Below are 115,343 nucleotides of genomic sequence, written 5' to 3' on the forward strand. Positions count from 1 at the left end.
GAGGGACACGCTATTGTCAGGCATCAAAACACAGAGGGCTATATCAACACGGACGGAAAAGAGATTGTTCCCTGCAAGTACAAAACCGTCTACCCAATCGGAGAAGACGGCACCTTGCAAGTTCAACAAACAGACGGACACATTATCCGAATCAAAATAGAGGACTAAATATCAATCCTTAAACTTGATCTTCAAGAATTGAAGACCTTATTATTCGGCGAGTTGTACAATACATGAGAAAATCTAAAACAAAAATTGATAGCGACACCAGATCACGAGTACTCCCAAGTAAAATACCTGTTCGATAATCAAGACGGAAGCCCCGCAACAATCGCCGGTATAGCCTCCTATCTTTGCCTTAAAGAAGAAGCGTAGAGCAACAGCCGCCAATATAGCGGGAACCACTGCCCAACAGAATGACGCATCTTTTAGAAAAAAGAAGGGAATCATCGTGATAGCCCCCACGAGAACAAAAATAAGTATTCGTACCTTACTGTAAATCACCTTTGTTTTACTCTCTTCTTCCTTGCGGACATAAGATAACGTGTTTATCATTACCGCTGTACACAATTTGGAAAAACAATCGGCGGCTATCACGATAGGAAAAATCATCGCGGGGTCGAAACTCGATAATAAAACATAATACAACATGAAATAAAGCACCAAACCTATGGTCCCGTAACACCCGATATGGGAATCTTTCATAATTGCCAGAATCTTCTCTTTAGAAGTTCCTCCCCCAAAGCCGTCAAAGAAATCTGCTAACCCGTCCTCGTGCAAAGCCCCAGTCAATAATATTCTGGCTATAATCGCCAACACACAAGCCACCCCCAACGGCAACACCTGTGCCGCCAACCACAGCACACCGCCGGTTGTCGCCCCCGTCAAAAATCCCACCAACGGCCAGAACTTAATCACATCCGCAAAATAGCGTTTATCCACGTTGACCAATCTCCATAATGGTAAACGCGTAAACATCATCACTGCCGCCAAAAGAGAACGCATAGTAATTTATGATTTTAGATTTATGATTTATGATTTATGATTCCAGCCGCACGAACCAACGCTTATTCTGTGATTTCAGATTCCGTGATTCACTCTCATTTTCAATTTTCAACTTTCAATTTTCAATTATTTAAAGTACTTCGTCACCGCCGCGGACTTAAAAGAAGCCATTTCGTTTATCATGTTCACGGCTGAAACCAGTAAAGGATAAGCACAGATTGCCCCGGTTCCCTCCCCCAAGCGTAAACCGAGATTCAACAGAGGTTCCGCCTTCAGGTAATCCAGCACAAGTTTATGACCGCACTCGTCGCCCTGATGCCCGTAGATGCAATAATCCGTCAATGCCGGGTACAAAGCCCGTCCCGCCAACACGCAATTCGTCATGATAAAACCGTCCACGATAATAATCATCCCCAATTCGGCAGCCCGAAGCATTCCTCCCACGGCAGCCAGCATCTCGAATCCGCCGAAATAACGAAGAATATCTTTAGCAGAACCGTCACCCTTGTAATTCTCCATGCAGCGACGCAAGACATTGTACTTGTGTTCCACACCTTCACGTGACAACCCGCTACCCGCTCCCACGCAATCCGATAAAGGAATCCCCGTCAAATAAGTCATCCACAGGGAAGAAGTAGAAGTATTCGCGATTCCCATTTCCCCGAAACTCACCACATTCGTCCCCTCAGCATACACCATATCCACGATCTCCGCACCAATCTCTATTGCCCGGTCAAACTCCTCTTCCGTCATGGCTGCCTCGTGCAAATAATTCGAAGTAATCTTCCGAATCTTCCGGTCAATCAATCCTTCCATAGGTCCGAAATCACAGTTCACCCCACAATCCACCAACTTAATCCCGAAACCGTGTTGACGGGCAAACATATTCACCCCGGCGCCCCCTTTGATGAAATTGGAAATCATCTGTGCTGTCACCTCGGGAGCGGAAAAACTAACCCCTTCCGTCACGATACCGTGATCAGCGGCAAAAATGATATTCTGTGGTTTTCTAAACTCCGGGGAAAGAGTTTGCTGTATCAAACCGATTTGAGCCGCAACCTTCTCCAACAATCCCAACGACCCTTTCGGTTTCGTCAAATTATTTATCTTATCAATCAAATCAGGCAAAATCGCCTTATCCGTTTCTTTTATAACAAAACTTCTCATACAATTAAAAATTATATTTTATTTACTTCACTCTCATGGCAATACCGGACACCATCAACACCACCTCATCGGCTGCACGACCGATATACTGGTTCACCCATCCCTGCAAATCCGTGAAACGGCGCTGCACGGGCTCAACAGCTATTCCCCCCATCCCAATCTCGTTGGTCACGAATATAAACGTCGCCTCTTGCCGGGTAAACCGGTCGAACTCTTCTTTTATCTCTTCCAACGATTTATCCACGTCCGAATCATTATCAAAAAAGAAATTCGTGCTCCACAAAGTCACACAATCAATGACAACCACTCTCCCCCGCACGTCACATTTACTTATAAACTTCTCCTCTTCCAGATTCGTCCATTGCGCTCCCCGGTCTTGTTGATGACGCTTTACCCGCTCTTTAAATTCCTCGTCCCACACCCTTGAAGTAGCCAGATAAACCGGGTTTTCGGACAAATGCAACGCTAATTCTTGCGCGTACCTGCTTTTCCCGGAACGCTGTCCGCCCGTAACCAATATTAGTTTTCTTTTCATCATAGCGACAAATTTCTCTGTTTTTTCAAGAAATTCAAAACATTATTCCGGAAAATATAAAACATTTATTTTCGCCCCCATCCCGGCAAGGAATCCACCCAAAATCCAAGAGTCACTCCCACCGTATAGCACGCGATATCACTCCACAGGAAACCGAACCCCAAAACCAACCCTCCCAACGTCGTCGCCCGGATAGAGTCTATCCAAGGTGCATGATATAACTGACTAACCTCTATCAAGTAAGAAAAACTCAACGCCCCCCAAAAAGACACACTTTTCTTCAAACTCACGAACAACAACCGACAACCGAAATACACCATCATCGCCCAAAGTACATCCCCGACATACATTCTCACGAAGTCAATCGAGCAGATACTCGTCTTCCGGGAAAGCAATCCCAACACAACAATCCCCAATGTCAATAATAAATATCTTAACCGCACACTTTTTTCCATATTACATCTTTTCATTTCCTTCCGGGAAACACCGAAAGACTTAACAAGACAACAAATCTCTCTATTTTTTCAAGAAAAGCAAAGTATTACCCCGAAAAATATACAATATTTTCTATAACTTTGACCAAACCAATATCCTGAATCACAATGAACATCACATTTGAAAAACTAGGAAATACACACCAGAAAGAGGTTATGGACATCTTCAATTACTACGTTGAAAACAGTTTCGCGGCCTTTTCCGAAACCCGATTGCCGGACATCTTCTTTGAAAAAATAATGGAGAAAATACAAGACTATCCCGCCTACGCCATAAAAGATTCAGACACGGGAGCCATCGCGGGGTTCTGCTATTTAAGTGCTTATCACCCATTCCCCACGTTCAAACACACGGCACAAATCAGTTATTTTATCCTCCCCCATTACACGCATGCCGGGGCAGGCAAAATGAGTCTGGATATACTGGAAACCGACGCGAAAAAACGGGGTATCCGGATAATCCTCGCCGACATTTCATCCAAGAATCCTCAAAGCATATCGTTTCACGAGAAATACGGGTTTAAACGTTGCGCGCAACTTGAAAAAGTGGGACATAAATTCGGGGAAGACTTCGACGTCATTATCATGCAGAAAGAACTGTAATCCTTGGGTTATCCCACGGTAATCCTACCTCATGGTGCTTACACCCCACATTTCACCCGCTTACACCTCCACCGGAAAAGGGCAAAATAACGGTGCAACAAGAGAGTTGTAAGCGTGTAAAGGTAGTATTACGGTAGAATCACCCCGGGAATACCGTGAGAAATGAAATTGTTTACTATTTTTGTATCGTGGATAATAAAAAATAGTGATGATTGAACTTATACTCTCCCGACACGGGGAAACACTGGAAAATCAACAACATATCCTGCAAGGACAACTTCCCGGCACTCTCTCCCCTTTGGGCAAAGCGCAAGCGGAGAATCTGGCGGAAGACTTAAAGGATGAACAACTTGACGCTGTCGTGTGCAGTGATTTGGCACGAAGCTATGATACCGCCCTCGCCGTGGCAAAACGTCACGGACTAACACCCCTGCAAACTCCCTTACTACGGGAAATGGATTGGGGTGTATATACCGGGAAGCAATTGAACGATGTCGATTGGCTGCATCTTCCCCCCAGCGTGGAATCCGTCGAGGCACTCTTTCAACGTGCCATCAACTTTATCCATTACCTGCAAGAAAACTTCCCGAATCAACGCATCGTTGCCATCGGTCACGGGGCATTCAACCGGGCTATCATCGCGTACCTTGAAGGGAAACACCCTATCGACATGATAGACCTCCCTATCATGGAAAACACAACCCGTGTCTATTATAAAATATAAACAATAATCGAGAATTGGAAATCCCCATTTTCAATTTTCAACTTTCAATTTTCAATTATTATGAGGATATACACGAAAGGAGGAGATAAAGGAACCACCGGAATACACGGGGGTAGCCGGGTAGATAAAGATGACATCCGCATCGAGGCAAACGGAACGCTCGACGAACTGAACGCGTCGTTGGGGGTCATCCGGGCTCTTTTGAACAAAGAGGACGAACGCCAAGAAGTATTAGCGTACCTTCAACGCTCGTTGATGACCGTCATGTCACAAGTGGCAACCCCTTCCGCTATCCGGGCACAGAACCCGAACAAACTCCCGGAGGCTCTGGATACATTTTGCGAGCAACAAATTGACCGGATGAATAACGAGATGCAACACCCCTCTACACATTTCGTGTTACCGGGTGGAACAATGATTTCCGCCCAATGCCACGTGGCACGCACCATCGCACGGAGAGCCGAAAGACGTTTATGGACACTAAACCGCACGGATGAAGTTCCCCCTCTCATCCTTCGCTTCATGAATCGCCTGTCCGATTTGCTTTTCACCATGGCACGCTGGGATATGGATAAAGAAGGCTCGGAAGAGGAAAAATGGAAAGCCTTTCTTTACAAGAAAAAAAGCAATTGAAAATTGAAAGTTGAAAATTGAAAATGAAAAGAATCACGGAATAAGCGTCGGTTCGTGCGGCTGGAATCTAAAATCTAAAATTTAAAATCTAAAATTAACACATGTTTCTTCGCTCTATCATGTTTGTCGGTACCTGCTCGGACGCGGGAAAAAGCATCATCAACACGGCATTTTGCCGTATATTCAAGCAGGACGGTTATCATCCCGCCCCCTTCAAGGCACAAAACATGTCCTTGAACTCTTTCTCCACCCCCGACGGGTTGGAAATAGGACGAGCCCAAGCCGTACAGGCGGAAGCGTGCGGTATAGCCCCGGAAAGCGACATGAATCCCGTGCTACTGAAACCCACGAATGACCAAAACTCGCAAGTGGTAGTAAACGGGAAGCCCGTCGGCAACATGTCCGCGAAAGCATACTTCATGTCCGACAACAAAGCCGGATTATTCAACGAAGCCTATGCCGCTTACGAGCGTTTGCGTGCCCGGTACAACCCGATAGTACTGGAAGGAGCCGGCAGCATATCCGAATTGAATCTCCGGGAACGGGATATCACCAACATGCGCATGGCACTGCGCACCGATGCCGCCACCTATTTGGTCGCAGATATCGACCGGGGCGGCGTCTTCGGTTCCGTCTACGGTTCCATCGCCCTACTGTCGGAAGAAGAAAAACGCCAAATGAAAGGAATCATCATCAACAAGTTCCGGGGGGACAGCTCCCTTTTCGACGAAGGACGTCGCCTACTGCACGAATTGACAGGCATACCCGTCGTCGGGGTCATCCCTTACTTCCGGGATATCTATATCGAGGAGGAAGACTCCGTTTCCTTGGAAACCAAACACGTGAAAGCGGAAAGCGGGAAAATCAACGTCGCTATCGTGCTGTTGAAAAGGATGTCCAACTTCACTGATTTCAACGTACTGGAAAGAGATGAGCGATTCCACGCTTATTACACGAACAACACGGACGAAATCCGTAAAGCCGATATCATCATCCTGCCCGGCACCAAAAACACAATAGCGGATTTACAGAATATCCGGGCAAACGGCATCGCTGAGGCAATCATTCGTGCCCACAAAGACGGGAAAAAAGTAATCGGCATCTGCGGCGGCTACCAAATGCTGGGCGCCCGCATCGAGGACCCCGACCAGATTGAAGGCGACATACCCGCCATACCGGGCTTGGGTATCCTCCCACTCGTCACGGTCATGGAACCGGAGAAAGTCACACGACAACGCCAATTCAACTTCCGCGATTACCCGGAAACTTGCCAAGGGTACGAAATCCACATGGGACGCACCGTCCTGCTCGACGGGGCATCCGCATCGCCTCTCAACCGGCTACCCGACGGACAGGCGGACGGCTACCTGCTCAGCGACAAATGCTGGGGCACTTACCTTCACGGCATTTTGGACAACAACGTCGTACTGAATGACTTGGCAACAGGTCTAACCCAAGCCTCGCCTACAACATTCGACTACGCCGAGTTCAAGGAACAACAATATGACAAACTAGCCCGGCACGTGCGAGCGTGTGTTGACATGGACTATATATATTCCACACTTAAAACCAAATAACAATGCTAAACGGACATGGTGACGACCTGTTTCAGACAGGAATAAATATTAAAGCCAATTTCTCCACGAATGTATGGTACGACGCAGACGAGGATATCATCCGCTCCGTCCTCAAGACACAAATCGACACGATATTCCATTACCCGGAACCCGCTGCCGAATCCTTTGTAAACGAGGTGGCAAACAGCCACAACCTGACACCGCGCAACGTGATTGCCGGGAACGGTGCAACCGAACTGTTTTACCTCATCGCCCACGCTTTCGAGGGGGCGAAAACGATACTACCGGTACCTTCCTTCAGTGAATACGAAGACGCTTGTACATTATACAACCACCAACTCTCATTCATCCCTTTGGAAAACTTCCAACCCATCGCGGGAGATTTGATGTTTATCTGTAACCCGAACAACCCGAACGGGTACATCTGGACGCGAGAACAAATAGAATATATCCTGCAACAATTCCCGGACATGACGCTTGTCGTGGATGAATCATTCATCAACTTCGCCCCGACAGCAGAAACCAGCGAACCGCTATTGTCCCGCTACCCGAATCTATTGATAATACATTCCATGACCAAGAATTTCGCCATCCCCGGCTTACGCTTGGGCTACATGCTGGGAAATGAAGCCTTGATAGAACGCATCCGGGCTTTCAAATCCCCGTGGAGCGTCAATTCGCTGGCTATCGAGGTCGGTAAATTCTTACTTAAAAACGGGAAATACCTACTCCCCGACACGAGCCGACTGATGAAACGAAAACAACAATTCGTCAACCAACTCGACAACCTTCCCGGTTTCATCCCGTTGAATTCAGGTACTTCATTCTTCCTCGTGCACACGAAATTCGACACGAGGCAACTGAAACAACATCTCATCGAACAACACGGGATTCTAATCCGGGACGCCTCCAACTTCCGCGGATTGGATGAACACTACTTCCGGATAAACACCCTCTCCGAAGAGAAAAACCAAATGCTCGTGAACGCGCTAAAAAATTTAGAATTAAAATGAATTCATTTTCAATTTTCAATTTTCAATTTTCAATTATAATCGTTCCCCTCGTCATCGGGTACCTGCTCGATTTACTTTTCGGTGACCCGAGAAAGTTGCCCCATCCCATCGTGGCTTTCGGGAATATCATCGCTTGGTGCGAACGACATTTAAACAAAGGGAGCCGTCGGAAAACCAAAGGTTGCTTCATCGCTATCGGGTTGCCTCTCGCCACCCTCTGCACGGGGGGAGTACTCGCGTGGGGTTCTTGGCTCATTCATCCCGCCGTCTATTACATCGTTGCCTCCGTTTTCGTCTTCTACGGTCTGGCAAACCATAGCCTTATTCAAGAAGGCGGGGAAGTGATTCGCACGCTCGAAACGCGAGGATTGGAAGCCGGAAGAAAACGCCTTTCATGGATAGTGGGACGCGACACCCGTCAATTGCCCCCGAAAAAGATATACACTGCCGTACTAGAAACGATGGCGGAGAACCTCAGCGACGGAGTCGTCGCACCGCTATTCTTCTACGCCTTGGGCGGCTTTCCCGCCATGATGATGTACAAGATGGTAAACACCCTCGATTCCATGCTCGGGTATAAAGATGCCCGTTACAAGGACTTCGGCTGTTGTTCCGCGCATCTCGACGACATTTTGAATTACATCCCCGCCCGATTAACAGCTCTCCTAATGGCCTTATCCGGCTATCGAAAAGGCATTTTCAGCTTCATTCGAAAATACGCCCGGCAACACGCCAGTCCCAATTCCGGCTACCCCGAATCGGCGATGGCAGGCATCTTGAATTGCCGCTTCGGCGGACCCAACATCTACCACGGTATCCTCGTCGAAAAACCCTATATCGGCAGCAACGACCGGGAACTATCCGGCAGGGATTACAAACGAGCCGCCCGCGTCAATCAAACCGTGTGCCTCGTTACCGTCTTACTGATTTGCACTATTTATTCCATCATATAAAGATGGTGTGTCGCAACACACCATCGCAGACTTTAAGAGCCGAAGGCTCAACTTTACGAACTTTATAAACTTTATGAACCGGAGGTGTGTTCCGACACACCTCCATTAATTTATTTCCGTCCCCCCAACTTATCGTCCATATACACGAGATTGTGCCCGTCCAATTTCCGAAGACGCTCCACGATTGTTTGCGCGGTATCTTCCTCTTCCACTTGTTCGTTCACGAATCCATTGATAAAATTCTGGGCAGCTTTATCACCTTCCTTGATAGCGACATCCAGCAAATCATCAATCAATTTAGAAACATGGCACTCGTGTTCATAAACATGCTCGAACACCTCCAACGGCGTCCCCCATGCCGCGGGCACCACGTCGATTTGCCCAATCTCGATATTTCCACCGCGTTTAATCACGAAATCAATCATCTCGTAAGCGTGCTCCAACTCCTCTTTAGACTGTGCTTTCATCCATGATGCCATCCCGGGATACCCACTCTGGGCGAAATACACGGACATTGACAAATACAAGTTAGAAGACCACATCTCGGCATTCACCTGAGCGTTAAACGCTTTCACTAAATTCTCTTTCATCATATCTCTTTTATTTAAAGTTTATTCTATTCTCCGAATAAACCCGAACAAAACATATGCCACGCGACGCCCCCTGTCAAAAATACCCGCCGCGGGACAAATTGTCATTCCGAATCCCGTAACGCCATATTCAACAATCGTTCCATCCCGCACTCCCCCCAGTAAAAATGGACGTAACTCGCTATTACATTTTTGTAACGGTAAACAGGTGTATCCACCCTTCCCCCTTTAGCATTGTACACTTCTCCCACGCGAGCCACCTCTTCCGTCCCCGGTTTCACGCGGGAATAATGAAACTCATGCCCCCGAATCGCCTTACCGTTCAAGACCACTTCCCGGTACCCCAGCTTCAACTTCATGGGTTCCATGGTCGCTTCCCGACTCAAAACCCCGACCATGGGATAAGCGACACCATCCGTTCCGGCAATAGATTCACACAAATACATCATTCCCCCACACTCCGCCAGCACACGCCCTCCCGCCTCGCAATAAGCACGAAGAGCCTGTTTCATCTCTTCATTTCCGCTTAATTCGGCAAGAAACAACTCGGGATACCCGCCCGGCAAATAAATCAAATCGGCTTCCGGCAACACGGTATCATGCAACGGGCTAAAAAACACGACCTCCCCCTCACGCTCCAAAGCCCCGATATTCTCCCGGTACATGAAATTAAAAGCCTCATCCCGCGCAACCGCAATCTTCATCTCTCCCCGTTCCGCGTCCCCGTTCACGCCACATGCCGGGAAATCCGTCGTACAAATCTCCAGCAACCGCTCCACGTTCACGGTTTTAGCCATCACCTCCGCCACCCGATTGGCAAACTCGTCAAAACAGCAACTCCCGTCAATCGACAACCCCAAATGACGGGAAGGAATCACAATCCCTTCATCCTTGGGGATATACCCCAGAGCTTCAATCCCAACATCCTCGCAAGCCCCCCGCAGGTAAGCGTAATGCGACTCCGACGCCACGAAATTAAAGATAGCTCCGACAACACGAATCCCCGGGTAAAAATGCTTGAACCCATGTAACACGGGCGCCACGGAATAAGCCGTCGACTTGGCGTTCAACACCAGCACCACGGGAATCCCCAGCACCCCGGCAATCTCGGCACTACTTCCCCTCATCTTGTCATACCCGTCAAACAATCCCATAACTCCCTCCGTCACGCAGGCATCAGCCCCCGTCCCGTAACGGGAATAGATTTGCCGCACGTGTTCCGCCGAAGCCATAAAAGTATCCAGATTGACAGCCTCCTCCCCGGCAGCCATCGCGTGATGTTTCGTGTCAATATAATCCGGACCACATTTGAACGGCTGCACTTTCATTCCCTTGTTCCTCAACAATCGCAATAATCCCAACGTGAAAGTCGTCTTCCCACTACCGGAAGTCGCCGCACCAATCAATACTTGAGGTTTACGCATAATCATCCATCATTTGTTTATCGCAAAGATACAACACCCGAAGAATAAAAAATAAATACGAAACAAAATAATAGCGTAAACACAGTACTCAAATCCCATAAAAAGGATTCACCGTTCTCACTACATATTAAATCTGTTTAAATTATAGCTATATAGATACACTTTAGTGTTTTTATATATAACTTTGCATAAACATTAAAAGCCAAAAGAGGATGAAAATCAACAAGAGCGTGTATGTGCTTTACCTATTTATTGGTGCACTAGTATTTGGGGGATGTAAAAAAGACGTTTATGACCCCAATAAAGACGAGTCGAAAAGTAATAATTCTGACTATTTGACTCGTGCAGAAAAATCACTGGATATCGATTACGGAATAAAAGGCTACAAAGCCGTATTCGAAATCTATACAGAAAACCCTATCGTTACTGAAAATGGCGTAAGCAAGAAAAAAGAAGGGGTAAACGCACCATTCAAAGTTTACACGAACGACGATTGTCAATACACGGGTTCTATCAGTTTACCCACGGCAACAGATAAAGTTTATCTTTATTCCGAATACATCGGTTTACCTGAATGCGTGGAATTGGAAGTCGGCGAGAGCGGCATCCGGTTCAATATGAAAGAATATAGAGAACAACAACAGTCCTCTGGAGCCAAAGCAGCAACCACTCTTGCTAAAAACGTATCACTTTCCCGTGCGGGAGGAGATAATCCATATAATATTTCTGCCCCTCTCGGCACATGGAGTAATGGTGATTATTTTCAAAAAAATGGAATACCGAACTATTTGTTGAAAGAATATGATATTCCGGAAGGATTATTGAATCGAATCCAAAATACATTAGAAGGAATCGATAATTCTAAATACGTGAGATCTTCTGACGTTGTAAACATCAAAGTAATAGAAAATGCCAGCATAAAACTTATTTTCTTGGACGGGAAGGGAGAGTATCGTAATGCAATGGGGTATTACTATTATAACTCAAAAAAAGAACTAACTGCAGAAGAATTTAACGCTTTACCCAAATATTTAGCTTTTCCAAGTTGTACTGAATACAGCCGTCCCGGAGGAACTTTATGGGGAGGTGATAGAATCAAACTGATGTATTATGGTGAAGACGGGAAAAGTGAAGGAAGTGAAACATTCCCGCAAGGAACAACTATCGGCTGGTTCTTACTTGCAAACGGATTTGAGGACTATGGTTACAATTGTAAGGTTAATTACAACCCGAAGAAAGGCACTTGGTTCTCGAATGACGAATTTAATGAAGGAAAGATAAAAAGTTGCATAAGCATATATGACAAGGAAAGCAAAAAAACGATTCTTGGCATTGAAGACGGAGGTGATAAAGATTACAAAGATATTCTCTTCTACGTGGAGGCAACTCCGGACGAGGCTATCTATGATCCCAATAAACCGACCACCGACCCCGAAGTGCCTTTCGACCCCGAAACAAGTGGTGAAACCGTCGGTACATTAGCATTCGAGGACTTGTGGCCTAATAAAGGGGATTACGATATGAACGACGTGGTAATCACCTACAAGAGAAGTTACACCTTTGACAAAGACAATAACATCCTTGAAATCCAAAACTCTTTTACCCCTTACCATGAAGGGGGTAAAATCCAAAGTGCATTCGGGTACCAGATTGACCTACCCCAAACATACGTGGACGAGGTAAAAATGACAAACAACAATACCTCTTCAGCCCAGCTTGATGCCAAAGGAATGGAAAAAGAGCAAGATAAAGCAACATTTATCCTCTTCGATGATTTGGGACAAGCCAAGAATAACGGAGAAATCACGTTGACAATCAAACTCGCTGCGTCAGCAGGAGTAAAAGTGGATGATATTCAGAAGAATAAATTCTACAATCCATTTATTTGCGTCAGTAGAAGCAAAACAGGAAACCCCGTAACCTCACTTCCCCGACGGGAAATACATCTCACAAATTACCCGCCGACCAAACTAGCGGACATTACAAATGATTTCGGACGATATGATGACCGGAGTGGTATTGACAAAGAAGGAAATGCTATTGGTCCTAAATATTATGTGGGTGATGAAACAAATCCCTACCCGTTCGCCATCGACCTTCCCATCACGGACTATGTAGTTCCGGATGAATCCGTGAAAATAAACATATTCTATCCCGATTTCTTAAATTGGGTCAAAGAACCTACAAAATACGGGGATTGGTATAAAAATCCAAAGAAATAAAACAATTCTTTTCTTTCATAAATAACGAAACCGCCCCATCACGAGGCGGTTTCATTTATAATAAACTTACATTAAATTCCTAACTTCTTTCTGATGTCCTTCGGAATCGCACTCTTGTGTACCAGAATATCCATCGTCTTCAACGCCATATAAGGATAAGAAACGTAGAAATACCCGCCGAACCGATTGTACTTGTTCCACGAGTTCTTCACGATAAAATAAGGTGTACCGTTCTGGTCCATCGCCTTGCCGATAACGTGCATACCATGGTCGTCGGTCGTCAGGTAACGGTCGAATTCTTCCTGCCGCATCTCTTGGGTAATCTTTTTCTCGGGAGCCGGAGCCAGCTTGAAAGCATCCAACGTCTGTTGTTCTTTAGGCAATTTCTCCCATTTGGCAATTTCAGCCCCGGTCATCTCTCTCGTGTCGGTCGAGGGCACCACCGCCACCCCGGCATCCTTCGTTGCAAATCCTTTCTCACTCACGTCAGCACCCCAAACGAAAGTGTACCCGTTATCAATCGCACTCTCCATCACCCGCATCAACTCGTTGAGCGGGATATTGTAAGCCTTATCCCACGACCAATTGTCTTCCACCTCCAAGGCAAACTCCGTGTAAAAAGGATGGTGCGTGAACGAGGTCAGATTCACGTAATCGTCCATGTTCAACCCCACCACCTCGTCGGCAAAAGTCCGGGGTGTGTACTCTTTTCCCTTGTACTCGAACTTCTCGGGCTCTTCACCAAGATAAACGTCCAAAATTGCATCAAACCCTTTCTTCCAAGCCGTACTCAAACGTTTATTTCTATTCTCGACCACCGCTTCCACGTACGCTTTCAACACGGCGTCAATCTCCCCGAACACATGATTCGGCTCCCCGTAATTCAAACCCTTGAACACCTCAAGAGGCACAATCCCGTACTTCTTCGCCATGTTAATTACATCCGACGAAGCACCACCCACGGCAAAATTCAACACGCCATGCAAACGCACGTACTTCTCCGCCTTGTCACTGTAAGCATGTTTCACGAAATAAATAGCCGAAAGATTAACCGAATCTTTTCCCTGTCGCATCATCTCCGACTCCAGAAAAGAAGCCGTAGACCACGACCAACAAGTGCCGGCACGGAACTGATCTTTCACGGAAGTAGCGGGCAATCTCTTAATGTCCGTAAACTTATACCCTTCAGGTTTCACGGTATCCTGCTTCACCGTATCTTGCGCACAAACACCTGCACAGGCAGCAAAGACCAAAACAAATAAAAACAATACAAACTTTTTCATATTCTTATATTATAATGACTATTCTATTTTTTGACAAAAGTAGCCAATAAGTCTGCATTCTGACGTCTACCCCGCAAAATATTTCCACAGATTTCATAAACAACAAATTAGCAGGTTACAAATCAAATACTAACTTGTAACCTGCCAACCTGTAACTTTCGCCTTCGGCGAAACTAAAAAGTATATGACACGGATGCCTGATAATTCCGGGGTTTTCCCAGTACAGTTGTTTTCTCGAAATACTCCTTGTCAAACAAATTATTAATATTCAAAGCCAGATTCACATGCCCTTTAATCGTGTAATATATTCCCGCATCCATCAGCCACAACGCCGGAGTGTAAATTCGTTCCTTGATATCGGAGAACACCTTATCCTTGAAATTTCCGCTTAATTGGAACGACAAGTTCTTCAACACCCCCGAGGGAATCGTATAATCGGCATACGCGTAAAAAGTTGTACGAGGCACACCTGTTTCACGCACATTCTTATTCTCTTCCTTGTATTTCGAGAATCGTCCGCTCTCCGCTATCTGTCGCAAACGATATTCCGCCCAACTCAATCCCGTCGTAAACCGAAGCGTCGGAAGAGGACGAACCACAATCTCAAAATCAAATCCCTTTGACATTCCTCGACCTACTTGCCCTTGAATATTCTTCGTCACGGTACTGCCGTCAACCACTACAGTAGTATCTCCCAAACTCTTCACGATATTATAGCGACTCGTGTAGAAAATCGAAGCGTTGACATCCACCCATTCATTCAACGTGTAATGCCCCCCGACTTCTGCCGAAATTCCTTTCTCCGGCTTAAACACTTCCCCGCCGTCCGTGTCGGGATTGAACTCGTTCCCCTTTCTATCCAAATACATAATATCCGGATTATAGAACTTCACCACCGGGTTGAAGAAAGAAGAAGCGGAAGCATAAAATGACAATTCCGGCACAGGGAAATACACCACTCCCGCCCGATACGTGAAAGCGGAAGTCTTCACTTTATTCCATTCCGAACGGTTCTCCTTCTTGTAGTCCTGTTTCCCGTCCAAAACCTTTGCTGTTGCCGTTTTATAATTATAAAAATCCACGCGTCCGGACAACATCACCTTCCATTGGTCGCTAAATTCCATCACATCATGCAAATACACGGCATGCGTTCTATCGGTTTTCAGACTTGCAGCTGAAATTTTAGAATCCCACCAGCCTTGTACCAACTGCGGATTCTTCAATGCCAACACAGCACCCAATCCGGGTCCCCACAAATCATCACTCCCGTACCCGTTATACTGTACAAAGTCAAACGCGAAATACGACCATCCCAATGTATAATGGTGTTTCACGAATCCGGTCTCCACGTTACCTGTCAATTCCAGCACATTACTCAATTGTTTATGCTCCGGGTTAAAGTTCAACGGTTTATTTCGCACCACAGAATCCAGATTTATATAGGTCGTTTTACCTTTCGAGGTATAATACCATTTATAAATAAATTCCTCCGAAGTCCGGTACCCCAATCCTTCCACGCAGCAATAATCCAAATCGCTATGGAAATAAGTAAACCTCTCTCGCAATGTCATGTTCTCGGATATCACGTGAGTGTACCGTGCCGTCACGTCCCATACTTTACGCTTCATCCGATTATTCGCGTAATCATTATATATCTCGTGATAATCGGCATAAGGATGCCGTTCTCCGCTCTTCATAAAAGGCTCGGCATCCTTACCGACTTCGTACACATCATAACGCACGGTCGGTGCGGCCCCTATTTCAGTCGTGTACTTATCATCCGCGTAACTGCCACTCACTTCCAATCTCCCTACTTTGCCGACATTCGCGCCTAAAACCCCATAAAGGGAGAATCTATTCGCGTTCGTGTGCCGGTAACCGTCGCCCGTGGAATAATGGATATTCGCCCGGTAATCAAGCGGTCCCACCAACTTTCCCCCGAAACCCAATGTAGCCCGTTTTTCTTCCCAACTACCATAACTAATCCGGACATTAGCTGAAAAATCCGGTGTTACCTTCTTGCGCACGATGTTCAAAACCCCTCCCATGGCAGAATGTCCCGCCAACACCGAAGCGGGTCCCTTTATCAATTCGATGGACTCCACGGATGACAAGTCCCCGTAAGGAACATTCTGGCTAACCGTTCGCTCGTCCCGCATCCCGTCGATCATGATAAGCGCGCTCCCTTGTCCCCGGATAGAGAATCGTTGGAACGCCCCCAGTTGATTTGTCTTGTGAATAATCCCGGGCAAAAACTTCACGGCATCTTCCAGATTCATGATACCTTTACGCTCCAGCATCTGCCCGGAAAGTTTACTTACCGTTATCGGGACAAAGCGCAACGGTACATCCAACCCCAACAAATCGATACGTTTTCTTTTTTCAAGCACACTTACTTCATCGATACGAAAAATCGTATCCGTGATACTTTTCTTTTTGCGCTTGTCTTTATCCTCGGCGAAAAGCGAGCCGACACACGCGAACAGCAATAATGCCAATACAACAACTTTTTTCATACAAACTATATATTAATAATGAATAAAGCATTATTAACATAGTCTTTAGGGCAACATGAGTTTCAAGGTAAAATCCGTATTTTTCCTCTCGCTTTTTCTCCCGAAAGCTATGGTTATCATCGTTCGGCAGGTCTTCTGACTTGTTCCGGATTTTGTTGCCTTCCCAGTTGTTACACCAGTGACATTTGAAGTACAAAATCCCTTGTAAAGGAACTTACAGCTGCGGGTACAGTCCCGGATTCACACCGGATTCCCTATTAAGCGTCGCCTTCATGAGCGAAGGTTCCGCACCAAAACGGGGGCAAAAGTAATATATTTTTCTATATTATGCATTTCTTGCATGACTTTTTTATTTTCTTTACAACACTCAGATTTTCAACACAATCAAAGGAAATGTAATTTCTCTACATCCTATTTTACCACTAATTCCCCTACAAATTATTAATTAATTTTTTCTCCGTTTCATTGTATTTTTTAATGGAATCTGCATACATTCGCGGAGTCTTTGGTGATGTGTTAATATCCCATTAGCGCACAAGAGGGAAGTCGGTTAGAATCCGACACAGTGCCCGCTACTGTGATGCCCGTTTCCCCGGGAGGGGATTCAAAGAAAGGTTCTTGCACCACTGTCCTCGCGGACGGGAAGGTACTTTTCTTAGGCGTAGTCAGGAGACCTGCCAAAGCAAAACAGGTAATAGCGTATTCCCGGGGTCAGGAGTACCATTATGAACTTTTAAACTTAATCTTACATGAAGAAATTTGTAGCACTGACTACATTATTCGTAGTAGCATTAGCGAGCGTCGCTTTTGCAGAAATCACCTTAAAGGGGAAAGTTGTAGATGCCAAAACCGGTAAAGCCCTTGCCGGGGCAAATGTTCGGTTAGTCGGAACAAGCATCGGTATCGCCACGAATAACAAGGGCGAATTCATTCTGGAAAAAATACCCGACGGGACTTACACGCTTCGTGCCAGCTACTCCGGCTACGAGGTCGGTTCCATGAAAGTGAACGGAAACAAAAGTGACATATTATTCCAGTTACTCGCCACCCCGGTAAACTTGAATCAGGTCGTGGTGACGGGAACAGGAACCCACCGCCGATTGAAAGATTCGCCCGTCCCGGTAGAAGTGATTAGCGGGTCGGACTTAAGGCAGGCAGGAGTAAATTCCTTCGAGGACGCCCTTCTGTTGCTGAACCCCGCGTTCAATATTCGCCCCACGGTCATGGGCTCGTACTTCACGCTCAACGGCATGAGCAACAAATACATCTTGATTCTCGTCGACGGGAAGAAAGTGGCGGGAGATGTTTCCAACAATACCGACTTGTCGCGTATTGACATGGGACGGGTGAAACGCATCGAGATATTAAAAGGTGCGGCTTCCGCCCTCTACGGTTCGGACGCCATCGCCGGGGTAATCAACGTTATCACCGAACAACCGAAAGACCCTATCAGCGTGCAGTCGAAAACCCGTTTCGGGGGAGAATCCAGCTTCTCGCAAAACGCCAGTATCGATTTGAATTTCGGCAAATTCACTTCCTCCACCTCTTACCAAAGGCGGCAGATGGACGGATGGCAATTAAACCCCAATGAAATCAGCGGCGACACGGTTATCCCCACGAGAAGTGAATCATCCAGTAAATTCCATTCCAATATTATTACCCAACACTTCACTTACGCCCCCAACGAGCAATTGAAACTCTACGCGCAAGGAAGTTATTTCAACCGGGAAGTAAACCGTCCGGTACAAGAAAAGAAAAACGACGGGGCGTACCAATACGACCTTACCTACATGGACTACAATTTCGGCTTGGGCGGAAAATACTTCATGAACGATGGAGCGTATATCTCCCTCGACCTTTACATGGACAATTACGAGTACAACAAACTCTACACGGTTGCCCAACTTGACAAAAAAGACACGACATTCCGGGTTGGGGATGAAGAATTGACCAAGCGCCAAAAATATTACAACGGGAACCTGAAAGGCGTATTCCGGGTGGGCGAATACAACAAACTCACGCTCGGTACGGAATACGCTAACGACTACATGAAAAATCCCGGCAGCCTCGACGAACCGAAAGAAATCTACACGCTCGCCGTATACGCGCAGGATGAAATCCGTGTATGGAAGAATCTACAAATCCTCCCCGGTTTCCGTTACGTTTACAACGAGATGTTCAAGAACCGCTTCACCCCGAAGATTGCCCTCATGTACACGCTCGGCTCGTTCAACTTCAGAACTTCCTATGCCGCCGGATTCAAAACTCCCAGCATACAGGAACTATATTACGACTACGAGAACCGGGGAGCCATCACCATCGGGAATCCCGACCTGAAACCGGAAAAAGCGAACTATTATAACGTGAACGTGGAGTATACCGGGAAATACCTCAATATTTCCGCGAACGGGTATATCAATGACGTGAAAGACATTATCGAGAAATACGACATCGGTGCCACGGACGAAGATAAAGCCAATGGAATAAAAACCCGTAACGTGTACCACAACCTCGACAAAGCCAGCATCAAAGGTTTCGACATCTCCGTGAACAGTTACCTCGGAGCCGGATTCTCCGCCGCGGGGGCTTACAACTGCGTTTACGCTGCCGACGGGGAAGGACGCCGCCTAAGCGAATCGGTAAGACACGCCGCCACCTTCCGGGGAGGCTGGACACACGAGTGGAACAAATACCGCCTGCACGTGAATGTCAACGGGAGAATACAAGGTTCGAAATACATCTATAAAAAGACAACGGACAAAAAGACCGGGAAAGACATATACACCGACACCAGTGCTCCCAAGTACCAACTCTGGAACCTTGCCACCACGCATACTTTCGCGCCCGTGGGTAACTTCCTGTTTGAACTGAACGCCGGGATTGACAACCTCTTCGACTGGACGGACGACCGCCCCAACGGCGTGAACTACGCTACCCTGAACCCCGGCAGAACATTCTTCGCCAGTCTTGTAATCCGTTTCACGAAATAAAACCGATATCATGAAAAACATATTAATAGGCTTTCTTTTATTAGCAAGCATATCCGCCTTCGGGCATGGCGAAGGTTTCAAGGAATCCGATATATTCAAAACCCTCGGACCGAATGACAAAATAGCCCTTCTTATGGTTCACTTCGGGACGACACACGACGACACCCGCGTACTCACCATCGAGGCTATCAATAAAAAAGCGGCAAAGGCATTTCCCGGCATCGAAGTCCGGGAAGCCTACACCTCCCGCATGATTATGCGCCGTTTGAAAGAAAAAGGCATCGTGAAACCGAATCCCGTGGAAGCAATGAACCAACTCATAGCGGACGGCTACACCCACCTCATCATCCAACCCACGAACATCATCGAGGGCATCGAGATGGAAGCCTTGCGCAAAGAAGTGGCTCTCTACCGCGACAAATTCAAGGACATCCGGCTGGGCAACGCCCTGCTCTACACCCCGGAAGACTACAAGGCAACCGTGCAAGCCCTTGCCGCGTCGCTCCGGGGAAAGGCGAAAGGCGATTGTGTCTTCGTGTGCCACGGCACTTACCACCCGGCAAACTCCACGTACGGGATGCTCGACTACGTGATGAAAGCACAAGGCCACAAGAATTACCACGTGGGAACCATCGAAGGCTATCCCGCCATGGATGACGTTATCCGGGAACTGGAAGCCAACAAGGCACAGGAAGTCACCCTTGTCCCCTTCATGTTCGTGGCGGGCGACCATGCCAAAAACGATATTGCCGGGGACTGGAAAGAGGAACTGGAAAAGAAAGGTTATAAAGTCAACGTCATCCTCGAGGGGCTGGGACAAAACGAGGCGATACAAGACCTGTTCATCCGTCACGCAAAATTCGCCTCTACCCACAAGCGGGAAGACATCATCGTGAAGAAAAAGAAATACGAGAAGACCGACGATATCGACTAATCACATGATTACAAGATTACTCATCCATATCCACAGGATACTGGGAATCATTCTCTGTATCCTGTGCTTCTCGTGGTTTATCTCCGGAATCGTGATGATATACCATTCGTTTCCCCGTGTAAGCCAAGAAGAACGCTTCGCTCGCCAGCAAGCCCTTGACACCGCGTCATTACCCGCCATGCAAGACGTGCTCCGCCGCCTGCCTGCCGATGTCCGCCCGGGCGGAATCAGCCTCGACAACCCGGAAGGACAAAACGTGTTCCATTTCGGGAACCGGCGAAAGAGTCATGATTTATACGCCGACACCAATGCCGTGGCACCGACAGTGAATTACGCCCTCTGTGAATGGCGGGCAAAAAACTGGTGCCCGAACAACAACATTACCCGGGTAGACACCCTGCACGCCCTCGACCAATGGATACCGCTTGCCCACAACAAACGGGAACTGCCCGTGTACAAATTCTTTTATGACGGACCGGAAGGATATCAATTGTACATCTCCTCCCGAAGCGGCAATATCTTGCAATTCACGGATTCCGACAAACGATTCTGGGCATGGTTCGGGGCAATACCCCACTGGGTATATTTCACGGTCATCCGGGAAAACCAGAACTTGTGGACGCGATTCATGTACTGGTCTTGCTACCTCGGGATGTTCATGTGCTTCACGGGATTCATCCTCGGCATTCGTTCCTACTGGCTGAACCGCCAGAAAGGCTTCCTTCGCACCCCCTACAAGAAACCGTGGTTCAAGTGGCATCACGTCACGGGCTTCTTCTTCGGGATATTCGTCTTCACGTGGATATTAAGCGGATACATGTCCATGGCACCGCTTCCCTCGTGGCTGTTCGGCGAACAGAAACCCCGTGGCATGACGCGGCAAGGCGCACCGGACAGGGGGACTCCCTCTCCCGACACCTACACGCTGGACTATCGCGACGCTATTGCCGCCGTCAGCCGGACACACGGTCCCGTGAAACAAGTGGAATGGACGCATTACGAAGGCATGCCCCTGTATAAATTGAGGACAGAGCGGGAAACCGTTACCCTCGACGCCTCTGCCGACAGCATCCGTCCCTTCCGTATCACGGAAGAAATGGTTTACGCCGCCATCAAACGCCTCACCCGGGATACCGTCCCCTACACGGTGACAAAAATGGAGGAGTACGACAATTACTACATTTCCCGCCGACGCCCGCTGCCGTTACCTGCGTACAAGGTCGAACTCGACAACGAGGCGAAGGATTGTTATTACTATAACCTCGAATCCTTCCAACCCGCGCACTACGACACGAACGGACGCTGGAAACGCTGGCTCTACCGGGGATTGCACACGCTGGACATCAAGTTCCTCGTCGAACGCCCCGTGTTGTGGACCGTCGTTATCTGGACACTCCTTCTCGGGGGAGCTGCCGTGTCATTCACGGGAATCATGCTCTCGGTGAAATACATCATCCGGTTGTGCAAGAGGCGAAAGAGATAAATTCACCTCTATTAACACTTGCTTGTAAATCACCATAAGACGGCGAGGAAACAGGGGAGTTCTTTTGAAGTTCTTTTGAAGTTCTTTTGGAGTTCTTCTGACGGGTTAAAAGAACTCCAGAAGATATTTAATAAAACACCAGAATATCATACCTTTTTCCCCGCCGTTTACTCTGGAATTTAGACCGGATTTGATTTGCAATCCAGCCGGTAAAAGTGTAATTTTGCCCAATACTTCAAAATTATGACAATGAACCAAGGAAAAATATACGTCGTCGGCATCGGACCGGGCAGTGAAGAAGACATCACTCCCGCGGTCCGTGCCGCCATCACACGCTCGGATGTGGTTGTCGGGTACAAATATTACTTCAACTTCATCCAATCCGTCATCCACCCCGGTACCGAGTGTATCGACACGGGCATGAAAAAAGAGAAAGACCGAGCCGCACTCGCTTTCGAGTACGCCGAACAGGGAAAAACCGTTTGCGTTGTCAGCTCCGGCGATGCCGGTATATACGGCATGGCACCCCTCGTCCTCGAGATGAAACGCGAAAAAGCGAGTCCCGTCGAGGTGGAGATACTACCGGGGATAAGTGCCTTCCAGAAAGGAGCCGCGCTACTCGGCGCACCCATCGGGCACGACTTCTGTATCATCTCCCTCTCCGACCTCATGACTCCTTGGGAGAAAATCGAACGCCGGATAGAGGCTGCTGCCTCCGCCGACTTCGTGACTGCCATCTACAACCCGAAAAGCGAAGGACGCTACTGGCAACTCCATCGCCTGAAAGAAATCTTCTGCCAATACCGCTCACCGGAAAACCCTGTCGGTTTCGTGCGTCAAGCGGGACGGGATGAACAGGAAATCAAGATTACCACGATAGCCGACTTCGACCCCGAGGAAGTGGATATGTTCACCATCGTGATTATCGGCAACTCGCAATCCTACGCGTGGGACGACAAAATCATCACTCCCCGCGGCTATTACCGGGAACAGGGCACCGATGAAGTGGGCATCGGGCAGGAAATCATGATGCGCAGCTTCCGCACCATCGAATCGGAATTACAAAATAAAGATATACCCCTCGGGCGAAAATGGGCATTGCTGCACGCCATCCACACGACCGCGGACTTCGACATGGAGAATATCCTCTACACGGACGACAACGCCGTGGAAACCCTCCACGCCCTCTTGCATGACGGGAAAACACGCACCATCATTACCGACGTCACCATGGCGGCTTCCGGCATCCGCAAGGGAGCCTTGGAGCGGTTGGGCATCGAGGTGAAATGCTACCTCTCCGACGAACGTGTCGCCGAAATGGCATCCCGCCTAAAAATCACCCGCACGCAAGCAGGCATACGTCTTGCCGCGGAAGAACACCCGGACGCCCTTTACGTGTTCGGCAACGCCCCGACGGCTCTCATGGAACTATGCAAACTCATGCGCCTCGGCAAAGCACACCCCGCCGGAGTTATCGGCGCACCCGTGGGCTTCGTCAACGTGCGGGAATCCAAACATATGTTGAAATCGTTCACCAACATCCCGAAAATCATCATCGAGGGACGCAAGGGCGGAAGCAACCTCGCCGCAACACTCGTCAACGCCATTCTTTGCTTTGACGACGCGGAAGGATTGCGACCGGGAAGGGACGTGTAAACAATTGAAAATGCAGAATTGAAAATTGAAAATGACAATACTGCATTTCTAAATTATAACCGATAATTGAAAATTGCCATGAAGTCTTCCTTCATTTTCAATTTTCAATTTTCAATTTTCAATTATCTTATGAACTTTACAATTATAGGAATTGACGACAACGGCCAACAGGAGTTCTCCCGGGAAATACGCGGGCACATCGCTTCACGTACCGTATTCTCGGGGGGGAAACGTCACCACGGCATCGTGCGCCCGTTCTTGCCGGAAGGCTACCGCTGGATAGATATCACGGTGCCGCTCGACAACGTCTTCCGGCAATACGAGGGAGAGGACGAGATTGTCGTTTTCGCTTCCGGCGACCCGCTTTTCTTCGGCTTCGCCAATACCATACGCAAACGGCTCCCGGAAGCGGGCATCCGGTTATACCCCTACTTCAATTCCTTGCAGATACTGGCACACCGCCTCGTGCTTCCCTACCACGACATGCACGTCGTTTCCCTCACCGGGCGACCGTGGCATGAATTTGACCGGGCACTCATCGAGGGACACGAGAAAATCGGTCTGCTTACCGACGAGCAACACTCCCCGGATGCCATTGCCCGCCGGATGCTGGCTTACGGGTACGACAATTACCGGATGCACACGGGCGAAATCCTCGGCAACGAACACGAACGCGTACGCACCCTCTCGCCGGATGAGGCAATAGGACAACGTTTCGTCGCTCCCAATTGCGTCATCCTGCAACGTACCCACGCGCACCCCCGTCCTTTCGGCATCCCGGAAAACGAGTTTGAACTACTCGACGGACGCACCCGCATGATTACCAAAATGCCTGTCCGCCTGCTCACGCTCGGCATGCTCGACTTGCGGGAACGCCACACGCTCTGGGACATCGGTTTTTGCACGGGTTCCGTTTCCATCGAGGCGAAACTCCAATTCCCCCACCTTCAAGTGGTAGCCTTCGAGCAACGCCCGGAAGGAGAGCATCTCATGAAAACCAATGCCGCCCGTTTCGGCACGCCCGGCATAGAAGTACACATCGGTGACTTCACCGCAACCGACCTCTCCGGCATCACACCCCCGGATGCCGTATTTATCGGCGGACACGGGGGTAAAATGGAAGAAATCATCTGCCGCCTGAACGAGGTTATCGTCCCCGGCGGCGTTATCGTATTCAACTCGGTATCGCCCGAAAGCAAAGAACTTTTCATCCGCGGTGCCGCCCGACACGGTTTTTCCGTCACGGGAGAACACCGCCTCGCGGTAGATACCCACAACCCGATAGACATTATACAAGTACAAAAAACATCAGCACATGAATAAGATAGCTATTATCATATCTTCAGAACAAGGCTTACAAATCGCCCGCACCATACGGCAAGAACTACCCGATACAGAACTTTTCACCAAAGGAGAACAGGCGGATTGCACCGGTATCACGTCCATCACCGCTTTCGTGTCCGAACATTTTTCCCGGTACGATGCCCTCATCTTCATCGGGGCTCTCGGTATATGCGTCCGTGCCATAGCCTCGTCCGTGCAGTCGAAATACACCGACCCGGCTGTCATCAACATCGACACCACGGGGCGACACGTCATTTCCGTCCTGTCGGGACACGTCGGGGGAGCCAACCAACTCACCCGCCGGGTAGCCAACATCTTGGGTGCCGAAGCTGTCATCACGACACAAAGCGACAACACGGGCTTGTGGGCTCTCGATACCCTTGGCAAAGAACAGGGATGGAAAACCGAAACAACCGCACCGATGAACGACATCATCACGGCATTCGTCAACACCCGTCCCACGGCTCTGCTCCTCGACACGCGGGACGAAGGCACCCGTTATCTGGAACGTACCGCACCGGAACACGTGAAAATATTCTACCATTTCGAGGATATCGATTTCAGTAAATTCCAACTCCTCGTTGCCGTTACCCCGTTCCGGCACGAGAGCCCGATACCCGCGTTGTACTACCGCCCGGCAGTGCTCCACTTGGGCGTCGGCTGCCGCAAAGAGTGCAATCCCGAGGGAGTAGCGGAAAACATTTTCCACGCGCTCGAATCGGCACGACTTTCTCCTCTGGCTCTGGCGAGTGTATCCACGATTGACCTGAAAAAAGACGAGCCCCTCGTTCACGATATTACCCGAAAAGCCGGAGTTTCACTGCACGTCTACACGGCAGACGAACTCAAAGATATAGAAGTCCCCAATCCCTCGGAAAAAGTAACGGAAGTCACCTCCGTGCCGGGAGTGGCGGAAACCTGCGCATTGAAAAGCGCCTCGAACACCCGGTTATTACTGGAAAAACAGAAGCACAAGCTATCCGAGGGCAACGACTTCACCTTTGCCGTGGCTCTCGACCGGACGGCTGAACGCCGGGGATTTATCGAAATCGTGGGTGCAGGACCCGGTGACCCGGAACTTATCTCCGTGAAAGGCAAAAACTTCCTTGAAACGGCAGACCTCATCCTTTACGCCGGAAGCCTCGTGCCCGTGGAACTGACCTATTACGCCAAACCCGGTGCCACCGTGCGCAGTTCCGCCACGATGACACTCGAGGAACAATTCAGCCTCATGAAAGAATTTTACGACAAGGGACTCTTCGTCGTGCGCCTTCACACGGGCGACCCGTGCATATACGGGGCAATACAGGAACAAATGGCATTCTTCGACGAGTACGGCATGGACTACCACATCACCCCCGGAATCTCTTCCTTCCTCGCCGCCGCTGCCGCCCTGCAATCGCAATTCACCATACCCGAAAAGGTGCAGACCATCATCCTCACGCGAGGCGAAGGACGCACCCCCATGCCCGAGAAAGAAAAACTGCACATGCTGGCACGCTCGCAAAGCACCATGTGTATTTTCCTCAGTGCCTCCATTGTCGACCAAGTACAAAGCGAACTCCTGCAACACTACCCGCCCACCACTCCCGTGGCAGCATGCTACCACCTCACGTGGAAAGACGAACGCATCTTCCGGGGACAATTGCAAGACCTCGCCCGTATCGTGAAAGAAAACAACCTCACCCTCACCACCATGATTGTCGTCGGCGATGCCATCGACAACCGCGAGGGACTGTCAAAACTATATTCACACCAATTCAAACACCTGTTCAGAAATTAGATAATCATAAATCGTAAATCATAAATCGTAAATCATAAATCTAAAATATCATGGTCCTCATATTCGGCGGAACAACAGAAGGCAGAACGGCAGTCCGGGTACTCGACGAGGCAGGCTCCCCCTATTACTACTCGACCAAAAGCGACACGCAACAAATCGAGTGTAAGCACGGTACCCGTGTTGCCGGGGGCATGGATACAAGCGAGATGCAAGACTTTTGCACCTGCCATGACATCCGGCTTATCGTGGATGCCGCACACCCCTTCGCCTCCCAGCTGCACGCCAATATAGCCGCCGTATCCGAACGCTTGGACATCCCCGTCATCCGCCTCGAGCGCCTCTATCCCGAGCGGGACGAATCGCTCGTATGGTGCGACTCGTTCGACGATGCCATAGATTACCTTGAACACCACCACATCCGCAACTTACTCGCCCTTACCGGGGTACAAACCATCGGCAAGATGCGCCGCTATTGGGAAAAGACACCTTGCTGGTTCCGCGTACTCGACCGGGAACAATCACTCGACCTTGCACTTCGGGCAGGCTTCCCCCGGGAAAGATTACTCTTCTGGCAGGACAAACAGGACGAGGCGACTCTATTCCGGGAGATTCAACCGGACGCCATCATCACCAAAGAGAGCGGTGAATCGGGCTTCTACTCCGAGAAGATTACAGCGGCAAAAGCCCTCGGCATCCCCGTACTCGTCATTCGCCGTCCCGCGTTACCCGAAAGTTTTTACACCGTAAACGGGGAACACGGGCTACGCTACCGGGTGGAACGACTCGTGCCGGGATTCTCCCCCTTGCGAAGCGGATTCACGACAGGCTCCTGCGCCACAGCCGCCACGGTAGCCGCCCTGCAAGGACTCCTCACGGGCGAACCGCAACAGCAATCGACAATCACCCTCCCCAACGGTGAAACAATCACCTTTCCCGTTGCCTCCTGCACGTTTGCCCCGAACTCCTGCACTTGCGGCATTACCAAAGACGCGGGAGATGACCCGGACGTCACGAACGGCTACACGATATACGCGGAAGTTACCCCGTCCGCCACTCCCGGCGTCCATTTTCTACAAGGCGAAGGAGTCGGCACCGTCACACTTCCCGGTTTGGGCATACCCGTGGGGGAACCAGCCATCAACACCACACCCCGTGCCATGATGACCCGGGAAGCGGAACGTCTGCTCCGGGAGCACAAGGATATACCCGGCATCGACATCCGTATCTCCGTACCCGGCGGCAGGGAACTCGCCACCAAGACATTCAATCCCCGCCTCGGCATCACGGGCGGTATTTCCATCATCGGCACCTCCGGAGTAGTACGCCCTTTCTCCTCGGAAGCCTTCGTCAACAGCATCCGCAAAGAAATACAGGTAGCCAAAGCCCTTGGCTGTAACCACATCGTCATCAACTCCGGTGCCAAGAGCGAAAAGACACTCCGTTCCCGCTTCCCCGAACTACCCGACCAAGCCTTTATCCACTACGGCAACTTCATCGGCGAAACCCTCAAACTGGCAGAAACCGAGTCCATCCCCTCCGTCACCATGGGCATCATGATAGGCAAAGCCGTCAAACTTGCCGAGGGCAACCTCGACACGCATAGCAAACACGTCGTCATGAACAAAGCCTTCATCACCCGCCTCGCTGCCGAAAGCCAATGCCCCCCTTCATCCATTGCCCGCGTTGCCGACATCACCCTCGCCCGCGAACTATGGGACATCTTTGCCGACGCCCCCGCTTTCTTCGATACCCTCGTGCAACATTGTTACGCCCACTGCCTCCCCTTGCTCTCGCGGACACGTTTAGAGATTATTCTTATTCCGGAAGAATAAGTCCGTCAAAAGATTAAGCAATCAGCAACGAGGACAGGGCGAAAAGCGTTTTGACGCATTTGCCCTGTAACGAGAAAATCGAGTGATTAGATTATCAAAATAATTGCGTATCTTTGCCGAAAATAAATTAGAATGAAAGACACAAAAGAATCCATCATCAATCAACTTTCACCCTATCTATTCTGGGATATAGATAAGGCAACTCTTGATATGGATACTCACCGTGCCTACATTATCAAACGTGTTCTTGAATACGGTCAACTGGAAGATTGGCACGCCATTCTCGCTTATTACACGCAACCGGTCATCATCGAAGTAATCAAAAATGTCCGGGAGTTAGACCCACGGGCTCTTGCCTACATTGCCACGATAACAAATACTCCAATACACCAATTCAAATGTTACACCACACGACAATCGAACCCCACACACTGGAACTTTTAAGAAAGTTACAGGAATTACCCGTATTGAGTAATACCCGACTCGTGGGAGGTACCGCTTTAGCTCTCCAAATCGGGCATCGAAAGTCTGTTGACCTTGATATATTTGGAAATATTCAAACAGATAGTCTTGACCTAATACAGTATTTGCATACAATTGGTAAAATCATTCAGATAAAAGAATCTCCGAATATCCATATCTTCTCCATAGATGGAATAAAAGTTGACATCGTGAATTATCCATACCCATGGTTATCCCCGCTAAAAATAAAAGACGATATAAAATTGGCTGCTTTAGAAGACATTTGTGCGATGAAACTAGCCGCAATAACAGGAAGAGGTTCAAAAAAGGATTTTATCGACATCCATTTTCTCTTAGAACATTTCACTCTAAAAGAAATGCTTGTATTTTACAACCGTAAATACACGGATGGCTCTTCATTTTTAGTATTAAAAAGTCTTTCGTATTTTGAAGATGCTGAAAATGAACCTTCTCCCGTCATGTTGACTGATACAAGCTGGGATACGGTAAAAAACAATATAAAAACACATTTACAAAAACAGACATGAAAAACAAAACCAAAATTACCCGGGAAGACTACTTGAAAGCAACGAGGAAAGCCCGAAGGGAAGAAGAGATACGGGAGCATCTCCATCCCGTGAACATCAGCAGGGTTCACAAATCAAAGAAAGTTTACAACCGCAAAAGAAGCAAGGCGGCCCTGAATAAGGAGCTGCCTTATTTTTTACCCTTCCGGCAAGACAGCAGGCATAGCGCTTAACAACTCTTCAATCGTCTGCACCTCCATCACGGGCTTCCCCGGCACATTAATCTTGAAACCCGAAGTTGTCAAATCACCCGTTTCCACGTACACCCCCGATTCCACGTTCCGGTTAGCCAACACCCCGTTACGCTGCAACGCCTTCCGCACCATGGCATACTTTTGCCCGTGTCCCTGTAAGCGCACACGCGAAGTATATTGATTCTCTATCCGGAACAACCCCGTTTCCATATCAAAAACAATCCCCTTACGGGCAAAAAAACTACTCAAATGTCCCTCCAACGCCAAATCTTCCGGAGTGCCTATCGTGATGCCGTGTTGCTTATCCATCAGCCATATCTTGTCGGCAATCTGCAAGGCGAGTTCCAAATCGTGCGTCGAAAGAAATATAGTCTTCCCCGTTTCCCGTGTCAACTGGTGAAGCAACTGCATAATCTCCACCTTACTCGGGAAATCCAAAAATGCCGTCGGCTCATCCAAAAATATCACGGGTGTCTGTTGCGCCAACGCTTTTGCTATCATCACCTTCTGCCGCTCCCCGTCACTCAACGTGTGTACCATACGGGAAGCCAGATTCTCAATCCTCACCAGCGCAATCGACTCCTCCACTATCCGGCAGTCCTCCTTGTCAAGCGTTCCCCAGAAACCGGTATACGGACTTCTTCCCATCCCTATCAACTCCCGGGCACTCATGTTGCGCACGTCGCATTTCTCGGTCAGCACCACGCCTATCGTCTTCGACAACTCCTTGTCTGAATAAGTACCGAGCTCCCGCCCCATAATAAAAATCTCCCCTCCCAGCTTCGGTTGAAATGCCGACAAGGTACGCAAAAGCGTGGACTTCCCCACTCCATTCGCTCCCAAAAGACAAGTCAACTCCCCCCCGTGTATCTCCGTGCAAATCCCTTGAGCCACCACCTTCGTGTCGCTCTTACCCTTGTACCCGATAGAAAGATTTACCAAACGAACCATAACCCAAATTTAAAATCACAAATCGTAAATCATAAATCGTAAATCATTAAATTTCCACCTCATTCCTCTTCCGTTTCCCGAACAACACCGACGCCACCACCGGCGCCCCGACCAATGCCGTCACCGAATTCACGGGCAAAGCCCCCTCGAACCCCGGCAAACGGGCTATCAGATTACAAAGCAACGCCAGCGAAGCCCCCACCAGCATCGAGGTCGGCATCAATATCCGGTGGTCTGAAGTCTGAAATATCGCGCGACACAAGTGAGGCACCGCCAACCCCAAAAAGATAATCGGACCGCAATAAGCCGTGACAATCGCAGTCAACACCCCGGAGCAAGTAATCACCCACACCCGGGCACGATTAATATTCAGTCCCAGATTACGGGCGTACCCGTCCCCCAGCATCAACAGATTCAACGGCTTAATCAACAAAAAAGACAGCGGGATAATCACCGCCATAATCGTCACAAACAACATCATCTGGTTCCCCGAAACCCGGGCGAAACTACCTAATCCCCAAATCACGTACGCCTTGATATCCTCCTCCACGCTGAAAAACTTCAGTACCCCGATAACGGCATTCGCGATATACCCTATCATCACCCCGATAATCAAGAGAGTAACACTCCCCCGTATCTTCCGGGAAGCGAAAACGATTAATCCCATCACGGACAACGCACCCGCGATAGCCGCAACAGACAGCGCCACCTCCCCGATAAATCCCAGACGACTCAAGGCCACTCCCCCCAGTTTACCGGACAACAACACCACGAAAGCCACCCCCAGACTCGCCCCCGAACTGATACCCAGCACGGAAGGTCCCGCCAGCGGATTACGGAAAATAGTCTGCATCTGCAACCCGCTGATAGAAAGTCCCGCACCCGCCACCAACGCCGTCAACGCCTGCGGCAACCGGGACTTCAAAATTATATTCTGCCAAGCCACCGGTTCATCCCCGCTACCCGTCAGCACGTTCCAAACCGATGAAAACGGGATAGCCACCGAACCCAACAACATATTCAATAACAAAAACACCACGATAGACACCGTGATAAAAAACATCCATATCGTATTTCTCCCTCGTCCCATGCACTCTTATTTATTAAGCAAATCGTAATACACCGGTTCATGGTCGGGCAACACACCCGGGTGAAACACCCGAATCATATCGGCAAGCACCACCTCCGGTTCGGCGGGCATACTCTCGTAAAACGGCTTCTCCCGCATGTTACAATAAATGACACGTTTATCCTTAAAAGCCTTGAAATCAGCGTAACGCTCGTCTTGCGCCTTCAACGCGGCATAACAATACTCCCCGGCAAAACTATTCGCGATTCTCCAGTAGTCGGCACTCTCCGCCTGATTGTACACCGTCTCGAAATCCAACGTCACCCCACCCGAACGGGGGTCATCTTTCAAGAAATAATCCGCACCCGCGTCATGGAAAAGCTGTGCCAGAAAACTCTTTCCCCCCACGGCATACCACACCCCGCCTCTCAACTCCCCGCTAAACACCACGGGACGGCGTTCCACGTCACCGACCATCGCTTTCAACGAATTATACCGGTTCTCTATCCGGTCAAATTCCAATCCCGCCTTATCCTCCATTCCCAGCAACAACCCCACGAACTTAATCCATTCCGCCTGCCCGAGAGGAGTCATCTCCTTGTACCCGAGATGCGGCACCAGAGGAATCCCGATATCTTTCACGGCATCATACCCCCCGCGTTTAAAAGGCGAAATCAACATCAGGTCGGGATTCAGGCTCATGATAATCTCGTTATCAAAATTCCCCTCTATCCCGATACGGCACGTTTTCCCCTCGTCCACCCGCTTCTGCATCTCCCCGTTAAAAAGGAAACGGGTACTCGTGATACCCACCACCCGGTCCGTCGCGTCCAGTTTGATAAAATTAGACAACTGCAAAGAAGTCATGCACACCACGCTCCGTACCGGAACCTCCACCACGGGCAACTCTGCCGGGGTTTGCACCTTCTTTCCCCGGGGAATCAAAGCGTACTGGTAACACGTGTGGCTACTCTCCTGCGGGTCTTTGACATTCAACACGGCATACCCGTCCCGGTACTCCAACCAAAACCCTTTAGCGTACTTAATCCGAACCCGGGGAATCGAATCGCTCCCCGCCTGAACGGTCTGTTTCTCGACCGACTTCTTACTCGTTTTCGACTTGCAGCAACAAAACACTCCGCAAGCACACAAAATACACAATAAACGTACTAATCCATTCATCTCTTTTCCTCCGAAAGTATTAATCATTCGTGTCATCTGGCAGGTTTTCTGGCTTGTCATCTTTTCTCCTTCCCGGATTCCAATCCAGTGGTTTTATAGAAAAAATCTGCCCACCCTCGAGGCAGGAAACGACTTTACAGCTGCGGGGACAGCCCCGGAATTTCACCGGATTCCCTTTTCTTCCAACACGGAAGCACCAAGACGCCTGCAAATATATAAATATTATTTTGAGCGTATCCGTTTTTTAACGACTTTTGCACCCGGAATCAGTTTATAAAGTTCATAAGGTTCATAAAGTTTATAAAGTATTTCCGCTTTAAACCTTAAAAACTTTATGAACTTTAAAAATTTTATAAACTCATCGCATGAAAGGCAAAGTAATCAGCATCTCCCTCGGTCCGGGCGATCCGGAGTTAATAACGGTCAAGGCATTAAAAGCCTTGCAGGAAGTTGACGTAATCTATTGCCCCGGCACGAAAAGCAAAGAAGGGACTTTCAAATCGTACTCTCAGGACATCATCCTGTCCCTACCCGTCGAGGCTAGTAAAATCCGAGTCTTCCACGTCCCGATGTCCAAAGACCGCACGTTTGCCAACCGGGCTTACGATGAACTCTGCCTCGAAATCGCGGCACGGGTTGCCGAGGGGAAAACGGTTGCCGTCACTGCCGAAGGCGATTCCGGCTTCTACTCTTCCGGCAACTACATGTTCGAGAAACTCGCCTCCATGCACATCCCCACCTCCGTCATTGCCGGAGTACCCGCGTTCATCGCCGCAGGAGCGGTATCGGGACTTCATATCGTGAAACAGGAAGAAAAACTCGTCGTCCTGCCGGGCAAAACAACGCCGGAAGAACTTCACGAGCTCACCACCACGAACCACGTTATCGTCATCATGAAATTATCGCAATGCACCGATACCGTCCACGAATTCATCCGTCAACACCCGGATGCCGAATACCACTATTACCAAAACGTGGGTACCGCGAACGAACAACATGAAACCGACCGGAACGCCCTCGTGGAAATCGAATTCCCTTACTTTTCCCTAATGATTATACGACCTGCCAAAAGAATCTCTGTCGGCTAACCCAACAATTGGCACAAATATTGCGTACAAGGAAATCACGAGATGAATGATTGTTTAATCTATGCTAATTTAACTTTATCAATCTGAAATGATTCGACATACACTATATATCGCATTATTATGCGTCCTGTCGCTTTCCGCCAACGGGCAAGACACGGTCACCGTTGACACCACACCCGTGAAGACCGGATTCTTCCATCGGTTCTACCGTTATTTCGCGGACGCCAACAAAGAGAAAGAAGAAAAGCGATTCGACTTCTCCATTATCGGGGGACCGCATTTTTCAAGCGACACCAAACTGGGACTCGGGCTCGTGGCATCCGGGCTATACCGTATCGACCGGCACGACAAAACCATATCCCCCTCCAACGTCGCCATCTACGGGGACATCACCACCACGGGATTCTACCTGCTGGGAATCCGGAACAATAGCATCTTCCCGCGTGACCGTTTCCGGCTCAACGCCAACATGTACTTTTTCTCCTTCCCCAGCGAATTCTGGGGCATCGGTTATGAAGCCGGCAGACATGAAGACCGCAACACCGAATATAAACGACTGGAACAACAAGTCAAACTAGAACTCCTGTGGCGTCTGGCTCCCAACCTCTACGTGGGTCCCAACCTCATGTTCCGCAACGTGAACGCGAAAGATTTCGACGACATCAGCTTCCTCAACGGGGCACCCAAGAACGTCACCACCTTCGGGCCCGGAATCATAATCTCGTATGACTCGAGAGATTTTATCCCGAACCCTTACAAGGGAATCTACGTACAACTGGAGCAACAGTTCTTTCCCAGCTTCCTCGGTAACGATCAGGATTTCAAGCGTACCAGCTTCGACTTCCGGTATTATCACAAAGCGTGGAAAGGAGCTATCGTTGCCACGCAATTACAAGGAATATTCAACTACGGGGACACCCCGTGGAGTATGGTTGCCCTGATGGGCGGTTCGTACAGCATGAGAGGTTACTACGAGGGACGCTACCGTGACAATGACCTGATACAGGCGCAAGTAGAACTCCGTCAAAAAATATACAACCGCCACGGCATAACTGCGTGGGCAGGTGCCGGAAACGTGTTTCCGGACATGGACAAGTTTAAATGGAGCCACACCCTGCCCACTTATGGCATCGGCTACCGTTGGGAATTTAAAAACAGAATTAACGTAAGATTGGATTATGGTATCGGCAAAGGCGTCAAAGCATTCTACTTCAATATTAACGAGGCTTTCTAAAGGACTTGTCAACTTCGTGAAAAAGAGCAAAACCCTGTTCTGGCTCTTCATCGTGTTGAACCTTGTCCCCAACTTCTGCCTGATATTCACGGAACCTCTCTCCGCGATCGGGAAGATCATCCTGATCCTTGTTCCCTTGAGCATCTACATGATCGTCTTCTCGCTCTTCAAACGGGCGGGACTCATGCAACTCATACTCATCCCCGTGCTTATCCTGCATGCGTTCCAACTCGTGCTATTCTACCTCTTCGGGGAATCCGTCATTGCCGTGGACATGTTCCTGAACCTGCCCACCACGAACGCATCCGAGGCGGGCGAACTGCTGGGCAACATCTGGCCCTCCATCATCATCGTGTGCGTTCTGTACATCCCGGTCATCGTGCTGGCCTCCATCGCGGTTCATCACAAGGTAGTCCGCCCTGCCGCTTTCCGCCGGAAAATGCTCACGTGGGGACTCGTGCTACTCATCATCGGTTCCGGTCTTACCGCTTACGAGAAAAGACGGGACAACACCTACGAAGTAAAAACAGACCTCTACCCGGCGAACGTGATGTACAACTTCTACTTTGCCTGCAAGAAATGGAACCGCAGCATGGATTACCCCGTCACCTCCAAGGACTTCTCGTTCCACGCCACACGGGATACCGCCCATGAACGCCGGGAAATATACGTCCTCGTCATCGGGGAAGCCGGACGTGCCGAGAATTGGAGCTTATGGGGCTATGAACGGGAAACCAACCCGAAGTTGAAAAACGAGGCTAACCTCGTCTTGTACAAAGACGCCATCACGCAATCGAACACCACGCACAAAAGCGTGCCTCTCATCCTGTCTGCCGCCGACGCCTGTCATTACGAGCGCCTATACACCCAAAAAAGTGTAGTGACCGCATTCAAGGAAGCCGGATTCAAGACCGTGTTCCTTTCCAACCAAGTACCGAACCGCTCGTTTACCGACTATTTCGGCGAGGAAGCTGATTATTACAAAAACATCCGCCCCACCGAGGACGGCGGTTTAATCACGATCAACAATTACGACGAAGCCATGTTACCTTTCATGCAGCATTATATCGACTCGCTGGCAAACGACAACCTCCTCATCGTGTTCCACACTTACGGTTCACACTTCAATTACAAGGAACGCTACCCGGAAGAGTTCGCTCACTTTACCCCGGCTGACGCCACCGAAATCGAATACAAAAACAAGGCACAACTCGTCAACGCCTACGATAACAGTATCATTTACACGGATCATTTCCTGCACAACGTGATCGAGATATTACGCGCTTCCGGTAGCGACGCCACCATGATTTACTCCCCCGACCACGGGGAAGACCTGCTCGACGACAGCCGGAAACGCTTCCTGCACGCCTCGCCGATCCCAACCTATTATCAGCTACATATCCCGTTCATGATCTGGTTCTCGGACAATTACATCGAGGCACGTCCCAATTTCTATCAAGTGGCACGCTACAACAGCAACGCACCCGTTGCCACGAACCATATTTTCCATACCCTGCTGAACCTTGCCGAGATCAACACCTCGCACTTCGAGCCGGAATTTTCGCTAATCAACCCGGTTTTCAAACGACAACCGCGTATGTACCTCGGTGATCACGATAACCCTATCAATTACTACGAAGTCGGTTTGAAAAAACAAGACAAAGAGATGGTGCAACAGCGAGGCATGGATCACACGGTAAACACTTCCTGCAAAAACTAGGGATATACTCCTGTAAACCAACTGTTACATAACCCCGGCAGGTGACTTTCGGGTGAGTATTGGGCGGGTATTAGGCGACATCGCCTACTCATCGCCCACAGTTTGCCCACTCTTCGCCCACGATTTAGTAAACAATAGGCTTTTTTAACACCAACAACATGCCTGTTCTCGCGATGATTCACCGGACAATAAATTTGCACGTGCCACAGATTGGGATTAAAGAAGGGGCATTCAAGGGTATGTCAACCGTTCTGTTACAATTTTAACACGGGGACACAATATTGAAAAAATACCTCGTTCCTATTGCCGAAGCAATGCTTATTCACTATTTTTGACCCGGTAATAAAACAACTAACTTATATACAAGAAATGCCGTAACAGGCTTTCAAACAATTAAAAATCCATTCGAAATGAAAGTAGCAGTAGTAGGCGCAACAGGTCTTGTAGGAAGAAAAATGTTGCAGGTTTTGGAAGAAAGGAATTTTCCGGTAACAGAATTGATACCGGTCGCCAGCGAGCGTTCCGTGGGTAAAGAAATCACCTTCAAGGGAAAAAACTATAAAGTCATGGGAATGCAGGACGCTATCGACATGAAACCCCAAATCGCTATTTTCTCCGCCGGGGGGGACACCTCCCTCGAATGGGCTCCCAAGTTTGCCGCTGCGGGAATAACCGTGGTCGACAATTCCTCCGCGTGGAGAATGGACCCCACGAAAAAACTCGTGATACCGGAGATTAACGCCGACACGCTGACCCGGGAAGATAAAATCATAGCCAATCCCAATTGCTCGACGATACAGATGCTGGTCGCCTTGGCTCCCCTGCACAAGAAATACGGAATCAAACGCGTGGTGGTATCCACTTACCAATCCGTCACCGGAAGCGGTCTGAAAGGCATCAACCAACTGGAAGGTGAACGGGAAGGCAAAGAAGTAAAGAAAGCCTACGCTCACCCCATCGACCGCAACTGTCTCCCGCACTGTGACTCGTTCACCGAGAACGGGTACACGAAGGAAGAGATGAAACTCGTGAACGAAACGTGCAAAATATTGAACGACGACACGATTAAAGTAACCGCCACAGCCGTGCGGGTTCCCGTCGTGGGCGGACACTCCGAGAGCATCAACCTCGAATTCGAGAAAGACTACGACTTGGACGAGGTTCGCACCCTGTTGGCTCAATCCCCCGGCATCGTCGTGCAAGACGAGCCCATGCAAAATCTCTACCCCATGGCAATCACCGCCAACGAGCGGGACGAGGTCTTCGTGGGACGCCTCCGCCGGGATTTCTCCCAGCCGAACAGCCTCAACCTGTGGGTCGTTTCCGACAACCTCCGCAAGGGAGCCGCCACGAACGCTGTGCAGATAGCGGAATACTTGAACAAGCACCGGCTGTACAGTTAAAAACGAGAGAGATGGTAATTTTAGATTGAAAAATTGCCGATTCCGTGATGAATGAAGCCGGGGTGACATTCCAGCTCTCCCTCTGTTTATAGAGGGAGTACGGCGAAGCCGGGAGGGAGTTCGTTGAAGTACACGTGATGTCTGTATCTTTTCTTGGGAAAAGTGAGGATTTCAACAAACTCCTCCGTCGGCTGCGCCGCCACCTCCCCTATAAACAGAGGAGGAATTGAGTTACTCACCCCAGCTTCATTCATCACTAAATCCTTCAATCTAAAATCTAAAATCATTAAATCTAAAATTAATCCCCCTCTCCTGTCACCCGTCCCCTCTTGTTCCGGATTTATTATTGTATTCAATATTGAAACAATTAGAAATATAAACTAAAATCCAGAACATGAAATGTAAATTAATCCTTCTACTACTCGTACTTGCATCCTGTATGCAGAACGTCGCACAAACCGGAAACAACATCACGGTCACCGCGGATGTACAACAGATTCCCGACCAAGGCTTTTCCATCTCTTACATGAGAAGTATCGTGCGAGGATTTGAATTTGACAAAAACAAGCACGCCGAATGTACCATTGAGGATTTCGATTACTTGTACGTGACCATTCATAACGGCTTCAAAGAAGTCAAACTCATGTATCTCGAAAAAGGGGACAATGTAAACCTGACATTTGACGGGGAGAGCATGGCTAAAAGCCTCGTGATCACTGGGGGATGCAAACCGATTCAAGATTACCTCAACAACATAGACATCCAATGGTCACCGGACTCCGTCTTCGCCCAAGAGGTCCCGGAATTTATCAACAGCCTGAAAAATCTCGTTGCCGAGAACCAAAAAGATCTGGACAAATATTCCGATGAAATCAACAAGGTGAACAAAAAATTTGTCAAGAGAGAGAAAGCCCGTATCAAATACATGATGGGACTATCCATTCTCGACTACGCACGAGCCCACCCAAGTATGGCAAAACTCCGGGATTACAAACCGGGGCAGGATTACTACGACGCGATACTCGCGTGGATGGATGAAGACCCCGACTTCCTCAACATCCATGAATACCGTACGGTTGTGACAGAAGGCATTGCCTTCGTGCTCGGCAATCAAGGAGCGATTAGAAGTCCTTACGAGAAAGTAATGCAACAAGTGGAATACCTCCAAAAACATTTCAAAAATGAACAAGTAAAACAAGGTTTGATCAATTTCTTGGTTTGTAGTTACGTGCAAGCAGTAGGAATTATTCGCTCGAAAGAACTCATCGACTTTTATAATCAACATGTCACCGACAAAGATTTGGTCGCCCAATTCCAAAAAATTTATGACAGCTGGACAACTATCGCGCCAGGCAAAGGCGCACCTGATTTCCAAGCCGTGGACACCACGGGTAAGAAATATTCCCTTAAAGATTTCCGAGGGGAATATGTCTGTCTTTACTTGTGGCCTACGTTCCAACCGAGTATTACCGAATTCGGCTTCCTGCAAAAATTATGCCCGCTATTGGAAGAAAGAAAAGTTCATCTTGTCAGTTTATCTATTGACCAGACTCCCGATTCATGGAGAGAAGCCATCCGGAATAAAGACTTACAAATCGGGACACATCTCTTCATGGGAGCGGATAAAAATTTCCTGAAAACCTATCATTACAATTCAAACAACATGTACCAATTTGTTTTGATAGATCCCGAAGGCAAAATAATAGAAACCCATGTTCCCCGTCCGTCATCGGGTAAAATGGAGGAATTTATCAAGATTTCCACTCAGAATTAAACTTTCTCGCGGTCTAGCGTGCAGACCGCAACTTTTTTATTTCAAGAAATTTTTGTTCCTTTGCAGAAATGGATTGAAAAATAGGGATGTGGCAAATCAAGAGAATTTTTTAAAAGGCATAAACCTGAAAGAGGCAGGTGCATGGAAAGAACTTTACCGTTTTTTCTATGGTGCTTTATGCAATTACGCCACGGGAATTGTTTCCGATGACAGCATCGCAGAAGATATCGTCCAAGAATGTCTTATTTCCGTCTGGAAATCCGAACTCGTGTTTACCGAAGTGAAGGCTCTTTCCGTGTACCTCTATCGTGCCGTGTACAACAACTCGCTCAAGTACCTGCGGGATAAAAAAACAAATGACCGACGTTTATCCCGGTGGAACAGCGAACAGGAAGAAACGGAAGAAATTTTTTTCTATCAAGCCGTCGAGGAAGAAATGATACGGAAATTACGCGTAGCCATCTCTAAACTTCCCGAACAACGGCAAAATATTCTATTGTTGAGTTCCGACGGGTATAGCGTGCAAGAGATTGCCGACTGTTTGGGAATCAGCGTAAATACAGTCAAAACCCAGAAAAAGAGAGCCTACGTGTACTTGAAAGAACAATTAAAAGACAGTTATGTCCTGTTATTCTGGTTAGAATTTCTAGGAAAAAAATAATAGAAAAAAAACGAATTGTCTGTCACCCGCACTTCATCATTTGGGATTTATATATCAAAATGAATAAATATAAAACCAAAAAGCATGAAGTGGGATTTATTACACGAGAAGGCTGAATGGCTTTTCAGAAAGATTACCGGACTCCCGGATACTCCCGTGAATGGCGACGAGAGATTAAAGCACCTCGCTGATAGAATACACGACGGGAAATATATCCTAGAAAAAATACGCCAGCAGGAACGTTTCGATTATACACGAGCCTATCAAAAACTCGTGCACTCTAAAAAAAGATTCTTATTACCCGCTATTTGGAAAGTGGCGGCGGCAATCCTTTTATTAATCGGAACCACGACCGTGTTTTATCTTTTGCGACAACCCGAGCCCGTAACATATAACGATGATATATTTGTTAGCGCCATCAAACCGGGAGAACGTAAAGCCTATCTAATCAAACATGACGGGGAGGAAATTGAGTTAAAAAGCGAGAGGAAAATCATTCCGGAACGGGGAGCCAATATACAAGTGGATTCCTCCGGACTAAATTACGCCATGAGCGACACGGTTAGTTTACAGGAAGAATACTATAACACCCTAGTCGTTCCCCGCGGAGGAGAATACAACCTGACCCTGTCCGATGGCACGAAAGTATGGTTGAACGCCGACTCGGAATTAAGATACCCAGTACAGTTCACCGGAGATACGCGGGAAGTCACGGTAATCGGGGAAGCCTATTTTGATGTACAGAAACAGGCTGACAAACCTTTCATCGTAAAAACCGGACTAGGAAATATTACCGTACTCGGAACTCAGTTTAATATATCAAGTTATCCGGAAAAAGAACGGTTAATCACAACTCTAGTAACAGGAAAGATATCCTATAGCCTACCGGGCGGGAAAAATATCATTCTCTCACCCGACCAGCAACTCACGGTTAATAAAGACGGGACTACAGCATTAAAAGAGGTCGATACACACTATTTTACTTGCTGGAAAGACGGCATCTTCCAATTTGAAAACGCTAAACTGGAAGACATCATGGATCAACTCGCCAGATGGTATGATATCCACGTGTTCTACACGAGCGAAAACGTCAAGCATCTCCACTTCTCCGGAGATTTAAGCCGATTCAAGAATATCGATACCTTTATCGAGATGTTCGAGAAAAGTTCGGATGCTAAACTAACACTAAAAGGAAGGACTCTCATTGTCGGAATGTAATAAAAAGCAAACCGGACTCAGCGCCAACTAAAATCCGGTCTGTTTAATGATTAATTTATACAACTAAAGATTACAAAATTATGAAAAAAAAGGGAAGAATCGTGCACCTCCTTGCAAGTTTCCTGTTTTTATCTATCCTGCTATTGGGCTCTTTATCATCTGACGCTCAAAACAAAGTAGTGAACATGAATTACAAGGATGCATCTTTTGTGGAAGTCATCAACGCTTTCCGTCAACAAACCGGCGTGAAGTTTCTCTACAACCTGGAAAAGGTCAAAAACAAACGTTGCAAAGACTTGATTTTAAAAAATGTTCCGGTAGACAAAGCCATCGGAATCGTGTTGGAGCATTTCGGTTTTACCTATTCCATGGTCGAGGGGGTCGTCGTGGTAAAGGAACTTCCGCGGGAAGGCACGAAAATACAAACCATCAAAGGGAAAGTCGTGGACGAAAACGGGGACCCGCTACCGGGAGTTACCGTCCTTATCAAAGACACTCACACGGGTGTTGCCACTGACGCGAACGGCAACTTCACGCTCACCATCACAGAGAAGAAAGAAAGAATTCTCGTGTTCAGCTTTATCGGGATGCAGACAAAGGAAGTAAAATGCACTGGGAACGAGGTTCTGCGAGTTACAATGCTGGCAGACGCCACGCAACTCGACGAAGTCGTGGTCGAAATGGGGTACAACAGCTTGCCGCGCAAGGACATGGTGGGCTCATACAACACGCTAAAAGCCGACGACATCATGATGCAGGCATACTCCTCTATCGACCAGATGTTGCAGGGACGAGTCCCGGGGATGATGGTCATTAACACTTCATCCCGCGTGGGGCGCAACCCGAAAATCACGATCCGGGGAACATCCACGATCTTGGGAAATACCGATCCGCTATGGGTTGTCGACGGTATCATCCAGCCTGACCCGCTTCCTTTTAACTCAAGCAACGCCCTGACAAGCGATCTGGCTGACCTCGTGGGGAATCAAATTTCTTGGTTAAACCCGGCGGATATCGAAACTATCACGGTATTAAAAGATGCTTCCGCAACCGCCATATACGGTTCCAAAGCATCCAACGGGGTTATCGTGATCACCACGAAAAAAGGAAATGCCGAACGTACCAGCATACGGTACAGTGCCAATTTCTCTTTCCGTGCCCGCCCGAATTACGATATGTTTGACTACATGAACTCCAAAGAGCGCATTCAATTCAGTAAAGAAGCTTACGATGCCGGGGCAAGATACGCGAACGATCCTCTCCCGCAGATATACACCTACGAAGGATTAATGCGTATGTTCAACGAGCGGTCGATCACGGAAGAATATTTCGAAGAACGTATGGCTTACTTGGAAACCGTCAACACGGACTGGTTTGACCTGCTAACCCGCAACTCTTTCAGTAATAATCACAACCTGAGTATTTCGGGAGGTTCTCAAAAAGTCACTTACAACGCGTCATTCGGGTACACGTCCGACCACGGCGTGGAAATAGGGAATGATATGACCAGATTCTCCGCCCGGTTAAACGTGAACGTAAGATTATTAAAAACACTACAAGTCGATTTCAACATCAACGGCTCATTTGGAAATAATAAAGGTTACGGGCCGGGAGTCAATCCTATCGGATACGCGACGACTACCAGCCGAGCCCTTCCCGCGTACGAAAACGGGAAGCAAGCATTCTACAAGAAATATCAAAGGTATTCTTGGGTGGACGGACAACAAGAATTGGGATTCAATATTATGAATGAAATCGATAATAGTTATTCCAAGAATAAAAATTCCCGTTTTGACGTTTCCGTCAACGCGAATTGGGACATCACGCCTTGGCTAAAATACCAATTCGTGGGCAGTATCGCGGATAACCATACCAATGGCGAATCATTCGCGGGAGAAAAAACGAACTATATCACATCCAACTACAGGGGGTACGAGTACGGGACAGAAAAAAACGGCTCGGCGAAATACAAGGCGGCTATCCTTCCTTTCGGGGGTGAATTCCTCTCGAATCACAACCGCACGATCTCCTATAACATGCAACACAAATTGTTACTCTCCAAAACGTTCAACGAGATACACCGCGTAAATGCCATGGCGGGGCTGGAACTACGCTCGGATGAAAACAAAAGTGAACTGAACACCGTGTGGGGATATGTCCCGGAACGCGGGGAAAAAATCATACGTCCTAATTCATACTCGTATTGGACCCCTATCGGTATGTCCAAACCCACGGATTCAAAAATACTGGACTACTTGTACGAGGGAGGCTGGCAGACCACCAGCATGACAAGTAACGCCATGTCCTATTTCGCGACGTTGGCCTATTCACTCATGGATCGCTACGTGCTGAATGCCAACATTCGAGCAGACGCATCCAATCGCTTCGGACAGGACGTGAATAAACAATTCGACCCGATGTATTCTTTCGGTATATCATGGAGAATCGGGGAAGAAGAATTTATTAAAGATAAAATCTCGTGGCTGAACCAGATGAACATACGGGCAACCTATGGAATACAAGGTAACGTGGTAACTTCTGTCAGCCCGGACTTGATCGTTAAGCAAGAAGGAGTTTTAGATATTTATAACGAGTACATCCTCGGCATAAGCAGTTTGCCTAATCCCCTATTAAAATGGGAAAACACGAAAACATGGAATTTAGGTATCGATCTCCAATTATTCAAAGGCATCACGATGAATTTGGAATATTACGGTCGGCGGTCGAATGCCATCATCAGTCAGGATATTCCCAACGAATACGGACAAAAAAGTATGCAATTGAACGGGGGACGCATCGATAATCACGGGATAGAGTATTCCATAAATCTAACCCCTTTCAGTCGTAAAGATTTCGCATGGACAGTAGGTATCAACGCTTCTAAAAACTGGAACAAATCGAAGACCGATGACGTTTCGATTAAGGTGGATCAAATTAGCAAAAATGATTTCTTGAGTGGCGGAAATGGAAACCGGTTATTAAAAAAGGGTTATCCACTAACCGCGTTCTGGTCCTATAAATTCACGGGATTATCACCCGAAACCGGGTATCCTACATTTGACATAGGAGAATTCGAAGAGGGGGATAACACGATAGACCCGACCACATTCCTCGTGTACTCCGGTCAACGCCAGCCCTATTTCACGGGGGGATTGAATACACGAATCCGTTACAAAGATTTCACTCTTGGTGCTGATTTCGTGTTGTTGCTCGGTGGCAAACAACGCTTGACCAGCCCGTATAGCAGTTTTACAAATCAGGGTTCAAAGATTCCCGACCCGTATGACAATCTACCCAAAGATTTGAACAAACGCTGGAAGAAACCGGGGGACGAAAAACACACGAATATCCCGGCTCTCTTCACGAGCGAAGACGTGAACGAACTGAACATACTACTCCCGGACGGTGAAAAAGCATCCATGTATGAAATGTGGGCAAATTCGGACGCGTTAGTTGTAAGTTCCTCTTTCTTGCGCTGTACACAACTCTCCTTGAACTGGAACCTAGACCGGGCATGGTGTGCAAAATTCGGGGCGACCTCTCTTTCTGTCAACGCCAGCGTGAATAACCTCTTTGTTATTGCTAGCAAAAGGTTCAACGGCTTCGACCCCGAACTGGATAGAAGTATACAACCGAAGATTTTTTCTTTCGGTCTTAGTGTCGGATTTTAAATCTATAAACGATGAAACAAAGAATTATATATTTTATCGCCATCCTGATGTTCTCATCTTGCAGCGATTTCCTCGAACCAAAATCCAAAAGCGAGTTTGTACCTAAAGACGTCAGCTCGATGAATGAACTACTGTTGGGTACAGCTTACCCGCGTTGGGATACAAAAGGATTCAACGTTTTCCTGAATATTCTTGATGACGACGTGACGTGCGCACCCTATCAACCGACGACAAGCGGACAAAACCGAAAAGTTTGGCAAGCGGCTTACACTTGGCAACCTGATATGTTCACCATATTTGAAGACGAAGGACTTTCTCCCGACGCAACAAATATATACCAGACTTATTATACCAAAATATTGGGAGCGAATGCCGTATTAGATTATATCGACGATTTAAGTGATGAATCGGATATGAGAAATCTCGTTACCGCCCAGTCGCATGCTCTACGCGGTTATTATTATTTTACACTGGTAAATATTTTCGGGGTTCCCTATAACGAAAACAAAGACGGTCTGGGAGTCCCCTTGAAACTAACAAGCGGAATTGAAGATCGCACCTTTACCAGAAATACCGTGCAAGAAGTCTACGAACAAGTGTTGAAAGACCTTCTGGAAGCCGAACGCCTCTATAAATTAATACCGGAAAGCGAACACTGGAAAAATGACTATAAGACCAGCTTACCCATGGTACAATTACTGTTATCAAGAGTCTACCTGTACATGGAAGAATGGCAGAAGTCGGCAGATTACGCGCAATTGGTCATCGCCAACCCGAACTTCAGCCTGTTTGATTTGAATAATATCATCACAGAAAATGACGAAGGTGAGCGAGTTTACACGAACTTTCATTCATTTTCCTCTCCAGAAGTCATCTGGCTTTACGGGAATACTGAAGATGTCACGTATTTCGTTCGTCATTACAGCGGAGAGGATGCAAATGACCCGACCAGCCACTGTTACTTCAGAGCCTCGGATGAATTGTTGGAGTCTTTCAAAGAAACGGCAGGAGATCTCCGGGCAGAACGTTACATCATCGGGGAGTATAACCCCACTTACGTGAATGGAGAAGCCTATTATATTCCCCAAGCTTTCGGAAAAATCAGCGTAAGTTCCGATTATCGCCCGGGTTCTAATATTTTCGCCAGAAGTTTCCGGCTATCGGAAGCCTATTTGAATCTAAGTGAAGCCGCTGCCATGCTGTACAAAGAAAAAGGTGACAATAACGCCTTGACACAATCTTTGCAAGCATTGAACACCCTTCGGAAATATCGTTTCGAAGACTACACGGACGAACACATTTCCGATTCGGATAAATTGATATCTTTCATTCAAAGAGAAAGAAGGAGAGAACTGTGTTTCGAGGATCATCGTTGGTTCGACTTGCGTCGCTGGGGAATGAAATCCATACAACATACTTGGATTGGCGACCCGAATAGTTCAAAATCCTACACATTAGAGGAAAAAGACCGTAGTTACACGCTCCCACTACCCAAAGCAGCCTTGGAACAAAACAAGAGTCTGGTGCAAAATCCCCTTGCTCCCGCTCCCAGAACAAATTAAATAGTAATCCGATAATACGCGTACTATGAAACAAAGAACATTTATATTAACCCTCATGGGGATTATCATTACCCTCATGGCTTGCTATAGCGAGGATGACTTGACTCCCTCCGGCAACTATTCCGTTACCAAGTTTACCTTTCCGCAAGGCAATAACGCTTGGGACATGGATATCAAAGATATTCACGATAAATACAACGTGTATCTAATCTACAAGGAAGTTACATTTGTTGATTTAAACCGTCAATGGCAATCTTTAGGAACAGGTGACCAATTCACGGGAGATTCCTTGACGAACGAACAAGTTCCCGTATACGTGGATTTTCTAAAGAATCACTTTTTTGCTTTTATTAGCCCGGGAATAGCCCAGAAAGCTCTGCCCGTGAAAATTTATATGTTACACAATTTCAAGAAAGTAACGTCTGACGATGGCACCGGCGGAACAGGCACCGGCGGAACAGGCACCGGAGGAACAGGCACCGGTGGAACAGGTACCGGAGGAACAGGCACCGGAGGAACAGGTACCGGAGGAACAGGCACCGGAGGAACGGGTACCGGTGGAACGGGTACCGGTGGAACGGGCGGTACTACGGATCCAAACTTTGTTCCTTTAAAAATAGACGGATTTGATTATTGGGCAATCAGTTTTACCAATGACGAAATGAGCAATATGGATCCTTATTCCAAGAAGGTAAAAAGAAATATATTTTTCCGTACCTTCATCGAAAATGCCATTCGCAAAGGAAGTATCACGGAACCCGCTGAATTTAAAGACGGAATGGATTACAAAACAAATTTCAACACCAATAAACCTGAAGATCCGAACTATTATTTAACCAGAGGATTTTTGGATATATTCAAAGAACAGGCTCTATCCCCAAGAACACCCTTCTTTATCGGAGAATACACAGGGATAGGCTATGAAAATCCGGATATATACCCGTATGCGGATTTTGTTTATTACATACGTGCAGCAATGTGGTATACCCCGAATGAGTTTGAAGCATATTATCCTGCAGCAAAATATCCGTTAATCAAAAAAAGATACGATATAGTAATTAACCATCTGAAGAATACTTATGGTATCGACATTCAACAAATTGCAAAAGGACCTCAAGAATAATTTATAAAAGAATTGTCCCAAAGTTCGGATTATCCCAAAGTGAAAGATATCCTGCTGATATTACCTGTTGTCGAGGGATATCTTTCACTTTACCGATTCAATCTCTTTTCCCTACAAAAGTTTACACCTCATTACGCTTTCGACCTATGAAAAACAAATTAAGATTTCTAGTTATAGCAATACTATTCCCTTTATTACTTTGTGCGCAAAAAGCAGATTCTTTAAAACACGCATGGAACAAAACTTTTTCTTCCTCTGTAGAAATTGTCAATCAATACAAACAGAACCAACAGGGATTAAGCCCGGAAGCATCAATGCGCAACACTTGCTACATGATACTTAAAAGCGGAGAGTACATCATGTACCAAAAAGGGAATGTCGATGGAATGAACATACTATTACAACCAATCTCCCTGCCCGAACTGGAGCACCCGGTAGTAATACAATTCATGGAAAAAGAAAACACGCTTCCATTTGTCGATTACTATTTCATGATCAAAGAATTAAAGAGCGGAATCCCTTTCGATAATGCCAGAGATGGACTCACCTTCACAACAGAATTTAAAAGTCGTTCGTTAAATCGTTCCGATTACAATAAATTGGAAATGATCTTCAAAAGTTCAAATGAACACTTGAAATCAACCTATCTGGAAAAGTTTAAAGCCCTATTCCGCAACTATGGATGCACGGACAATATGTACAAACTCAAACCTGTCATTCAAAATTATATTCCGGACTCTCCTCAAAAAAATGAAGTATTAAACCTGTACTATCGCTACGAGAAAATACGGACAGGACAACCCGCACCGACTCCTGTATTAAAAGACGCCACAGGCAAAGAATACAATTTTAAAGATTTCTCTGGCAAAGTTATTGTTGTCGACGTGTGGGCTACATGGTGTTGCGTGTGCATCGAAAAAATGCCCGCATTCATGCAACTACGGGATGAGTTCAAAAATAATGACAACGTGGTATTCCTGACCGTATCCATTGATCGTAAAAGCGCTCGCGCCAAATGGCTAAAGGCTATAGAGGACAACAACATGACCGGAATGTTAAACCTGATTCCCAATCAAGATGAAGAATCTGCTTTTGAATCCGCTTATTGTATTCCCAGCGTTCCGCGTTACCTTGTTATAGACAGAAACGGGAAAATCGTAGATGCCTACGCCCCCTCCCCCGGTATTGAATTAAAAGAAATGATAACCAATACCTTGAACAAAGCGCAAGAAGGTACCCGGTGGGAAAACCTTTCTTTTCAGGAAGCCTTGGCAAAATCCAAAGACACGGGCAAAAAACTATTTGTAGACTGTTACACGAAAACCTGTGGTCCCTGTAAATACATGGTAAAAGCCATATTCCCGTTAAAAGAAGTCGGAGAATATTTTAACACGAACCACGTGTGTATCATGAAAGACATGGAAGAAGGCGACGGAATTGAAATCGGTAAAAAATACAACGTGCAAGTCTATCCCACGTACCTGATACTAAACGCGGACGGTAGCATCTATTGCCGTCTGGACGGGGGAGCTGTATCCAGCCCGAAAGAAGACTTCGTGCAGAAAGTAAAAGATGCTATCGAATTGGCCGAATTAAATAAAAAATACCTCGACGGCACAAGAGATCAAGCATTCTTAGAAAAATATATCGCTTTTCTGCAAACACATGATAGAACCCGGCTCCAAAAAATAATGAGTGAAACTATGCCGGGAATGGGGGTAAAGAAATTATGTGAGTCTCAAAACTGGAACTTAATAAAAAACGAAATAACCGACATTGACACGCCTCTATTCCGCTACTTGTTAAACAATCGAAAGAGTTTTACTAAAAAGATAGGGCAAAAGGAAGTGGAAGAAAAAATCATGTCCGCCTACCAGAATGAATTCCGCGTATTCAAGATGATGGGTATCGACTACGAAAAACGTATGGCAGACTTAAAGCAACTGGAAAAAGATTCTTATAACGGAGCCGTGACATTAAGATATAGTATGCTATTTCGCCATATTATAGACAACAAAATCGAGAATCGGGTAAATGAACTATTAAACGTATTGCGACACGGGATTCAACGTCTTGCTTCTCCGAAGGATCAAATGGCGGTATTGAGAGAACTAAACGGCTTTGAACAATTGGCAACCTCGCGACAAAAAACAGAGGCTTGTCAATATCTTAAAGACATCAGCAAAAGTCTTCCATCTAACAACACAGGATACATAGACAGAATAGTAAAGCGCTTTTCTCAAAATTAAAAAAGGAACAAACTTCTCTATTCAAAACACCGGGAACAATTCATCATAATTTGAATTGTTCCTTTATTATTTCATCCAAAATCACTTCCCGCACCCCGGGGATCTGCTCCTGTACACTACACACGTGACAAGCATACGCCATATCTATAGAACAAGGATAAACATATAAAGGCAATTCCCTCGTTCCCTCTGACAATGAAATTTTTCCATCTGAAAACCGCACGACAAAACTATTCAATGGGCGGGTTAATCCCGTACCGGTATATTTAAGGAAACTCTCCTTGACCGACCAGTAATCGTAGAACAATTTATCTTGTTCAACTCCGGAAGCAACTTCCAATTCCCGTACTTCCCGTGCGTGAAAGAAACGCCCGGCAACCTCCATTCTCGCCTTCGACCGCTTTTCAATATCTACACCGATCTCCCCATCGGAAACGGCACACACCACGTAAATCCCCGAATGAGAAATATTAAAAAAAACACCCTCCCGCTCCGCAACAAAAGGCTTTCCTTTCTCCCCCCGGGCAAACCGATAACTCCCGAAGGGCATTCTGAAATATTTCCTTAACGCGAAAACAGTTAAGGCTTCGCCAAGTACCCGACGTATAGCAACACCCTTATTTCTAAAGCTCCCCGCTTCAACCAAACACTCTTCCGACACTTTATCTTGCAAAGAAGTGAACACCTCGTCATACATTTCATCTGACGGAACCCGGATAAATAATACTTTTATCATGATGCAAAGTTAGAAAAGATATAAATAACACCTCCCTCCAATGAACAAATATTCCAGAAAACCTAATAAACACGGGGCTCTTAACGTTATTTTAAAATACAACGAAGAAAAATTTAAGAAAATATTCACATTTATGGTCGAAAAACTTGTTTATATCATTTTTATCTTCTACTTTTGAAACATCAAATTAACGTTTAGATAACATTTCAAAAACGCAAGGTCATGGAAGCAAAAAAAACATCCCGTTCCAATTTGGAAAACAAGCGGTTCATTTTCCGCGAGATAGGGCTTGTTGTAGCTCTTGCAGTCGTGTTTTTTGCCTTTGAGACAAAATTCTACCAAGAAGAAACAAAAGAAATCATTCTCGTGGATACAGAGACCATTGAAGATGACGTTCTCCCGATAGTAGTACCTCAACAAGCATCCAGACCGTTACCCAAGATCAAAATGATGCCGATCGATTATATCGACATCGTGAACGAGGAATTGGAATTGGATGATCCGGACATCATTGACGTTACCGAAAGTCAAAACGGCTCGATAAACGGCATCGAAGGTATAGAAGATCAATATTCGACCGGTACGGGAGATGAAGAATTTGATGAAACTATACCATTTCTTAACCCGGAGCTCATGCCCAAATTTAACGGAGATTTAAACAAATGGCTTAGGAAAAACTTAAATTACCCGGAAAGAGCAAGAGAAAGCGGAGTTCAAGGAAAAATATTTATTGAATTTATCGTTGAAAAAGACGGTAGCATTACTGCGGCAAAAGTGTTAAGATCCGTTCATCCGGACTTGGATCGCGAAGCACTTCGAGTGGTAAACTCCATGCCGAAATGGAAACCGGGAATGCAAAGAGATAAGACCGTAAGGGTGAAATTTACTATCCCTATCACATTCCGCATCAGTTACTAGAAACATACAGTGATTTACATACAATACGAACATCCCGAAAAAGGACAATCTAAGTGGTTGTCCTTTTTTACTTCTCTTTATCCATGAAGCTAAATCTAACATTTCCAATAAAAAAAGAGCAAAAAAGTTTGCATTTGCCACTAAATTTTATTATCTTTACAGGTACATTACGCGAGAGTTACAGAATCTAAACAGCAAGAATATGGAAATCAAAAAAACACCCAAGGCAAACCTCGAGGGGAAGAAAGGTATCTTCTTCGAGATCGGTTTGGTCGTTGCTCTAGGTATTCTACTTTGCGCTTTCAACTGGAAGGCGACCACCGAAGTAGAAGAAGGTTTCAATACCGTGATAGATATTCCGATAGAGGAAGAAATTATCCCGTTTACTCATTCGTACTTAAAACCTCCTCCACCCCCTCCACCAGCCCCTAAATTAACCGATCTGATCGAGATCGTTGACCAAGAACTGGACATTGACGATGAACTAGAAATCGAAGATGCCGAAGCGGACGTGGAGAATCGCACAAATTATTCTTATGACGAAACCGGAAATGGCTATGCCGACGAAGGTGATTACGAAGAAGACATATTCCGAATCGTGGAAGATATGCCCACTTTCCCGGGAGATATCAATAAATGGCTAGGTAAAAACGTGAAATACCCGGTTATCGCACAAGAAAACAACATTCAAGGCAAAGTTATCGTGCAATTCGTGATAGAGAGAGACGGTAGCATCACCGACGTGCAGGTAGTAAGGCCTGTCGATCCTTCATTGGACAAAGAAGCCATTCGCGTAGTAAAATCCATGCCCAAATGGAAGCCCGGTAAACAAAGAGGTAAAGCTGTAAGAGTATCTTACACGGTACCGATCAATTTCAGATTACAATAAAAATCCAATACCTTCTGAAAAAGAGACTGCCAATACAGACAGTCTCTTCTATTTAAGAATATTTAAAGGAAAATCAATCCTATATTTAACATTTTCTTCAAAAAAAAGAAGAGAACTATTGTGGTTTATACCGAATTTGATTATTTTTACCGACGCAAATTGAAGAAATATAGAGCTTATAATATTAAACTAATAACATGGAAATCAAAAAAACACCTAAGGCAGACCTAGAAGGAAAGAAAGGTATTTTCTTCGAGATCGGTCTGGTAGTGGCTCTAGGTATTCTACTTTGCGCTTTCAACTGGAAAGCCAACACGAAAGTAGAAGAAGGTTTCGTTACCGTAGCCGAAGAGCCCGTGGAAGAGGAAATCATTCCAATTACCCAACAGATGATGAAACCGCCTCCACCTCCTCCTCCAGCTCCCAAGTTAACAGACTTGATCGAGATCGTTGACCAAGAATTGGATATCGATGAAGAACTGGAAATCGAAGACGTGGAAGCTAACGTGGAAAACCGCACTGATTATAGCTATGACTATGACGGAACCGGTTACGATGAAGGGGACTACGGTGAGGAAGATATTTTCCAAGTAGTAGAGGATATGCCCACGTTCCCGGGAGATATCAATAAATGGTTAGGTAAAAACGTGAAATACCCGGTTATTGCACAAGAAAACAATATCCAAGGTAGAGTTACCGTACAATTCGTGATCGAGAGAGACGGTAGCATCACTGACGTGAAAGTATTGAGAGGTGTTGACCCTTCTCTGGATAAAGAAGCCGTTCGCGTGGTAAAATCCATGCCAAAATGGAAACCCGGAAAACAGAGAGGTAAACCCGTACGAGTATCTTACACTGTACCTATCAACTTCAGATTACAGTAAGAAAGACACTTTAAACTAATAAAGGGGCTGTCGTTCATCGTCAGCCCTTTCTTTTCCTTATATATGAGCGATTATTTTTACACTAAAAAAGAAGCAGAAAAAGCAATTCTTGTAGGCGTAGCGCTACAATCAGAAAATATCAGCTACGATACCATGTGCGAATACTTGGACGAACTCGCTTTTCTGGCAGAAACAGCAGGAGCGGAAACAGTGAAAATATTCACACAAAATTTGGATAAACCGGTAACGGCAACCTTCGTGGGAAAGGGTAAGCTGGAAGAAATCAAAAACTACGTCGAAGAAAACGACATTGACTTGATTATTTTCGACGATGAACTCAGCCCGACACAACTCCGGAATATCGAACGGGAATTAAAAGGCAGGAAAGTCCTCGACCGCACGAACCTGATCCTTGACATTTTCGCTAAAAGAGCCCGTACCGCAGAAGCAAGAGCCCAAGTGGAACTTGCCCAGTACCAGTATTTACTCCCGCGACTGACAGGTATGTGGACTCACTTGGAAAGACAAAAAGGAGGTATCGGTCTACGCGGTCCCGGGGAAACGGAAATAGAGACCGACCGACGCATCATCCGGGATAAAATTACCCGCTTGAAAGAACAACTGGAAAAGATCGACAAGCAAATGGTCACGCAGCGCAAGAACCGGGGTAAACTGGTACGTGTGGCTCTCGTGGGATATACCAATGTCGGCAAATCCACCTTGATGAACCTTTTAAGCAAATCGGAAGTGTTTGCGGAGAACAAACTCTTCGCCACGCTCGATACAACCGTCCGGAAAATCGCTATAAAGAACGTACCGTTTCTTTTAGCCGACACAGTAGGGTTTATTCGTAAACTTCCTCATCATCTGGTAGAGTCCTTTAAATCGACTCTGGACGAGGTGAGAGAAGCCGATGTAATTCTCCATGTAGTAGACATATCACACCCTCAATTCGAAGATCAGGTAAGGATTGTGAATGAAACTTTAAGTGAACTCATCGACACCCCGAAACCAACGATCACCGTGTTCAATAAAATAGACGCCTTTACCTACACGAAAAAGGACGAAGACGACCTGACACCCATTGAGCGCAAAAATTACAGCCTGGATGACCTGAAACAAATGTGGATGTCCAAGCAGGGTGGGGAAACGGTCTATATCTCGGCAAAGGGAAAAGAGAACATTGATGAACTAAAGGAAAAACTATACGATATCGTGAAAGATATCCATTCCGCACGTTTCCCTTTCAACGATTTCCTGTATCAAGAATACGAAGAAGAATAGTTCGGGCAACTGTTTTAACCGTAAAATCCTTATAATTTATAAAGTCCATAAGATCAGCACCAATCGGCTATCTTATGGACTTTACAGTTTTACTAACCATAACAATTCCAGAGTTTTTTGACTAATTCACTTCTTTTACGGAAAAGTAAACCAACATATTTGGCTTTTCGGCTAACTTTTTGTATATTAGAGGTAAAAGCTTAACTAAGACAATTAAGTTATGGAAGTAAAGAAATCATCTAAAGCGAGTCTCGAAAACAAAAAGGGTATCTTCTTCGAGATAGGTCTAATCCTAGCATTAGCCTCTCTACTCTTTGCTTTCGAATGGAGAACTAACGTGAAGGTTGAAGAAGGCTTCATAACGGTCGCGGAAGAGCCGCTGGAAGAGGAGATTATTCCCATCACCCAACAATCACTGATGAGACCACCCCCTCCCCCTCCTCCCGCTCCTAGGTTGACTGACCTTATGCAGATTGTTGACGAAGAATTGGATATCGATGACATGCTCGAAATCGAAGATGCCGAATCTAATGTCGGGAATCAAAACTCATACGGTAACAATTATTCCGGAAGTAGTATGGGAGACTATGATAGCTATGGAGATGGTGAATACACGGGAGAATCGGATATATTCGTGGTCGTAGAGGATATGCCCAGATTCCCCGGCGGAGATGTACAGGCTTGGCTGTCGAAACATGTCAAATACCCGATTATAGCGCAGGAGAACAATATTCAAGGTAGAGTAGTCGTGCAATTCGTTATCGAAAAGGACGGCAGCATCACGGATGTAAGAGTCATCAGGGCTGTCGACCCATCACTCGATAAAGAAGCTGTGCGGGTTATTCAAACCATGCCGAAATGGCTCCCGGGGAAACAAAGAGGCAAAGCCGTAAGAGTTTCCTACACGGTACCCATTAATTTTAAACTACAATAAAAGAGAGGCTGCAGCCTCTCTTTGTTTATAAAGTTCGTAAAGTTCATAAAGTAATAGAACCTTATAAACTTTACGAACCTTATAAACTTTATAAAGCTTTCTATTTCACCGTAATCAAGAAATAATTCTTTTTCCCGCTCTGCAAGAGGATGAACTTATCATCTATCAAGTACTCGGGAGTAACAATCAATTCCTGATCCTGCACTTTCTCTTTATTAATACTAATAGCATTTCCTTTTAGAGCGCGCCTAGCCTCTCCCTTGGAAGACATCATGGAAGTCTTTTCCGCCATCAAGTCCACAATATGGATACCTGCCTCCAAATCGGCTCTCTCGACATCAAATTGAGGCACCCCCTCGAACACGGACAGTAAAGTATCTTCATCCAATCTCTTCAAAGCATCTGAAGTAGCATTGCCGAAAAGGATTTGTGATGCTTCCAATGCAGACTCATAGGCTTCTTCATCGTGAATCAAACAAGTCACCTCTTTCGCCAGTACCTTCTGCAATTTTCTCAAATGCGGAGCCTCTTGATGTTCGGCAATCAGCGCATCAATTTCAGCCGGAGGCAATATCGTGAATATTTTAATATATTTAGCGGCATCCTCATCCGTACTGTTCAACCAGAACTGGTAGAACTTGTAAGGAGAAGTCCGTTTCGGATCTAACCAGATGTTACCCGATTCCGTCTTTCCAAATTTCTTTCCGTCACTTTTGGTCATCAACGGCCACGTGAAACCGTAAGCCTCACCCCCGTCCTTGCGGCGGATCAACTCACCCCCGGTTGTGATATTTCCCCATTGGTCGGAACCTCCTACTTGTAACAAACAATTATAATTCCGACGTAAATAAAGGAAATCATATCCCTGCACCAATTGATAGGTAAATTCAGTAAAAGACAATCCTTGTGTAGAATCAGCACTCAACCGTTTTTTCACGGACTCTTTTGACATCATATAGTTTACGGTAATATGTTTTCCCACCTCCCGGATAAAATCAAGGAAAGAGAAATTCTTCATCCAATCGTAATTATTCACCATAATCGCAGCGTTGGATGCATCCGAGTTGAAATCAATAAACTTGGATAATTGAGCCTTGATCCCCGCCATATTCTTTTGGATCGTTTCTTCATCAAGCAGATTACGTTCCAAGGATTTGCCGCTAGGATCACCGATCATTCCAGTGGCTCCCCCGATAACAAAGATGGGTTTGTGACCTGCCATTTGCAAATGCTTCATCATCATCACCGAAACCAGATGCCCGATATGTAATGAATCAGCCGTCGGATCGATCCCCACGTAAGCAGTCGTTAACTCTTTTGCAAGTTGCTCTTCAGTACCCGGGATAATACTATGAACCATCCCTCTCCATCTTAGTTCTTCTACAAAATTCATCGATTCTTAAATTTATATGTTCGTATTCGTTCCAAATTATTTAAAAGCGCTCTCGTAAACGCCATTCGCGAAGTTAACAAAAGGTTGATACAATAGACTATCACTTTTTGTTTTTACTGAGATAAATTCATAACGATTGTCCATCGCGTTCACGATAAAAAGAATCACGCATACCACGATTGCCGATTTCAACACGCCCATCACGATCCCGAACAGTTTATTAAACAACCCAAGCGAAACCATATCAATCAACTTCGTGAGCAATTTCCCCAACAAATGAATCACGATAATAACCAGCAAAAAGGTAACCGCAAAAGCGATATAATAGGCATACGACTCCGGCATCGCTATAAAGTCTTTCAAAAAATCCTCCATGTTCACGGCGTATCTCAAAGAGATAAAAACCCCCAAGACCAACGCAAACAACGTTGACATCTCAACTATCAATCCTCGACTAAACCCTTTATAAGCCCCGTATACTAACGGGAGCAATATTATCACATCAATGTAATTCACTGTTAATTATTTAATCACATCATTTCAGCTCCCAAAGATAAGGAATTGTCTACTCTTACACGAGTATTCAAACCAAAATTATTCAACAAAAATATACCCGCATTCAATTTTCGGCAGTTTATGTCTTTAAACTGACAAATTCTTACTATTTTCGCAGGATATTTATGCCAGAATCTAAATTTGATAATTATGTATAGAACACATACTTGTGGGCAATTAAGGATAGAAAACGCGGGAGAGAGCGTTTGTCTTAGCGGATGGGTACAAAAGGTAAGAAAACTGGGAGCCATGACTTTCGTGGATCTACGTGATCGTTACGGCATTACCCAATTGGTGGTTGAAGAGTCCGCTCCCGAAGAAATTAAAAATAACGTGGCTAAACTCGGACGGGAATACGTGATTCAGGTAAGAGGAACCGTGATCGAGCGAGCCAGCAAAAACAATAAAATCCCGACGGGAGATATCGAGATATCCGTGAACGAACTTACCGTGCTGAGCGAGTCGGAAACTCCTCCTTTCACGATAGAAGACCAAACCGACGGCGGTGATGAACTCCGTATGAAATATCGTTACTTGGACTTACGCCGTCCCATTGTACGCAAGAACATCGAGTTACGCCACCGGATGGCGCAACTGGTAAGAAATTACCTGAGCAACCAGAATTTTATCGAGGTAGAAACTCCCGTGCTTGTAAAAAGCACACCGGAAGGCGCACGTGATTTCGTGGTACCTTCCCGTATGAACCAAGGTCAATTCTACGCTTTGCCGCAAAGTCCGCAGACGCTAAAACAACTGCTGATGGTTTCCGGTTTCGACCGTTATTTCCAGATCGTGAAATGTTTCCGGGACGAAGACCTCCGCGCAGACCGTCAACCCGAATTCACGCAAATTGACTGTGAGATGTCGTTCGTGGAACAAGAGGATATTCTGGATACATTCGAGGGATTGATCAAGCATTTGTTCAAAGAAATCCGGAACGTGGATATTCCCACGCTACCGAGAATGACGTGGATTGACGCCATGGAGCAATACGGCTGTGACAAACCCGATATCCGTTTTGACATGAAATTCGTCGATTTGACAAACGTGGCAAAGGGAAAAGACTTTGCCGTGTTCAACGAGGCGGAATACATCGGGGCGATCTGCGCACCGAAATGTGCCGGATACACCCGCAAACAAGTGGACGAATTGACGGAATTTGTGAAACGCCCGCAAACAGGAGCAAAAGGATTGGTTTACGTGCGTTACAACGAAGACGGCACATTCAAATCATCCATCGACAAATTCTATACCCCGGAAGATCTGAAGATTTGGGCGGATGCCTGCAAAGCAGAACCGGGCGACTTGCTGTTGATTCTCGTCGGACCGAAATTCAAGACGTTAGCTCAACTTTGCGATTTACGCTTAGAAATGGGTTCCCGCCTCGGTTTAAGAGATAAGGATGTATTCAAACCTCTGTGGGTGGTAGACTTCCCGTTGTTGGAATGGGATGAAGAAACCCAGCGTTTCTATGCGATGCATCACCCGTTCACCTCCCCCAAGCCGGAAGACATTTCTTTGATGACAACCGACCCGGGTAAGGTTAGGGCAAACGCTTACGATATGGTAATCAACGGAGTGGAAGTCGGTGGTGGTTCTATCCGTATCCACGACTCTGCACTACAATCCAAAATGTTTGATTGCTTGGGAATCTCGCACGAGACAGCGCAAGAACAATTCGGTTTCCTCATGGGTGCGTTCAAATACGGGGCTCCTCCTCACGGCGGTATCGCTTTCGGATTTGACCGTCTTGCTTCCATGTTCGCCGGACTTGATTCAATCCGCGACGTCATCGCTTTCCCGAAGAACAACTCCGGTCGTGACGTCATGCTCGACGCTCCCTCCGAGATCGCAAAAGAACAATTCGATGAACTAGGCATTCAATTGAAAACAAATTAATTTACGATTTATGAATTACGATTTACGATTACAAAAGCGTTGGCTTGCGGACGAGAAATCTAAAATCATAAATCTTTAAATCTAAAATTGATAAGGTGTTTTTTAAAGACGTCATAGGACATGAAGAGATAAAGCAACGACTGATATCTTCCCTGCAATCGGGAAGAATCAGTCACGCTCAACTTTTTGCCGGGGAAACGGGAGCGGGTTCACTGGCTTTGGCCTTGGCTTTCACACAATACCTGTTTTGCACGGGAGATAAACACGAAGATGCCTGCGGTGTCTGTCCCGAATGCAAAAAAATGCAGAAGTTGATTCACCCGGATCTGCATTTTGTGTATCCTGTTGTAAAATCCACGAGGATAAAAACACCTATCAGCGACGAGTATATCAACGAATGGCGAAAACTCTTGCTCGAAAGTCCCTATATAGACCTTGAAAAATGGTTAAGTGCCATGGGAGCGGACGAGAACGCCCAAGCCATGATATACACGGAGGAAAGCGGCAACATTCTCCGCAAACTAAACTTGAAATCATTTGAATCGGAATACAAGGTGATGATCATCTGGTTGCCCGAAAAAATGAAAGCGGAATGTTCCAACAAACTACTCAAGATACTGGAAGAGCCTTACCCGAACACGCTTTTCCTATTAATAGCGGAACATGCGGAAGAGATTATCAACACGATCCTTTCCCGCACGCAGCGAATCAATATTCCGCCATTAACACAGAAAGATATCGCCGAACAACTGGTACTGCAAAAACGCCTGGTTCGGGAATCCGCCGAGGAGGTGGCACACGTGGCCTCCGGGAGCTGGCTGAAAGCACTCCGGATGTTGAACGAAACTGACGAAACGATATATAACCAAGAGAAATTCGTACAGATGATGCGCTTGTGCTGGGAACGCAAGATGCTTCCTGTCAACGAATTTGTCAACGAATTGGCCTCTCTCGGGAGAGAGAAACAAAAAAGTTTTCTAATCCATTGCACCCGGATGTTACGGGAGAATTTTGTCCGGAACTTTGGGATAGAAAAAATTGTATACATGACAGAAAGAGAGAAGACTTTTTCCACGAAATTCTCTCCTTACGTGCATGAAGGAAACATCATTCCTCTTTTCGAAGAATTCGAGAAAGCATACAGCGACATCATTCGAAACGGGAACGGGAAAATTATCCTCACGGATCTTTGTATCAAAGTGATGCAAAACATCAGACCGTGACGGGAGAACTATAAAATAAAAGATAAAAACTAAAAATTGAAGCATTGGAAAAACGAAAATATTTACTCGAAAGACAGAAGTCCACTCATTTTCAATTTTCAATTTTCAATTTTCAATTAATACACTATGAGCGAAATAACTGAAGATAAACAAGAAAACATTGAAAATAAAGATATAAAGCAGCACCCCACGGTTGTTCCGGTAATTGACCATCGCCTGTTGGCAGGGAAACTTACCGTCTACAACTGGATGCAGGACATTCCGGAAGGTTGTACCCCATCCGATATCGTGGAAGTAAGATTCAAAAACACGCGCAAGGGCTTCTTCCTGAACAACAGCAACTTGAAACTGAATATCGGGGACATCGTGGCGGTTGAAGCGGCTCTCGGGCACGATATCGGAATCGTATCGCTCACGGGTGAACTCGTGAAAGAGCAAATGCAGTTGAAAAGGGTTGACTTGGAGCGCAATCCCTTGAAAAAGGTATACCGGAAAGCCAAACCGCACGACATCGAGAAATGGCAACAAGCCATCGCGTTGGAACACGATACCATGATCCGGTCGCGAATCATCGCCGCAGACCTCAATCTTGACATGAAGATCGGGGACGTGGAGTACCAAGGAGACAAGACCAAAGCGATATTCTACTACATTGCCAACGACCGGGTGGATTTCCGGAAGTTAATCAAGATTCTGGCGGAAACATTCCATATCCGCATCGAGATGAAACAGATCGGTGCACGTCAGGAAGCCGGACGTATCGGTGGTATCGGTTCATGCGGGCGTAAACTATGCTGTTCGACCTTTATCACGAATTTCATTTCCGTATCCACATCCGCGGCGAGATATCAGGATATTTCATTGAATCCCCAAAAACTTGCGGGACAATGCGGTAAATTAAAATGCTGTCTTAATTACGAGGTGGATGCCTACATTGACGAACAAAAGGACTTCCCCTCGTCCAATGTATGGTTGAACACGGGCGAAGGTATGCTCTATCACCAGAAAACAGATATTTTCGGACGGAATATGTCCTATTCGTTTGACAAAGAAGGACGCGGCGTGCTGATTAAATTACCCGTGGCACGAGTAAAAGAGATCATCGCCTTGAACAAGAAAGGGATCATTCCGGCGAAAGCACTCGAAATCGACAAGAACGAAGCGGTAAATATCAAATATACCGACGGTGTCGGCGAAGAGAGTTTGAATCGCTTCGACGAGAAGAAGGAACAAAGTGGCAGACGCCGTAATAGAAACAGGAACCGGAGAAATCCTCAAAAAGAAAATAACAACGAGGAAAACAAACCGAGAGAAAAAGACGTAAATGCCTCCGGGGAAAAGACCGAAAAGAAGACTTTGACCAAGAACGAGAACAGACCCGGCAACAGGCAAGACAATCGCCAAGGCAATAATCGTCCGAACAACCGTCAAGGTAACAATCGGAATCCCCGAAGACAAGGAAATAATCAAAATAACAGACCGGAAAACAAAAACAATAATAAACCGGAGAATAAAGAAAACAACAAACCAGCTGAACAATGAACAACTATAGACCATTCGCGGGCATGACTCCCGCAGTAAAGGTTATCATCATTATAAACGTCATCATATTCCTATTGATCAACACGGTAGGACAGAAACTGAATTTAGATTTGGTGAACATACTCGGCATGCACCTGCCGCAATCCCCGGATTTCAAAATATACCAGTATATCACGCACATGTTCACGCAACAGGGGCTCGCGCACCTTTTCTTCAACATGTTTGCCGTATTCATGTTCGGTCGTATTCTTGAATCCGTGTGGGGTACCAAACGATTCGTGATCTACTATTTCGTTACCGGTTTGGGTGCCGCAGCACTCCATTCACTGGTAAGCTGGTACGGGGTTCATAACATGCAGGAACAATTCTATGCCTTTCAAAGCACTCCCGAACCGGGACTGTTGGCCGAGTTTGTCCGGGCGCACGTGAGCAACCCGAAATTCGTGTCATACGCGATGCAGATCGTGGATCAGTGGAACCAATATCCCTCGAACACCCAGTTCGCGCAAATGGGTGAAGAAATATTCAAGAATATCATACAGGCATACCAGAATACTCCTACGATCGGGGCATCCGGTGCCGTATTCGGTATATTGTTAGCGTTCGGAATGTTATTCCCGAACACGGAACTCTTCCTGATGTTCATCCCGATTCCGATCAAGGCAAAATATTTCGTGCTCCTTTACGGTGCAGCCGAATTATTCTTCGGGCTTCAAAATTCAGTAGGGGACAACGTGGCACATTTCGCACACCTCGGTGGTATGTTATTCGGCTTCTTCCTGATCCTCTATTGGCGGAAACACAGTAAACGATTTTATTAGAAATAAACGGATATGTATAACAACTCGTATGGATCGAACTTTTCAGAAGGAATTTGGGGCGGGATAAAAAGCTCGTTCAGACAGGGTTCTGCTCTGACTAGACTTATCTATATCAATATAGGAGTCTTTATCATCATCAAGCTGATTGCCGTCGTGATCACCTTGACAGGTGGAAAAAATGTCGACGCCATGCTGTTGCCTTACATGGGAGTTCCCACCCTACCGGAAAATCTTCTCCATACCCCGTGGACCATCATCACCTACATGTTCACCCAGTTCGGATTTATCCATCTACTGTTCAACATGCTATGGTTATACTGGTTCGGGTCTATTTTCCTGAATTATTTCTCCGGCTCGAAACTCACGGGAGTATATCTTTTGGGAGGTATCAGCGGGGCAATCGTGTATATCGCCGCTTATGCCATATTTCCGGCATTCGAGGTCGAACGGTTCTACTCGTGGGCTATCGGGGCTTCAGCCTCCGTCATGGCTATCGTGTTTGCAGTCTGTACCTATCTCCCGAATCACAAGATATACGTCTTCCTGATCGGTCCCGTGCAGTTAATCCATCTGGCCATTTTCACGGCAGTAATTGACCTTATCAGTATCCCGTCGGGAAACGCGGGGGGACATATCGCCCATTTGGGAGGTGCCGTATTCGGCTATTTGTTCACGCTGTCCATGCGTCGCAACTTTGACCTCACGGGCGGTCTTATGTCACTCCTCGACAAACTGGGTAAACTTTTCAGTAAACCGAAAAAGAAAATGCATGTCAAATACAAAAAGAAAGTATCCGATATGAACGACATAGAATACAACGAGTACAAGAAACAAAAGGACAACCGCATCAACGACATTCTGGATAAAATCTCCAAACACGGCTACGAAAGCCTGACAAAAGAAGAAAAAGAGATTTTGTTCAAATCAAAAAATTGAAAACGAGTCAATTTACGATTTATGAATTACGATTTACGATAAAAAAGCGGTGATTGGCAGAAGGGATACTCAATCTTAAATCTAAAATCATAAATCAAGGAATTAATAGAATTTAAAATCATAAATTAATTTGGTTCGTCTATTTAACACGGTTATGAGGATCATCACGATTGCGGCAATGATCGGCTTGCTGGGAAGCTATACTTCCCCGTATGTAAACCCGAACACGTTTTATCCCTCGTCACTACTGGGACTCGCTTACCATTACCTGTTAATAGCAAATATCATATTATTTCTTTATTGGCTCTTCCGGTGGAAGAAGATTGCCATTCTTTCTTTTTTAGTCATTGCTTCCGGGTACCCGTTTATCACAACTTACTATGCCTTAAACCCCAAAGTAGCACCGGACGCACCCCACGATCTTTCCATCTTGACTTACAACATCCGGCAAATGAACGCGAATAACTGGATGCAGGAAAAAGACGCACCAAAAAAAATCATGGATTACATCAACAACAGCGATGCAGACATCGTGTGTATACAGGAATTTCCCAACCGGGACGCTTCCTTCCAGAAATTTCCGGAATACAAATACCGCTATCGCAACAAGGATGTTGCCTTGATCTCCCGTTATCCTATCATCCATAAAGGAGTAATCAAATTCCCTCCCGGCAATGCCGCCGCTTGTATTTACGCGGACATCGACGTGAAGGGTGACACCGTCCGGGTATACGCCATTCATTTGGAATCCTATCGCCTTGGCAACAAAGAAGAACAAATCTATAAAAACCTGACCAGCGGTAACACGGAAAACGCCACGCAAGGCGTCAAAAAGATATCCTCACGCCTCGTTCACGCGAACCGCAATCGAGCCAACCAAGCCGTTGAAATCAAAGCCCACATGCAACAATCCCCCTACCCCGTGATTATATGCGGCGACTTCAACGACACGCCCCTCTCCTATGCCTACCATACTTTATCCACCGGAATGACCGATAGCTTCAACGAAAAAGGACGTGGCCTCGGGAACACTTACATCGGGGAATTCCCCTCGTTCCGTATCGACCACATCCTGCACACACCATCATTCAAAACAGTATCTTACACTCGGGATACTGTCAGGTATTCAGACCATTACCCCGTGAAAACGAAACTAAAATATGCCCCTTCGCATAGATAACAGGAAGAAATTATCGTGTAATAGAACTATCATATATATAATATTTAACTAAATTCTGTGGTTGTAACCGCAAAATTCACATGAATTTTGCGGTTACAACCACAGAATTTCATATATTTGTCCAAAAGAAAGTTTATATGATAAACAGGGAAATCTACAATTCAATACTCGCCGATTTTAAAAGAAAAAAAGTTATTGTACTTCTAGGTGCAAGACAAGTCGGAAAAACAACATTACTGGAAGGGCTATCTTCCAAAGAAAAGAAATGCTTATTCTTAAATTGTGACAACCTTGACGACAAGTTGTTGTTAGAGGAAAAAACATCGACAGAACTCAAGTTATTGTTATCATCTTACGAGATCATTTTTATTGATGAAGCCCAAAGAGTAAAAAATATAGGTCTGACCATTAAAATGATCGGTGATTTAAAACTAGCCGGACAAGTGATTGTTACAGGTTCTTCTTCTCTTGATATGGCAAATGAAATAAACGAACCGGCTACAGGACGTATCATAGAATATCAACTATTCCCATTCTCTTTATCCGAACTTGCAGCTCATACATCCGAAAGAGAAGAACAACGTTTATTGGAACAAAGAATGATTTACGGTCTTTATCCTGAAGTTATTAACGAACCGACCGATGCTAAACGAACTCTAGTAACCCTTGCCAACAATTATCTCTACAAAGACCTTTTCACTTACAAGGGAATGAAGAAGCCTGACATCTTGCAAAAATTAGTTAGGGCTTTAGCATTACAACTAGGTAGTGAAGTATCATATAACGAATTAAGTAATTTATTAGGAGTGGACAGGGAAACCGTGGAAAACTACATCAATCTCCTTGAAAAATGCTTTGTTGTCTTTAGACTGGATTCATTCAATCGTAACATTAGAAACGAAATAAAAAAAGGGAAGAAAGTATATTTTTACGATAATGGAATCAGGAATGCTGTCATTTCTAATTTTGCACCATTGGAACTACGGAATGACGTGGGCGCACTTTGGGAAAATCTAATGGTATGCGAAAGAGTAAAACGTAATTCTTATTCCAAAAACTTTGCTACTCAATATTTTTGGCGTACCCATGACCAAAAAGAAATTGATCTAGTAGAAGATCAAGACGGAATACTAACAACCTTCGAATTTAAATGGAACACTAAAAGTAAAACCTCCATACCGAAAATCTTTGCAGAGACTTATCCCAACTCAATTTTTAAAGTTATAACACCAGACAACTTTTGGGAATTTGTCAAATAAACGGGATGACCGATAGCTTCAACGAAAAAGGACGTGGCCTCGGGAACACTTATATCGGGGAATTCCCCTCGTTCCGTATCGACCACATCCTGCACTCACCATTATTCAAAACAGTATCCTACACCCGGGATACGGTCAAGTATTCAGATCATTATCCAGTTCGAAGTGATCTGAAATTCAGATAAAGCACACTACTTTCTATAAACCTTCCATATATTGTTTTATCATCCGTTGCGTATATTGCATCTGCATTTGGTCAGAAATTCCGGCACTTACCACGAATGCCTGATTCAAACATTGCTTGGCTTTTTCCACGTTATTCGTATTCTGAAAACATTGAGCCAGTATAATCAAAAAGCGAGTATGCATTTCCGCATCCATATCTTTCTTTTCCAGAGCCTTCGTGATCCAATCAATGGATTTCGTGTAAGCATTCTTCGACAACTGCCCGTTATAAGCCATTGACAAATCCTCTAACGCCTGCCCGTAATCTCCCGCCTCAACTTGATCACCTTTTCCGGCAAAATATTTATCCATATTCTCGAAGAACTTTGCTTCGTCATGCCGATACAAATAATAAGTAGCGTCCGCTAACAACGTGATGGCATCCAACACGCTCAACGAACCGAATGAGATTTCGGAATACACCGGTTTCAAATCCTTGTTCACCCGTTCCAGACGATCCTTGTAAGCCAAATCACCTTTCTTACATAACTGAACAATATACCCGTTATTCAAAGCGATCAAGTAACCCGCAACCTCTTTATTTTTCGTCACTTGAACAAATTTGTCATAATTGGCGACAACAAAATCGAACACCTCATCCTCTTTAGAAGTCTGCGGGTGATATAACATCAATATCTGAAAGTCCTTCTCGTTAATCATGTTCCCCAACTTCTTGTTCTTCAAGTAAGCCGGGAAAAGACTCTCGATCCGGGTCGTCCACTTCTGCCGGTCATATTCCTCCTGTCTCGGCAAGAAAAGAGGGGCATCCAGTAACAATTGCTGATGCAAATCCAAATCGTTCTTTTTCTTCTTGAACTTCTCGTACATTTGTATGAAACTCAACTCTTCGCCTCTCGCGATCTTCGCTTCTTTCAGGAGGGCTGCCGCCTCCATTGCTCCTTGCGCCCGCCTCAACTCTTTACTTTCGCCATTGATAAATACCATCGTGGGCAAAACCTTCACATCGTATTTCTTCGCCACCTCGCTATTCTCCTTCGCCTCCACGTTTACCTGCACGCAAACAAAATGAGCGTTAAAATAATCGCCCACCTCTGGCAACGTGAATATCCGTGTAGCCATCGCCTTGCAAGGTCCGCACCAGTCCGCGTAAAAATCAACGAACAAATCCTTTTTCTCTTCCTTCGCCTTCTTCAAAGCCTCGTCAAAAGAGCCCTTGAACATCACCATCTGGGCAGACAAATTCCCCAGCGTTCCGAGCAGGAACGCCAACATATAAAATAATTTCACCATAAACTCCGATTTAATTTATAAAAGAATTATTATTCAAGATTTTATGACCCGTGACAGACCGTCCCGTCACGAATCATAAATCTCAAAATCACACTACTTATCCACTATAAAAGTATATACCTCTTCCAACACGGCACGCTGCCCCTCGTTCTCAATCTCTATCGACACCACGTATCTTCCAGCGGGAGCCTTGCAACCAAACGCAACATTCATACGTCCTCCCCCCATAATGGTCAACGATTGCCGAAATAATTCAGCATTTTCCAGATTATCGTTTTTCACGTTCGCAATAGCATACGACAAAGGTTCTGTGCCCAACACACTTTCAATAGGCTGGGTTACCCACGGAGATTGATATTTTATCCGATTTTCAAGTTTAACGATTTCACTTTTCATCATCGCTTCACTTTCAAATCCCAATTCTTGGGCAACTTTATCAACTGTATTTTCCTGAATACTTGCAATTTGCTTCCCCAAGGCTCGATATTCAGCATAAAGATCATTATACGAAGCCTCCAATTCCGCCATTTGTCTCTCAAGTTCGTCATATTCCTCATCACTAATACCCGGGTCATACATCTGATCCTCCAAATCATATATTTGATCCATGAGGGCATCCAATTCATCTTCCATATCAGCTTCTTGGTTTTCGAGTTCCTCGATCTCCGCGAGTAAAGACGACATACCCGCATCGTAATCAGCGCTATATTTATCCAGAGTACTTTTAACGTCATAGATATGCAAACTGTCTATAGCATACGTTGCATTTTTTATGTCCAAATACCCGACTTCGACATCGTTACAAGCGAAGAAGCCCAACGAATATCCGACTAATAATATATACCATATCTTTTTCATCATCTATTAATTAAAAAGTTATTTAGATCAAAGTCATAATTCAAAGATTGTACTACTCCATTATTGGTTTGAATATTCGAGGAGGCGACTACCTCGGGCTTTGCCTCTATGCTATTCTTGATAGCGATATACAAATGGAAAGCACCCGCATGTGCCATATCTTGATATGCATCTTGCAATTTCCACAAGAAAAGTTCACCCCGCAAACTTTCGCAAACGGCTCCTTCTTCTTCCGTTAATTTTTGCCCGACAACCAACCGCCTTCCCGCGGGAATATCTTCCGTCATAATTCTTTTAGGCACGATCAAGGCTTCCAAAAGCTTTTTACAGTCAGCCGCGTTAATATCGCTTACGCGGTCATAACCTTTCTTCAGCAAATAACGACAAATAACATGATTCGTGATCCCGAAAAAAGTAATTTGCTTGTACTCACCGGTACCATCAAAAAAAGTTTTCATACCCGCGTGCTCGATCATTACCCTCGTGGAGTCCCAGTCATAACCGTCCGTGTGGAAATAATCCCACATGGAACAATCGTGTACCCCCTTTGCCAATCCCCCATCGATATATTCGTATTTCGTGCAGGAACCAAATACTATGGCTACCATGATAATTATTCCCTTGCATATATTTTTTATTGTTGATGCCATAACCAATAACTATTTTGTTTCATTAAAGTGTTTTTCTCAAAAGAATTGCGAGCGACAGGGAGGTAAAGCGCTCCTCCTTTCACGTCTGCATCAGTCAGACTCTTGTACACGGAAGACAATTCCGTCCGGAAATATCCATTTCGCACGATGTCATAATAGCGCTGCCCTTCACCAAAAAGTTCCCGTTCCCGTTCATGGAATATCTCTTTCCGTAGTTCTTCAATATCTGCAGTACCGCTACCCTCGTATCCCTCGAGTCCTGCCCTTACACGAATTGCATCCAAATCATCCTTTGCCGGCTTCGCCATATTCAACCGGGCCCGACATTCAGCCCGAAGCAAAATCAAATCCGCCAAACGCCAGACAACCCGATCCCCTTCCATTGCCAGCAAGGGAGCAATCCCTTTATTGTGTTCTATCACACTCTGATCCGTTGAATAATACGGTTCATTCCATTTATTTATAAAGGCATATTCAGAATAAGCATAAGGGACAGAATCTACTACTTCCCATGTCTCCTCGTCATAAATATACTCCCATTGAGTAACCTGTTGTCCCAAATCCTTCCAGTACTCCTTCCTCCGGGTATCCGCCTCCTCCGGGAATATCTTTTCCACGGTTGCAACCAACATTTTTTTCTGTCCGGGGTCTTCAATATCCGTGTAATTAGTTGGAGAATAAGGATAGTTAATCAATGCCTGCCCGGGGTAAATAGGATAAAAACTCACTTGTGCCGTTCGGTTCTCATCCTCGTTATTTACGGCAATACTAAAAATAGTTTCATTGCTTTTTCTAACAGGTCCTAACGTGTTCTTTACCATATCCGCCACGGTCAGTTCCAATTTATAGCCCCCTACTTTTCCATCAATCACGAGAGACGCGTGCTCCTCCGCCTTTTTCCAGTATTCCTCTTTGTCGTATAATCCGCCCATCCAAGCGTAAATATTGGCAAGCAAAGTATGAACCGTCCCCAGGCTGGCGTATTGTTTAGAAGTTACGGCATCACCATGGGCATCCGTCAATTTATCATACGTGGGAAGTATTAATGCCTTCTCGGCAGCCCTTAAGGCTTGCGCGAACAAGGAATCGACAGGACTTTTGCCAACAGCCTCGGTAGATTCCGTCGGTTGAGCCAAGGGGGCATCTCCCCAGTTTTGAGCCACGTTGAAATAAGCAAATGCTTTTATAAAATTAGCCTGGGCTATCCAGTAATCAGCTCTCTCTTCCGAGATATTCTCGAAACGGAATCTATTTTCTTCAAGCATATTCGCGAGATAAATCGCCTTGTAATTCTGCGACCAACTTAACATATACATCTTGCTCATAAAACTCTGGGGATCGAGTTCCCGATAGCCTTCATTGTCCGCGAGGCTGTCACACTGCAACCCACACCATCCAAAAGGATGGACCATCGAAGAAGCACAAATATTTTTCTCGAATCCGAACATGGATATTAACGTACTTTCCAAGTCTTGCTCGCTCTTGAAGAAGTTCAGGTAAGTAACGGACTTCTCTGACTCGATATCCAACCAATCGTCACAAGCAAAAAGCGGTAAAAAGAATAAAATGATAAATATTTTTTTCATAATCTCTCTTTTTTAGAAATTAACAGTCAAACCCACAGTGAATTTCCTTGGCAACGGATAAGTCTGCAACATATCTATACCACTTGTAACATCCACCGTTTCAGGATCCAGACCAGAATAGTTCGTGATTAAAAACAAATTCTCCATCGTCAAGAAAACACGTGCACCACTGAGCCCAATCTTTTTGGCAATCCGGTCATGCAAATTGTAGCCAAGCGTCAATTGTTTCAAACGAATAAAATTCACGCTCTCGATATTTTTGTCAAATCCACCGTCAGATTGGAATCCCAGGCTAGAATAGTATTGATAGCCGGGGAAATCATAATTACCACGACCGTCCCCATTCCACATATCGTATTTCCGGACATCATTCAGCAATGGAGCTTCTGTCCCGTACGAGACACTTGCACGCTGATATTTTGCCTGATTCACGATATGGCGTCCCAAGGAATACACGAAGAAAACATTCAAATCAAGTTGTTTCCATCGAATCTCATTGGAAAAACCGCCATGGGCTAACGGGAGAGGCGTTTCCGCGTAATACCTGTCATCCTCATCAATTGTTCCGTCACTATTCAAATCCAATATCTTACGTGTGCCTTGAAAAAAGATCCCATACCCTCCATTCGTGTTCAAGGGCTTAGGCATACCGCCTTCCTTATCGATATAATACACTGGCACCTCGTTCGACGTGTTATAGAATCCGTCTGTCTTAAATACCCGGATACGATATAACGGCTTGCCCAATACATTATTTTCAAAATCATAACCATCTATCGTTTTATCCAAACGATTCCAGTTACGCGAAACATTGAACTTCATTCTCCACTTCACGGCTGTTTCCCGAAGAATATCAGCAGTAAGTTCCAACTCGACACCCTGGTTAGACGTTGCCAAGGCATTCTGCCACTGGAAAGTATGGAAATAGATATCTCCCGGAAGTTTCACGTTATTCAGTTGTCCCTTCGTGCGGCGATAATAATAATCAAGAGTAAACTTCAGCCGGTAATTCAGGAAACTCATATCCAACCCCACGTCATATTGATCGGTTTCTTCCCAGGTCAATTTCCTGTTTATCACACCGCCACTCTGATCGGGTACAATACCGACATTACCGTAAAAAGTATTCTGGCTCTGCCCCATTAATCCATGTGCCAAATAGCGTTGATTAAATTTCTGCCCCGATCTTCCCCAACTGGCACGAATCTTCCCGCTACTCAACCAGTATAGAGGTTTCACGAAAGATTCATCCGAGAATATCCAGCCGATAGCGAAGGATGGGAAAGTCGCCCAACGTACTTTCTCCCCGAACACGGAAGAACCGTCCCGGCGAACAGTGGCTTCAAACATATACCTTTCTTTATAATTATAGGTTAAACGCCCGAAATAACTATTCAAATGTTCTTCCTCGAAATCGGACGAGTAATTGAATGCCGATATCCACGCCGGGGTTTTCGAGCCCTCGTCCGCGTCGTCAACCAATCCTTGTTGGTTTCCCCAAGTACCTTGAACATAGTGAGTATAATCATTCGGTCCTTTTTGGGCGCGCCCCGAATTAGTATAATACTGGTTCTTCAGGAACGACAATCCCAATAAAACACTGAAATTATGATTTTGCTTCAAGGTAAGAGAATAATTCAATAAATTCTCGTTCTGTAAAGCGATGTTTCTGGATATCGCACCTTCCGATTTCGACCAGTGATGTCTTTCGTCATTCGTGCTCGGCTCGAATTGATTCATATTTTGTTGGCTATAATCAATTCCACCCGTGATACGCAAAGAAAGATTCTTGATAATCTCGTAATTCAGTACCATATTATAACGCGCAGAATAATCATGATTTTTCTGTTCCACGCTATTCGCCCTGCCCAGTAATTCTTCCACGACATTCCCCTTACTCGGGAGTAAAGTGGAAGTCTTCATCGGATCGACAGTCATCCCTTCAATCTTAGCTCCTCCTTTGGCTCCCCCCTTGCTTCTATTGGAATACCCCAAGGCGATCTGATTATCCACGGTCAATCGTTTCGTCGGGTGAGCCGAAATATTGGTCATCACGTTAAGACGCTCGAAATCGCTGCCATACATGATTCCTTCTTCTTTAAAATAACCGGCTCCGATCATATAAGTCACCTTATCTCCTCCACCGCTCGCCTGTATATTCACGTTATACACATTCGCAGTGTGGTAACTATACCTCCACCAGTCCGTCGAATTATTGTAAAAACTATTCAAACTATCCTGCAACACGAATGAAGTATTCGCACCACTTTGCGTCCCGTAAAACCAATCATAATAAGGTTGGTTACTTTCGTTCTTCGTGGAAAAGTTATACACTTCCCCGAAAGACGAAGGCATCCTCCAGGTTCCGTCAGCAGCCTGATAAGGAGTTCTCGTGTTACGCAATCCTTGAAGATTGTACCAACGTTCCAATTGTCCCCCGCTCTGCTCCGGCGTCCGAGGCAACCAAGACGCAGAATAAGAAGCGTTCACCATAAATTTTGCCTGTCCTGAACGCCCTTTTTTCGTGGTAATCAAGATCACCCCGTTACCCGCGCGGGAACCGTAAATAGCGGATGAGGCGGCATCTTTCAAAACCTCGATAGACTCTATCATCGAAGGATCCAAAGACGACAACGTGTTCGTTCCCGTGATGGGTGAAGTAAAAGCCTGCATCGGCACTCCGTCAACAACATACAGCGGGGTCCCGTATGCCCTGTCGGCACCCTCCGCGTCCTCTCCATTGGCATCTTTCACGAAGAATGAATTGTATCCCCGGATAGCCACGATAGACCCGCCACCACCGGGAGCACCGGAAATATTATTCACTTCCACTCCTGCCATGTGTCCTTGCAGCAAACTCTCGAAACTATGCGTGGGCAATTCTTTAATATCGTCCGCTTTAATGGAAGAAATTGAACTAATCACCGTCCGCTTCTTCTGCTGCCCGTAAGCGATCACCTGTACTTCATCCAACCCGGCGACATCCTCCTTCAGGATCACCCGAATAGAATCCCGCGTACTCTCCGTGAAAGCGATTTGCTGAGACTTGAAACCCACGAACGAGAACTCCAGCGTGCCCTTTGTGATCGGCAAATGCAGTGCAAACTTACCGTTCTGGGCGGTAGCAGTACCCACGGTGGTACCCGTGAGTTTTACCGTCACGCCCGGCAGGGGTTGATTCTTCTCGTCCAGCACCACACCCGAAACCAGTAAACCCTTTTGTCCGGAAGCAGTCGTTTGCACGAACGGGCGCACGATGACCACGTTTTCCTCGATCTCGAAGCGATAATTTTCCCCGAAAACGAGGGAAAGTACCTCTTTCAAGGACTTAGCCGTCACGTTCACGGTCACCTTTTGATTCACATCGACCTCCCGGTTGCTAAAAAGGAAATCTTTACCGGTTTGTTTTCTCAATTCTTTGACGACATCCCCCAGCGGCATATCTTTCACGTGGAGAGTGACCTTGTTATCTTGGGCGTTTGCCGGCATTGCCGCCATGCACAAGCCGCAAAACAACAAAACCCAAAACGCTCTCGTCACCCGAAAAGACCGCGAACAGAAACTCCGGGGAGCCTTTTGTTGCATGGTTTGATTTTTTTCCATAACTTTGTATTAATAGTTTAACATCACTAATCCAGAATCCTACTTCGGATTAGTTTGAACAAGACGGTATCTGCGCTAACAGATGCCGTTTTTCTTTATAATGAAGCTGTCACCGTCACCGTGCGACCGGAAACCGTGAAGCAAACATCCGTCGTTTTCTCTATCATATCCAACGTCTGCCGGATAGAATTGTCTCTCCAAACCGCTCCCGTGAACTCGTAAGATTTCAACTCCTCGCTCGCCCAGAACACTTGCAAGTCGTACCACCGTTCCAATTGCAACAATATCTCTTCCAACGGCATCCTTTCAAAATAGAATCGTCCGTTAATCCACGTGATATAATCCTCCGGATTTACCTCTCGCACACGGATACCTCCCCCCCACAAAGCCGCTTGTTGCCGAGGTTGTAATACAACGGCTGTATCGGACATCATACCCGCAACCTTCACGCTCCCTTCCACCAATGTCGTGAAAATTTGCCCGTTCTCCGGATAAGCATTGATATTAAATTCCGTACCCAATACCTCTATCATAGCATCCCCGTGCACGTCCACCCGGAACGGGCGTGTCGTATCCCGTTGCACCTCAAAATATCCCTCGCCTTTCAAGAATACCTTTCTTTCCCCCGAAGCAAATACTATCGGAAAACGCAACTCGGAATCAGCATTCAATCGTACCCGACTGCCGTCATTTAACACCAGTGTGTATTCTCCTCCCCTCGGAACGATAATCGTGTGATAAGATAACTTGGGATTCTCAGCCTTCACCGTGTTGTACATCAACGTTCCCAACGTATCTACCGCTAAAGCGCTCCCATCCTCCCGCCGGATCGTGTCCACGTGAGGTTTTGACAACTCCACCTTTGTCCCCCCGTCCAGCACCAAATAAACCCTGTGCAGACCGGTAGTGTCCGCAATAGTACTCTCCGCGACAAGTTTCGGCATCTGCCCATCCTCCCGGTGCAACACAAACAATATTCCCAATGCTAACGGAAGCATCAACACGGCGGCATACCTCACGAAACGAAGCATTTTCCTCTTCCTCGTCTTTTGCCTCAAATCATCCTGTATCTTTTCCCATATCCGCTCGTGATTCGCCTCCAGTCGGGTTCCTCTCAAACGAAGCAATTCCTTTTTCACGTGGGCATATTCATCCTTTCCCAACTCCTTTCGCAGTTCATCCCACTTTACCGTTTCCCCTTTCGTAAGGAAGCGGCGTAGTATATTTTCAATATGAACAGTATTCTCTTCTTTCATTTCTTCATCTTATATCCCATTAACAAGATGAGAAGAAAAAAGGGTGAAAGAAAAAGATATTTTTTCAGAATAAAATCAAATTATATTTGCCTCATCACGAAGAACACCTCTATTTCAATAGAATAGTCAAAAGTACAATCAATACTTTTCCCGGAATATTCAAATCGGAACGTAATTTTTTATACCCGAAACGCACTTGGGTCTTTACCGTGTTGATCGAAACACCCAACTGGTCAGCTACCTCCTGATACTTCAACCCTTCCACGCAACTAAGAATAAACATTTCCCGACATTTCTCCGGCAATCGGTCAATCGCTTCCAACAACTGCCGCCGCAATTCTTCCAGTTCATCGTCGTCTTCCCAACAAAATTCATCCTCATCGGAATGTAAAACCGCCTGCCGATATTTTTCCTCCACTCGCTCACGCACTTTCTGGTTAATGCATATATTTCTTACCGTTCGTTGAAGATAACCGTAAATCGATTCCGAGTAAGACAACTTCTCCCGCATCGTCCAAAAACGCACGAAAGCCTCCTGCACCAAATCTTCCGCCACGTCCTGATCCCGGCAAAAACCCATAGCATAAGCATACAACATATCCACGTACGTTTTAAAAAAATACTCAAACGCACATTTATCACCTTGCTGCATTCGTGAAAAATAATCCCGTTCCTTCTCTACTGTACTCATTTACGCCAATTTTGGAAGGCAAATGTAACAATAATAAGCAAATCACGAAACACATTTCCAAATATAAATACCAATCAACATGTCAAAGAACTTCTCCAATACAAAGATACTACCCGCCTGACCCTTTCTCCAACCATTTTTCATAAAGAGCCCACGTGTTTTCATAAACACCCCCGTTCAAGACATGAACACACCTTCAAGCTACCGATATCCCGCACAGAATCCGGCCTAATCAGTACACACGCCTACACCACCCCCTGAACATTCCCGCATCAAAAACACTCCCAAGCGCCTTTGATGCGGGAGTGATTCGAAAGTGATACGTGTTTGATACGGGAATTCCACGGGTTCTCTTCGGATTCTATCCGAATCCTAATATACCACATAACCCCGCAACCACCTATCAACTAACCGAAAAGAAAAATCCCGAACATAAAGGTCATCTTTCCCCTAAAGTAGGCTCCTTCATTCGATGTTCTACCGTTATTGATCCGCCATAGATATACCCCGAAGCATCTCTACACTGTGTATACAACAAACGCACAACCACATTACAACTCAAGTATTACCCATTTACATCACGACATTAGGCGGAATAAACCAAATGTAAATCAAAAGTTTACTTCACCACCCGGAAAATTCATATCCAAGAATTTTCTATTTTCAATAATTTATCTATATTTGCATCCGCAAACGGGGAATTAGCTCAGTTGGCTAGAGCGTTTGAATGGCATTCAAAAGGTCGTCGGTTCGATTCCGATATTCTCCACGAATAGTACTTAATTTGTTGACAATCAATAAATTACACTTCGAGTAGTGTTTTCGGATTTTTCTGTTCTCTTTTTAGGTTTTGGAATGACATTAAAAAAAACAGGAAAAAATGAAAATAAGGATTGCTAAAAAAACAAGTTGATTGAATCCCAAAAATAGAACGAGGAATCAAAGTGTGTAAAACCAAAGAAGAAAAATACACTCTTGCCGAAAGATTAATCAAAGAAATTACAACTAAATTAAAAATTCCCGTTTCTTATCTATTACTTAGATTGTAAATTCCGTTCTCCCGTTTTCGTGTCAAACATCCATTTCAAGCACTTCATATCCTTTTTCCATTCCGGCTCTATCTCTATCGACGCACAATCCAAACATCTCAACAACACGTTTCCTCTACCCGCATTCCCGATCAACCTCTTCCTAATCTTCTTCGCCATAACCTGCAATTGTTCGTAACTCTCGAACTTATCTTCCGGCGAAGTCGACAATACTCCAACACGAACAAAAGCACCGTGTTATTATCTCCCATGCTATCCTCGGTACTACCTGACGGGTACACTGCCGCCAAGATAACTGAATACCAAAAGCGATAAATAAAAAGTGGGGCAGGTCACCATCACGGCCCTACCCCTATAAACTGAAATTTTCAAAAAAATTGTCACGGAAATTGTAACAATATCTTTATATGTAACGTATGCCCTTACTTGTAAAGAGCCTCCGGTCTCTTTTCTTAAATCGTTTGCTCGATGAAATAAAAAAAGAACGCTAATAGCATACCGGAGGCTAACCCTTCTTATGCAACTAGCGTTCTTTATTTCATTCGAGCACTACAAATATAAGTATTAATTCTTTCGGTTGTAACAAATTGTTGTTATTTTTTTCTACTTTATCGTAAACCACTGTAATAAAATGACATCCTAAAATCAATAATCAGAGTTCATCCATTATCTTCCAATCAAAGTCACCATAGCCTAACTATACACAAAATTCCATATCATAATAAAAGCATCAACTTCCAACAATGGAATCATGAAAATTAACAATCGTAACAGAAACAAATGATACAAACATCTTTTCTCAGAATTATTATATCCTCGGGTATCGCGGTAATGACGCAAGATAACACCATTTTGTCGTAAATTAAGCCGCACAGCATACAATTGAGAATATTCTTATCTTGTTTTCAAATTTAATTCTTATATTTGTGACTTCATAAGCCATGATTTTTTTGGTTTACTTAAACGCCGATCCTCGCACGGGAGAAACCCACACACAATACTTTTCAGTTTCTCCCGTGCATTCTTTTAATATAATACATAACTCCTCGCGCATCTGCTTCCCAATCACCCGTATAGACATATCGACCTGTCTGAATCTAAAATTGGCACAGAATATGCTGCAATTATTTCCCGTAAAACCTAAAACAACAACAAAATGGAAGTTATTGCAGCACGTTCGATGAACGCTCTCTACATGTATCTGGACTTCGCTTTCCTGCTTTTCTTGGGTGCAACCCTTGTTTACACCAAAAGATACCTTGCCATTATCGTGGGGTTACTTGCCGGAGTGCTCTATTTTATAGTCGATTATGGCTATTTCTATCTTTATTTGGGTACCCGTTCGGTAGAAGGAGCTGATCCCTTTTGGTTTTTGCTCTGGTTAAGCATGAGTTACGGTTTCACGAACTTCGTGTGGATCTGGCTTTGGCTCGACCGGGATAAAAGGGCTCTCGAATGGTCGATACTCATCATCGCCTCATGGTTCACCTGCTCGCTTCTCAGCCAGAACTTCGGGGGCGGGTTCGCCCCGATATCCATATCGCGGGGAACCGGAGCGTATCACGGTATTATGGCATTAATCCTATTTGTCGGCTACGCCATACTCTGCATACATAATATAAAGACCAAAGACGAAAGCCAAAAAATCAACATCGTCTGGATACTCGCCATTGGCATTCTAGTGCAATTCGCGTGGGAGTTCGTGCTTCTGGTAACGGGTATACGCAATCCCAGCTTCATGACCATTGTAGTAAATTCACTTCTGGAAACCAATCTCGGTTTACCCTACATGTACTTTATCCATCGGGCTGTAAACAAACGTTACCATGAAGATCTGACGAAAAGAACAAATACGCTTGCCGCGTAAAATACAATTTCGTAATTTAGCCAAAAATAAACGAACGAAGTTATGGCACAGGAGAGCACGGAGGAGAACCGGAAACTAACAAAGAAAATCAGGCCTTACAAGATCATATACCCCATCGTCATCGGTTTGGCGGTGGTATCCTACATGCTATACCGGGAATTCGACCCGAAAGCATTCGACATGATCACCTTCACGTGGAACACCGTGTTCTGGCTGTTCGTGGCTGTGCTCTGCATGGCAATCCGGGATTTCGGGTACGTGGTACGAATCAAAGTACTTTCGGGCGATAAACTCACGTGGATACAATCACTCCGCGTCATCTTCCTGTGGGAATTTACCTCGGCGGTCACCCCCTCTGCCATCGGGGGAACCAGCCTCGCCATCCTCTTCGTGCACAAGGAAGGTATCGGTGTCGGGAAAAGCTCGGCAATGGTCATGGCAACCTCCTTTCTCGACGAACTGTACTTTATCATCATGTTCCCGATCATCCTTTTATGCGTGAACCATCAAGCCTTGTGGTATATGCCCGACACGACCAAGGCGGTCGCGGACAGCTTGATCGCTTTCGCGGCCATCGGTTACGGGGTGAAATTAGCCTACCTCCTCATATTGAGTTACGGGTTATTCAAAAATCCCCGGGGCCTCAAATGGTTGATCATGAAATTATTCAAATGGCGGATTCTTCGCAAATGGCGTCACGATGCCAACGAGGCGGGAACCGACATTATTCGTAATTCCCGTGAATTGCGGAAGATGCCCTTCTCCTTCTGGTTAAAAACCTTCGGGGCTACATTCTTCTCGTGGACTGCCCGTTACTGGGTTGTGAACGCCATTCTTGTAGCTTTTTGGTTCGGACGCTATGATTGGGCGCAACATTTTCTTATCTTTGCACGACAACTTGTCATGTGGATCATGATGTTGGTCAGCCCTACACCGGGAGGTAGTGGTTTCGCGGAATTTGTTTTCTCCAAGTATCTCGGGGAATTTCTACCGAGCGCGGGAGTTGCCATCGCGATGGCCATTCTCTGGAGACTCATCAGCTACTACCCTTACCTGTTTATAGGAGCGTTTATCGTACCCAAGTGGGTTGCCCGCAGTTTCGGGAAATCCGCCAAGCAAACGAAAAAATAAACAATTAAAGAGGAGAATGAACCATGGGACTATTTAAACAACCGGAATACAGACGCTTCAATCTGAAACCCCGTTACTGGGACCCCGAAGCGGAAGCCCGTAAAGAACGGGAGAAACGTATCCGTGCCGAACTGGGGCTCGCTGAAAACGGAACGGAATACGTCCCCGACGTGCGTGCCGGATTACAACGGGAATTTAATAAAAAGAGAGCTACACGTCCAAAGGCTGGATTAGGATACTCCACACGTTTGTTTCTCATATTAATTATCCTGCTCATGGTTGCTTTTTATCTGGTGACCTACAAGTTGGATGTAATCATGAAATTCTTCTAGGAGCGCAGGTATGGCAGATGTTATTCAATTATTACCCGATTCAGTGGCAAACCAGATTGCCGCGGGAGAAGTCGTGCAACGTCCGGCTTCCGTCGTGAAAGAATTGATGGAAAATTCCATTGACGCGGGAGCGACAAAGGTTCAGGTAATATTAAAGAACGCGGGAAAAGGATTCATTCAAATCATCGACGACGGCAAAGGAATGTCGCCGAGAGATTCCCGTATGGCATTCGAACGACACGCCACCTCCAAAATCTCTTGCGCCCAAGACTTATTTAACATACGCACCATGGGGTTCCGCGGAGAAGCCCTTGCCTCTATCGCTTCGGTGGCAGAAGTGGAATTACGTACCCGTCGGGAAGAAGACGAGCTGGGAACTTATCTTTTTGTCGCCGATTCCGAGTTAAAGAATCAGGAAAGCATCAGTTGTCCCCGCGGAACGAATATGCTCGTGAAAAACTTGTTTTACACGATCCCCGCCCGCCGGAAATTTCTGAAATCGGACAACACCGAATTGCGTAACATCACGACTGAATTTCTGCGGGTAGCCCTTGCCACGCCCGAAGTGGCATTTACCTTGACAAACAACGGGAATGAAATATATAATCTTCCCGCATCCGGACTACGGCAACGTATCGTGAACGCCTTCGGCAAGGCGATCAATTCCAAACTACTCTCCGTGAATTGCGAAACCGGTATTGTCACCATCAACGGTTTTATCTGCGTGCCGCAACATGCCCGTAAAACTTACGGGGAACAATATTTCTTCGTGAACGACCGCTTCATGAAGCACAACTTCTTCCACAAGGCACTCACGGAGGCCTATGCGGGACTGATCAGCGCAGACATGATCCCCTCGTATTTCTTGTATTTCACGGTAGACCCGTCTATTATAGACGTCAATATACATCCGACCAAAACCGAAATTAAATTTCAGGACGAGAGTGCTATTTTCCAGATTATCCTTGCCAGTGTCAAGGAAGCATTGGGAAAATTCAACGTGATCCCGACCATCGATTTTGACACGGCGGACAAAGTGGACTTCGTGCTACCCGACACCCCAATCGTGCCGAAAGTACCGAAAGTAAGCTATAACCCGAACTATAACCCGTTTAACTACTCTACCTCCATTTCAAAAGAGGATTCGGATTTCGAACAAAAAGCGAGAACGAGCGGAAGCAGCGGGGGCGGTAGCCAACGGGAGTACGAGCACCACCGCAAAGAACAGGTGCCCGCTAATTGGGACGCCCTCTTTGCCGGACTGGAGGATAAACAGGAAGAAATCCAAACCGAAATCCCGGAAATGGCGGAAAAACAGGAAGAGCACGAGGGCGTCATCTCATTCGTGCAAATGAAAGGTCGTTACATCGTGACCCCTGTTCATTCCGGACTCATGTTTATCGATCAGAAACGGGCACACGAACGCATCCTGTTCGAGCGTTACAAGGAAACATTGTCCCACCAAGCCGCAGGAGGACAGAAAAGCCTGTTTCCCGAAACACTGGAATTATCGGCAGAAGATTTCATGCTCGTGAAAGACATTCTCGACGATCTCATGCTTTTAGGATTCGAGCTGGGAGAATTCGGGAAAAATTGTTATGCCATATATTCTACACCTCCCGACTTATCGACCTCACGAGGGAAAGAAGTTCTGATGAGCCTGATCGAGCATTACAAGAACACGGAAGGTTCCATCCGGGACAAGATGCGGGAACGAATCGCTCTCTCTTTGGCAAAAGCCGCCGCACTGGACTATAACACCCCGCTGGACAGACAAGAAATGAGTGATCTTTTTGACAACCTCTTCTCTTGCCGACACCCGAATTACACGGCCGACGGCAAAACTATCATCCACATCCTGAAAAACGAGGATGTGACCCAGTGGTTCAAATAAAAATCACTTGCTACTTTTCAGATAAGCGCGCAATACCTTCGCCGTTTCGGGATTCGATGGACGGGACATATCCGAATCGATAATCCGCCCGTCGGGACTGATCAGTATAAACCGCGGGATCCCCCGTATCATGTAAAAGTCCATAAAGGAACGATCGCTTCCCATGTACAATTGCACCTCGCCCTTCGGATTCTCCCGTACCCGTTTCTCCCACATGGCACGGTCTTTATCACAGGCAACGGCAATAAACACGATATTCTCGTTCTCGAACTCTTTTTCCAACTTCTCCCAATAAACATTTTCCGCCCGACAGGGTACTCCCCATGTCGCCCACACGTTGATAAAGAGATATTTCCCCCGGAAATCATCCAGTCTGAAAGCCTGCCCCGCCATATCCGTGAACACGAAATTCATAGCCGGTCTACCGGACACGATCTTCATACATCGCTCGTACCCGTCATAGAAACGCTTCCGCATCTTCACGTCTTTCACGTACGTGTCATACGTTCTCAAGATCGTTCCCATGTGTTCGTCCACTCCCGCACCCAACAAATAATTATAAGCGTAATGATCGATCAGAAATTCTATCAACGTACTGTTTGTCAGATTGTGAATCACGTAATCGAATTGTGCCGTCACCCGTTTGTAAGCGTCATACTCCTTCAACCGGGAGGTGCTGATTACCGAAACCAAAGAAGCCATACCCTCTTGGTATTCTTTCAATACCAACAATTTCTCGTCTTCCTTTATAAACCCTTTGACACTGTCAAGATAGGACGTATCGAGTTGATAATCCTTATTCCCCGTGCTCCACGCGTGATACAACGGATAATTTTCCAACACCGTGTAAGCCGAAAATTTTATCCGGTTACGCTCCATTTCCTTGAAAGCCTCGTCAAACTCCATCGTATCCAGATAATAAATCTGTTCTGCCACATGCTCCTTCAGTTGTTGCAAAAACTCTTCCCCATCCAACTCGTACTCGAAGGACTTATTCCTCGATTCCAGACTGTTCAAATAAATTGTTTTGGAAGCCCCGGTGCCCTCGAAACGCGTATTTCCTTTCGCGTGGTCTCCGTACACATAAACGACCAATGATTTCCCATCCTCTATAAATAAAGGAATCCGGTCTTTCCCGTACCTCAAAGTGGCATACCCGTTTTCGCCCTCTTGCATAACCAATTTGGCATACCCCATCTCGTTCACGTCTATCACACGCTCGCTTCCGTTCATCACTAACTCCGGTTTCATCCCGGAAGTACCGACCAAATTCAACTCCATGACAGTTTTGCGGGTATTACAACACCACATCAAACAAATCATCACCAACAATATACCACCAATTTTACCCATCATCTAGCCTGCCTAGTTTACAATTTGCTAAATTAATAATAACTTCTTTTAACCTCGATTAATATTTAAACTTTAACTTTTTATTAACATTCGGCACCTTGTTATTTGTATTAAGTCTAAATAGTTTTACAGTTTATTAAAACAAGCAACAACATGAACAAAATGGACAAAAAACAAGCTTTGCATTACCATGCCATGGGACGACCGGGAAAGATAGAAGTCATTCCCACTAAGCCACATAGCACTCAATATGACCTTTCATTAGCCTATTCCCCGGGGGTAGCCGAGCCCTGTCTGGAAATCCAGAAGAACCAGACCGACGCTTACAAATATACCGCCAAAAGTAATCTCGTGGCAGTCATTTCCAACGGAACCGCCGTACTCGGCTTGGGGGATATCGGGGCACTCTCCGGTAAACCCGTTATGGAAGGAAAAGGTCTGTTATTTAAAATATTCGCCGACATCGATGTATTCGATATCGAGGTAGACACGAAAGACGTTGACAAATTCATCGAAACGGTCAAAATGATTGCCCCGACCTTCGGTGGAATCAACTTGGAAGACATCAAAGCACCCGAGTGTTTCGAGATCGAACGCCGCCTAAAAGAGGAACTGGATATCCCCGTGATGCACGACGACCAGCACGGCACGGCAATCATCTCGGCTGCCGGCCTACTCAACGCGCTTGAACTGAACGGCAAAAAGATAGACACCGTCCGCGTGGTTGTCAATGGCGCCGGAGCCGCGGCAATCTCGTGTGCCCGCCTGTACAAAGCTCTCGGGGTAAAGAAAGAGAACATGCTCATGTGCGACAGCAAAGGAGTCATCTACTCCGGCAGGGCGGGACTCAATGCCGAGAAAGAAGAATTCGCCGTGGAAACTTCCGCACGCACATTGCAAGAGGCTCTCGTCGGGGCTGACATGTTCCTCGGACTTTCCGTGGCAGATATTCTGTCAGAGGAAATGATCCAAAGCATGGCAAAAGACCCGATCGTCTTCGCCTTGGCAAACCCGAATCCGGAAATCAGCTACGAGAAAGCCATTCACAGCCGCCCCGATATCATTTTCGCCACCGGACGTTCGGACTACCCGAACCAGATCAACAACGTACTCGGCTTCCCGTATATCTTCCGGGGTGCACTCGACGTGCAAGCCCGGGGAATCAACGAGGAGATGAAATTAGCTGCCACTTACGCACTGGCAAAACTGACCAAAGAACCCGTGCCCGAGAACGTGAAAATGGCGTACAACGATCCTTCACTGGCATTCGACAGGAATTACATCATCCCGAAGCCTTTGGACGGCCGTCTTATCAGCCGGATTGCACCCGCCGTGGCAAAAGCCGCCATCGAATCGGGTGTTGCACGCAAGGAAATCACCGACTGGGAAACCTATCAGGATCAACTGGAAAAGAGGATGGGACAGGACGAACGTTTGATGCGGAGAATGACACGCAAGGCAAAAACAAATCCCAAACGCATCGTTTTCGCGGAAGGAGCCGACATCAAAACCCTCATGGCGGTACAGGAAATCCTCTCCGAACAGATAGCACACCCGATACTCATCGGCTCCCGCGAAGAGATCAAAGCCCTGCAAAAGCAATACAAACTGGAACTGCCAGAATTCACGATATTCGATCCCGCCCGGGAAACCGAAAGAATAACCCGTTACACCCAGCTTTACTACGAGAAAAGACAACGCAAAGGAGTGACTCTGGAACAAGCCAGAACAGGCATGAAAAACCCGAACTTCATCGGACTCATGATGGTGGAATCCGGTGATGCCGACGGCTTCATTTCCGGTGTTCATTCCGACTATCATGACGTGCTTCGCGCAGCAAAGGATATCATCGGGTTACGGGCTTGCTGCAAATATGCCGTGGGTATGCATATCGTCACGAACAAAAAAGGAACCTATTTTCTGGCTGATACCACGGTAAACAGCCACCCGTCAGCCGACACGCTGGAATGTGTAACCGTCCTGACTTACGAGGCGGTGAAACAATTCAACGTGGAACCCGTGGTGGCACTCACCTCCTATTCTAACTTCGGCGAGTACAAACTGGGAAGCCCGGCACAGATACAAGAAGCCGTGGAAGTCCTGCAACGCAAATACCCGGAGATACTCGTGGACGGGGAGATGTCCGCTTCCGTTGCCTTCAACAAAGAGCTGCGACAAGCCCGCTACCCCTTCTCCCCGTTAGCAGACAAGGATGTAAACACCATTATTTTCCCGAACCTCAGTTCCGGTAGCATCGCCTTGGGCGTACTGCAAGAACTCGGCAACAACGAGATCATCGGTCCCGTGCTATTGGGCTTGAACAAACCCGTGCATATCTTACAAATGGGATGCAGCGTAAGGGACATCGTTTACATGACTACCCTCGCCGTCACCGATGCCCAAAAGGAAACACCGGTGGATATGTGCAGAATTTAATGATTTATGATTTTAGATTTACGATTTATGATTCAAGTATTTCCTTCAATCATAAATCGTAAATCTAAAATCACAAATTACTTCACCGGAATCTTCTCTATCCTCCTCTGGTGGCGACCGCCTTCAAAACCGGTAGCAAGAAATGTATCTATTATCGCCTGTGCCTCCTCGTAAGCGATAAAGCGGGCGGGGATACTCACCACGTTAGCGTTATTATGCTGGCGTGCCAAAGCGGCAAGTTCCGTGTTCCAGCATAAAGCGCAACGGATTCCCTGATGCTTGTTCACGGTCATGGAAATACCGTTACCACTTCCACACAACACGATCCCTTTCTCGTGTTCTCCCGCTTCCACGGCAAAAGCCAACGGGTGTGCCGTATCCGGGTAATCCATACTCTCGGCGGAGTGTGTCCCGTAATCTTTTACTTCATATCCTTTCTCCCGAAGATATTTCACTAATCTCTCTTTGTACTCGTAACCCGCGTGGTCACATGCTATCCCTATTTTCATCTTATTTAAAATTAACGCTACCCCGGTAGCCATATTATACATTTCCTACAAAGGTAAAAAATAGTCACAAATTAACAGGTTGCAAACCACAAGTTTTTTCTCGAACTTGTAACCTGCAACCTGTCAACCTGTAACTTAAAAAGGGTTCCTCAAGAACCCTTCTTAATATCATCAAAGAATCAATTTATATCCTTTTCCGTGAACATTGATGATCTCCACTGACGGATCTTTCTTCAAATGCTTACGCAATTTCGTGATATAAACATCCATACTTCTGGCATTAAAGTAATTGTCATCAGCCCAGATATTTTTCAAAGCATAGTTTCTCTCCAGCACTTTATTTACATTCAAGCACAATAAACGGAGCAACTCTGATTCTTTTGTAGTCAGCTTTTGTTCTTCTTCGCCGTCAAACAAAGTTTGTTTCTTGGAATTGAAGGTCAATTTACCAATTTTAAAGATTTCCTGCTCGTCTTCAGGTTTCAACCCGGTTGATCTTCTCAACACGGCCTCGATACGAAGCAATAACTCTTCCATACTGAAAGGTTTGCTCATATAATCGTCGGCACCCAGTTTGAATCCTTCCAACACGTCCTCTTTCATTGATTTAGCTGTCAAGAAAATAATTGGAATTTCGCTATTAATCTGCCTTACTTCTTTCGCTAATGTAAATCCATCTTTTTTAGGCATCATCACGTCGAAAATGCAAATATCAAACGGTTCGTTCAAGAACGTTTCATACGCAATTTCTCCATCCTCACATAAAATAGTTTCAAAACCTTTAGCTCTTAAATACTCTTTAAGAAGCATACCCAGATTGGTGTCATCCTCTGCCAATAAAATTTTAATTTTCTCATCCATAGCTATGTTGTTTTTAATAATTCGTGTTGATTTTCATTATTCTCTTTTCTAATTTGTCTGAAAAAATATACGAAATTAGAAAAATAAAGTTCTCTTTATCTTTTGCTTTTTTACAGTTAATGGTAAAATAATATCAAAACAGCTACCCTTTTCCGGGGAACTTTCCACATCAATCCTTCCACCGTGAGCCTCAACAATTTTCTTCACGTATGACAGTCCCAAGCCGAAACCTTTCACGTCATGCAAATTTCCTGTTGACACCCGGTAGAATCGTTCGAAGATTAGCTTCTGATCTTTCTTAGCAATTCCTATGCCATTATCGATCACACTTATTACAATTTCTTTATCTTTATTACGTGTATAGATGGTAATTTCCGGTGGTTTTACACAATATTTAATAGCGTTATCCACCAAATTGGAAATCACATTTGTTACATGTACCTCATCCGCCAGCACCTCATCCTGCTCCGCCTCCAAATAAGCCGAAAACTTTCCGCCTTTATCTTCCACGCGCAAACTGAATTTAGGCAACAAATCCTCTATCAGTTGATTCATATTAATATTCTTCAACTTCAGCTTCATCCGGGTTTCCGTGAATAAAGCGGTCTGTAACACACGCTCGACTTGGAAGGTCAGACGCTTGCTCTCGTCGCGGATAATCGTTGCAATCCGATCAACCGAATCCGGAGTATTCGTCACCGCACCGTCTTTCAACATCTGGGATGCTAAAGAGATCGTGGCAATCGGCGTTTTGAACTCGTGTGTCATATTATTAATAAAATCATTCTTGATCACTGACAACTTTTTCTGCCGTACAATGACAATTAGGCAGAACACCCCACAAAAGACAATCACGATCGTGATAATCAATCCCGGCAATATCATCCAGAGCGAACCCGCCGTGTCGGAAGAAGCATCCGGGAATTTCAAGTACAACACGGCAGAATTTACCTCACCCGGGAATATCTTCCGGTTAAAAGTGACATCGGACGCCTGACTCAAAAAATTGGCGGAACTCAATATAAACTTACCATTCTCTTTTATACCGAACTCGAAACGGGAGCGCACACCCGCATCTTTCAACGTATTACCGATAAAACCGTACAGGTTGTCCAAATCCACCCGACCTTCAATCTGATGTTTATCCTCTTTCCCCTCGGGCACTAATTTGTAATCTTCTCCCGTGCGTTCCTTAAGCGCTTGCCGCAATTTCAAAATAGAAGTTTCCAGATTATCCTCTTTAAACTTACTTCCCACGAAATCGCTTATATCCTGCACGTCAGAATCGTCATCCACCGAAACTAAAGTTGACCCCAACATCAACGCGACATCATTCTTTGACGCCACCAAACGCTTGGGATCGATATACGTGGGTGCATTCAGCACGAGTCCCGACTTTTTTGCCTGCAACAAATTCTGATCCTGCACAAATCTCCCCGACTCTTCTTTCTGGCGGATATAATCGACGACTTCATCCATGGCACGGTTCACCGTGAAAAAGAATTGCTCTCTTTTCACATCATAAGCCGTCTGGAAGTAACTCGCTTGGAGAATAACCAACCCCAGCAAAGAAATGCCAAACACAATCCCTAATATGATTATCTGTTGCTTTCTCATACATGCAAATTTAACAATTCGATTTTAACAATTAGCACGCTTAATAAAATTTAACTAAACTATAACTATTTGACATTCTATCAATTTTTATCAAATTCATAAAACAACGCCATTTTCAGCACTCGCACTTAACATTTAACATTTGTGAAACTTCTAAAAACGCTCAACGGTTCAACAACTTACACTTAAAAAAGTGTTGCTTGCCAATCATCTTTCCTTCTATCTTTTCTTAAATGCTTATAAGCCAAATCCGTGACCTCTCTACCTCTGGGTGTCCGCTTCAAAAATCCTTCCTTGATCAAAAATGGCTCGTACACCTCTTCCAATGTACCCGGATCTTCACTCACCGCCGTGGCAATCGTGGTCAATCCCACGGGACCTCCCTTGAATTTATCGATAATCGTCAACAATATCTTATTATCCATATCGTCCAACCCGAACTTATCGATATTCAACGCTTCCAAAGCATACGTGGTAATCTCGTGATCCACCACCCCGTTCCCTTTCACCATCGCGAAGTCACGCACCCGACGTAACAAAGCGTTCGCTATACGAGGCGTACCCCGGCTACGGGTTGCGATTTCTTTGGATGCCTGACTCGTGATCTTTGTCCTCAATATGGCGGCAGAGCGCTCCACGATTCCGGTCAACACGTCCAGATCATAATATTCCAGATGGCTGTTAATCCCGAAACGAGCCCTTAACGGGGCTGTCAGCAACCCGCTACGAGTTGTCGCCCCAATCAGGGTAAACGGACTCAATTGAATTTGCACCGAACGAGCCGCGGGCCCCTTATCAATCATGATATCGATCTTGAAATCCTCCATGGCCGAGTACAAATATTCCTCCACGATCGGACTCAACCGATGAATTTCATCAATAAACAACACGTCATTCGGTTCCAGATTGGTCAGCAACCCGGCCAAATCTCCCGGCTTATCCAACACCGGACCGGAAGTAATCTTTATCCCCACACCCAACTCGTTGGCTATAATTGCCGACAGAGTTGTTTTTCCCAACCCGGGAGGTCCATGCAACAGGACATGATCAAGCGATTCACCCCGCATCTTGGCAGCCTGCACGAAAATCTCCAAGTTCTCAACAATTTTCTTCTGTCCCCGAAAATCACCGAAACTCAGAGGCCGTAACGCTTTCTCCAGCTCCTTCTCACCATCAGGTACGCTCCCGTTTCTTATATCAAAACTTCCCATGAAACTAATCCATTTAAGATTTACGATTGTCTTTGCAAATTCAATTGGTAAATGTACAACAAAACAATTGAAAATGGAAAATTGAAAATGGAAAATGAAATTACCCGATCGGAAATCACAGAATCAGTAAATCTTAAATCATAAATCATAAATAGCGTTAGCACGCGCACAGGCTACCGTTCTCTTTTTCTTGCAAAAAACTCCTTCACCAAATCCCCGCACTCTTCCGCCAGCACGCCTCCGCTAACTTTCGTCTTCGGGTGCAACACCGAAGGGGTGAGCCGGGCATATCCCCGGTGCGGATCGGCAGCCCCGTAAACCAATTCGCCTAATTGCGCCCACGCCAACGCCCCACCGCACATCACACAAGGCTCCATAGTCACGTAAAGCGTACAGTCATTCAAATATTTTCCGCCTAACATGGATGTTGCCGACGTTATTGCCAACATTTCGGCGTGCGCCGTCACGTCATTCAGCCGTTCGGTTTGATTATGTGCCCGTGCTATCACCCGATCCTTGCATACCACCACGGCACCCACGGGAATTTCCCCTTCTTCTTCCGCCAGTTTGGCCTCTTCCAAAGCTTTCCGCATAAACATCTCGTGCTTATCCATCATACCTATATATTATATCATTTTTTATTCCGAATTTTTACCCACACAATCCACGTGTAAACCATGAGCACGCCAAGCACCCCTATCGTCGCGACCAATGCGAATATCAACCACCAATTCGTTTCCTCCTGCTTTTGACTCATGGCCTCGATCTCTTGAAGCAACTTCCGATTCTTGTAATTCTGCAACACGTTCCTGTAACGCCCCTCCTCGTTCAACACTTGATACAGATCCATTATCGAATCATGCCGACGGAATGCCTCGTGCAATTCCGCCTTTCCTTCCAGATGTGCATAATACTCGCACAACTGCTCCAACACGTCCATCTGCGCCCGCAGACTTTCCGGCGTCTCCGCCTCTCTTCGACTTACTTGTTCAAGATGCTCCAAAGCCTCCGCCTGTTCCCCGTTATCCCATAAACAACGGGCATAATTCAAATGGTTTTTGAAACTCACTTTGGGTGTCCTTAAGCCTTTCTCCCGGGCATATTGATCATATAAATCTATCACGGACTTAAAATAAACCAAGGCGGAATCACGCGTTTCCTCCTTCAAAAAAGAGTCGGCAATTCGCCCCAACAACGTATTACGCAGCCCCGGTCGTTTTTCCTCTCTCAATGCCTCTTTCAATATTACCCTAGCCTCCGCGTGCCTTCCCAATCCGGTATAAGCCTCAGCCACCTGTATCCCGTAACGCCCGAGACCGGCCGTATCCGGCAAATTCTTCAAAACCGCCCCGTACAAACGCAACGCCTCATCGTAACGTCCCAATCTCTTCAAGCTCGCCGCCATTTGCTCGAAAAAGGGACGCACATCTTTTTTATACCTCACTTTTCCCAACAACCGATAAGCCTCTTCATAACAAGCATATTGCTCTTCAAACTCCTCCAACACCCCGTAAAGCGTTGCCTTAAAACACCACATCTCAATCTCCTCCTTCGTATCCCCCATCCCCCGGTACATCGTTATCGCTTTCTCAATAGCGCCAAACGCCCGTTCAATATCTATCGCCTTGTAAAACCGTGCTTTTAAAAAATAGAACTCCGCCTCTTCCTCCTGTACAAACACCACCTTTGAATTTGCCCTGCCTATAAAACGAATCGCCTCTTCCACGCAATCATCTCGCAACACGAGAGTCCCGTACAGTCGCACCAGTTCCAAAGTCGCTCTGTTCTTCACCTCCCGTGACCCGAGCCGGTTTGCCTCCTGCAAATACTCCTTCGCTTTTTTAAGTTGTTCCGTCTTCATGGAATAATTCGTTCCCGCCACCAATAACACTTTTGCCCGCAGAAACTTAGGCAACTTCGCGGAAGACTCAACCAATGAATCAAACACAGGCGTCATCATGACAGAGTTCTTCAACTCGTCACACAACTCCTCCATTTTAGCTTTCTCGCTTCTCCGGCACCCTTGCAAGATCAAGAAAACAAACAGACCTATAAGCAACAAAATGCCATTTCGTCTCATACTGCATTATTTTCGTAACGGCTACAGACTACTGTCTTCGCGCATCAATACACACGACCGGTATTCATCAGGCTAACCTTTTTACCTGCAAATCCGTAACATCCTATACGGGTGGTAAAAATCTGCATTTTCCTTGACTGATGCAAATTTTCGTCCCTGTTTTTTCATTTTGATATAATTTTATACGTATCTTTATCTGTCAATTAAGTAATCTATTCATTAAAATAACAATTGCTATGCAGACAATTGATAATTACAACTTTAAAAACAAGCGGGCACTTATCCGCGTGGACTTCAATGTGCCGTTAAATGACAAATTCGAGATCACCGACGATACCCGCATGCGGGCAGCCGTTCCCACGATCAAAAAAGTGTTGGCAGGCGGTGGTTCCGTCATCTTGATGTCCCACCTCGGACGCCCGAAAAACGGACCCGAAGACAAATTTTCACTAAAACATATCTTGAAACATCTGGAAGAATTACTGGGTGTTCCCGTGAAATTCGCGGATGACTGCATCGGCGAAAGCGCGAAAGAGCAGGCTGCCGCGCTAAAACCCGGCGAAGTACTCTTGTTGGAAAATCTCCGTTTCTACAAAGAAGAGGAGAAAGGCGACGAAGGCTTTGCTCAAAAACTGGCTTCCCTCGGTGACGTGTGGATCAACGATGCATTCGGGACCGCCCACCGCGCTCATGCTTCGACTGCCGTTATCGCCAAATTCTTCCCGAATGACAAACTATTCGGTTACGTGATGAAGGGAGAATTGGAAAGTGTTGACAGAGTGATGCACAACCCCGTCCGCCCGTTCACCGCTATCATGGGTGGTTCAAAAGTATCTTCCAAGATCGACATCATCATGAACTTAATGGATAAGGTCGACAACCTCATCCTCGGTGGCGGAATGACCTACACGTTCAAGAAAGCCTTGGGCGGTCATATCGGCAAGTCCATTTGCGAAGATGATAAACTAGACTTGGCACTTGAAATCATGAAAATTGCCAAAGAAAAAGGTGTAAACCTCGTGTTAGCTACCGACACTATCGCCGGCGATGCTTTCAGCAACGACGCTAACACACAATTGGTATCTTCCATGGAAATACCCGACGGCTGGGAAGGCTTGGACATCGGTCCGGAAACCATCGCCACGTTCTCGAAAATCATCGAGGAATCCAAAACCATCCTTTGGAACGGTCCCGTGGGAGTTTTCGAAATGCCTAAATTCGCCGTGGGAACGAAAGCAATCGCTGACGCCATCGTGAAAGCTACCGCCAAAGGCGCCTTCACGCTCATCGGCGGCGGTGACTCCGTGGCTGCCATCAACCAATTCGGGCTTGCCGACAAAGTGAGTTACGTATCCACCGGAGGAGGTGCATTGCTCGAATACATCGAAGGAAAAGAATTACCGGGTATTACCGCAATCCGCGGGAAATAATCCCAAGTAAAATACTCAAAGAAATAAAACAGGGGCTGTCAATTCACTTTTGAACAGCCCCTGCTTTTCACTCCAACAAAGAATTGCCCCGACACATCTTACTCATTTCCATATTGTTGCCACACTCGGCATCATTTTATTTCTTACCATATTTGCTTTGGTACAATTTTCAGATACAATTAAATATACAAATTACTGATAAATATAACACAAGCATTATTATCGCAAAAATCTTTCGCACTCTATCGTTTCCCCAAACAAAAGGCAGCACGATAAAGTTAATACCAAGAATTAATTTTTCTAATAATTGTCCCAATTCTTTCGAACTCCTCCCTTGTACAAGGAGTAATACACCTAAAAGAATGAATAGCCAATCTGTTAATTTCAATTTTTTCATAACTACAATACTTATCACTATTTTCTAAATAAACTATATCGTGCAACCACACTCCCATAGCATAAAACAAGACCGTTGATCAATCAATTCTTTTATTATTTCAACTCCTTCAGCAACAATTCCCCCAGCACCGGATCAGAGGGGCGGCGGGAAGAAGCATCCCAAACCTTTCCGTCAGGATCCAAGATAATGAAGCGGGGAATACCATTGACAGCCATACGTTGCATGAAAGGATGCTTACGGGAGCGGGTGCACAATAATTGTACCCCCGTCATGCCTTTTTGTTTCATGAAAGCCCGCCATGCATCTGCATTGGAATCCAAAGAGATAGACACCCAAGCCAAGGAAAGAGAGGCCAAGCGTTGCTCCAAACGTTTGACATAGGCGATTTCCGCCACGCAGGGATTACAACCGGTAGACCAAAGGTCAATAAAGACGTACCTGCCTTTGAAGTCGGACAGATAGACGGTATCCCCCTTTTCGTTGGGGAATCCATAGTCACTCAAATCCACACCTTCCATGGCGGGATAAGTACTTTCGGCCAACCGCTCGGCGTAAGCCTTCAATTGCTCCTTCCCGTCTTTAGACTTCACAATTTCGGTTGCTTTTTTCAGCCGTTCCCCAAAGTCTTTGACGTTTCCCCGCAGCACTTCTCTCCAAAGTGCCCCCAGCAAATAAGCTTCCCGCAACTCCTCGTTTTTTATAGCGGCAGCCATATCGTTCAAATAGCTCTCGCGGGAACCTATTTTGATCTTTCCGGTTTGCACTTGGGCAAACAACCATTCTTGAAAAACGGGAAACCAATCCCCGGCAAACACCAAGTCGGGTAGCCAATCGATATTCAAAAGAGGATCGCTGTAATCGGTATCGACCTCCGGGGCGGCAAAAGCCTTCCCGAAAGCCTTCGAGAGATCAATCATCATATACATATCTCGCAACAACTGGTACTGGGCAACCCCTTGCACGACTTTCCGTTCTTCCGGCAAAAGTCCGGAGGCTTCGACTTGTTCCATGCGCCCTTGATAAGCACGAACCAATGCTTCCGCGTACCCCCGGGAGTACTCCTTCAAACCGGAGGTTTTCGGTTGATACTCGTCGGTAAACAAGCGTGACAACAAATTATTGATTCCGGCGTGTGTACCTCCGAACTTATCCTCACGGGAGAAATCCACCTCGAGCTTTGCACCCGGTGTCAAGAAAACGGTATTGGAAACAGTTTGCCTGCCCAAGGAAAGAGAAACAATCATCGGCTCCTTGACGGTCAGGGATTCACGATAATCTCCCTGCACCTTAGCTTCCAGTAATCGTTGGGACATCCCCATTTGCCGTTGGATAACCAACATCACCGGATTCTCCCCTTCCACTCGTCCCGAAACGACAGCCAAGGTATCTTGCGCCCGCGTAACACCCCAGCAGGTGAAGGACAACAATAACATCATCAATATTTTTCTCATACCTATCATATATAAATCAATTATCGATTCGACCGGAACGATATTTAGCGAATGTTTCCTTTACAGCCTTTTTCAAAGGTTCATTATCCATCGCCTCAACCATTTCATTCTCCATGCCTATATAGCGGTCTACCTGTTTCCAGCTCCCTTCCTTAACAATAAAATCCAAGAAAGGAGCCTGCCACAGGAAAGCACGAGGCAAATCCCGCAAACTCTTTTCCATGATATCGAGCAAAACATCGATATCCTGATTATTACGGGCTTCCACGTAGCGAAGAGATAAAACAATCTCCTCCTTTTTCTCGAAATCAACGGAAGCAATCTGTCTTTTTATCAAGGCAACCGACTCTGAAACCGGAACGTTAGCTTTAAAGGCCGCCAATCTTTGAAAATAACTATCGTATATTCTCTTATCCACGATCTCTTTCCCCACCTGTTTGTCAAATTCAGTCTTGTGGGCTATCAAATAAGCAAATCTCTCGTCCTCAAAAGTGATCTCATCTTGGTCGTAAAGATACCAGTATTGGGACAAACACCTCTCCACGTCAGAGAGTTGTTTAAACTCTTCCCCGGTGATATGTTTCAGTTCGGCATTTCTTTTCGCGTCCTTCAAGGCTACACGATAAGAGGGAAGTTGTTCCTTGCTCAAATTCCCTTGCCGATAGAGTTCGTCCAAATAAAATTGGGAAGTTTCCTCTTTCGCACCCCGCTTCACGCATTCCAGAAAATCCGTCCCTTTCCGCGCACCCACGATACGATGTTGCAAAGTGCCGTCGGGACGGAGAATCAAAAAGGTGGGGTAAGCGGTGATACGAAATTTTCCCCGTAACCGAGGCCCTTCCCCCTTCTCCATATCATACTTGACATTAATAAACTGATCATTGAAAAATTCGCCCATCTCGGGCAAAACGAACACCGTGTTCAACATATGTTTACAGGGACCACACCAACTGGTATAACAATCCATGAAAACCAGTTTGTCTTCCGCTTTCGCTTTATCCAAAACCTCCTGAAAAGTTAGGTCTTGAAACTGTACTCCTTTCTCTTGCGCGTTCAGTTGAATAAAACACAAAACGATACCACACAATATAACTATCCTCTTCATGATATTTTCTTGTTAAGTTATTTTCCTATTTATCCAATTCCCTCTCCAGCAACGCTTTCAACGCCGGTTCGGAAGGACGGGGAGCGTCTATCATAATCACATTGCCTTCCCGGTCGAAAACCATGAAACGGGGAATGCCTTTAATCTTGTAATCCTTCACGATCTGGCTCCACCCGTCGGCAAAAAGTTGTACGCCTTCCAGCCCTTCCTTGTCGAGAACTTCCAGCCATTTCTGGTGGTCTTTCTTCTCGTCCACGGAAACCCCGATGAAAACGACATCTTTCCCGTGCATCTCTTTTTCCAATTTTATCAAAGCGGGAATCTCTTCCCGGCAAGGTCCGCACCACGTCGCCCAAACATCAACCACCACGATTTTTCCCTTGAAATCAGACAAGGAAACCATTTTACCATTCCGGTCAGGATAAGTGAAATTTGCCGCCTTGTCACCCTTGTTCCCCACGTAAAGTTTTGCACTGAGTTCATCCATACGCCGGTGATGACTCTTGGTGGTCAGATAACGTGCAAAGTAAGTGACAATCTCATCGTATTTCTCGTACGTCTTTGCCCGCCCGGCATGACGCAACACAATTTCTGCCTTCAACAAATCACAAGGCACCCACCTCAATTGATCGGCAATAGTAATCTTCCGCTTCTCGAATTGCAAAGCAAGAGTGACATATTTTTCCAAGTAATCGACCCCATAAGGTTGTTCAAGCAGGGAGGCATCTCCCAATTTATCCTTTGTCACCAACCTCCTATAATATTCCGGGTATTCCTCCACGGCAGGGCGGCATCCTTTCCTCACGGCACGGTCTATTTTAATGGCAGTGAGGGCACGCAGGGCAAAATACTCGACATCGTACTCTACCGTCTGCCGCAACAATGCCTCAAAACCGGGATTCTTGGATTGAATCTTCGCCTTAAACGCTTCTGCTCGGGGTAAAAACTCCATGTACCAAGGGAATAATTCCTTATAAGTAAAGAAAATATAATCCATGTGATCCACCCTACGACGGACAGGCTCAAACAAGCCTTCCCATTCAGCAAGCAACAGGTTTTCAGGAGAATTACGAGAGGTAATAACGAGAGAATCCTCCAGAATATTGACCTCTGCGTTCATCCCCGCCTCCAAGTAAACACGAATACGCTCACTCGTTTTCTCCCCTCCCACGGTATAAAAACCGGGAGTGGCAACCTCCACGGCAAAACCATACCAACCGTTTGCGCCGACACGGGTTTTGCTAATCAAAGTCTCGCCCCCGTCTACCGCTTCATACAAACCGACTTCCTGCATTTTGTCGCGACTGACCAATCCCTTCACTTCTGCGAAAACACTCTGCTCCCGTGATTGAATACGCCGTTTCCCCTTCTCTCCCGCCCAAAGTCCCGGGCAGAGAAAAGTACAACACGACAAAAGTGCCAATAATACACCAATCCTTCTCATGATAATCAAACTTTTATGAGTCCGTAAAGTCTATAAGGTTCATAAAGTCCGTAAAGTCACAGATGTCCTTCGGACTATATTTATCGGCAGCTTCACCGCCGTAAGCAAAGTGTCCCGCAGGAATCCATCGACCTTACGGACCTTATAGACTTTATGGACCTTATAGACTTATTTTTTCAATTCCATTTCCAACATCTTTTTCAAAGCCGGATTCGAGGGACGAGGGGCATCGAACGACGCCACGTTTCCTTTACGGTCAATCACGATAAAACGAGGAATCCCGTTAATACGGTAATCCTTGGTTATCTTACTCCAACCGTTGGCAAACACCTGAATACCACCTAATTTCTCGCTTTCAATAAAATCAAGCCATTTCTGTTTATTTTTGGCTTCATCCACCGATACGCCCAAGAAAACGACATCGGTTCCTTTCATCTCCTCCTCGAGTTTTTTCAAATGAGGAATCTCTTGCTTACAAGGTCCGCACCACGTCGCCCATACATCGATCAACACAACCTTCCCCTTAAAATCGGACAAGGACACATTCTTGCCCCGCACATCCGGATAGGTGAAATCAGCAGCTATCCCCCCGGAACGGGTTTGGTATAGTTTAGTTCCGACAGCCTCGGCACGGGTCTTTAAAGAAGGTGATAACCAATATTTCCCGAATTTATTCATCCCATCAAGATACTCCTCGTAAGTACGATATTGTGAGAAAAAACGGTCAACAACAAACTCCCCTTTCAACCGATCATTAGGCAAAGCCTCCAAACAGGCTTGCTCGTAAGCCGCCTTATCGGAAGGAGCAACATTTTTTTGATTCGCGGCAAAAATCGCGTACAACCGCAACATGGTAGTCCCGTTCGGAAAGGCCAGCACGCTCTCGTCAGCAAACTTCTCGGGATTTACAATCTGGTTATAATATGCCGGGTAATCGGATGCTTTCGGATGTTTCGTGCGAGGCGTGTAGAGAAATACGATACCGTAATAATCCGCCGAATAGTCTATCCACTCTTTAAGGAGCGCATCAAAAACTTTATTACCGCTCTTCACGTTTGCTTTGAATGCCGGCAACCCATCGACAAATTTCTCGTACTCGGGGAAAAAATCTTCATAGGTAGAAATAATCTTCTGAAAGAATACACTTTTCAACCAAATATTATAATCATATTCTTGCCACTTATACAATTGCACGTTCTCTTTTGTATTCTTACCCGTCAAAGTAGCTTTATTCTCCCGCAACTCGATGTTAATCTCTTCTCCTCCTTTCACGTAAACAGGAAAATTCATCTTCTCGTCTTCTCCCAACACGTAGAAACCGGGCTTTTTCGGTTTCACCAGAAAACCGAAACTGCCATCGGGTTCCACTTTAGCCACGGCGCATACCACGGGCGCACCATCAATGGTTTCGTATAATTTGACTTGCGACAACCACCGATCCGCGACCTTTCCTTTAATTGCCGTAAACTCTTGGGCAACAAGCATCCGGGTGCAACAAAGCACCAACATCAAAACGAATATCTTTTTCATCTTTTTAAAACATTTATTTCTCTAAAAACAGACAACTATTTTCAATCAATCTCCGACCGAATTCGTTGAATATCAAATCCGGCATTCTTCAGCACGTGTTGTACAAGAATATAGCGTGCTTGCACCAAAGGATACTTCTCGTATTTTGCCTTGAACTCCTCCTCGCTATAATCCAACATGGCATCCAAGTAAGCGGCAAAATCCTCTACGGCAGTCGGAACAAAATAGGCCAATTTATCACCGACTTTACCTTGTGTCAAACCCAACAAACCAAAATTCTCGGGACAATACAATTCCAGATTTGCTTTGTACTCATCGTAATTACCCAATTTCCCCTCCACGAAAGTAAGCATCATTTCAGCGGAACTAAGTTTAGTTTCCCATTTTTTCCGCTCTGCCTCGGTTAAATTCTCATTTTTCAACTGCTCCAGCGCCTCCTCCTTTTGTTGTTCATACTGCAATTTCATGTTTGCATACACTTGCAGATTATTCACACTGGTAAGCCAAGAAACATAGGAAGGTACAAACGTTTCGTAATTCACCCCCCAACACTCTTTCGCTACCGCGGGAGATGCTGAAGTGTTGTTTTCAAAAGCATTAATAACAATATCTTGATAAGTAGACAAATTTTCTTGTAAAGCCACATAACACACCTCATGCAAAAAAGTCCGTTGGATAAGAGAATCCGCATTCTTTTGCTCAAAACAGTTCAAGGCAAAACCAAGTACCCCGAATCCCCGGTACACATACAAAGGCTTCTTCGCTCTCTCCATATCTTGCACGATCAGGACGGCAGGCACGTGCACGTCCGCTCCCTCAATCCATGCAAACAATTTCTCATCCATCAATTCCAACAAAGGAAGCATAGCCTTCTTGCTCTCGGGAGTCGACACATCCGCGGGAGTGTAAGTGATTTTCGTTTGAATATTATTTGATTCCGTCATGTCATAACTTAACCGAAGCACCTCGTAATAGAGTTTCGGGTTTCCGTTCTCGTCTTTCCAACCCCGGTCTTCAGAGCCGATCGTATCCTTGTAAAACACAGCCTTATTGTACTTTTCATACAAGTGATAAATCGCTTCATCCACCTCGTCCATATTCTCCGTCGGGGTAATCACGTACCAATCTTTCACCTCCGTGGGGGTCAACGCATCCTCCTCTGAACACGCCAAAAACATCCCCAGCAACAAAATACAAATAAACCTTTTCATAATGTTTCCTCCTCTTTTTCTTCTTCAAGTACAAAATTTGCAGACACCCCTCTCCGCTCCGGATTTTCCATGTTCCCGTCGCAAAAAGTGATTACACTCTGCGGTATCGGAATCATCCACGATCCCATGCTATTCTCGCTATATGCTTCAAGAGTTGTTTCTCCAACCTTTTCAGCCACGGCCACCCCCTTGTCGTTGGTTGTAATTTGATAACAAACATGTTCTATCGGCTTTTTATCCGGGTAAACCGAGTTTACCGCGTAACGGCGAAGGTCAAACCAACGATGTCCCTCGAAACACAACTCCTTGCGCCGTTCCAAACGCACGAAATCTACCAATTCCTTTCCCCCGCCGGGAATCGTCGGCATCACTTTGTAACGAGACCGGAGCAACTCTTTCAACGTGTTGGCAGCATCGCCCTGTCCCAAACAAGCCTGTGCCTCCGCCTTGTTCAAAAGCACCTCGCCATAACGCAACCACCCCGCGGAAGCTGCAGGACTTCCCGTGTTCGTGCACACCACGGTATCCATACTCACCGGATCATATTCGGCAAAAGTCATACTCGCCTTATACTTCCTCGGGACCAAATTTTTCTTGTAACGGGTGCGACTGAAAAAACGATTCAATCGATAATCATTCTCGTCAAACAAAGATTCAAACGTGGCAGAACAAGCCCACGACCAAGCATTCTGCTTCACCTCCTGTGTCTGGATCATGATAACTTCTCCCGTTTCCAGCAAATGGTCTATATCAATCTTGTTAACCGTTTCTATTTCAGCATCCTCCCCATGAATCCAATACATCACGTACGGTCCGTGGGAAAATATCGTTTCCACGGATTCTATCGTGGCAAAAGATTCGGCAACAGGCAACGAACCAAGTTCCCTTACCCCAAAACCTTCTATCTTATCCGCCGCCTCGATACAATCCTCATACCGTTCCATGTACAAATAAACCCGGCTCAACAAAGCGTAACAAGCCTCGGCACTTGCGATGCGTTTCGACTTACTTGGCGCACTCATCCGTTCAAAGAATTTAATAGCGGTCTTCAAATCGGAAACGATCGTTTCATAAACTTCACCTACCGTGTGGCGGGAATAATACATATCAATCACCTCCTCCGACAACTTCAATGGCACACCCCATTTGGCATTCGGGTTAGCCTTCTCGTAAGGCGCACCGTATATATTGGTCAACATGAAATAATACCAAGCCCTCAAAAAATAGGTTTCTCCTCCCACTTGATTCAATACCTCCTCTTCCCCTATTTTATTTTTCTCCCTCTGTCTGGGAATCTCCGATATAATAGAATTTAAGACAGCAATACGCTTGTAAAAATCCTCCCACACGGGATCGATATACGATGTACCCAGTATATTCATATTCGGGTCATCCGCCCAACGATAGAATCCGGACATAGTCTGCCAAGGTCTGTTATGAGTGTCTTTCTCTTTAGGATCGGGCGCCTCTTTTAGATCATCATCCATCAAATGAATATACGTCATGAAATCTTTCATGTTCGTGTTGTTCCACGCCTGAGCGACATACTCTCCACCCGGTCTTACAGTCACAGCGGGATCCTGATACCCGCTTCCCAACAACAATTCCTGCAAATCCGCTGCCGTTTCTATATAAGAAAGACTCTGCGAGTACTCGTTCAAGAAATCCTTACATCCCCCGCTTAGCCAGCAAAGGAGCACCGTAAACCACAAAATACTGTATCTTTTCATCATACATCCATTTTAAAAAACAACATTCAAACTAAACGAATACTTCGGTCGAATCGAAATATTTACCACGCTGGAAGTCCCCGATTGTTCCGGCGTCTGCCCTTTCAACTCCTTGCTCGCCCAAGTGTGCAAATTAGAGCCGGACAAAGACAAATACCCGGAAGACATCCCCAGCTTTTTCAACAACTCCTTGGGTAACAAATACCGCAAAGTAAGAGATTGCAAACGCACGTAATTACCACTCGCCACTCTAATATCCGAGTCATCATACATCGAATATATGGTAGCATTCCCGCTCGGTTCCCAATGATTTCTATACTCGTTTTTATACCACCACCCTTTATCTTGTCCACCGTCAATAGACAATGCCGGTATATCCGTTATCTTCTCGTCACCCGGATTTCTCCAGCGATTCACGAACTCCCGACGCAAATTCTGCATCGGTTTCGGTGACACGGCGCTATATTCCCCGGAAGCGATACGCAACAATCGAATCTTGTTCCCGAAACTATACGTGAAATTAACAGACAACGTGAAACTCCGGTAACCGAAATAGTTACTAACCCCACCTTGAATCACGGGCACCCGGCTTCCGGACTCATCCAAAACCGCCAACCACACGTCCTTCTTACTCAAATTCTTGTACTTTTCATGCAATTCATCAGCCCGGTCCGCTTCCAAGCCTTTGAACGTAGGCTTTCCCTCGCCGTCCAAGCCCGCATATTTATAAGAAAAGAACGTATTCAAAGGTGTTCCCGCCAACTGAACGGAACCACTCAAAAATTGTGACAACGACAATTCATCTTGCAAAGTTTTATCATTTTTACGCAATTGGTCGTTCAACAACTTATTCAACGTCTGCCCGATCTGGGGATCAAACCTCCACACGAACCCTCTCTTTCCGTTAGACGATACCGACTGGTTTATCGGGACAAAATTCAACGTCAACTCGATACCCTTATTCTCAACATTACCGGAATTAACCACGTAAGAATTTACCCCGTTCACGTTACACACGGTTTTCGACAGAAACGCGTCAATCGTTTTCTTGTAAAACCATGAAACAGAACCTTGAATCTTGTCTTTCAACAAACTGAAATCCAAGCCAGCGTTAAAAGAGTGTGTCTTTTCCCATTTCAAATCGGGATTCGGGAACTTGCTAATCGTCGAAGTATATCCACCCTTAGAGTTACTATATCCACCCTTATTGATAATCAAACGCGTAGGCTGATCGTTCGACATATTTCCTTGGATACCGTATGATACACGCAATGCCAAATTATTGATCCAATTCACGTTCCGAACAATATCCTCCGTCATGTTCCAGCGTCCGGAAAACGACCACACGGGAAGCAACTTCTCGTTACTACGGCTACCGAAAGCATTAGACCAATCCGCACGGGTATTCACGTTAAAAATATACCGGTCTTTGTAACTATACGTCAACGTGAGATAAGCCGACATCGTGTTTGTCAACGATTTAGTATATTTCGGGTGATTGGAAACACTCCACTCGTAGAATTTCGGGTATTTCTCATAATCACCATCGGCAAATCCGGCAAAACTCATCCCGCGGTCTTTATAATACCCCCGTTCCGTGTTCGCCTCTTTCCGGTAAGTCGATGACGACAACTCGTAACCGACAGAAGCATTCGTGAAATGGTCGTTATCCTTATCCCAATACCGGCTATAATCCGTTTGCAAACGAAGCATATAAGAACTATTACGCGTAGCATTGGTTTTCAGCTCTCCCCCGAAAGGGCACAAACTCTCGGACAACTTATTGCTCTTGTTCTTCAATTTAAGAATATAATTGGAATTTTCCCCGTACCAAGTTTCATCATCAGAAGTACCCATAGAATAAGAGGCAGTACCAACCAATTTCCACGCCTCCGACACCCGGTATTGCAACTGTGCGTTCACGCTAGCACTCTTTTGGGCTATCTTGTATTCAGACTCCTCCATCTCCCGAATGATATTAAACGGCTGATTATTCTTTTGGTACGTGTACAATGCACCCGTTTCCCAACGCAAAGGGATAGCACGGGTCATATTATAAGCATAATTCATAATTCCCAATTCACTCGGATTATACAACTTATCCTGCACGTTACCGGATATCCCGAATTGCATCTGGAATTTATTATGCTGCACCGTTACCCGCACACTTGCCGTGTAGCGTTCGTTCTTTTCCCCGCGAATCTCCCCTTGGTCGTTCGCGTACCCAAATGAAGCGTAATATTTCGCGCTGGTACTTCCCCCGCTGATACTCAACGAATGCTTGTGCGAAAAAGCATCCCGGCACAAGATATCAAACCAATCCGTGTTCAACGTTTCGTAATAAGCCGAACGTTTTTGAAACTCTTCAAAACTGATCGCACCGTATTTATAATGATCCAAATAAGCCTGCTCGTAACCGATCCAATCCGTGAAACTGTTATACGTTCCAGTATAACGCACCCCCCGCTCCATCAACTCGCGGGAAACATCCACTCTCTCCTTGGAATTCATCAAGTTCAACCCCTTGTCCGTGTACCTTGGGCGAGTCGAAAAACTTCCCGTCAACGAATAAGATAACTTGGGAGGTCCCACCTTTCCTTTTTTCGTCGTAATAACGATCACCCCGTTAGCAGCCCGCACGCCATACAATGCCGTTGCCGCGGCATCCTTCAACACGTCGATCTGCTCCACGTCGTCCGGGTTCAACCCGGCAATAGCATTACCCAACAAATTCACGAAATCGAGGTCGTTCAACTGTTGCGGATCAATGTTCACCGGATCCTGTTGAATAATCCCGTCTACTACCCACAACGGCTCCTGATTCCCGAGGACAGAAGAAGTTCCGCGTATTCTCAACTTCGGGGTAGCCCCCACCTGACCGCTATTCTGCATAAAAGTCATTCCGGGGATACGCCCCTCCAGCATCTGGTCGATACGATTTATACCCGGCACATCAATATCATCCATTTTAAGTGAAGTCACCGCCGCCGTCAAATGCCGCCTGTCAATCTGTTGGTAACCGGTAATAACGACATCTTCCAACTCGTTCACCTTCTCTCTCAACACCACCCGCAAACTATCAGTCTTCTCGTTAAAACTCACCTTCTGGCTCTCGAACCCCACGAAAGAAAACTCCAACGTACCCTTCGTCACCGGAAGCACCAACTCGAATCGCCCCCGGTGATCCGTGGAAGTCCCCATCGTCACGGAAGCCCCCGAGGACAACTTCACCGTAACCCCCGGCAACACTTCTTTCGTACTCTCGTCAACAACCGTACCGAAAATCCGCTTACCCTTCTTCTCGTCCTTTTTCTCGTCTTCCTGCTGAATCACGATCAGATCCCCGCGAAACTTATACGTCAACCCCGTGCCTTCCAACACCTTCTTCAACACGTTCTCCACCGTTTCGTTCTCGACACGCAAAGACAATTGCCCCAACTGATCCGTCTGCTCCGTGTTGAACACGAAATAAAGATTCGTCTGGCGTTGAATCTCATCGAACAATGTCCGTACTGCCACATCCTTCAAATTCAAGCTGACTCGTTCCTGTTGAGCAAATGAATTTGCCGAAACAGAGAAAGTAAAAGCGCACATTAAAATCCAAAAAAATTTCATCACTCTTTCAATTTTTTTTCTCGTACCACAGGGTAATCGAAAACATAATCGTTTTTTTTTCATACATTTGTCGTAATATAAATTAAACACTCAATAAACCCTCACGGTTCCAAGGCGAGGTTTATTGTTTAAATGAGAATGAAACGGAGGGTTTGCCGACCTTCCGTTTTATCTTGAAACACAAACTGTTTTCCCGTTTATAGTAAACACGACACCCGTCGCGTCCGTAATCGCGTGCAAAATCTCGTCTATCTGCTCGTAACGCTTCATATGCCCCGAGAAATGCAACCGCTTCGCGCTCTCCGATTGGAAAAACACTTCCACGTCATACCATGCCGAAAGTGTTTCCATAATACTTTCCAAAGACTCCCGCTCGAAAACAAACATCCCTTTTCTCCACAACGTGTACAAATCCGTATCCACTTCCCGCACGTCTACCTTTCCCGAGCCCCGGTCATAGAAAGCCATCTCACTAGGCTTCAACACGTATTCCCGCTCGGAACCCCGCACGGTCACCCCCACCTTTCCCTCGACCAACACCGTGCGCACCCCGTCCTCGGAACTCGTGTTCACGTTAAATTCCGTCCCGTACACCCGTGCCGTCATCTCGTCCGTGACAACAAAAAACGGTCGTTCCGCATCCTTCGCCACCTCGAAATAAGCCTCTCCTTCCAGATACACCCGCCGTTCTTCCCCCTCGAAAGCCACCGGATATTTCAGTTTTGTCGCGGAATTTAAATACACCCGTGTCCCGTCAGCCAACTGCAATTTAAACTCCCCACCCTTGGGCACTCGCAATATATTCGTGTCAACCCGAGTATTCCCCACGGAATCCGAGTACACCAACTCCCCGGCTGCCTGCTTCACGACTAATTTTTCTCCCACTTGAATCATTTTCTCCCGCTTCCCTTCCAGAACTACTTTCTTCCCGTCGGCAAGTTCCAGTATCACGTCTGTCTTCCGCAATACAGGCAAAGACTTTTGCGCCACCAGCGGCTGCTTCTCCTTCTGCCCGGAAGAAATTCCCCACCAAATCCCCCCGACAATCAAGGGTATCATAATAACCGCCGCGTATCTCACCCACGTGCCTATCCTCCGTCTACGACCTAATCCCCGTCCCTCGCGAAAACGCTCCCACGCCCGCTCCGTATCCACTCGTCGAAACACCCCATACTCCTCGGCAAATCGAGTGTCATTATGCAATCTCTCGAAAAGAACCCGGTGTTCCTCCCTTTCTTCCAACCAACTATCCAGCCGTATTTTCTCCCCCGGGGACAACGTCCCGGAAAAATACTTCCGAAGCAAACAACTTATTTCATTTTTATTGGCACTGCTCATGGCGTAATTTCTTATTTACACCAAATACGACCGAGGGTACAAAAAGAGGGTATCCGAATCAAATTATTTTTACCGCGTTCAATAAAAAATACAAATCACCCAATCTTTTCTTCAAATAATGCATCGCGTTTTTCTTGTACGATTTCACGGTAAGTACCGACAATTCCAGCAATCGCGCGATCTCCTCGTTTTTCTTCCCCTCCAGATGCAACTCGAAAACCGCACGGCTCCTTTCCGGCAATCCCTGTACAGCCAAATGCAATTCCCTGTACATCTCCTCCTCCACCAAATCCATCTCCTCCCATTCCTTCCCTTCCCGCAAAGCAACAGCCACGTACCGGTCTACCACCTTCTGGTGTTTCAAATAATCCAGACAACGATTCGACACGGCATTATACAAAAACGCCTTCAACCCGACAAACGAATTAAACTCCTTATCACCCTCCCACATACTCACGAATACTTCCTGAACAACATCTTCCGCCACATCCTGCCGTTGCACCCGCCTCATGGCATACACTACAAGGTAATTATAAAACCGCCGGAACAACTCATGATAAGCTCTTTCCTGCTTCCCGTTTACCTGTCGTACAAAAACATCATCAACGTCAGCCATGACACTCCGGATAAATAAAACATCACTTCAACGTTACAAATATATAACCTTTTTTCTATCTTTTAGACTCCACCTTCACATTTCAGGCATATAAAACAATCATCACCAATGTTTAATTTCCCCCTACCATTTCATAGAAAAAATCTCAAGCAACTGTTTCCGTTCCAAAGGTTTCGCCAAAAAGGCGTTGCATCCGGCATCCATGGCGCTGATTCTGTCAGAATCAAACGCGTTTGCCGTGAGAGCGATGATGGGTATTTCCGCGTCAAACTCTCGTATTTTCCGGGTTGCTTCCAGTCCGCCCATGACAGGCATTTTCATATCCATAAAAATAAGGTCGAACTTCTCGTCACGACTCATCTTTACAGCCTCAACTCCATTCAGCGCACGAACAACATGATACCCCTTAAGAATCTGTCGCACCAGCAAATAATTACTATCATTATCTTCAGCTACCAAAATTTTCAGTTCCCGTGATTTATCCAAAGAAGAATGTTTTTCCGAAAATTGCGTGATAACCGGATCACCATTCTCCTCCATGGATATGGCACAAGGCACCCACGCCCAGAAAGTCGAGCCGACACCGGGAGTAGAAGAACACCCTATCTCTCCCCCCGCACCCTCGACGATAGCCTTGGAAATAGCCAGTCCCAACCCGGTCCCCTGCGCGAACTCGTTCAACTTCTGGAACCGACCGAACAATCTATCCTGCAACTCCCGGGGGACTCCGACACCGGAATCCTCGACATACACCCGGATGCCTCCCCTCTCGATAGAGTATCCCATTTTAATATATCCCGACCGCGTACATTTCACGGCATTGGAAAGGAAATTCATCCACACCTGTTTAAGCCGGTTCCTGTCCAGAAATATCCAACAGTCCGGTCCGGGCTCCAATAAAAATTCGACATCAGGATTCGTGATCTTCTGCGAAATCATCATGTACAACTCATTACACACCTTCGTCACGTTGAAATTCTCTCTCCTACGCTCAAGAACACCCGATTCAATCTTGGAGAGATCAAGAATATCATTAATCAATCGCAACAACAACTCATTATTAGACCGGATAACATTCATGTACTCCTCTTTTTCCGCCGGATCGTCACAATCCACCATCAACCCGGAAAACCCGACAATGGCATTCAACGGCGTACGTATCTCGTGACTCATGTTAGCAAGAAAAGCCGATTTAAGCCGATCGGAAAGTTCGGCTTTCTCTTTCAGTTCCTTTAACTCCCGTGCCACGTTCTCCGATTTCGTGTTATTAAACTTGATTCCGGTATAACGAAGTACACGCCCTCTTTTATCCCTTTCGACCTGCACGCCGGTCACCAGCAAAGTCTGCCACTCCTTATCCCACCTCGTCTTGGAGCGGTATTTAAAAGCGAACTCTCTATCTACCCCCCGGAGCATACAATCGATATTTTCACGAACATGCTCTATATCATCCGGGTGGGTTACATTCAGATACTCCTCGGGAGTGATTGCCTTTTCCGAGAGGAAATCATTTACCGGATCGTTAAACGCCCGGAACTGCTTGCTCTCGACATCAAAATCCCAATAAGACATCCCGACAGTCTTAAAAGTAAGTTCTATCCTGTAATTCCTTCTTCTGAGTTCTTCATCCAACTGGTGAAGTTTGGAAATATTCTGTCTGAATCCCGTGAATCGCACAATATTACCCTCTTCGTCCCGTTCGAAAGGAACACCCGTAACACTGAAATATTGCCATGTTTCATCGTACTTGGTTTGCATGCGACAAGTAAAATCAATCGTAAGATCTTCTCCGGACAACATCGACTGGATAGCATCATTGAAAACAGAACAATCTTCCGGGTGGACTACCTCCATGTATTCGGAAACAGTCACAAGCTTATCACTGGCATAATCATTAATCGGGTCATTATAGGCTTCAAACTTCCGTGTCCGTATATCAAAATCCCAATGAACAATACTATTGAATTGCATCGCCAACTCCCGCTTCGCGAGCAAATCCTGTGTTCTCTTTACCATCCGCACTTTATCCGTCATATCCATTTGCGTTCCGACAATCAACCGCTTTCCGAAATGCTCCATAGACAATCGCATCCGGCTCTCGTAATAACGGTATTGTCCCTCCCGCTCGTCATAGAAACGCACCGTTATCTGCCCTTGTTGAATTTCTTTATCTATCAATCGGGAAAAAAGTTGCATCAACGGGACATGATCCTGAGGATGCAATTTCACCAATAACTCGGCAAGAGTCACACCATCTTCCACGATAGCCTTGCCATATAAAGTACCGAATACCTTCTTATCCACATCATACACCCAAGACGACATATTAGCCGTATCCATCGCCATCTCCATATCCTTCTTGCTCTCTTCCGTGTGAAACTCGGCTTCCTTCACGGCAGTAACATCATTCGTGAGTAATATATGCCCTATAATACTTCCCTTCTTGTTCCGCACCGCGACAATCCGCACCGCGTAAATCATGGTATCCCGATTTTTACTCTTGAAATAGGCATTGCTATTTATCTTGTCGAAGTCATACTCGAACTCCAGTTCAATCTCCTCTCCTCCCCGGACTTTTGCCTCCAACACTTCATCCATATAAGGACTATTGAAAAGATTAACCGTACCGACCACGGTATTCCGGTCGTCAACACCATATATACGCAAGGCACTATCATTTATAAAACGCAATATCCCCCGTGCATCATAAATCTCAACCCCCATGGGTAAATCAATACATACACTTTCCGTGAACAAAAACTGTTCATCCATTAATTCGGACACTTCCTCTTCAAAAGACAAATTACCATCCTCCCGAGAAGGCATTTCACGTTCTTTCATTATTCCTCTATTTTCGCCGGCACAACAGATGTGCTATATGTTTACACTCAAAATTCCTTCCATCCCCTTACGACAAGGGCATCTATCGTGCAAAGATAGAACAAAATAGGATAAATTCAGTCAATCACGAGTGATAATTATGAAAGATTACCATCACCAATTTACAAGACAATTACCCCCATACAAGATATTCCATTTTTAGCACCCGACTTTTCTATTTTTTATCCTTATCTTTGTCCCGTCAATTAAAACATATTATTCTTCGATTTATGGATTTCAGCATCAATATAAAAGAAATATTCACCGCCTTCATGGTACTCTTTGCCATTATTGATATCACGGGTTCCACCCCAATCGTCATCGGTCTTAACAGTACCGGGAAAAAAGTCAACGCAGCCCAAGCGTCAGGAATATCTCTGGTTATATTTATCGCTTTCTTTTTTGCCGGGGACGGGTTATTGAGATTATTCAACATCGACATACCTTCTTTCGCACTGGCGGGAGCGTTGGTACTCTTCGTGCTTGCCATAGAAATGACTTTCAACATCGAAATATTTCAAAACGACGGTCCCGAAGGAGCAACCACATTCATCCCCGTCGTGTTCCCGCTTATCGCCGGGGCAGGAGCCTTGGCAACAACCTTAACCCTCAAAGCCGAATGTAGCCCCTTGAGCATCATCATCGCCATCATCCTCAACATGCTCGTCGTCTACGTCGTCCTGCGCAACGTCTACCTCGTGGAGCGCGTCTTGGGCAAAAGCGGTGTCTACATCCTGCGAAAATTCTTCGGCATCATCCTGCTTGCCATGTCCGTGAAGATTTTCACCTCCAATCTTAATATTCTACTGGAATCCCTGCACTAATCAAAAACAAGAAATCCCTGTTTCCCCGAAAAAACATTACATTTAACATCTTTTAATATCAAAATCGGAGAAAAAGTGCTCCAATTTATATTTTAATAGAAAAAGGAAGCTACTAATTCCCGTGAAAACACGTCTATCACAATGCCGTTCCCTTCGACGGGACAAAAAATCTACCCGGGTCAACACCTTCCAAAACAAGCAGATGAACTTTTTTAGCAATACCTCCCGCGTATCCGGTCAAACTGCCATTACAACCGACAACACGATGACACGGTATAATAATACTGATCGGGTTATGCCCCACGGCACCTCCCACCGCTTGAGCCGACATATTCCGCACCCCCTTTTGCCGGGCAATTTCTTCCGCGATATCCTTGTAAGTTATCACTTTACCGTAAGGAATTTCCCTTAATATTTCCCACACGGCAAGACGAAAAGGCGTGCTATCCAAATGCAAATCGGGAGTGAAACCGGGCTCCTTACCGCCGAAATAACAATCCAACCACTCTTTTGTCCGCACGAAAACAGGCAAAGACTTCTCTTCATGCTCCGCCGACAACGTATCGGCAAAGTATTTCTGACCGTCAAACCATAGTCCTGTCAGACTATCGCCATCACTGGCAATCGTTATTCCACCCGCGGGCGAAAGATATTTACAAGTGTATTGCATAGCGTTATAGATTAAAAAAACATCTGATACTTACAAAAGTAAAGATTAATTCTTAACAAACAAATTTCTAATTTTTTTTCCAATACTTATCACCCTTTGTAACTTTTCACTACCTTTAAACGTCCCATTAAAAAATAATAATCATGAAAAAAATTACATTCATCCTCTTCATGTTCTGCTTCGCCATCACCGGAGCCATCGCGCAAGAACAAATCACGATTTCCCGTTTCCAAGGAGAAAAAATCACCGGGATTGAAGTCCACGGGGCATTCAAAGTTACCGCCAGACAAGGCGAATCCACCGGGGCATCGGTCACCATTCCCGCCCGACTGGAAAAGCAACTAAACTTCACGCTAAAACAGGACGGGATACTACTCATTACCTTTGAAGGTAAAATCAAAGGAAAAAACAACGATAAATTCACCGCCGAAGTCAACCTGTCTGCGTTAGAAAATGTCGAATTGACCGGAGCCTCCTCCCTCACTTTAACGGGAGAAATCACCGCGAACAACTTCAAGGCGAAAATTGTCGGCGCTTCCGCCATGAAGTCAACCGACCCCATCCGCGTAAATCAAGAAGCAGAAATACACTTGGCAGGAGCGTCAAAAATATCCGGTGAACTCACCGCCCCCGTGATAGCTTTCAGAATATCGGGAGCCAGCAACCTCACCCTCGCGGGCAAAAGCACGGAAGGCAACATTGAAGTAAACGGAGCCTCTCGCGCGAACCTTGACAACTTCCGGATCGACAATGCCACCATCGAAGCCTCAGGCTCCTCCCACGTCAACATCAACGTCGTGAAAGGACTCAGCGCCAAAGCCTCCGGGGTATCCTCGATCACGTACTCCGGCAACCCGAAAATCATAAAACTCGATGCCACGGGAGTATCCAAAATAAAGAAAGACAATTAAGTCGTTACTCCGGGTGACACACGCACACCGAATCGGAAACATCCTTCCCGTCGGCACCCGCCGCAAACACGTAAACGACAAGCTCGTCCGCCTCGACATTTCTCGGGAAATCCACGTTCGTGCCGATCGCCTCTCCCCGTGTACCCAATTCCACCACGCGGCAACGCTTGTTCCGTACACCAGCCACCACGCCATAAATTTTATCATCCAAGAAACAATCGATCAACTCGAGTTGCTCCCCCGGGGAGGTGAAATGCACCTTCCGGTTCTCCGCGTCCACCTCGGCACTAACCGATGGCGGCACCAATTGCCCGGCTGCCACCCGCAATTTCCGGTAATCAATCTCGCCACGGAACTCCCGTCCGG

General features: G+C 46.0%; 91 protein-coding genes, 1 tRNA gene and 3 riboswitches (2 of these 95 cut by a window edge). Of the genes, 50 read left to right on the top strand and 42 right to left on the bottom strand.

Annotated features, from left to right (window positions below; translation table 11 throughout):
• Positions 1-168 carry the 3' end of a WG repeat-containing protein gene (locus CS948_RS06190; RefSeq protein ID WP_099290859.1) on the top strand. It extends 1,242 nt beyond the left edge of the window, so the window shows 168 of its 1,410 coding nt (coding positions 1,243-1,410); its start codon lies beyond the left edge, outside the window; it ends in the stop codon at positions 166-168.
• A 75-nt stretch (positions 169-243) separates the two neighbouring features.
• Here the strand turns inward: CS948_RS06190 and cobS are convergent, their stop codons facing one another.
• The 4 genes from cobS to CS948_RS06210 form a co-directional block, all read right to left on the bottom strand.
• Complete coding sequence (gene cobS, locus CS948_RS06195; protein ID WP_099290860.1) at positions 244-1,005, bottom strand: adenosylcobinamide-GDP ribazoletransferase; 762 nt, start codon at positions 1,003-1,005, stop codon at positions 244-246.
• A 126-nt stretch (positions 1,006-1,131) separates the two neighbouring features.
• Positions 1,132-2,172, bottom strand: coding sequence for a nicotinate-nucleotide--dimethylbenzimidazole phosphoribosyltransferase (cobT, locus tag CS948_RS06200; RefSeq protein ID WP_099290861.1), 1,041 nt, complete (start codon positions 2,170-2,172; stop codon positions 1,132-1,134).
• Positions 2,173-2,194: 22 nt separating this feature from the next.
• Positions 2,195-2,707: a bifunctional adenosylcobinamide kinase/adenosylcobinamide-phosphate guanylyltransferase gene (locus tag CS948_RS06205; RefSeq protein WP_176554952.1), complete on the bottom strand. Its 513-nt coding sequence runs from the start codon at positions 2,705-2,707 to the stop codon at positions 2,195-2,197.
• Positions 2,708-2,772: 65 nt separating this feature from the next.
• Positions 2,773-3,162 carry a DUF2809 domain-containing protein gene (locus CS948_RS06210; protein ID WP_176554953.1) on the bottom strand — a complete coding sequence of 130 codons (390 nt, stop codon included), beginning with the start codon at positions 3,160-3,162 and terminating at the stop codon, positions 2,773-2,775.
• A gap of 147 nt (positions 3,163-3,309) precedes the next feature.
• Here CS948_RS06210 and CS948_RS06215 point away from each other — a divergent pair, with 147 nt between their 5' ends.
• The 6 genes from CS948_RS06215 (at position 3,310) to cbiB (ending at position 8,704) form a co-directional block, all read left to right on the top strand.
• Positions 3,310-3,804 (top strand): GNAT family N-acetyltransferase, encoded by a 495-nt coding sequence (locus CS948_RS06215; RefSeq protein ID WP_099290863.1) that lies wholly within the window; start codon positions 3,310-3,312, stop codon positions 3,802-3,804.
• Between the two features lie 202 nt (positions 3,805-4,006).
• A complete protein-coding gene (locus CS948_RS06220; protein ID WP_099290864.1) occupies positions 4,007-4,528 on the top strand; it encodes a histidine phosphatase family protein in 522 nt (173 codons plus the stop codon).
• A 60-nt stretch (positions 4,529-4,588) separates the two neighbouring features.
• Entirely contained in the window at positions 4,589-5,161 is a 573-nt protein-coding gene (locus tag CS948_RS06225) for a cob(I)yrinic acid a,c-diamide adenosyltransferase (RefSeq protein WP_099290865.1), read from the top strand.
• A 101-nt stretch (positions 5,162-5,262) separates the two neighbouring features.
• Positions 5,263-6,738, top strand: a complete 1,476-nt coding sequence (locus CS948_RS06230) for a cobyric acid synthase (RefSeq protein WP_099290866.1) — start codon at positions 5,263-5,265, stop codon at positions 6,736-6,738.
• A gap of 2 nt (positions 6,739-6,740) precedes the next feature.
• Positions 6,741-7,751, top strand: a complete 1,011-nt coding sequence (locus CS948_RS06235; RefSeq protein WP_099290867.1) for a histidinol-phosphate transaminase — start codon at positions 6,741-6,743, stop codon at positions 7,749-7,751.
• Positions 7,748-8,704 (top strand): adenosylcobinamide-phosphate synthase CbiB, encoded by a 957-nt coding sequence (cbiB, locus tag CS948_RS06240; protein WP_099290868.1) that lies wholly within the window; start codon positions 7,748-7,750, stop codon positions 8,702-8,704. Before CS948_RS06235 ends, cbiB begins: the two co-directional genes overlap by 4 nt.
• Before the next feature lie 110 nt (positions 8,705-8,814).
• On the opposite strand, the gene CS948_RS06245 is transcribed toward cbiB, so the two are convergent.
• Both CS948_RS06245 and CS948_RS06250 read right to left on the bottom strand, forming a co-directional pair.
• On the bottom strand, positions 8,815-9,297 hold the full coding sequence (locus CS948_RS06245) for a ferritin (RefSeq protein WP_099290869.1): 483 nt from the start codon (positions 9,295-9,297) through the stop codon (positions 8,815-8,817).
• A 101-nt stretch (positions 9,298-9,398) separates the two neighbouring features.
• On the bottom strand, positions 9,399-10,718 hold the full coding sequence (locus tag CS948_RS06250) for a cobyrinate a,c-diamide synthase (RefSeq protein ID WP_099291809.1): 1,320 nt from the start codon (positions 10,716-10,718) through the stop codon (positions 9,399-9,401).
• Between the two features lie 212 nt (positions 10,719-10,930).
• Here CS948_RS06250 and CS948_RS06255 point away from each other — a divergent pair, with 212 nt between their 5' ends.
• Entirely contained in the window at positions 10,931-12,940 is a 2,010-nt protein-coding gene (locus tag CS948_RS06255) for an LruC domain-containing protein (RefSeq protein WP_099290870.1), read from the top strand.
• A gap of 71 nt (positions 12,941-13,011) precedes the next feature.
• Here CS948_RS06255 and CS948_RS06260 read toward each other — a convergent pair whose 3' ends face one another.
• Together CS948_RS06260 and CS948_RS06265 are read right to left on the bottom strand one after the other, a co-directional pair.
• A complete protein-coding gene (locus CS948_RS06260) occupies positions 13,012-14,223 on the bottom strand; it encodes an aminopeptidase C (protein ID WP_099290871.1) in 1,212 nt (403 codons plus the stop codon).
• A gap of 173 nt (positions 14,224-14,396) precedes the next feature.
• Positions 14,397-16,739 carry a TonB-dependent siderophore receptor gene (locus CS948_RS06265; RefSeq protein WP_099290872.1) on the bottom strand — a complete coding sequence of 781 codons (2,343 nt, stop codon included), beginning with the start codon at positions 16,737-16,739 and terminating at the stop codon, positions 14,397-14,399.
• Positions 16,740-16,846: 107 nt separating this feature from the next.
• Positions 16,847-17,049: riboswitch (cobalamin riboswitch) on the bottom strand.
• A gap of 179 nt (positions 17,050-17,228) precedes the next feature.
• Positions 17,229-17,436: riboswitch (cobalamin riboswitch) on the top strand.
• A 52-nt stretch (positions 17,437-17,488) separates the two neighbouring features.
• Here CS948_RS06265 and CS948_RS06270 point away from each other — a divergent pair.
• The 10 genes from CS948_RS06270 (at position 17,489) to CS948_RS06315 (ending at position 29,983) form a co-directional block, all read left to right on the top strand.
• Positions 17,489-19,729, top strand: a complete 2,241-nt coding sequence (locus tag CS948_RS06270) for a TonB-dependent receptor (protein WP_099290873.1) — start codon at positions 17,489-17,491, stop codon at positions 19,727-19,729.
• A 10-nt stretch (positions 19,730-19,739) separates the two neighbouring features.
• Positions 19,740-20,663 (top strand): sirohydrochlorin cobaltochelatase, encoded by a 924-nt coding sequence (locus tag CS948_RS06275; protein WP_099290874.1) that lies wholly within the window; start codon positions 19,740-19,742, stop codon positions 20,661-20,663.
• A gap of 4 nt (positions 20,664-20,667) precedes the next feature.
• Positions 20,668-22,146 (top strand): PepSY domain-containing protein, encoded by a 1,479-nt coding sequence (locus tag CS948_RS06280; protein WP_099290875.1) that lies wholly within the window; start codon positions 20,668-20,670, stop codon positions 22,144-22,146.
• Between the two features lie 249 nt (positions 22,147-22,395).
• Positions 22,396-23,802, top strand: coding sequence for a precorrin-3B C(17)-methyltransferase (gene cobJ / locus CS948_RS06285; RefSeq protein ID WP_099290876.1), 1,407 nt, complete (start codon positions 22,396-22,398; stop codon positions 23,800-23,802).
• 129 nt (positions 23,803-23,931) lie between these two features.
• Positions 23,932-25,125 (top strand): precorrin-6y C5,15-methyltransferase (decarboxylating) subunit CbiE, encoded by a 1,194-nt coding sequence (gene cbiE, locus CS948_RS06290; protein ID WP_099291810.1) that lies wholly within the window; start codon positions 23,932-23,934, stop codon positions 25,123-25,125.
• Positions 25,118-26,929 (top strand): precorrin-4 C(11)-methyltransferase, encoded by a 1,812-nt coding sequence (gene cobM / locus CS948_RS06295; protein ID WP_099290877.1) that lies wholly within the window; start codon positions 25,118-25,120, stop codon positions 26,927-26,929. Before cbiE ends, cobM begins: the two co-directional genes overlap by 8 nt.
• A gap of 50 nt (positions 26,930-26,979) precedes the next feature.
• On the top strand, positions 26,980-28,761 hold the full coding sequence (cbiD, locus tag CS948_RS06300) for a cobalt-precorrin-5B (C(1))-methyltransferase CbiD (protein WP_099290878.1): 1,782 nt from the start codon (positions 26,980-26,982) through the stop codon (positions 28,759-28,761).
• Between the two features lie 132 nt (positions 28,762-28,893).
• Positions 28,894-29,205, top strand: coding sequence for a hypothetical protein (locus CS948_RS06305; RefSeq protein ID WP_099290879.1), 312 nt, complete (start codon positions 28,894-28,896; stop codon positions 29,203-29,205).
• A complete protein-coding gene (locus CS948_RS06310; RefSeq protein ID WP_099290880.1) occupies positions 29,160-29,771 on the top strand; it encodes a nucleotidyl transferase AbiEii/AbiGii toxin family protein in 612 nt (203 codons plus the stop codon). Before CS948_RS06305 ends, CS948_RS06310 begins: the two co-directional genes overlap by 46 nt.
• Positions 29,768-29,983 carry a hypothetical protein gene (locus CS948_RS06315; RefSeq protein WP_099290881.1) on the top strand — a complete coding sequence of 72 codons (216 nt, stop codon included), beginning with the start codon at positions 29,768-29,770 and terminating at the stop codon, positions 29,981-29,983. The genes CS948_RS06310 and CS948_RS06315 overlap by 4 nt, the downstream gene beginning before the upstream one ends.
• On the opposite strand, the gene CS948_RS06320 is transcribed toward CS948_RS06315, so the two are convergent.
• Genes CS948_RS06320 through CS948_RS06330 form a run of 3 tightly spaced genes read right to left on the bottom strand, consistent with a single transcriptional unit; the run spans position 29,948 to position 33,206 of the window.
• Positions 29,948-30,955 (bottom strand): ABC transporter ATP-binding protein, encoded by a 1,008-nt coding sequence (locus CS948_RS06320; RefSeq protein ID WP_099290882.1) that lies wholly within the window; start codon positions 30,953-30,955, stop codon positions 29,948-29,950. The two genes, CS948_RS06315 and CS948_RS06320, sit on opposite strands and share 36 nt — an antisense overlap.
• Before the next feature lie 46 nt (positions 30,956-31,001).
• Positions 31,002-32,045, bottom strand: coding sequence for an iron ABC transporter permease (locus CS948_RS06325; protein WP_099290883.1), 1,044 nt, complete (start codon positions 32,043-32,045; stop codon positions 31,002-31,004).
• 6 nt (positions 32,046-32,051) lie between these two features.
• Complete coding sequence (locus CS948_RS06330; RefSeq protein ID WP_176555028.1) at positions 32,052-33,206, bottom strand: ABC transporter substrate-binding protein; 1,155 nt, start codon at positions 33,204-33,206, stop codon at positions 32,052-32,054.
• A 20-nt stretch (positions 33,207-33,226) separates the two neighbouring features.
• Positions 33,227-33,422: riboswitch (cobalamin riboswitch) on the bottom strand.
• 149 nt (positions 33,423-33,571) lie between these two features.
• On the opposite strand from CS948_RS06330, the gene cobI reads away from it, so the two are divergent.
• From cobI to CS948_RS06350, 4 genes are all read left to right on the top strand, one after another.
• Entirely contained in the window at positions 33,572-34,294 is a 723-nt protein-coding gene (cobI, locus tag CS948_RS06335; RefSeq protein ID WP_099290885.1) for a precorrin-2 C(20)-methyltransferase, read from the top strand.
• An 88-nt stretch (positions 34,295-34,382) separates the two neighbouring features.
• On the top strand, positions 34,383-35,528 hold the full coding sequence (locus CS948_RS06340) for a BamA/TamA family outer membrane protein (RefSeq protein WP_099290886.1): 1,146 nt from the start codon (positions 34,383-34,385) through the stop codon (positions 35,526-35,528).
• Between the two features lie 16 nt (positions 35,529-35,544).
• Positions 35,545-37,248, top strand: coding sequence for a lipid A phosphoethanolamine transferase (locus tag CS948_RS06345; RefSeq protein ID WP_255301887.1), 1,704 nt, complete (start codon positions 35,545-35,547; stop codon positions 37,246-37,248).
• A 410-nt stretch (positions 37,249-37,658) separates the two neighbouring features.
• Entirely contained in the window at positions 37,659-38,651 is a 993-nt protein-coding gene (locus CS948_RS06350; RefSeq protein ID WP_099290887.1) for an aspartate-semialdehyde dehydrogenase, read from the top strand.
• 86 nt (positions 38,652-38,737) lie between these two features.
• Here CS948_RS06350 and CS948_RS06355 read toward each other — a convergent pair whose 3' ends face one another.
• Positions 38,738-39,007 carry a hypothetical protein gene (locus tag CS948_RS06355; protein ID WP_099290888.1) on the bottom strand — a complete coding sequence of 90 codons (270 nt, stop codon included), beginning with the start codon at positions 39,005-39,007 and terminating at the stop codon, positions 38,738-38,740.
• A gap of 38 nt (positions 39,008-39,045) precedes the next feature.
• Here CS948_RS06355 and CS948_RS06360 point away from each other — a divergent pair, with 38 nt between their 5' ends.
• The 7 genes from CS948_RS06360 to CS948_RS06395 all read left to right on the top strand — a co-directional run bounded on the left by CS948_RS06360 (position 39,046) and on the right by CS948_RS06395 (position 50,909).
• The gene (locus CS948_RS06360; RefSeq protein ID WP_099290889.1) at positions 39,046-40,425 is read left to right on the top strand and encodes a peroxiredoxin; all 1,380 of its coding nucleotides are present in this window, start codon (positions 39,046-39,048) and stop codon (positions 40,423-40,425) included.
• Between the two features lie 88 nt (positions 40,426-40,513).
• On the top strand, positions 40,514-41,086 hold the full coding sequence (locus tag CS948_RS06365; protein WP_255301888.1) for an RNA polymerase sigma factor: 573 nt from the start codon (positions 40,514-40,516) through the stop codon (positions 41,084-41,086).
• A gap of 84 nt (positions 41,087-41,170) precedes the next feature.
• On the top strand, positions 41,171-42,304 hold the full coding sequence (locus CS948_RS06370) for a FecR family protein (protein WP_099290891.1): 1,134 nt from the start codon (positions 41,171-41,173) through the stop codon (positions 42,302-42,304).
• Between the two features lie 80 nt (positions 42,305-42,384).
• The gene (locus CS948_RS06375; protein ID WP_099290892.1) at positions 42,385-45,975 is read left to right on the top strand and encodes a SusC/RagA family TonB-linked outer membrane protein; all 3,591 of its coding nucleotides are present in this window, start codon (positions 42,385-42,387) and stop codon (positions 45,973-45,975) included.
• 11 nt (positions 45,976-45,986) lie between these two features.
• Positions 45,987-47,537: a RagB/SusD family nutrient uptake outer membrane protein gene (locus tag CS948_RS06380; RefSeq protein ID WP_099290893.1), complete on the top strand. Its 1,551-nt coding sequence runs from the start codon at positions 45,987-45,989 to the stop codon at positions 47,535-47,537.
• A gap of 25 nt (positions 47,538-47,562) precedes the next feature.
• Complete coding sequence (locus CS948_RS21620; RefSeq protein WP_176554954.1) at positions 47,563-48,660, top strand: hypothetical protein; 1,098 nt, start codon at positions 47,563-47,565, stop codon at positions 48,658-48,660.
• 332 nt (positions 48,661-48,992) lie between these two features.
• A complete protein-coding gene (locus tag CS948_RS06395) occupies positions 48,993-50,909 on the top strand; it encodes a redoxin family protein (RefSeq protein ID WP_176554955.1) in 1,917 nt (638 codons plus the stop codon).
• Between the two features lie 43 nt (positions 50,910-50,952).
• Here the strand turns inward: CS948_RS06395 and CS948_RS06400 are convergent, their stop codons facing one another.
• Positions 50,953-51,645 carry a 4'-phosphopantetheinyl transferase superfamily protein gene (locus tag CS948_RS06400; protein ID WP_099290896.1) on the bottom strand — a complete coding sequence of 231 codons (693 nt, stop codon included), beginning with the start codon at positions 51,643-51,645 and terminating at the stop codon, positions 50,953-50,955.
• A 222-nt stretch (positions 51,646-51,867) separates the two neighbouring features.
• Between CS948_RS06400 and CS948_RS06405 the strand changes: the two genes are divergently transcribed.
• The 5 genes from CS948_RS06405 (at position 51,868) to CS948_RS06425 (ending at position 56,554) form a co-directional block, all read left to right on the top strand.
• A complete protein-coding gene (locus tag CS948_RS06405) occupies positions 51,868-52,563 on the top strand; it encodes an energy transducer TonB (protein WP_099290897.1) in 696 nt (231 codons plus the stop codon).
• 202 nt (positions 52,564-52,765) lie between these two features.
• The gene (locus CS948_RS06410) at positions 52,766-53,452 is read left to right on the top strand and encodes an energy transducer TonB (RefSeq protein ID WP_099290898.1); all 687 of its coding nucleotides are present in this window, start codon (positions 52,766-52,768) and stop codon (positions 53,450-53,452) included.
• Positions 53,453-53,649: 197 nt separating this feature from the next.
• Positions 53,650-54,336: an energy transducer TonB gene (locus CS948_RS06415; RefSeq protein WP_099290899.1), complete on the top strand. Its 687-nt coding sequence runs from the start codon at positions 53,650-53,652 to the stop codon at positions 54,334-54,336.
• A 63-nt stretch (positions 54,337-54,399) separates the two neighbouring features.
• Complete coding sequence (hflX, locus tag CS948_RS06420; RefSeq protein ID WP_099290900.1) at positions 54,400-55,620, top strand: GTPase HflX; 1,221 nt, start codon at positions 54,400-54,402, stop codon at positions 55,618-55,620.
• A gap of 220 nt (positions 55,621-55,840) precedes the next feature.
• On the top strand, positions 55,841-56,554 hold the full coding sequence (locus CS948_RS06425) for an energy transducer TonB (protein ID WP_099290901.1): 714 nt from the start codon (positions 55,841-55,843) through the stop codon (positions 56,552-56,554).
• A 100-nt stretch (positions 56,555-56,654) separates the two neighbouring features.
• Here CS948_RS06425 and tyrS read toward each other — a convergent pair whose 3' ends face one another.
• Together tyrS and CS948_RS06435 are read right to left on the bottom strand one after the other, a co-directional pair.
• Positions 56,655-57,947, bottom strand: a complete 1,293-nt coding sequence (gene tyrS, locus CS948_RS06430) for a tyrosine--tRNA ligase (RefSeq protein ID WP_099290902.1) — start codon at positions 57,945-57,947, stop codon at positions 56,655-56,657.
• 36 nt (positions 57,948-57,983) lie between these two features.
• Positions 57,984-58,463, bottom strand: coding sequence for a CvpA family protein (locus CS948_RS06435; RefSeq protein WP_099290903.1), 480 nt, complete (start codon positions 58,461-58,463; stop codon positions 57,984-57,986).
• A gap of 189 nt (positions 58,464-58,652) precedes the next feature.
• Between CS948_RS06435 and aspS the strand changes: the two genes are divergently transcribed.
• The 7 genes from aspS (at position 58,653) to CS948_RS06470 (ending at position 67,362) form a co-directional block, all read left to right on the top strand.
• The gene (gene aspS, locus CS948_RS06440) at positions 58,653-60,401 is read left to right on the top strand and encodes an aspartate--tRNA ligase (RefSeq protein WP_099290904.1); all 1,749 of its coding nucleotides are present in this window, start codon (positions 58,653-58,655) and stop codon (positions 60,399-60,401) included.
• Between the two features lie 95 nt (positions 60,402-60,496).
• Complete coding sequence (locus CS948_RS06445; protein WP_099290905.1) at positions 60,497-61,624, top strand: DNA polymerase III subunit delta; 1,128 nt, start codon at positions 60,497-60,499, stop codon at positions 61,622-61,624.
• A gap of 126 nt (positions 61,625-61,750) precedes the next feature.
• Positions 61,751-63,166, top strand: coding sequence for a regulatory iron-sulfur-containing complex subunit RicT (ricT, locus tag CS948_RS06450; RefSeq protein ID WP_099290906.1), 1,416 nt, complete (start codon positions 61,751-61,753; stop codon positions 63,164-63,166).
• The gene (locus tag CS948_RS06455) at positions 63,163-63,987 is read left to right on the top strand and encodes a rhomboid family intramembrane serine protease (protein ID WP_099290907.1); all 825 of its coding nucleotides are present in this window, start codon (positions 63,163-63,165) and stop codon (positions 63,985-63,987) included. The genes ricT and CS948_RS06455 overlap by 4 nt, the downstream gene beginning before the upstream one ends.
• Before the next feature lie 12 nt (positions 63,988-63,999).
• Entirely contained in the window at positions 64,000-64,923 is a 924-nt protein-coding gene (locus tag CS948_RS06460; RefSeq protein ID WP_099290908.1) for a rhomboid family intramembrane serine protease, read from the top strand.
• Between the two features lie 154 nt (positions 64,924-65,077).
• Positions 65,078-66,103: an endonuclease/exonuclease/phosphatase family protein gene (locus CS948_RS06465; protein WP_099290909.1), complete on the top strand. Its 1,026-nt coding sequence runs from the start codon at positions 65,078-65,080 to the stop codon at positions 66,101-66,103.
• Between the two features lie 137 nt (positions 66,104-66,240).
• Complete coding sequence (locus tag CS948_RS06470) at positions 66,241-67,362, top strand: ATP-binding protein (RefSeq protein WP_099291812.1); 1,122 nt, start codon at positions 66,241-66,243, stop codon at positions 67,360-67,362.
• A gap of 198 nt (positions 67,363-67,560) precedes the next feature.
• Here CS948_RS06470 and CS948_RS06480 read toward each other — a convergent pair whose 3' ends face one another.
• The 7 genes from CS948_RS06480 to CS948_RS06510 all read right to left on the bottom strand — a co-directional run bounded on the left by CS948_RS06480 (position 67,561) and on the right by CS948_RS06510 (position 77,482).
• Complete coding sequence (locus tag CS948_RS06480; RefSeq protein ID WP_227215727.1) at positions 67,561-68,838, bottom strand: thioredoxin domain-containing protein; 1,278 nt, start codon at positions 68,836-68,838, stop codon at positions 67,561-67,563.
• A gap of 93 nt (positions 68,839-68,931) precedes the next feature.
• Complete coding sequence (locus CS948_RS06485) at positions 68,932-69,696, bottom strand: hypothetical protein (RefSeq protein ID WP_141560895.1); 765 nt, start codon at positions 69,694-69,696, stop codon at positions 68,932-68,934.
• Positions 69,696-70,346, bottom strand: a complete 651-nt coding sequence (locus CS948_RS06490) for a hypothetical protein (RefSeq protein WP_141560896.1) — start codon at positions 70,344-70,346, stop codon at positions 69,696-69,698. Before CS948_RS06490 ends, CS948_RS06485 begins: the two co-directional genes overlap by 1 nt.
• A complete protein-coding gene (locus tag CS948_RS06495; RefSeq protein WP_099290912.1) occupies positions 70,331-71,932 on the bottom strand; it encodes a RagB/SusD family nutrient uptake outer membrane protein in 1,602 nt (533 codons plus the stop codon). Before CS948_RS06495 ends, CS948_RS06490 begins: the two co-directional genes overlap by 16 nt.
• Before the next feature lie 12 nt (positions 71,933-71,944).
• The gene (locus CS948_RS06500; RefSeq protein WP_099290913.1) at positions 71,945-75,535 is read right to left on the bottom strand and encodes a SusC/RagA family TonB-linked outer membrane protein; all 3,591 of its coding nucleotides are present in this window, start codon (positions 75,533-75,535) and stop codon (positions 71,945-71,947) included.
• A 95-nt stretch (positions 75,536-75,630) separates the two neighbouring features.
• Positions 75,631-76,791 carry a FecR family protein gene (locus CS948_RS06505; protein ID WP_099290914.1) on the bottom strand — a complete coding sequence of 387 codons (1,161 nt, stop codon included), beginning with the start codon at positions 76,789-76,791 and terminating at the stop codon, positions 75,631-75,633.
• 109 nt (positions 76,792-76,900) lie between these two features.
• The gene (locus tag CS948_RS06510) at positions 76,901-77,482 is read right to left on the bottom strand and encodes an RNA polymerase sigma factor (RefSeq protein ID WP_099290915.1); all 582 of its coding nucleotides are present in this window, start codon (positions 77,480-77,482) and stop codon (positions 76,901-76,903) included.
• 695 nt (positions 77,483-78,177) lie between these two features.
• On the opposite strand from CS948_RS06510, the gene CS948_RS06515 reads away from it, so the two are divergent.
• Positions 78,178-78,251: transfer RNA gene (locus CS948_RS06515), tRNA-Ala, on the top strand.
• Between the two features lie 265 nt (positions 78,252-78,516).
• Here the strand turns inward: CS948_RS06515 and CS948_RS21625 are convergent.
• A complete protein-coding gene (locus tag CS948_RS21625; protein WP_176554956.1) occupies positions 78,517-78,690 on the bottom strand; it encodes a hypothetical protein in 174 nt (57 codons plus the stop codon).
• 997 nt (positions 78,691-79,687) lie between these two features.
• On the opposite strand from CS948_RS21625, the gene CS948_RS06525 reads away from it, so the two are divergent.
• Genes CS948_RS06525 through mutL form a run of 4 tightly spaced genes read left to right on the top strand, consistent with a single transcriptional unit; the run spans position 79,688 to position 83,755 of the window.
• Entirely contained in the window at positions 79,688-80,398 is a 711-nt protein-coding gene (locus CS948_RS06525) for a hypothetical protein (RefSeq protein ID WP_099290917.1), read from the top strand.
• A gap of 42 nt (positions 80,399-80,440) precedes the next feature.
• Entirely contained in the window at positions 80,441-81,529 is a 1,089-nt protein-coding gene (locus CS948_RS06530; RefSeq protein ID WP_099290918.1) for a lysylphosphatidylglycerol synthase transmembrane domain-containing protein, read from the top strand.
• Between the two features lie 23 nt (positions 81,530-81,552).
• A complete protein-coding gene (locus CS948_RS06535; RefSeq protein ID WP_099290919.1) occupies positions 81,553-81,861 on the top strand; it encodes a hypothetical protein in 309 nt (102 codons plus the stop codon).
• 10 nt (positions 81,862-81,871) lie between these two features.
• Positions 81,872-83,755: a DNA mismatch repair endonuclease MutL gene (mutL, locus tag CS948_RS06540; RefSeq protein WP_099290920.1), complete on the top strand. Its 1,884-nt coding sequence runs from the start codon at positions 81,872-81,874 to the stop codon at positions 83,753-83,755.
• Positions 83,756-83,758: 3 nt separating this feature from the next.
• Here mutL and CS948_RS06545 read toward each other — a convergent pair whose 3' ends face one another.
• Positions 83,759-85,111, bottom strand: a complete 1,353-nt coding sequence (locus CS948_RS06545) for a redoxin family protein (protein ID WP_099290921.1) — start codon at positions 85,109-85,111, stop codon at positions 83,759-83,761.
• A gap of 150 nt (positions 85,112-85,261) precedes the next feature.
• Here CS948_RS06545 and CS948_RS06550 point away from each other — a divergent pair, with 150 nt between their 5' ends.
• Positions 85,262-87,544, top strand: a complete 2,283-nt coding sequence (locus CS948_RS06550) for an NADP-dependent malic enzyme (RefSeq protein ID WP_099290922.1) — start codon at positions 85,262-85,264, stop codon at positions 87,542-87,544.
• A 77-nt stretch (positions 87,545-87,621) separates the two neighbouring features.
• On the opposite strand, the gene rpiB is transcribed toward CS948_RS06550, so the two are convergent.
• From rpiB to CS948_RS06580, 6 genes are all read right to left on the bottom strand, one after another.
• Positions 87,622-88,053, bottom strand: coding sequence for a ribose 5-phosphate isomerase B (rpiB, locus tag CS948_RS06555; protein ID WP_099291814.1), 432 nt, complete (start codon positions 88,051-88,053; stop codon positions 87,622-87,624).
• A gap of 171 nt (positions 88,054-88,224) precedes the next feature.
• A complete protein-coding gene (locus CS948_RS06560) occupies positions 88,225-88,914 on the bottom strand; it encodes a response regulator transcription factor (protein ID WP_099290923.1) in 690 nt (229 codons plus the stop codon).
• A gap of 75 nt (positions 88,915-88,989) precedes the next feature.
• Entirely contained in the window at positions 88,990-90,531 is a 1,542-nt protein-coding gene (locus CS948_RS06565) for a sensor histidine kinase KdpD (RefSeq protein ID WP_099290924.1), read from the bottom strand.
• Between the two features lie 185 nt (positions 90,532-90,716).
• Positions 90,717-91,742 carry a Holliday junction branch migration DNA helicase RuvB gene (ruvB, locus tag CS948_RS06570; RefSeq protein ID WP_099290925.1) on the bottom strand — a complete coding sequence of 342 codons (1,026 nt, stop codon included), beginning with the start codon at positions 91,740-91,742 and terminating at the stop codon, positions 90,717-90,719.
• Between the two features lie 173 nt (positions 91,743-91,915).
• Positions 91,916-92,356 (bottom strand): nucleoside deaminase, encoded by a 441-nt coding sequence (locus CS948_RS06575; RefSeq protein WP_099291815.1) that lies wholly within the window; start codon positions 92,354-92,356, stop codon positions 91,916-91,918.
• A gap of 17 nt (positions 92,357-92,373) precedes the next feature.
• Positions 92,374-93,822 (bottom strand): tetratricopeptide repeat protein, encoded by a 1,449-nt coding sequence (locus CS948_RS06580; protein WP_099290926.1) that lies wholly within the window; start codon positions 93,820-93,822, stop codon positions 92,374-92,376.
• 236 nt (positions 93,823-94,058) lie between these two features.
• Here CS948_RS06580 and pgk point away from each other — a divergent pair, with 236 nt between their 5' ends.
• Complete coding sequence (gene pgk, locus CS948_RS06585; protein ID WP_099290927.1) at positions 94,059-95,252, top strand: phosphoglycerate kinase; 1,194 nt, start codon at positions 94,059-94,061, stop codon at positions 95,250-95,252.
• A gap of 492 nt (positions 95,253-95,744) precedes the next feature.
• On the opposite strand, the gene CS948_RS06595 is transcribed toward pgk, so the two are convergent.
• The 10 genes from CS948_RS06595 to CS948_RS06640 all read right to left on the bottom strand — a co-directional run bounded on the left by CS948_RS06595 (position 95,745) and on the right by CS948_RS06640 (position 112,533).
• A complete protein-coding gene (locus CS948_RS06595) occupies positions 95,745-97,103 on the bottom strand; it encodes a TlpA disulfide reductase family protein (protein WP_176554957.1) in 1,359 nt (452 codons plus the stop codon).
• A gap of 16 nt (positions 97,104-97,119) precedes the next feature.
• On the bottom strand, positions 97,120-98,208 hold the full coding sequence (locus tag CS948_RS06600; protein ID WP_099290930.1) for a thioredoxin family protein: 1,089 nt from the start codon (positions 98,206-98,208) through the stop codon (positions 97,120-97,122).
• Positions 98,209-98,233: 25 nt separating this feature from the next.
• Positions 98,234-99,652 (bottom strand): TlpA disulfide reductase family protein, encoded by a 1,419-nt coding sequence (locus tag CS948_RS06605; protein ID WP_099290931.1) that lies wholly within the window; start codon positions 99,650-99,652, stop codon positions 98,234-98,236.
• A gap of 168 nt (positions 99,653-99,820) precedes the next feature.
• Positions 99,821-101,182 carry a TlpA disulfide reductase family protein gene (locus CS948_RS06610; protein WP_099290932.1) on the bottom strand — a complete coding sequence of 454 codons (1,362 nt, stop codon included), beginning with the start codon at positions 101,180-101,182 and terminating at the stop codon, positions 99,821-99,823.
• Between the two features lie 41 nt (positions 101,183-101,223).
• Positions 101,224-102,393 (bottom strand): hypothetical protein, encoded by a 1,170-nt coding sequence (locus CS948_RS06615; RefSeq protein ID WP_099290933.1) that lies wholly within the window; start codon positions 102,391-102,393, stop codon positions 101,224-101,226.
• Positions 102,390-104,123: a RagB/SusD family nutrient uptake outer membrane protein gene (locus CS948_RS21870; RefSeq protein WP_255301889.1), complete on the bottom strand. Its 1,734-nt coding sequence runs from the start codon at positions 104,121-104,123 to the stop codon at positions 102,390-102,392. The genes CS948_RS06615 and CS948_RS21870 overlap by 4 nt, the downstream gene beginning before the upstream one ends.
• A 12-nt stretch (positions 104,124-104,135) precedes the next feature.
• Positions 104,136-107,738, bottom strand: a complete 3,603-nt coding sequence (locus CS948_RS06625) for a SusC/RagA family TonB-linked outer membrane protein (protein ID WP_255301890.1) — start codon at positions 107,736-107,738, stop codon at positions 104,136-104,138.
• A 168-nt stretch (positions 107,739-107,906) separates the two neighbouring features.
• On the bottom strand, positions 107,907-109,076 hold the full coding sequence (locus tag CS948_RS06630; protein WP_099290935.1) for a FecR family protein: 1,170 nt from the start codon (positions 109,074-109,076) through the stop codon (positions 107,907-107,909).
• A gap of 58 nt (positions 109,077-109,134) precedes the next feature.
• On the bottom strand, positions 109,135-109,692 hold the full coding sequence (locus CS948_RS06635; RefSeq protein ID WP_099290936.1) for an RNA polymerase sigma-70 factor: 558 nt from the start codon (positions 109,690-109,692) through the stop codon (positions 109,135-109,137).
• A 123-nt stretch (positions 109,693-109,815) separates the two neighbouring features.
• Positions 109,816-112,533 (bottom strand): response regulator, encoded by a 2,718-nt coding sequence (locus CS948_RS06640; protein ID WP_099290937.1) that lies wholly within the window; start codon positions 112,531-112,533, stop codon positions 109,816-109,818.
• 269 nt (positions 112,534-112,802) lie between these two features.
• Here CS948_RS06640 and CS948_RS06645 point away from each other — a divergent pair, with 269 nt between their 5' ends.
• On the top strand, positions 112,803-113,396 hold the full coding sequence (locus CS948_RS06645) for a MarC family protein (RefSeq protein ID WP_099290938.1): 594 nt from the start codon (positions 112,803-112,805) through the stop codon (positions 113,394-113,396).
• A 136-nt stretch (positions 113,397-113,532) separates the two neighbouring features.
• Here CS948_RS06645 and CS948_RS06650 read toward each other — a convergent pair whose 3' ends face one another.
• A complete protein-coding gene (locus CS948_RS06650; RefSeq protein ID WP_099290939.1) occupies positions 113,533-114,066 on the bottom strand; it encodes a methylated-DNA--[protein]-cysteine S-methyltransferase in 534 nt (177 codons plus the stop codon).
• A gap of 143 nt (positions 114,067-114,209) precedes the next feature.
• On the opposite strand from CS948_RS06650, the gene CS948_RS06655 reads away from it, so the two are divergent.
• The gene (locus tag CS948_RS06655) at positions 114,210-114,977 is read left to right on the top strand and encodes a GIN domain-containing protein (RefSeq protein ID WP_099290940.1); all 768 of its coding nucleotides are present in this window, start codon (positions 114,210-114,212) and stop codon (positions 114,975-114,977) included.
• A 4-nt stretch (positions 114,978-114,981) separates the two neighbouring features.
• Here the strand turns inward: CS948_RS06655 and CS948_RS06660 are convergent, their stop codons facing one another.
• Positions 114,982-115,343: the 3' portion of a hypothetical protein gene (locus CS948_RS06660; RefSeq protein WP_099290941.1), read on the bottom strand. The gene runs 322 nt beyond the window's last position; the window shows 362 of its 684 coding nt (coding positions 323-684); its start codon lies beyond the right edge, outside the window; the stop codon is at positions 114,982-114,984.

It is taken from the genome of Butyricimonas sp. Marseille-P3923, from assembly GCF_900184685.1.
GTDB lineage: Bacteria > Bacteroidota > Bacteroidia > Bacteroidales > Marinifilaceae > Butyricimonas > Butyricimonas muris.

Excerpts from the sequence above, each read along its gene's own strand:
- cobS (WP_099290860.1), bottom strand. The coding sequence starts at position 1,005 with ATGCGTTCTCTTTTGGCGGCAGTGATGATGTTTACGCGTTTACCATTA.
- cobT (WP_099290861.1), bottom strand. The coding sequence starts at position 2,172 with ATGAGAAGTTTTGTTATAAAAGAAACGGATAAGGCGATTTTGCCTGAT.
- CS948_RS06205 (WP_176554952.1), bottom strand. The coding sequence starts at position 2,707 with ATGAAAAGAAAACTAATATTGGTTACGGGCGGACAGCGTTCCGGGAAA.
- CS948_RS06210 (WP_176554953.1), bottom strand. The coding sequence starts at position 3,162 with ATGGAAAAAAGTGTGCGGTTAAGATATTTATTATTGACATTGGGGATT.
- CS948_RS06215 (WP_099290863.1), top strand. The coding sequence starts at position 3,310 with ATGAACATCACATTTGAAAAACTAGGAAATACACACCAGAAAGAGGTT.
- CS948_RS06225 (WP_099290865.1), top strand. The coding sequence starts at position 4,589 with ATGAGGATATACACGAAAGGAGGAGATAAAGGAACCACCGGAATACAC.
- CS948_RS06230 (WP_099290866.1), top strand. The coding sequence starts at position 5,263 with ATGTTTCTTCGCTCTATCATGTTTGTCGGTACCTGCTCGGACGCGGGA.
- CS948_RS06235 (WP_099290867.1), top strand. The coding sequence starts at position 6,741 with ATGCTAAACGGACATGGTGACGACCTGTTTCAGACAGGAATAAATATT.
- cbiB (WP_099290868.1), top strand. The coding sequence starts at position 7,748 with ATGAATTCATTTTCAATTTTCAATTTTCAATTTTCAATTATAATCGTT.
- CS948_RS06245 (WP_099290869.1), bottom strand. The coding sequence starts at position 9,297 with ATGATGAAAGAGAATTTAGTGAAAGCGTTTAACGCTCAGGTGAATGCC.
- CS948_RS06250 (WP_099291809.1), bottom strand. The coding sequence starts at position 10,718 with ATGCGTAAACCTCAAGTATTGATTGGTGCGGCGACTTCCGGTAGTGGG.
- CS948_RS06255 (WP_099290870.1), top strand. The coding sequence starts at position 10,931 with ATGAAAATCAACAAGAGCGTGTATGTGCTTTACCTATTTATTGGTGCA.
- CS948_RS06260 (WP_099290871.1), bottom strand. The coding sequence starts at position 14,223 with ATGAAAAAGTTTGTATTGTTTTTATTTGTTTTGGTCTTTGCTGCCTGT.
- CS948_RS06265 (WP_099290872.1), bottom strand. The coding sequence starts at position 16,739 with ATGAAAAAAGTTGTTGTATTGGCATTATTGCTGTTCGCGTGTGTCGGC.
- CS948_RS06270 (WP_099290873.1), top strand. The coding sequence starts at position 17,489 with ATGAAGAAATTTGTAGCACTGACTACATTATTCGTAGTAGCATTAGCG.
- CS948_RS06275 (WP_099290874.1), top strand. The coding sequence starts at position 19,740 with ATGAAAAACATATTAATAGGCTTTCTTTTATTAGCAAGCATATCCGCC.
- CS948_RS06280 (WP_099290875.1), top strand. The coding sequence starts at position 20,668 with ATGATTACAAGATTACTCATCCATATCCACAGGATACTGGGAATCATT.
- cobJ (WP_099290876.1), top strand. The coding sequence starts at position 22,396 with ATGAACCAAGGAAAAATATACGTCGTCGGCATCGGACCGGGCAGTGAA.
- cbiE (WP_099291810.1), top strand. The coding sequence starts at position 23,932 with ATGAACTTTACAATTATAGGAATTGACGACAACGGCCAACAGGAGTTC.
- cobM (WP_099290877.1), top strand. The coding sequence starts at position 25,118 with ATGAATAAGATAGCTATTATCATATCTTCAGAACAAGGCTTACAAATC.
- cbiD (WP_099290878.1), top strand. The coding sequence starts at position 26,980 with ATGGTCCTCATATTCGGCGGAACAACAGAAGGCAGAACGGCAGTCCGG.
- CS948_RS06305 (WP_099290879.1), top strand. The coding sequence starts at position 28,894 with ATGAAAGACACAAAAGAATCCATCATCAATCAACTTTCACCCTATCTA.
- CS948_RS06310 (WP_099290880.1), top strand. The coding sequence starts at position 29,160 with ATGTTACACCACACGACAATCGAACCCCACACACTGGAACTTTTAAGA.
- CS948_RS06315 (WP_099290881.1), top strand. The coding sequence starts at position 29,768 with ATGAAAAACAAAACCAAAATTACCCGGGAAGACTACTTGAAAGCAACG.
- CS948_RS06320 (WP_099290882.1), bottom strand. The coding sequence starts at position 30,955 with ATGGTTCGTTTGGTAAATCTTTCTATCGGGTACAAGGGTAAGAGCGAC.
- CS948_RS06325 (WP_099290883.1), bottom strand. The coding sequence starts at position 32,045 with ATGGGACGAGGGAGAAATACGATATGGATGTTTTTTATCACGGTGTCT.
- CS948_RS06330 (WP_176555028.1), bottom strand. The coding sequence starts at position 33,206 with ATGAATGGATTAGTACGTTTATTGTGTATTTTGTGTGCTTGCGGAGTG.
- cobI (WP_099290885.1), top strand. The coding sequence starts at position 33,572 with ATGAAAGGCAAAGTAATCAGCATCTCCCTCGGTCCGGGCGATCCGGAG.
- CS948_RS06340 (WP_099290886.1), top strand. The coding sequence starts at position 34,383 with ATGATTCGACATACACTATATATCGCATTATTATGCGTCCTGTCGCTT.
- CS948_RS06350 (WP_099290887.1), top strand. The coding sequence starts at position 37,659 with ATGAAAGTAGCAGTAGTAGGCGCAACAGGTCTTGTAGGAAGAAAAATG.
- CS948_RS06360 (WP_099290889.1), top strand. The coding sequence starts at position 39,046 with ATGAAATGTAAATTAATCCTTCTACTACTCGTACTTGCATCCTGTATG.
- CS948_RS06370 (WP_099290891.1), top strand. The coding sequence starts at position 41,171 with ATGAAGTGGGATTTATTACACGAGAAGGCTGAATGGCTTTTCAGAAAG.
- CS948_RS06375 (WP_099290892.1), top strand. The coding sequence starts at position 42,385 with ATGAAAAAAAAGGGAAGAATCGTGCACCTCCTTGCAAGTTTCCTGTTT.
- CS948_RS06380 (WP_099290893.1), top strand. The coding sequence starts at position 45,987 with ATGAAACAAAGAATTATATATTTTATCGCCATCCTGATGTTCTCATCT.
- CS948_RS21620 (WP_176554954.1), top strand. The coding sequence starts at position 47,563 with ATGAAACAAAGAACATTTATATTAACCCTCATGGGGATTATCATTACC.
- CS948_RS06395 (WP_176554955.1), top strand. The coding sequence starts at position 48,993 with ATGATACTTAAAAGCGGAGAGTACATCATGTACCAAAAAGGGAATGTC.
- CS948_RS06400 (WP_099290896.1), bottom strand. The coding sequence starts at position 51,645 with ATGATAAAAGTATTATTTATCCGGGTTCCGTCAGATGAAATGTATGAC.
- CS948_RS06405 (WP_099290897.1), top strand. The coding sequence starts at position 51,868 with ATGGAAGCAAAAAAAACATCCCGTTCCAATTTGGAAAACAAGCGGTTC.
- CS948_RS06410 (WP_099290898.1), top strand. The coding sequence starts at position 52,766 with ATGGAAATCAAAAAAACACCCAAGGCAAACCTCGAGGGGAAGAAAGGT.
- CS948_RS06415 (WP_099290899.1), top strand. The coding sequence starts at position 53,650 with ATGGAAATCAAAAAAACACCTAAGGCAGACCTAGAAGGAAAGAAAGGT.
- hflX (WP_099290900.1), top strand. The coding sequence starts at position 54,400 with ATGAGCGATTATTTTTACACTAAAAAAGAAGCAGAAAAAGCAATTCTT.
- CS948_RS06425 (WP_099290901.1), top strand. The coding sequence starts at position 55,841 with ATGGAAGTAAAGAAATCATCTAAAGCGAGTCTCGAAAACAAAAAGGGT.
- tyrS (WP_099290902.1), bottom strand. The coding sequence starts at position 57,947 with ATGAATTTTGTAGAAGAACTAAGATGGAGAGGGATGGTTCATAGTATT.
- aspS (WP_099290904.1), top strand. The coding sequence starts at position 58,653 with ATGTATAGAACACATACTTGTGGGCAATTAAGGATAGAAAACGCGGGA.
- ricT (WP_099290906.1), top strand. The coding sequence starts at position 61,751 with ATGAGCGAAATAACTGAAGATAAACAAGAAAACATTGAAAATAAAGAT.
- CS948_RS06455 (WP_099290907.1), top strand. The coding sequence starts at position 63,163 with ATGAACAACTATAGACCATTCGCGGGCATGACTCCCGCAGTAAAGGTT.
- CS948_RS06460 (WP_099290908.1), top strand. The coding sequence starts at position 64,000 with ATGTATAACAACTCGTATGGATCGAACTTTTCAGAAGGAATTTGGGGC.
- CS948_RS06465 (WP_099290909.1), top strand. The coding sequence starts at position 65,078 with ATGAGGATCATCACGATTGCGGCAATGATCGGCTTGCTGGGAAGCTAT.
- CS948_RS06470 (WP_099291812.1), top strand. The coding sequence starts at position 66,241 with ATGATAAACAGGGAAATCTACAATTCAATACTCGCCGATTTTAAAAGA.
- CS948_RS06480 (WP_227215727.1), bottom strand. The coding sequence starts at position 68,838 with ATGGTGAAATTATTTTATATGTTGGCGTTCCTGCTCGGAACGCTGGGG.
- CS948_RS06485 (WP_141560895.1), bottom strand. The coding sequence starts at position 69,696 with ATGAAAAAGATATGGTATATATTATTAGTCGGATATTCGTTGGGCTTC.
- CS948_RS06490 (WP_141560896.1), bottom strand. The coding sequence starts at position 70,346 with ATGGCATCAACAATAAAAAATATATGCAAGGGAATAATTATCATGGTA.
- CS948_RS06495 (WP_099290912.1), bottom strand. The coding sequence starts at position 71,932 with ATGAAAAAAATATTTATCATTTTATTCTTTTTACCGCTTTTTGCTTGT.
- CS948_RS06500 (WP_099290913.1), bottom strand. The coding sequence starts at position 75,535 with ATGGAAAAAAATCAAACCATGCAACAAAAGGCTCCCCGGAGTTTCTGT.
- CS948_RS06505 (WP_099290914.1), bottom strand. The coding sequence starts at position 76,791 with ATGAAAGAAGAGAATACTGTTCATATTGAAAATATACTACGCCGCTTC.
- CS948_RS06510 (WP_099290915.1), bottom strand. The coding sequence starts at position 77,482 with ATGAGTACAGTAGAGAAGGAACGGGATTATTTTTCACGAATGCAGCAA.
- CS948_RS21625 (WP_176554956.1), bottom strand. The coding sequence starts at position 78,690 with ATGGCGAAGAAGATTAGGAAGAGGTTGATCGGGAATGCGGGTAGAGGA.
- CS948_RS06525 (WP_099290917.1), top strand. The coding sequence starts at position 79,688 with ATGGAAGTTATTGCAGCACGTTCGATGAACGCTCTCTACATGTATCTG.
- CS948_RS06530 (WP_099290918.1), top strand. The coding sequence starts at position 80,441 with ATGGCACAGGAGAGCACGGAGGAGAACCGGAAACTAACAAAGAAAATC.
- CS948_RS06535 (WP_099290919.1), top strand. The coding sequence starts at position 81,553 with ATGGGACTATTTAAACAACCGGAATACAGACGCTTCAATCTGAAACCC.
- mutL (WP_099290920.1), top strand. The coding sequence starts at position 81,872 with ATGGCAGATGTTATTCAATTATTACCCGATTCAGTGGCAAACCAGATT.
- CS948_RS06545 (WP_099290921.1), bottom strand. The coding sequence starts at position 85,111 with ATGATGGGTAAAATTGGTGGTATATTGTTGGTGATGATTTGTTTGATG.
- CS948_RS06550 (WP_099290922.1), top strand. The coding sequence starts at position 85,262 with ATGAACAAAATGGACAAAAAACAAGCTTTGCATTACCATGCCATGGGA.
- rpiB (WP_099291814.1), bottom strand. The coding sequence starts at position 88,053 with ATGAAAATAGGGATAGCATGTGACCACGCGGGTTACGAGTACAAAGAG.
- CS948_RS06560 (WP_099290923.1), bottom strand. The coding sequence starts at position 88,914 with ATGGATGAGAAAATTAAAATTTTATTGGCAGAGGATGACACCAATCTG.
- CS948_RS06565 (WP_099290924.1), bottom strand. The coding sequence starts at position 90,531 with ATGAGAAAGCAACAGATAATCATATTAGGGATTGTGTTTGGCATTTCT.
- ruvB (WP_099290925.1), bottom strand. The coding sequence starts at position 91,742 with ATGGGAAGTTTTGATATAAGAAACGGGAGCGTACCTGATGGTGAGAAG.
- CS948_RS06575 (WP_099291815.1), bottom strand. The coding sequence starts at position 92,356 with ATGGATAAGCACGAGATGTTTATGCGGAAAGCTTTGGAAGAGGCCAAA.
- CS948_RS06580 (WP_099290926.1), bottom strand. The coding sequence starts at position 93,822 with ATGAGACGAAATGGCATTTTGTTGCTTATAGGTCTGTTTGTTTTCTTG.
- pgk (WP_099290927.1), top strand. The coding sequence starts at position 94,059 with ATGCAGACAATTGATAATTACAACTTTAAAAACAAGCGGGCACTTATC.
- CS948_RS06595 (WP_176554957.1), bottom strand. The coding sequence starts at position 97,103 with ATGAGAAAAATATTGATGATGTTATTGTTGTCCTTCACCTGCTGGGGT.
- CS948_RS06600 (WP_099290930.1), bottom strand. The coding sequence starts at position 98,208 with ATGAAGAGGATAGTTATATTGTGTGGTATCGTTTTGTGTTTTATTCAA.
- CS948_RS06605 (WP_099290931.1), bottom strand. The coding sequence starts at position 99,652 with ATGAGAAGGATTGGTGTATTATTGGCACTTTTGTCGTGTTGTACTTTT.
- CS948_RS06610 (WP_099290932.1), bottom strand. The coding sequence starts at position 101,182 with ATGAAAAAGATATTCGTTTTGATGTTGGTGCTTTGTTGCACCCGGATG.
- CS948_RS06615 (WP_099290933.1), bottom strand. The coding sequence starts at position 102,393 with ATGAAAAGGTTTATTTGTATTTTGTTGCTGGGGATGTTTTTGGCGTGT.
- CS948_RS21870 (WP_255301889.1), bottom strand. The coding sequence starts at position 104,123 with ATGAAAAGATACAGTATTTTGTGGTTTACGGTGCTCCTTTGCTGGCTA.
- CS948_RS06625 (WP_255301890.1), bottom strand. The coding sequence starts at position 107,738 with ATGAAATTTTTTTGGATTTTAATGTGCGCTTTTACTTTCTCTGTTTCG.
- CS948_RS06630 (WP_099290935.1), bottom strand. The coding sequence starts at position 109,076 with ATGAGCAGTGCCAATAAAAATGAAATAAGTTGTTTGCTTCGGAAGTAT.
- CS948_RS06635 (WP_099290936.1), bottom strand. The coding sequence starts at position 109,692 with ATGGCTGACGTTGATGATGTTTTTGTACGACAGGTAAACGGGAAGCAG.
- CS948_RS06640 (WP_099290937.1), bottom strand. The coding sequence starts at position 112,533 with ATGAAAGAACGTGAAATGCCTTCTCGGGAGGATGGTAATTTGTCTTTT.
- CS948_RS06645 (WP_099290938.1), top strand. The coding sequence starts at position 112,803 with ATGGATTTCAGCATCAATATAAAAGAAATATTCACCGCCTTCATGGTA.
- CS948_RS06650 (WP_099290939.1), bottom strand. The coding sequence starts at position 114,066 with ATGCAATACACTTGTAAATATCTTTCGCCCGCGGGTGGAATAACGATT.
- CS948_RS06655 (WP_099290940.1), top strand. The coding sequence starts at position 114,210 with ATGAAAAAAATTACATTCATCCTCTTCATGTTCTGCTTCGCCATCACC.